The 112,668-nt window shown below is 72.3% G+C and carries 111 protein-coding genes, 1 tRNA gene and 3 pseudogenes (1 of these 115 only partly in view); 39 read left to right on the forward strand and 76 right to left on the reverse strand.

Going from position 1 to position 112,668, the window contains the following annotated elements; genetic code table 11:
- From FBY23_RS00005 to FBY23_RS00060, 12 genes and pseudogenes are all read right to left on the reverse strand, one after another.
- Positions 1-745, reverse strand: a 745-nt coding sequence (locus tag FBY23_RS00005; RefSeq protein WP_222117675.1) for a hypothetical protein, incomplete at its 3' end; no start/stop codon positions are given.
- Positions 742-2,757, reverse strand: coding sequence for a DNA cytosine methyltransferase (locus FBY23_RS00010; RefSeq protein ID WP_260805649.1), 2,016 nt, complete (start codon positions 2,755-2,757; stop codon positions 742-744). The genes FBY23_RS00010 and FBY23_RS00005, both read right to left, overlap by 4 nt.
- Before the next feature lie 180 nt (positions 2,758-2,937).
- Positions 2,938-3,579, reverse strand: coding sequence for a molecular chaperone DnaJ (locus FBY23_RS00015; RefSeq protein WP_141796276.1), 642 nt, complete (start codon positions 3,577-3,579; stop codon positions 2,938-2,940).
- Positions 3,576-3,821 (reverse strand): annotated as a pseudogene (locus tag FBY23_RS00020) (DNA translocase FtsK); the annotation flags it as partial. The pseudogene FBY23_RS00020 and the gene FBY23_RS00015, both read right to left, overlap by 4 nt.
- A gap of 1,028 nt (positions 3,822-4,849) precedes the next feature.
- A complete protein-coding gene (locus tag FBY23_RS00025; protein WP_141796277.1) occupies positions 4,850-5,143 on the reverse strand; it encodes a hypothetical protein in 294 nt (97 codons plus the stop codon).
- 10 nt (positions 5,144-5,153) lie between these two features.
- Positions 5,154-5,513 (reverse strand): hypothetical protein, encoded by a 360-nt coding sequence (locus tag FBY23_RS00030; protein ID WP_141796278.1) that lies wholly within the window; start codon positions 5,511-5,513, stop codon positions 5,154-5,156.
- Entirely contained in the window at positions 5,510-5,872 is a 363-nt protein-coding gene (locus tag FBY23_RS00035; RefSeq protein WP_141796279.1) for a hypothetical protein, read from the reverse strand. Before FBY23_RS00035 ends, FBY23_RS00030 begins: the two co-directional genes overlap by 4 nt.
- The gene (locus tag FBY23_RS00040; protein WP_141796280.1) at positions 5,869-6,075 is read right to left on the reverse strand and encodes a hypothetical protein; all 207 of its coding nucleotides are present in this window, start codon (positions 6,073-6,075) and stop codon (positions 5,869-5,871) included. Before FBY23_RS00040 ends, FBY23_RS00035 begins: the two co-directional genes overlap by 4 nt.
- A gap of 112 nt (positions 6,076-6,187) precedes the next feature.
- Positions 6,188-6,415: a 60S ribosomal protein L26 gene (locus FBY23_RS00045; RefSeq protein WP_141796281.1), complete on the reverse strand. Its 228-nt coding sequence runs from the start codon at positions 6,413-6,415 to the stop codon at positions 6,188-6,190.
- A 92-nt stretch (positions 6,416-6,507) separates the two neighbouring features.
- Positions 6,508-7,188 carry a hypothetical protein gene (locus FBY23_RS00050; protein ID WP_141796282.1) on the reverse strand — a complete coding sequence of 227 codons (681 nt, stop codon included), beginning with the start codon at positions 7,186-7,188 and terminating at the stop codon, positions 6,508-6,510.
- The gene (locus FBY23_RS00055; RefSeq protein ID WP_141796283.1) at positions 7,185-7,421 is read right to left on the reverse strand and encodes a helix-turn-helix domain-containing protein; all 237 of its coding nucleotides are present in this window, start codon (positions 7,419-7,421) and stop codon (positions 7,185-7,187) included. The genes FBY23_RS00050 and FBY23_RS00055 overlap by 4 nt, the downstream gene beginning before the upstream one ends.
- A 2-nt stretch (positions 7,422-7,423) precedes the next feature.
- The gene (locus FBY23_RS00060) at positions 7,424-7,654 is read right to left on the reverse strand and encodes a helix-turn-helix transcriptional regulator (protein WP_141796284.1); all 231 of its coding nucleotides are present in this window, start codon (positions 7,652-7,654) and stop codon (positions 7,424-7,426) included.
- A 110-nt stretch (positions 7,655-7,764) separates the two neighbouring features.
- Here FBY23_RS00060 and FBY23_RS00065 point away from each other — a divergent pair, with 110 nt between their 5' ends.
- Both FBY23_RS00065 and FBY23_RS00070 read left to right on the forward strand, forming a co-directional pair.
- Positions 7,765-8,163 (forward strand): helix-turn-helix transcriptional regulator, encoded by a 399-nt coding sequence (locus FBY23_RS00065; protein WP_141796285.1) that lies wholly within the window; start codon positions 7,765-7,767, stop codon positions 8,161-8,163.
- A gap of 119 nt (positions 8,164-8,282) precedes the next feature.
- Positions 8,283-8,699 carry an ImmA/IrrE family metallo-endopeptidase gene (locus FBY23_RS00070; protein WP_141796286.1) on the forward strand — a complete coding sequence of 139 codons (417 nt, stop codon included), beginning with the start codon at positions 8,283-8,285 and terminating at the stop codon, positions 8,697-8,699.
- On the opposite strand, the gene FBY23_RS00075 is transcribed toward FBY23_RS00070, so the two are convergent.
- The 6 genes from FBY23_RS00075 to FBY23_RS00100 all read right to left on the reverse strand — a co-directional run bounded on the left by FBY23_RS00075 (position 8,696) and on the right by FBY23_RS00100 (position 12,542).
- A complete protein-coding gene (locus tag FBY23_RS00075; RefSeq protein WP_141796287.1) occupies positions 8,696-9,148 on the reverse strand; it encodes a hypothetical protein in 453 nt (150 codons plus the stop codon). The genes FBY23_RS00070 and FBY23_RS00075 overlap by 4 nt on opposite strands.
- Complete coding sequence (locus tag FBY23_RS00080; protein ID WP_141796288.1) at positions 9,145-9,819, reverse strand: hypothetical protein; 675 nt, start codon at positions 9,817-9,819, stop codon at positions 9,145-9,147. Before FBY23_RS00080 ends, FBY23_RS00075 begins: the two co-directional genes overlap by 4 nt.
- Complete coding sequence (locus FBY23_RS00085; protein ID WP_141796289.1) at positions 9,816-10,595, reverse strand: TIGR04255 family protein; 780 nt, start codon at positions 10,593-10,595, stop codon at positions 9,816-9,818. Before FBY23_RS00085 ends, FBY23_RS00080 begins: the two co-directional genes overlap by 4 nt.
- 98 nt (positions 10,596-10,693) lie before the next feature.
- Positions 10,694-12,034 carry a tyrosine-type recombinase/integrase gene (locus tag FBY23_RS00090; protein ID WP_141796290.1) on the reverse strand — a complete coding sequence of 447 codons (1,341 nt, stop codon included), beginning with the start codon at positions 12,032-12,034 and terminating at the stop codon, positions 10,694-10,696.
- Positions 12,035-12,201: 167 nt separating this feature from the next.
- Positions 12,202-12,277: transfer RNA gene (locus FBY23_RS00095), tRNA-Thr, on the reverse strand.
- 76 nt (positions 12,278-12,353) lie between these two features.
- The gene (locus tag FBY23_RS00100; RefSeq protein ID WP_141796291.1) at positions 12,354-12,542 is read right to left on the reverse strand and encodes a hypothetical protein; all 189 of its coding nucleotides are present in this window, start codon (positions 12,540-12,542) and stop codon (positions 12,354-12,356) included.
- A gap of 92 nt (positions 12,543-12,634) precedes the next feature.
- Here FBY23_RS00100 and FBY23_RS00105 point away from each other — a divergent pair, with 92 nt between their 5' ends.
- Positions 12,635-13,570 (forward strand): LysR family transcriptional regulator, encoded by a 936-nt coding sequence (locus tag FBY23_RS00105; RefSeq protein ID WP_260805650.1) that lies wholly within the window; start codon positions 12,635-12,637, stop codon positions 13,568-13,570.
- 15 nt (positions 13,571-13,585) lie between these two features.
- On the opposite strand, the gene FBY23_RS00110 is transcribed toward FBY23_RS00105, so the two are convergent.
- From FBY23_RS00110 to FBY23_RS00140, 7 genes are all read right to left on the reverse strand, one after another.
- Complete coding sequence (locus FBY23_RS00110) at positions 13,586-15,142, reverse strand: alpha/beta hydrolase (RefSeq protein ID WP_141796292.1); 1,557 nt, start codon at positions 15,140-15,142, stop codon at positions 13,586-13,588.
- Between the two features lie 27 nt (positions 15,143-15,169).
- The gene (locus tag FBY23_RS00115; RefSeq protein ID WP_141796293.1) at positions 15,170-16,321 is read right to left on the reverse strand and encodes a DNA polymerase III subunit delta'; all 1,152 of its coding nucleotides are present in this window, start codon (positions 16,319-16,321) and stop codon (positions 15,170-15,172) included.
- Complete coding sequence (tmk, locus tag FBY23_RS00120; protein WP_141796294.1) at positions 16,318-16,989, reverse strand: dTMP kinase; 672 nt, start codon at positions 16,987-16,989, stop codon at positions 16,318-16,320. The genes FBY23_RS00115 and tmk overlap by 4 nt, the downstream gene beginning before the upstream one ends.
- A 145-nt stretch (positions 16,990-17,134) precedes the next feature.
- Positions 17,135-19,843, reverse strand: a complete 2,709-nt coding sequence (topA, locus tag FBY23_RS00125; protein ID WP_141796295.1) for a type I DNA topoisomerase — start codon at positions 19,841-19,843, stop codon at positions 17,135-17,137.
- A gap of 238 nt (positions 19,844-20,081) precedes the next feature.
- The gene (locus FBY23_RS00130; protein WP_160158114.1) at positions 20,082-21,116 is read right to left on the reverse strand and encodes a DUF2510 domain-containing protein; all 1,035 of its coding nucleotides are present in this window, start codon (positions 21,114-21,116) and stop codon (positions 20,082-20,084) included.
- 10 nt (positions 21,117-21,126) lie between these two features.
- Positions 21,127-22,623 (reverse strand): class I SAM-dependent methyltransferase, encoded by a 1,497-nt coding sequence (locus FBY23_RS00135; protein ID WP_141796297.1) that lies wholly within the window; start codon positions 22,621-22,623, stop codon positions 21,127-21,129.
- A gap of 110 nt (positions 22,624-22,733) precedes the next feature.
- Positions 22,734-23,165 carry a DUF6069 family protein gene (locus tag FBY23_RS00140; RefSeq protein ID WP_141796298.1) on the reverse strand — a complete coding sequence of 144 codons (432 nt, stop codon included), beginning with the start codon at positions 23,163-23,165 and terminating at the stop codon, positions 22,734-22,736.
- Positions 23,166-23,360: 195 nt separating this feature from the next.
- On the opposite strand from FBY23_RS00140, the gene FBY23_RS00145 reads away from it, so the two are divergent.
- Both FBY23_RS00145 and FBY23_RS00150 read left to right on the forward strand, forming a co-directional pair.
- Positions 23,361-23,726: a YciI family protein gene (locus FBY23_RS00145; protein WP_141796299.1), complete on the forward strand. Its 366-nt coding sequence runs from the start codon at positions 23,361-23,363 to the stop codon at positions 23,724-23,726.
- A 186-nt stretch (positions 23,727-23,912) separates the two neighbouring features.
- Positions 23,913-25,100, forward strand: a complete 1,188-nt coding sequence (locus FBY23_RS00150; RefSeq protein ID WP_160158115.1) for an NHL repeat-containing protein — start codon at positions 23,913-23,915, stop codon at positions 25,098-25,100.
- Positions 25,101-25,187: 87 nt separating this feature from the next.
- Here the strand turns inward: FBY23_RS00150 and FBY23_RS26290 are convergent, their stop codons facing one another.
- The 3 genes from FBY23_RS26290 to FBY23_RS00165 all read right to left on the reverse strand — a co-directional run bounded on the left by FBY23_RS26290 (position 25,188) and on the right by FBY23_RS00165 (position 28,933).
- Entirely contained in the window at positions 25,188-25,958 is a 771-nt protein-coding gene (locus tag FBY23_RS26290) for a M14 family zinc carboxypeptidase (RefSeq protein WP_141796301.1), read from the reverse strand.
- Positions 25,959-25,960: 2 nt separating this feature from the next.
- The gene (locus FBY23_RS00160) at positions 25,961-28,273 is read right to left on the reverse strand and encodes a sodium-translocating pyrophosphatase (RefSeq protein WP_141796302.1); all 2,313 of its coding nucleotides are present in this window, start codon (positions 28,271-28,273) and stop codon (positions 25,961-25,963) included.
- Between the two features lie 327 nt (positions 28,274-28,600).
- Positions 28,601-28,933 carry an STAS domain-containing protein gene (locus tag FBY23_RS00165; RefSeq protein ID WP_141796303.1) on the reverse strand — a complete coding sequence of 111 codons (333 nt, stop codon included), beginning with the start codon at positions 28,931-28,933 and terminating at the stop codon, positions 28,601-28,603.
- A gap of 135 nt (positions 28,934-29,068) precedes the next feature.
- Here FBY23_RS00165 and FBY23_RS00170 point away from each other — a divergent pair, with 135 nt between their 5' ends.
- The 4 genes from FBY23_RS00170 (at position 29,069) to FBY23_RS00185 (ending at position 35,324) form a co-directional block, all read left to right on the forward strand.
- Positions 29,069-31,441: a DEAD/DEAH box helicase gene (locus FBY23_RS00170; RefSeq protein ID WP_260805653.1), complete on the forward strand. Its 2,373-nt coding sequence runs from the start codon at positions 29,069-29,071 to the stop codon at positions 31,439-31,441.
- A 71-nt stretch (positions 31,442-31,512) separates the two neighbouring features.
- Complete coding sequence (locus FBY23_RS00175; protein WP_349016712.1) at positions 31,513-32,499, forward strand: LuxR C-terminal-related transcriptional regulator; 987 nt, start codon at positions 31,513-31,515, stop codon at positions 32,497-32,499.
- A 174-nt stretch (positions 32,500-32,673) separates the two neighbouring features.
- On the forward strand, positions 32,674-34,914 hold the full coding sequence (locus tag FBY23_RS00180) for a M4 family metallopeptidase (RefSeq protein ID WP_141796306.1): 2,241 nt from the start codon (positions 32,674-32,676) through the stop codon (positions 34,912-34,914).
- A gap of 98 nt (positions 34,915-35,012) precedes the next feature.
- Positions 35,013-35,324 (forward strand): hypothetical protein, encoded by a 312-nt coding sequence (locus tag FBY23_RS00185; protein ID WP_141796307.1) that lies wholly within the window; start codon positions 35,013-35,015, stop codon positions 35,322-35,324.
- Between the two features lie 20 nt (positions 35,325-35,344).
- Here FBY23_RS00185 and FBY23_RS00190 read toward each other — a convergent pair whose 3' ends face one another.
- The 7 genes from FBY23_RS00190 to ssd form a co-directional block, all read right to left on the reverse strand.
- Positions 35,345-35,704, reverse strand: coding sequence for an Rv3654c family TadE-like protein (locus tag FBY23_RS00190; RefSeq protein WP_260805654.1), 360 nt, complete (start codon positions 35,702-35,704; stop codon positions 35,345-35,347).
- The gene (locus FBY23_RS00195) at positions 35,701-36,114 is read right to left on the reverse strand and encodes a TadE family type IV pilus minor pilin (RefSeq protein ID WP_141796308.1); all 414 of its coding nucleotides are present in this window, start codon (positions 36,112-36,114) and stop codon (positions 35,701-35,703) included. Before FBY23_RS00195 ends, FBY23_RS00190 begins: the two co-directional genes overlap by 4 nt.
- Positions 36,086-36,289, reverse strand: a complete 204-nt coding sequence (locus tag FBY23_RS00200; protein WP_141796309.1) for a DUF4244 domain-containing protein — start codon at positions 36,287-36,289, stop codon at positions 36,086-36,088. The genes FBY23_RS00195 and FBY23_RS00200 overlap by 29 nt, the downstream gene beginning before the upstream one ends.
- Positions 36,290-36,462: 173 nt before the next feature.
- Entirely contained in the window at positions 36,463-37,194 is a 732-nt protein-coding gene (locus FBY23_RS00205; protein ID WP_141796310.1) for a type II secretion system F family protein, read from the reverse strand.
- Positions 37,187-37,975: a type II secretion system F family protein gene (locus FBY23_RS00210; protein WP_141796311.1), complete on the reverse strand. Its 789-nt coding sequence runs from the start codon at positions 37,973-37,975 to the stop codon at positions 37,187-37,189. The genes FBY23_RS00205 and FBY23_RS00210 overlap by 8 nt, the downstream gene beginning before the upstream one ends.
- Positions 37,975-39,144 (reverse strand): TadA family conjugal transfer-associated ATPase, encoded by a 1,170-nt coding sequence (locus FBY23_RS00215; protein ID WP_141796312.1) that lies wholly within the window; start codon positions 39,142-39,144, stop codon positions 37,975-37,977. Before FBY23_RS00215 ends, FBY23_RS00210 begins: the two co-directional genes overlap by 1 nt.
- Positions 39,141-40,232: a septum site-determining protein Ssd gene (ssd, locus tag FBY23_RS00220; protein WP_141796313.1), complete on the reverse strand. Its 1,092-nt coding sequence runs from the start codon at positions 40,230-40,232 to the stop codon at positions 39,141-39,143. The genes FBY23_RS00215 and ssd overlap by 4 nt, the downstream gene beginning before the upstream one ends.
- 140 nt (positions 40,233-40,372) lie before the next feature.
- Between ssd and FBY23_RS00225 the strand changes: the two genes are divergently transcribed.
- On the forward strand, positions 40,373-41,182 hold the full coding sequence (locus tag FBY23_RS00225; protein WP_141796314.1) for an HAD family phosphatase: 810 nt from the start codon (positions 40,373-40,375) through the stop codon (positions 41,180-41,182).
- Between the two features lie 283 nt (positions 41,183-41,465).
- Here FBY23_RS00225 and FBY23_RS00230 read toward each other — a convergent pair whose 3' ends face one another.
- On the reverse strand, positions 41,466-42,194 hold the full coding sequence (locus tag FBY23_RS00230) for an oxidoreductase (RefSeq protein WP_141796315.1): 729 nt from the start codon (positions 42,192-42,194) through the stop codon (positions 41,466-41,468).
- 176 nt (positions 42,195-42,370) lie between these two features.
- Here FBY23_RS00230 and FBY23_RS00235 point away from each other — a divergent pair, with 176 nt between their 5' ends.
- From FBY23_RS00235 to FBY23_RS00255, 5 genes are read left to right on the forward strand one after another with little or no spacing between them, the layout of a single operon-like run.
- Positions 42,371-43,288, forward strand: a complete 918-nt coding sequence (locus FBY23_RS00235; protein WP_160158116.1) for a class I SAM-dependent methyltransferase — start codon at positions 42,371-42,373, stop codon at positions 43,286-43,288.
- Between the two features lie 29 nt (positions 43,289-43,317).
- Entirely contained in the window at positions 43,318-44,439 is a 1,122-nt protein-coding gene (locus tag FBY23_RS00240; RefSeq protein ID WP_141796317.1) for a sensor histidine kinase, read from the forward strand.
- On the forward strand, positions 44,436-45,185 hold the full coding sequence (locus FBY23_RS00245; RefSeq protein ID WP_260805655.1) for a LytTR family DNA-binding domain-containing protein: 750 nt from the start codon (positions 44,436-44,438) through the stop codon (positions 45,183-45,185). Before FBY23_RS00240 ends, FBY23_RS00245 begins: the two co-directional genes overlap by 4 nt.
- A 14-nt stretch (positions 45,186-45,199) precedes the next feature.
- A complete protein-coding gene (locus FBY23_RS00250; protein ID WP_141796318.1) occupies positions 45,200-45,583 on the forward strand; it encodes a hypothetical protein in 384 nt (127 codons plus the stop codon).
- Complete coding sequence (locus FBY23_RS00255; protein ID WP_141796319.1) at positions 45,583-47,091, forward strand: cation acetate symporter; 1,509 nt, start codon at positions 45,583-45,585, stop codon at positions 47,089-47,091. The genes FBY23_RS00250 and FBY23_RS00255 overlap by 1 nt, the downstream gene beginning before the upstream one ends.
- Before the next feature lie 85 nt (positions 47,092-47,176).
- Here the strand turns inward: FBY23_RS00255 and FBY23_RS00260 are convergent.
- Both FBY23_RS00260 and FBY23_RS00265 read right to left on the reverse strand, forming a co-directional pair.
- Positions 47,177-47,337: pseudogene (locus tag FBY23_RS00260) on the reverse strand (aldo/keto reductase); the annotation flags it as partial.
- A gap of 25 nt (positions 47,338-47,362) precedes the next feature.
- Positions 47,363-48,571: an MFS transporter gene (locus tag FBY23_RS00265; protein WP_141796320.1), complete on the reverse strand. Its 1,209-nt coding sequence runs from the start codon at positions 48,569-48,571 to the stop codon at positions 47,363-47,365.
- Positions 48,572-48,699: 128 nt separating this feature from the next.
- Here FBY23_RS00265 and FBY23_RS00270 point away from each other — a divergent pair, with 128 nt between their 5' ends.
- The gene (locus tag FBY23_RS00270; RefSeq protein ID WP_141796321.1) at positions 48,700-49,149 is read left to right on the forward strand and encodes a MarR family winged helix-turn-helix transcriptional regulator; all 450 of its coding nucleotides are present in this window, start codon (positions 48,700-48,702) and stop codon (positions 49,147-49,149) included.
- Here FBY23_RS00270 and FBY23_RS00275 read toward each other — a convergent pair.
- Positions 49,133-49,333: a hypothetical protein gene (locus FBY23_RS00275; RefSeq protein ID WP_141796322.1), complete on the reverse strand. Its 201-nt coding sequence runs from the start codon at positions 49,331-49,333 to the stop codon at positions 49,133-49,135. The genes FBY23_RS00270 and FBY23_RS00275 overlap by 17 nt on opposite strands.
- Positions 49,334-49,411: 78 nt before the next feature.
- On the opposite strand from FBY23_RS00275, the gene FBY23_RS00280 reads away from it, so the two are divergent.
- Positions 49,412-51,235, forward strand: a complete 1,824-nt coding sequence (locus FBY23_RS00280; RefSeq protein ID WP_141796323.1) for a hypothetical protein — start codon at positions 49,412-49,414, stop codon at positions 51,233-51,235.
- Positions 51,236-51,241: 6 nt separating this feature from the next.
- On the opposite strand, the gene FBY23_RS00285 is transcribed toward FBY23_RS00280, so the two are convergent.
- From FBY23_RS00285 to FBY23_RS00300, 5 genes and pseudogenes are all read right to left on the reverse strand, one after another.
- A complete protein-coding gene (locus FBY23_RS00285) occupies positions 51,242-51,925 on the reverse strand; it encodes a sirohydrochlorin chelatase (protein WP_160158117.1) in 684 nt (227 codons plus the stop codon).
- A complete protein-coding gene (locus FBY23_RS00290; protein WP_141796325.1) occupies positions 51,922-53,034 on the reverse strand; it encodes a uroporphyrinogen-III synthase in 1,113 nt (370 codons plus the stop codon). Before FBY23_RS00290 ends, FBY23_RS00285 begins: the two co-directional genes overlap by 4 nt.
- Positions 53,031-53,441, reverse strand: a complete 411-nt coding sequence (nirD, locus tag FBY23_RS26880) for a nitrite reductase small subunit NirD (protein ID WP_396954505.1) — start codon at positions 53,439-53,441, stop codon at positions 53,031-53,033. Before nirD ends, FBY23_RS00290 begins: the two co-directional genes overlap by 4 nt.
- 15 nt (positions 53,442-53,456) lie before the next feature.
- Positions 53,457-55,898 (reverse strand): annotated as a pseudogene (nirB, locus tag FBY23_RS00295) (nitrite reductase large subunit NirB); the annotation flags it as partial.
- Between the two features lie 3 nt (positions 55,899-55,901).
- On the reverse strand, positions 55,902-57,368 hold the full coding sequence (locus FBY23_RS00300; RefSeq protein WP_141796327.1) for an FAD-dependent oxidoreductase: 1,467 nt from the start codon (positions 57,366-57,368) through the stop codon (positions 55,902-55,904).
- A gap of 140 nt (positions 57,369-57,508) precedes the next feature.
- Between FBY23_RS00300 and FBY23_RS00305 the strand changes: the two genes are divergently transcribed.
- Complete coding sequence (locus tag FBY23_RS00305; RefSeq protein ID WP_260805656.1) at positions 57,509-59,002, forward strand: hypothetical protein; 1,494 nt, start codon at positions 57,509-57,511, stop codon at positions 59,000-59,002.
- Complete coding sequence (locus FBY23_RS00310; RefSeq protein WP_141796328.1) at positions 58,999-59,793, forward strand: polyprenol monophosphomannose synthase; 795 nt, start codon at positions 58,999-59,001, stop codon at positions 59,791-59,793. The genes FBY23_RS00305 and FBY23_RS00310 overlap by 4 nt, the downstream gene beginning before the upstream one ends.
- Here FBY23_RS00310 and FBY23_RS00315 read toward each other — a convergent pair.
- A complete protein-coding gene (locus tag FBY23_RS00315; protein WP_141796329.1) occupies positions 59,762-61,828 on the reverse strand; it encodes a molybdopterin oxidoreductase family protein in 2,067 nt (688 codons plus the stop codon). The two genes, FBY23_RS00310 and FBY23_RS00315, sit on opposite strands and share 32 nt — an antisense overlap.
- 201 nt (positions 61,829-62,029) lie before the next feature.
- On the opposite strand from FBY23_RS00315, the gene gdhA reads away from it, so the two are divergent.
- On the forward strand, positions 62,030-63,376 hold the full coding sequence (gdhA, locus tag FBY23_RS00320) for an NADP-specific glutamate dehydrogenase (protein WP_222117939.1): 1,347 nt from the start codon (positions 62,030-62,032) through the stop codon (positions 63,374-63,376).
- Between the two features lie 80 nt (positions 63,377-63,456).
- Here gdhA and FBY23_RS00325 read toward each other — a convergent pair whose 3' ends face one another.
- Together FBY23_RS00325 and FBY23_RS00330 are read right to left on the reverse strand one after the other, a co-directional pair.
- Positions 63,457-64,017 carry an HAD family acid phosphatase gene (locus tag FBY23_RS00325; RefSeq protein WP_141796331.1) on the reverse strand — a complete coding sequence of 187 codons (561 nt, stop codon included), beginning with the start codon at positions 64,015-64,017 and terminating at the stop codon, positions 63,457-63,459.
- Between the two features lie 15 nt (positions 64,018-64,032).
- Complete coding sequence (locus tag FBY23_RS00330) at positions 64,033-65,526, reverse strand: MFS transporter (protein ID WP_141796332.1); 1,494 nt, start codon at positions 65,524-65,526, stop codon at positions 64,033-64,035.
- Between the two features lie 253 nt (positions 65,527-65,779).
- Here FBY23_RS00330 and FBY23_RS00335 point away from each other — a divergent pair, with 253 nt between their 5' ends.
- The gene (locus tag FBY23_RS00335) at positions 65,780-66,328 is read left to right on the forward strand and encodes a Uma2 family endonuclease (RefSeq protein ID WP_141796333.1); all 549 of its coding nucleotides are present in this window, start codon (positions 65,780-65,782) and stop codon (positions 66,326-66,328) included.
- On the opposite strand, the gene FBY23_RS00340 is transcribed toward FBY23_RS00335, so the two are convergent.
- The 7 genes from FBY23_RS00340 to FBY23_RS00370 all read right to left on the reverse strand — a co-directional run bounded on the left by FBY23_RS00340 (position 66,317) and on the right by FBY23_RS00370 (position 76,396).
- A complete protein-coding gene (locus FBY23_RS00340; RefSeq protein ID WP_160158118.1) occupies positions 66,317-66,868 on the reverse strand; it encodes a GNAT family N-acetyltransferase in 552 nt (183 codons plus the stop codon). The two genes, FBY23_RS00335 and FBY23_RS00340, sit on opposite strands and share 12 nt — an antisense overlap.
- On the reverse strand, positions 66,865-68,883 hold the full coding sequence (locus FBY23_RS00345; protein WP_141796335.1) for a penicillin acylase family protein: 2,019 nt from the start codon (positions 68,881-68,883) through the stop codon (positions 66,865-66,867). Before FBY23_RS00345 ends, FBY23_RS00340 begins: the two co-directional genes overlap by 4 nt.
- Entirely contained in the window at positions 68,880-71,237 is a 2,358-nt protein-coding gene (locus tag FBY23_RS00350; protein WP_222117676.1) for a GNAT family N-acetyltransferase, read from the reverse strand. Before FBY23_RS00350 ends, FBY23_RS00345 begins: the two co-directional genes overlap by 4 nt.
- Positions 71,234-72,568 (reverse strand): lysine N(6)-hydroxylase/L-ornithine N(5)-oxygenase family protein, encoded by a 1,335-nt coding sequence (locus tag FBY23_RS00355; protein ID WP_141796336.1) that lies wholly within the window; start codon positions 72,566-72,568, stop codon positions 71,234-71,236. Before FBY23_RS00355 ends, FBY23_RS00350 begins: the two co-directional genes overlap by 4 nt.
- Positions 72,565-74,025: an aspartate aminotransferase family protein gene (locus FBY23_RS00360; RefSeq protein WP_313901084.1), complete on the reverse strand. Its 1,461-nt coding sequence runs from the start codon at positions 74,023-74,025 to the stop codon at positions 72,565-72,567. Before FBY23_RS00360 ends, FBY23_RS00355 begins: the two co-directional genes overlap by 4 nt.
- Positions 74,026-74,293: 268 nt before the next feature.
- The gene (locus FBY23_RS00365; RefSeq protein WP_260805657.1) at positions 74,294-74,866 is read right to left on the reverse strand and encodes a VOC family protein; all 573 of its coding nucleotides are present in this window, start codon (positions 74,864-74,866) and stop codon (positions 74,294-74,296) included.
- 69 nt (positions 74,867-74,935) lie between these two features.
- Complete coding sequence (locus tag FBY23_RS00370; RefSeq protein WP_141796337.1) at positions 74,936-76,396, reverse strand: alkaline phosphatase PhoX; 1,461 nt, start codon at positions 76,394-76,396, stop codon at positions 74,936-74,938.
- A gap of 261 nt (positions 76,397-76,657) precedes the next feature.
- Between FBY23_RS00370 and FBY23_RS00375 the strand changes: the two genes are divergently transcribed.
- From FBY23_RS00375 to acs, 3 genes are all read left to right on the forward strand, one after another.
- Positions 76,658-77,044, forward strand: a complete 387-nt coding sequence (locus FBY23_RS00375; protein ID WP_141796338.1) for a DUF485 domain-containing protein — start codon at positions 76,658-76,660, stop codon at positions 77,042-77,044.
- Complete coding sequence (locus FBY23_RS00380) at positions 77,044-78,684, forward strand: cation acetate symporter (RefSeq protein WP_141796339.1); 1,641 nt, start codon at positions 77,044-77,046, stop codon at positions 78,682-78,684. The genes FBY23_RS00375 and FBY23_RS00380 overlap by 1 nt, the downstream gene beginning before the upstream one ends.
- A 201-nt stretch (positions 78,685-78,885) precedes the next feature.
- The gene (acs, locus tag FBY23_RS00385; protein WP_141796340.1) at positions 78,886-80,883 is read left to right on the forward strand and encodes an acetate--CoA ligase; all 1,998 of its coding nucleotides are present in this window, start codon (positions 78,886-78,888) and stop codon (positions 80,881-80,883) included.
- Positions 80,884-80,922: 39 nt separating this feature from the next.
- Here acs and FBY23_RS00390 read toward each other — a convergent pair whose 3' ends face one another.
- Positions 80,923-81,306, reverse strand: a complete 384-nt coding sequence (locus FBY23_RS00390; RefSeq protein WP_141796341.1) for a hypothetical protein — start codon at positions 81,304-81,306, stop codon at positions 80,923-80,925.
- Positions 81,299-81,472 carry a hypothetical protein gene (locus FBY23_RS25820; RefSeq protein WP_160158119.1) on the reverse strand — a complete coding sequence of 58 codons (174 nt, stop codon included), beginning with the start codon at positions 81,470-81,472 and terminating at the stop codon, positions 81,299-81,301. The genes FBY23_RS00390 and FBY23_RS25820 overlap by 8 nt, the downstream gene beginning before the upstream one ends.
- Positions 81,473-81,561: 89 nt before the next feature.
- Here FBY23_RS25820 and FBY23_RS00395 point away from each other — a divergent pair, with 89 nt between their 5' ends.
- Complete coding sequence (locus FBY23_RS00395) at positions 81,562-81,975, forward strand: pyridoxamine 5'-phosphate oxidase family protein (protein ID WP_174245247.1); 414 nt, start codon at positions 81,562-81,564, stop codon at positions 81,973-81,975.
- Here the strand turns inward: FBY23_RS00395 and FBY23_RS25825 are convergent.
- The gene (locus FBY23_RS25825; RefSeq protein ID WP_160158120.1) at positions 81,926-82,345 is read right to left on the reverse strand and encodes a hypothetical protein; all 420 of its coding nucleotides are present in this window, start codon (positions 82,343-82,345) and stop codon (positions 81,926-81,928) included. The genes FBY23_RS00395 and FBY23_RS25825 overlap by 50 nt on opposite strands.
- Positions 82,346-82,409: 64 nt before the next feature.
- On the opposite strand from FBY23_RS25825, the gene FBY23_RS00405 reads away from it, so the two are divergent.
- Both FBY23_RS00405 and FBY23_RS00410 read left to right on the forward strand, forming a co-directional pair.
- Positions 82,410-83,051 carry a TetR/AcrR family transcriptional regulator gene (locus tag FBY23_RS00405; protein WP_160158121.1) on the forward strand — a complete coding sequence of 214 codons (642 nt, stop codon included), beginning with the start codon at positions 82,410-82,412 and terminating at the stop codon, positions 83,049-83,051.
- Positions 83,048-83,818 (forward strand): maleylpyruvate isomerase family mycothiol-dependent enzyme, encoded by a 771-nt coding sequence (locus FBY23_RS00410; RefSeq protein WP_222117677.1) that lies wholly within the window; start codon positions 83,048-83,050, stop codon positions 83,816-83,818. The genes FBY23_RS00405 and FBY23_RS00410 overlap by 4 nt, the downstream gene beginning before the upstream one ends.
- Here FBY23_RS00410 and nhaA read toward each other — a convergent pair.
- Complete coding sequence (nhaA, locus tag FBY23_RS00415; protein WP_222117678.1) at positions 83,749-85,167, reverse strand: Na+/H+ antiporter NhaA; 1,419 nt, start codon at positions 85,165-85,167, stop codon at positions 83,749-83,751. The two genes, FBY23_RS00410 and nhaA, sit on opposite strands and share 70 nt — an antisense overlap.
- A 101-nt stretch (positions 85,168-85,268) precedes the next feature.
- Between nhaA and FBY23_RS00420 the strand changes: the two genes are divergently transcribed.
- From FBY23_RS00420 to FBY23_RS00440, 5 genes are read left to right on the forward strand one after another with little or no spacing between them, the layout of a single operon-like run.
- Positions 85,269-85,670 (forward strand): phage holin family protein, encoded by a 402-nt coding sequence (locus FBY23_RS00420; RefSeq protein WP_141796344.1) that lies wholly within the window; start codon positions 85,269-85,271, stop codon positions 85,668-85,670.
- A gap of 34 nt (positions 85,671-85,704) precedes the next feature.
- Entirely contained in the window at positions 85,705-86,571 is an 867-nt protein-coding gene (locus tag FBY23_RS00425; protein ID WP_141796345.1) for a fructosamine kinase family protein, read from the forward strand.
- A 44-nt stretch (positions 86,572-86,615) separates the two neighbouring features.
- Positions 86,616-87,329: a response regulator transcription factor gene (locus tag FBY23_RS00430; protein ID WP_141796346.1), complete on the forward strand. Its 714-nt coding sequence runs from the start codon at positions 86,616-86,618 to the stop codon at positions 87,327-87,329.
- A 7-nt stretch (positions 87,330-87,336) separates the two neighbouring features.
- A complete protein-coding gene (locus FBY23_RS00435) occupies positions 87,337-88,761 on the forward strand; it encodes a cell wall metabolism sensor histidine kinase WalK (protein WP_260805660.1) in 1,425 nt (474 codons plus the stop codon).
- Entirely contained in the window at positions 88,754-89,332 is a 579-nt protein-coding gene (locus tag FBY23_RS00440; protein ID WP_141796347.1) for a hypothetical protein, read from the forward strand. The genes FBY23_RS00435 and FBY23_RS00440 overlap by 8 nt, the downstream gene beginning before the upstream one ends.
- Before the next feature lie 6 nt (positions 89,333-89,338).
- On the opposite strand, the gene FBY23_RS00445 is transcribed toward FBY23_RS00440, so the two are convergent.
- The 7 genes from FBY23_RS00445 to FBY23_RS00475 form a co-directional block, all read right to left on the reverse strand.
- Positions 89,339-89,821, reverse strand: coding sequence for an SRPBCC family protein (locus FBY23_RS00445; protein ID WP_141796348.1), 483 nt, complete (start codon positions 89,819-89,821; stop codon positions 89,339-89,341).
- Between the two features lie 59 nt (positions 89,822-89,880).
- The gene (locus FBY23_RS00450; protein WP_141796349.1) at positions 89,881-91,125 is read right to left on the reverse strand and encodes an anthranilate synthase component I family protein; all 1,245 of its coding nucleotides are present in this window, start codon (positions 91,123-91,125) and stop codon (positions 89,881-89,883) included.
- Positions 91,126-91,129: 4 nt separating this feature from the next.
- Positions 91,130-91,675 (reverse strand): aminodeoxychorismate/anthranilate synthase component II, encoded by a 546-nt coding sequence (locus FBY23_RS00455; protein WP_141796350.1) that lies wholly within the window; start codon positions 91,673-91,675, stop codon positions 91,130-91,132.
- A 307-nt stretch (positions 91,676-91,982) separates the two neighbouring features.
- Positions 91,983-92,540: a transglutaminase family protein gene (locus FBY23_RS00460; protein WP_141796351.1), complete on the reverse strand. Its 558-nt coding sequence runs from the start codon at positions 92,538-92,540 to the stop codon at positions 91,983-91,985.
- A 10-nt stretch (positions 92,541-92,550) separates the two neighbouring features.
- Entirely contained in the window at positions 92,551-94,467 is a 1,917-nt protein-coding gene (locus FBY23_RS00465) for an anthranilate synthase family protein (RefSeq protein WP_141796352.1), read from the reverse strand.
- A 32-nt stretch (positions 94,468-94,499) separates the two neighbouring features.
- Positions 94,500-95,441, reverse strand: a complete 942-nt coding sequence (locus FBY23_RS00470; RefSeq protein ID WP_141796353.1) for a triacylglycerol lipase — start codon at positions 95,439-95,441, stop codon at positions 94,500-94,502.
- A gap of 30 nt (positions 95,442-95,471) precedes the next feature.
- Complete coding sequence (locus FBY23_RS00475; RefSeq protein ID WP_141796354.1) at positions 95,472-98,009, reverse strand: CHAT domain-containing protein; 2,538 nt, start codon at positions 98,007-98,009, stop codon at positions 95,472-95,474.
- Positions 98,010-98,115: 106 nt separating this feature from the next.
- On the opposite strand from FBY23_RS00475, the gene FBY23_RS00480 reads away from it, so the two are divergent.
- Positions 98,116-99,546, forward strand: a complete 1,431-nt coding sequence (locus FBY23_RS00480) for a S8/S53 family peptidase (protein WP_141796355.1) — start codon at positions 98,116-98,118, stop codon at positions 99,544-99,546.
- A gap of 85 nt (positions 99,547-99,631) precedes the next feature.
- Here the strand turns inward: FBY23_RS00480 and FBY23_RS00485 are convergent, their stop codons facing one another.
- Positions 99,632-100,108 (reverse strand): hypothetical protein, encoded by a 477-nt coding sequence (locus FBY23_RS00485; RefSeq protein ID WP_141796356.1) that lies wholly within the window; start codon positions 100,106-100,108, stop codon positions 99,632-99,634.
- On the reverse strand, positions 100,105-100,890 hold the full coding sequence (locus FBY23_RS00490; RefSeq protein WP_313901085.1) for a sigma-70 family RNA polymerase sigma factor: 786 nt from the start codon (positions 100,888-100,890) through the stop codon (positions 100,105-100,107). Before FBY23_RS00490 ends, FBY23_RS00485 begins: the two co-directional genes overlap by 4 nt.
- Here FBY23_RS00490 and FBY23_RS00495 point away from each other — a divergent pair.
- Complete coding sequence (locus FBY23_RS00495) at positions 100,870-101,256, forward strand: hypothetical protein (RefSeq protein WP_141796358.1); 387 nt, start codon at positions 100,870-100,872, stop codon at positions 101,254-101,256. The genes FBY23_RS00490 and FBY23_RS00495 overlap by 21 nt on opposite strands.
- Positions 101,257-101,368: 112 nt before the next feature.
- Here the strand turns inward: FBY23_RS00495 and FBY23_RS00500 are convergent, their stop codons facing one another.
- Both FBY23_RS00500 and FBY23_RS00505 read right to left on the reverse strand, forming a co-directional pair.
- Entirely contained in the window at positions 101,369-101,875 is a 507-nt protein-coding gene (locus FBY23_RS00500) for a MarR family winged helix-turn-helix transcriptional regulator (RefSeq protein ID WP_141796359.1), read from the reverse strand.
- A gap of 9 nt (positions 101,876-101,884) precedes the next feature.
- Positions 101,885-102,382 carry a hypothetical protein gene (locus FBY23_RS00505; protein WP_141796360.1) on the reverse strand — a complete coding sequence of 166 codons (498 nt, stop codon included), beginning with the start codon at positions 102,380-102,382 and terminating at the stop codon, positions 101,885-101,887.
- A gap of 82 nt (positions 102,383-102,464) precedes the next feature.
- Here FBY23_RS00505 and FBY23_RS00510 point away from each other — a divergent pair, with 82 nt between their 5' ends.
- Positions 102,465-103,703, forward strand: coding sequence for an MFS transporter (locus tag FBY23_RS00510; RefSeq protein ID WP_260805662.1), 1,239 nt, complete (start codon positions 102,465-102,467; stop codon positions 103,701-103,703).
- Positions 103,704-103,784: 81 nt separating this feature from the next.
- Here FBY23_RS00510 and FBY23_RS00515 read toward each other — a convergent pair whose 3' ends face one another.
- Positions 103,785-105,290 carry an FAD-dependent oxidoreductase gene (locus FBY23_RS00515; protein ID WP_141796362.1) on the reverse strand — a complete coding sequence of 502 codons (1,506 nt, stop codon included), beginning with the start codon at positions 105,288-105,290 and terminating at the stop codon, positions 103,785-103,787.
- 56 nt (positions 105,291-105,346) lie between these two features.
- Between FBY23_RS00515 and FBY23_RS00520 the strand changes: the two genes are divergently transcribed.
- From FBY23_RS00520 to FBY23_RS00530, 3 genes are read left to right on the forward strand one after another with little or no spacing between them, the layout of a single operon-like run.
- On the forward strand, positions 105,347-106,012 hold the full coding sequence (locus tag FBY23_RS00520; RefSeq protein WP_141796363.1) for a TetR/AcrR family transcriptional regulator: 666 nt from the start codon (positions 105,347-105,349) through the stop codon (positions 106,010-106,012).
- A complete protein-coding gene (locus FBY23_RS00525) occupies positions 106,009-106,659 on the forward strand; it encodes a class II aldolase/adducin family protein (protein ID WP_141796364.1) in 651 nt (216 codons plus the stop codon). The genes FBY23_RS00520 and FBY23_RS00525 overlap by 4 nt, the downstream gene beginning before the upstream one ends.
- Entirely contained in the window at positions 106,660-107,595 is a 936-nt protein-coding gene (locus tag FBY23_RS00530; protein WP_174245166.1) for a carbohydrate kinase family protein, read from the forward strand.
- Here FBY23_RS00530 and FBY23_RS00535 read toward each other — a convergent pair.
- Both FBY23_RS00535 and FBY23_RS00540 read right to left on the reverse strand, forming a co-directional pair.
- Positions 107,541-108,806, reverse strand: a complete 1,266-nt coding sequence (locus FBY23_RS00535; protein WP_141796365.1) for an MFS transporter — start codon at positions 108,804-108,806, stop codon at positions 107,541-107,543. The genes FBY23_RS00530 and FBY23_RS00535 overlap by 55 nt on opposite strands.
- A gap of 1 nt (position 108,807) precedes the next feature.
- Positions 108,808-109,395, reverse strand: coding sequence for a transcriptional regulator (locus FBY23_RS00540; protein ID WP_141796366.1), 588 nt, complete (start codon positions 109,393-109,395; stop codon positions 108,808-108,810).
- A 71-nt stretch (positions 109,396-109,466) separates the two neighbouring features.
- Between FBY23_RS00540 and FBY23_RS00545 the strand changes: the two genes are divergently transcribed.
- The gene (locus FBY23_RS00545; RefSeq protein WP_141796367.1) at positions 109,467-110,042 is read left to right on the forward strand and encodes a GNAT family N-acetyltransferase; all 576 of its coding nucleotides are present in this window, start codon (positions 109,467-109,469) and stop codon (positions 110,040-110,042) included.
- An 87-nt stretch (positions 110,043-110,129) separates the two neighbouring features.
- Here the strand turns inward: FBY23_RS00545 and FBY23_RS00550 are convergent, their stop codons facing one another.
- The 4 genes in view from FBY23_RS00550 to FBY23_RS00565 are tightly spaced (at most 3 nt apart) and all read right to left on the reverse strand, a layout consistent with a single transcriptional unit that may run on beyond the window.
- A complete protein-coding gene (locus tag FBY23_RS00550; RefSeq protein ID WP_141796368.1) occupies positions 110,130-110,624 on the reverse strand; it encodes a h domain protein in 495 nt (164 codons plus the stop codon).
- Positions 110,621-111,097, reverse strand: a complete 477-nt coding sequence (locus tag FBY23_RS25830; RefSeq protein WP_160158122.1) for a hypothetical protein — start codon at positions 111,095-111,097, stop codon at positions 110,621-110,623. Before FBY23_RS25830 ends, FBY23_RS00550 begins: the two co-directional genes overlap by 4 nt.
- The gene (locus FBY23_RS00560) at positions 111,094-112,437 is read right to left on the reverse strand and encodes an MCE family protein (protein WP_141796369.1); all 1,344 of its coding nucleotides are present in this window, start codon (positions 112,435-112,437) and stop codon (positions 111,094-111,096) included. The genes FBY23_RS25830 and FBY23_RS00560 overlap by 4 nt, the downstream gene beginning before the upstream one ends.
- Before the next feature lie 3 nt (positions 112,438-112,440).
- Positions 112,441-112,668, reverse strand: partial view of an MCE family protein gene (locus FBY23_RS00565; RefSeq protein WP_141796370.1) — the end only. It continues 978 nt past the right edge of the window; only the last 228 of its 1,206 coding nucleotides appear in the window; its start codon lies off the right edge, out of view — the gene reads right to left on this strand; it ends in the stop codon at positions 112,441-112,443.

Raw genomic sequence — 112,668 nt, forward strand, 5'->3', positions numbered from 1 at the left:
CGAACGCGGCCCACGTGTTGAGCCACAGCCAGAACTCGCGCTCCTTGTGTGGGTAGAGCGTGAGGTTGTTCGCCTGGGTGGAGTCGCGCTGGAAGAACCGGGTCAGGGCCTGGCCGGTGTCCATGATCCCGAGGTAGCCGGCGTAGTGGATGAGCTCCTTGTGGCGGTTCGGGGACGGGGTGGCGGTCGCGACGAACCGGTACGGCACGTCGCCGAACAGCTGGAGGAACGCCTGGTAGGTCTTCGACCCGAAGGACCGCAGCACCGACGCCTCGTCGAGCGACACCGCGGTGAACAGGGCCGGGTCGAGCCGGCCGTCGCGGATGGACTCGTAGTTCGTGACGTACAGGCCTGGCTCGTCGACCTCGGCGGTGCGGCGTACGAACCGGACCGGGACGCCGATCGCGGCGGCGTCGGCGGCGATCTCGAGCCGCACGTTCAGCGGGCACACGATCAGCGCCCGGCCGGCCGGGTCGCCGTGCGCTTCGAGGGTGAGGCGCAGGGTCTCGAGCTGGATCCGGGACTTCCCGAGCCCGTACTTCGCGAAGATCGCCCGACGGCCGCCGGCGACCGCCCAGGCGACGAGGTCGCGCTGGTGGGGCTTCAGCGACGGGTGCACGGCTGCGGGGTCGATGACGTGGCCGTACCGCTGGTCGAAGGTCAGCTTCGCCGCGACGAACTCCTCGTAAGAGACCGCCGGCGGGACCGGGGTGCGGAGCTCCTCGAGCATGGCGAGCGTGCTCATGCAGCCACCTCGCCGTGGTAGATCGCGCGGAGGCGGCGGCAGATCCACGACCCGACCGGCGGAGAGACGGCGTTCCCGAAGCCGTCGACCTGGTCGCGGGCTGAGCCCCAGACGACGAAGGTGCCCTTGTGGTCGGCGAAGTCGACGTCGAACCCGCAGCCGCGGCCAATCTCGTGCTCGCGCATCATGCGGAAGTAGCAGTCCTCGAGCTTGAGGTCGGCGAGCGCTTCACGCCACTGGGCGTTGAGCAGCGCGGTGGTGTCCCGGGAGGTCAGGGTGCCGAGCGGGTCGGCAACCGGGTGGGCCGCGGTCTCGGTGCCCTCGGAGCCGTTCTGCTTGTACCAGCCGGAGAACAGCAGGCCCTGCTGGTTGGCCGACCCGACGACGGTGCCGAGCGGGTTGTCGAGCGGGTAGGCGCGGTACTTGGCCTCGTCGATCGACCCGTTGTTCTGGACCCGGCCGGCCGCGGTGATCAGGCCAGGGATCTGCTCGGCCGTGAAGGTCGGCATCGCCTCGGCGTGCGTGGTCGGGATCGTGTTCTGCCGGAACGGGACGACGCCCGACGACAGCACGCTGAGGCCGCCGGACCCGGCTCCGCCGACGACGGTCTCCATCGGCTCACCGGCTCCGCGCGACGTGGCGTTGGTGCGGTTCGGGAGCACGCGCGCCGAGATCAGCGCCATGGTCTCCGAGCCGCCCTGAGTCGGCAGGGCCTCGTCAGCACCGCGCGGGGCGCCCTGGAAGTTGTCGACCGCCAGCGCGACCGGTGGAGTCAGCAGGGCCTGGGTATTCGTGCCGGTCTGGGTGGGGATCGGCTCGGACAGGTCACGGGTGCGGCACGTCGAGCCGGGGTGCTCGAACGTGTTCCCGGCCGCGGCGATGAGCGCGCCGGTCGACAGGATCGCGGTCTCCTGCTGCGACGTCTGGGTGGACATCGGCTGCCACGGGTGCCGCTCGGAACCGCGTTCGGCCTTGGCCGGCATCAGCACGGCGGGGAACTCGGCGAACCGCTGGCGGCACCTCTCCGCGCGGGCGAGGGTCGCGCGGGCGAGCGGAGCCTCGTAGACGTCGCCGGTCTTCTTGTCCTTGATCGTCTTGAGCTTCATCTCCCCGATGCGGGTGCCGAGGTCGCTGAGGTCGAGGGCGTGCAGCGACGGGGTCGCGGCGGGGATGACCTCGCTGCGGCACGACGGGCAGCGGTAGTTGTACTGCTTGCCGTAACGGACCGAGCCGGTCGGCGGCACGCCGGTCTTCCAGGTCCACACGGCCTCGACGTGGTCGTCGCAGCGCCCGCACCAGGCGACGGGCCGATGGTCGAGGTCAGGTGCGGGGAGCTTGCGGTCCCAGAACGCGATGTAGAGCCGATCGCGGGACTGCGGCACCCCGAAGAACATGCTGTTCAGGTAGAGGATCCGGTGGTCGTAGCCGAGGTGGTCGAACTGCTTCAGCCACCAACGGAACGTCGTGCCGTCGCCGACCTTCCGCTTCCCCGGGACCGCCGGGCCCCAAGAGGTGAGCTCGGTCGTGCACTCGACGAGGATCATCCGTGGGTGGTGCTGGTCGGCGTAGTGCAGAACGCAGTTCGCGGTAGCGCGGTCGCGCTCGGATCGGGTGACGCGCTCCTCGAAGTCGGGGTCGTCGAGGTCGAACAACGACATCCCGCCGGCGTACGCCTTCTTCGTGTTGGCCTGGGAGTGGTTGACGCACGAGACGCCGGCGAGGAGCAGGTCGGCGTACGGAAGGTCGCGGACCGAGTGGTACGCCGGGGAGTCCTGGTCGACGAGGTCGGCGATCCAGTGCTCGACGTGCGGGTGGTTGGCCTCGTGGATCTCGATCTTGTAGGCCTTGTGGTTCGCCGCCGTGATGGCGAGGAACCCGGCGTCTTCGGCCCCCTGGGTCATGCCGCCGAAACCGGAGAACAGGTCGAGGCAGGTCGGGTTGTCGTGTCGGAAGCGCCGGCGCACGAGCGCGGGCCGGTGCATCGCGGTCTGGATCTTGGGCTTCCTGCTCACGCGTCGTCCTCCCCTCGAGGGGAGGTGAGCCAGCAGACGAAGCCGAGGACCGCGACCAGGGCGAAGGCCGCGAGGGTCAGCAGCAGCGGGTTCATCGCGAACTCCTCTCAGTGTCGGGCTCCGGGTCGTTACCGGGCGCGTGCACGCCGAGCTCGTGGTAAGCGGGGTGGCAGTTGTCGGTCATCGGGTGACTCCAAGGACCTGGGCGGCCTGCTCGACGCGGTCCCACGCCGTGCGGTCACCGTGGTGACGGTCGGGGTGAGCCGCGGCGCGGGCCCGGCGGATCAAGGCGTTGTCGTCGAGGTGGCCGTGGACGACGACGCCGTCGCCGACGACGTCGCAGAGCACCTCGTACGCCGCCTCGGTGGTCATGTGGCTCGGCGGCATCGCGCAGCCGGCGGGGAGGGCCTTGAACCCGGTGTACTGCTGGCCGGTCTCGGCGGCGCCGTGGCGCTCGACGTCGCGCAGCGACTGCAGGGTGAGGGCGATCGCGCGGACGTTCTGCTGCCAGTCCGGTCCTTGATCGGACCACTGCGCGAAGTAGGTGTCGCAGCGGTGCAACATCGGGCCGTGCTTGGACTCGAAGGCGACGACGACCGCAGGGGTCGCGGCGCGAGCCTTGGAGCGGAGTGTGCCGTCGAGCCTCAGGTCCTGCTCACGGATGTCGACCTCGATGACCAGCTGACGACCGGCGAGGTGCTCGACCTCGCGGAGCAGCAGGGTCTCGGTCTCGCGCCACGACGCGGAGAACCTCGACGCCCGGCGCTTCGAGGACGGCCTGAGCCAGGTGTGGTCCGAGATCGGGCGGACGGTGTAGCTCATGCCTCGCCCCTGATGCTCTTGATCACGGCGGCGACCTCGTCGGCCTTGATGAGCACGTCACGGGCCTTGGACCCATCGCTGGGCCCGACGACGCCACGGCTCTCGAGGATGTCCATCAGCCGGCCGGCCTTGGCGAAGCCGACGCGGAGCTTGCGCTGCAGTATCGAGGTGGAGCCGAACTGCGTGGAGACCACGAGCTCGATCGCCTGGATGACCAGGTCCATGTCGTCGCCGATGTCGTCGCCGGTCGCGCCCGACTCGCCTTCGGGGGCGAGGCCGTGGATGGCACGCAGCGCGGCGTCGGTGGTGAGGCCGTGCGTGCTGGTGACGTGGTTGACGGCGTACGACAGCGAGGCGTCCTGGTCCTCGTCGCTGACCTTGGTCTCCCAGTCGCAGCCCTCGACCGGGCAGACGAGGACCGCCGGGGCCTGCGGATCGTCGGTGAGCTGGACCAGAGACAGGTTGACCGAGTGGGTCGTGCACATCTCGTCGGGGTTCATGCAGACCGTGCAGGAGGCGTCGGGGACGGTGAACACGACGACGCCCCGGCCGGCGGCGCTCTTCGCCTCGTCGGTCTCGCTGGCGGGGGCGATCGGCATGACGAACCCGTGCACGTGGGGGTCGGAGTCGCGCCAGTCGACGAGCGCGGCCTTCTGCTCGCCGCCGAAGACCCAGGTCACGGCGCCGGAGGCGTACCGTCCGACCTTCCCGATCCGCGCCAGGAGCTCGGGGGCGAGCATCAGCTCGTGCGCCTCGAGTGGGACGTGGGTGGCGGTGATCTTGCGCCACGACTCGGCGGTGACGGGCTCGGTGGTGACGACCTCAAGGAACGCCTCCATCTCGTCGGGGATCTTGACCCGCACGAACGTCGGCTCCAGGCCCTCCAGGGTGGGCTGTTCGCCGGCCGGGACGCGGATGTCGAAGTCGAGCGCGACCTCGACCTGGCCGGGGACGTACTCGTCGACGTCGTACCTGTTCGCGAGCGAGATGGCATGGCCGAACAGGTAGCGGCCGAGCCCGTCGCCGTCGCTGGCGACCACGGTGCGGTCCGGGACCTCGGCGAGGGTCGGGGGGACGTCGTCGTAGTAGTGGTCGAGGTCGGGGACCCAGGTCACCAGCATGATCCGCATGTCGGTCGCGATGAGTCGGACGCCGTGGACGAACTCCTCGATCACGATGGCCTTGTTGATCAGCGGGTGAGCCTTCTTGTCGGTGGCGAAGCCCTGCGCGACGGCGAGCCAGCCGCGGGCGATGGACGGTCCGTCGAACCTCACGGCCGTTCTCCTTCGGTGTTGGTGGTCAGGTGGAGGTGGGGGCGGTGGTGCTGGTACTCGCGGACCAGCTGGTGTGCGCGGTCGATCGAGGGGAGCTCGAACACGACCTGGAAGTGCTCGGCGAGCCGGACGGGGTTCCACGCCTTGCCCTCGATGAGGACGTGGCAGCCGGTGGAGCCGACGTGGTCGACGTCGACCGGTTCGGCGTCGTAGGGCACGGTGCGGCCGGTGTCCTCGCGGACGGCGAACACGATCAGCTGGCCGTCGCAGTCGGGTCGGTTGCAGGGCACGCGGCGGGGTTCACGCGACGGCATCGTGGGCCTCCGAGACCGGCTTGTAGACGTGGACGTGGGCGGCCTTCGTGGACGGCAGCGTCGATGGGGTGACGCGGCCGGTCCACCGGATCAGCCCGTCCTCCTGGGCGGCGATGAGCCGGCGGGAGATCAGGCACTTCCGGACCTCGGGGAGCAGGGGCCGGAAGTCGTTGACGGAGAACGGCTCGCCCTGGCGGACGAAGGCGCGGATGGCGCGGTCGATGACCCGTCGGTCCCACTCGTCGCTCGGGCCGTGCTCCTCGGTCGAGGCGCGGTAGGCCCGGCGGCCGGCCGCGATCGCCGCGCGGGTCTTCGCGGTGGGGATGCACTCGACGATCGCGCTCACCGGACGACCGCCAGACCTCGGACCGGGTGCTCGGTGACGGCCGTCAGCGCGACGGGGACCTCCATCCATGTCGCGACGGCGTCGTGGTGCCAGATCGAGGCGATCGCGCGGCTGGCCCCGGTCGCGATGCTCGACATCGAGAAGACCTCGACGTCGAGGTGCTCGGCCCATGCCTGAAGGTCCTCGGCCGACTTGAACTGCAGGCGGATCCGCGGGGCGTTGCGGGAGATCTCGTTGTCGTACCCGCGGCCGACGGCGACGCTCATCGGGTCCGGCAGGCCCGCCTGCTCGGCCGCGTCGAGGACGAGCAGCGCGGCGCGCGTGTTCTGCGTGCTGGTGCTGATCACGGCATCGGTCATGCGGCCCTCCCTCGGGTCAGGTCGGCGTGCTGGCGGACCTGCTGGACGATGTGGTTGAGGACGTCGACGCCGGACTCGGCGGCGACCTCCTGGGCGAACTTCACGAACGCGCGGTCGGCGATCGCGGGGATGTTGCGGGGCGCGGTGGCCTGCGAGAGACGCGCGGCGGCGAGTGCGGCGGTCATCCGGTCGAAGGTCGTCATCGGCGCTGCTCCCGGTCCGGCCGCGGCGTCAGCGCCTCGAGCAGCAGGCCGACGATCGCGAGAGCGCAGACGAGGCCGACGAGGAGGCCGGCGCCCGTCCACTGGTCGGGGCTCATGCCGAGACCTCCGCCCGCGTGTGGAGGACGAGCTCGCGGCGCGAGAACGGCAGCGTGGCCGTCTCGGTCGGGCCGTCCTGGTCGGCAACGAGGACCGGCCGGGTGAACTCGACGTACAGCGCGGTGCCGCCGATGTGCGTCACCTTGCCGACGCGGTCGGCATGCATGCCGCACACGATGCGGACGGTGTCGCCGGTCTGGATCTGGAGGGGCGTGGTCTCCACGTGAGACACTTCCTTTCGTTGGTGGCGTCTCCGACCGGCTGCCAGGCCGTTGGGTCGGGGACGCCGCTGCTTGTTGCGGGGCGTGTTCGTGGTCAGGCGCTGTTGAGCAGCTCCCGGTCGCCCGGGGTCACGTAGCCGCCGGACAGGGCCCGCTGCTGGGCCTTCTCGATCGCGACGTTCTTGCGGCGCTGCTTCTCGGCGTGCTGCCGGTTGAAGAGTTCGACCTCTCGGGCCTCGCGGACCGCGGCGCGTTCGTCGTCGGTCATCGCCGCAGAGGTGAGCTTGCGACGCCGGGCGATGACCGCGTCGTACGCCGCGGCGAGCGCTCGGCCGTCGTCGGTGGTCGGGCGGATCGGCTTCGGGCCGTGCTGCCTCAGCACGGTCATCACCTGGTACGTCTCGTCGACGGTCCGGGCCCACGACGCGGCGAGGTGGAGGTCGGCGACGGTCAGGTCGCCGTACGCCTCGGCCCAGTCGTCGCGGGTGACCAGCACTCCCGACCCGCCCCCCAGACGGGCCGGGAGCAGGGTCACGCAGGTCCGGCAGAACCGGTGCCCCGCGATCGCGGTGGTGACGTCCCCAGTCGTGGTGGCGAGCACGCGGAGACGGCGGGTCCGTACGCCGCAGTACGGGCGCACGGCGGCGGGCACGGCGCGGCCGCTGCGGGTCAGGGCGCCGGCATGGACGTGCACGACGCCGCGGGGCCGGCCGACGAGGACCGCTCCGGCGGCGACGGCCGCGAGGATCCGCAGAGCAGGGGTGGAGGTGGTCATGCGTCTTCCCACGACTCGACCCAGGCGTCGAGGCTCTCGACGTTGTAGAGGTGCTTGCTCCCTCGGTCGTGCTGGCGCTTCCTGCGGATCGGGGAACCAGGGACGCGGGCGTAGAGGGCGAGGGTGTCGGGCGACATCCCGATCCAGGCGGCTGCCTCGTCGACGGTGAGCCACTTCCGGGGCGGTACCTCACCCGCCTCGCGCGGCTTGCGGGTCTTCGTTGCGGTGGCCATGGTCAGCCCGCCGCCGCGACGACACCGCCGGCGAGCAGGAACACGATCGGGTCGACCTCGACGACCTGACCGATCTCTTCCAGCTCGTCGGTGTCGAAGGCGCGACGGCCCCGGAGGCCGTCGCTCAGGCTTGCCCGGCTCATCGTGATCTGCTCGGCCAGCGTGGTCTGGTTGATGCCCTTGCGGGCCATGGCCGCTCGGATCTCGGCGGCGACTCCTGCTCGGCTGTTCACATAGATGAACCTAGGTCAGGATGCTGACCTTTTTCAACCTCATGGGTGAACATTTCTCGGATTTCTGACCTCTTGTCAGATATATGAACTTCGCGATAGCGTGGTCGGCTATGACCGACTCACAGATCAGCGACTTCTCCCGCCGGTTCTCGGCCGCGCTGCAAGGAGTCATGCGAGAGAACAAGGTCCGCGTCGTCGACGTGGTCGAGAAGCTCGGCAAGAGCAAAGGTTTCGTCAGCGAGCACACCAACGGCACCAAGGCGCCCAACACGGACCTGCTCGACGCGATCGCAGAGCTCATGGGCATCGACACCCGCGACCTGGTCCGCGAGATCGTGCGTCGGATCCCGGACCCGGCGCCGGCCGCCGAGGTGCGCCAGCTGCGTCGCGACCAGCCTCGCGCAGACTTCGTCTTCCGTGACGTAGTCGCCGACGACGAGGAAGAGATCGCAGCCCACGACTCCGAGGGCACGATCGAGGAAGAGCAGCACGCGCCGGAGTTCCCGTGACTCTGCTCGACATCCGTTCTGTCGGGGGCGGCCTGTACAACCTGAGGCGCGTCAGCCTCGCGTCACTCGGGCGCGTGGGGCGCCGGAGAACGGAGACGCCGGCCGGGCATGACTCAGCGGTGAACGAGCAGCGCTTCGCGTGGCTGCTCGACCTCTGCGCCGACGACGGCCTGACGGTCGAGTACGTCGACCTCGGCCCTCGGCGCCATGGCCAGTACCTCCGCCGGCACCGGCGGATCGAGCTGAACAGGAACCTCAACCTGCGCCAGCTCGTGCCCGGGCTGGGCCACGAGTACGCCCACCACGTCTACAACGATGGCTGCTCGACGACGTTCGCCGAGCGGCGCGCGTGGGAGTACGCCGCCCAGCTGCTCATCGCGCCGGAGGAGTACGCCGCGGCCGAGCGGATCGTCGGGCACAGCGTCCAGGCGATCGCGCTCGAGCTCGACCTCACGCCGGTGCTTGTCGAGGCATGGCGACGCTGGTGGCGCACCGCCAGCCTCGCGAACCAGCCGGACGACGCGTGGGGAGCCTAGGACGGCTCCGAGACGCCCAAGGGATTCGGGTCCTCCGAGATGAATCGCGCCTTGGCTGCGATCTTTGCCCTGATCGCCTTCTTCTCGTCCTTCGTCGTAATCGGGCTTGGCGACCTCACGAGGGCGTGCGCCGGACCGATGGGCTTCTCGGCCGGGATCGGATCGCGCACGACGCCGCCCTCCTTCCGGACGACGCCCGCCTCGAACTCGACGACGCTGTAGCGCTCCCAGTCGGCCACCGCTGAGCGCGGTACGCCAAGATCCTCGCGGATCTCGTCGCTGTAGACCGACATGCCGTCGTTGTCGTCGAACTGGAGTGCGCCAGCCTTCACCACCGGCTCCCCCGTGGTGACGTTGGGCATCCAGCAGTCGGGCCTCCTCAGCACCTTGCGAAGGAAGAGCTCGTCGTCTGGGATGCCGGGGTCATCCCAGGTCCAGTCGGCAGTCACCGATGGGCGTGGGTCCGGAAGAGCGATCGCCAGTTGGGGTTCGCTGCCTCGACTGTGGCCGTCAGATCACGGAGAACCTGGCGGAGGTGTGTGCGCGACGTGGACGACTTGATGATCTGGCCGTCGCGGTAGTGGGTCCAGGAGAAGACCCCACTGGCCGTGGTCTCGACCTCGATCGCCTCGGCGCCGTACCGCCATTCAGCCAAGAGCGACCGGTCCTCGTCCAGCGACATCGACGGGTAGATCGAGTCCGCCGCCAGCACATCCCGCAGAGCGTGACGCATGGACGACGAGGCCAGTTCGGGGATCCCCGAGAGGCCCTGGTGGTGCAGCTCGGCGTTGATGTGCTTCATCTCGGCGCGAGCGTGGTCGTAGGCCATCGCGCTAGCCGGCCACTGCTGCGCCGGCTCGGAGGTCGGGCTCGTCACCAGCAGGGCGATCCCAGCGCTGTGCACACGCATCGTCGGGGCGATGAACAGGCCGACCACGTCGCACTTATCCGCGGGCGCATCGATGTACGGGAGCGCCCGACCACCGTGGACCACGCGCGACACTCCCTTGAAGTAGTCGAGCTTGGGCGACGCCAGGTAGAAGGCGTCCTTCTTGGTGTCCGCTGCCATGGGGGCGTCGACGTGTCCGACGACCTCGTCGAAAGCTTCGGTGGAGCTCACTCTGTTCTCCCCCACTGCTCGTGCATCGTGCCGCTGGTGTACTCGATGAACTTGGCGATCAGCATGTCGTGCGCTCGGTCCAGACCGCCCAGGTCGTCGACCTGCTCGTCTCCCAAGTCGTAGGAAGACTCGATCGACATGTAGGTGCCGTCATCATCGACGTCAACAGACATCGTGACGGAGCACCCGTCGAGGTCATCGTCATCGCAGAGGTGGAGGCGCGCGCCGGCGTACGTCGTCTTTGGGGATTCCGCCTCACCGACTGGCACCTGCCACCGGCTCGTGAAGCCGACGAGAGTTTCCAGAAGCGACATGTCGGGCAGCCGGTTGAAGTACGTGCACGTGCTGCCGACCGGCTTGATCGTCTCCCCCGTCTCCGCCTTGATGACGTCGCGGACTTCGTCGAGCCGCTCCCGCAGGTCACGCGAGAGCTCGTCGAAGCCGGGGTACTTGTCGTCGCCGTCGCTGTTGAAGACCCAACCGCGGGAGAACCGGTCGTTCTGCAGGGCGATCGAGCTCGTCTCGTCTTTCGAGGAGAACAGAAGGTAGGGGAAAGGCCACGCCCCCGCGACAGGCAGTAGTCGCGTCTCCTCCCCGCCCCGATTCTGGGGACGGAGAGGGGGCAGCTCGGACGTCGACGGATATGCGTTCCGCCACGATTCGCGTAGCGCCGAGAAGTGCGAGACCTGCAGGCCGGAGATCGGTTCGAAGTACACCGTCAGAGCCACAGACTGCACGGGGGGTCGCTCGAATCTCACGACTTTCTGGGCGGCCACAAATCGAACGGTACTGCACCTGACGTAATTGCGCGGTAAGTCGGATCACATCGTGGTGATTCGTGTCGGGTCCATGTGATATGGCCGATCGTCGTTTGTCAGGCCGCGAGCTCCAGCCGCTTCGCGACCTTCTCGAGAGCTGCGGCGAGCGGGCCGGTCTTCACGTGGAGGTACGCCTTCGTCGACAGCATCGAGGCGTGGCCGAGGATCGCGATGATCACCGCCGGCTCGACGCCCGCCTCGAGGAGCAGGGTTGCGGTCGTGTGTCGCGCCTCGTGGATCGTGTAGTGCCGTCCCTCGGGGAAGTCGGGGTCGTCGTAGTAGAGGACGTCCTTCCCGCGGCGGCGGCCGACCTCGTCCTGCAGGTCGTACCACGCCTGGTCATCGTCCTTCGGGTCACGAGGGCCTCCGTCGGCGGCCGGCCAGACAAGCCCATGCGGGGAATCGGGGGCCTCGTCGCGCCACTTCAGCAGCGCCTTCTCGAACCACGGGAGCAGCGGCTGGATGCGGTAGCTCTCCTCGGTCTTCGGGCGGACCAGGTGCCAGCGGCCCTCGAGCTGCTTGGCGTCGTAGTTGTCGGGCACCCGGAACCCGGAGTCGCGGTCGAACCGGACGTTGTACGGCAGCGGCTTGAGCTGCTGGGAGATGACCAGGATGTGCCGGTCGAAGTCGATCTCCGACCAGCAGAGCCCGAGGCTCTCGCCCTGCCGGATGCCCTGCATCAGGGCGGCCACCCACCGCGACGCGTTCGGCTGCTCGGCGGCGACCACGAGCATCTCGACGGCAAGGTCGAGCGGCAGGTCAGTCCTGGCCGGCTTGTTCAGCGGCGGCGCGGGGACCTCCAGCACGATGGCGGGAACCGCGTGCCCGTCGGCCCGGGCCGCCTTCAGCAGCTGGATGAGCACGGAGTGGGTGCGACGACGACTCGACGGCTTCAGCCCGGCCTCGCGCATCTTGTTCATGACCTTGCGGACGTCGGCCGGCGCGAGGTCGGTGAGACGCTTCTGCCCGATGGCGGGGACGATCCACTTCCGCACCGACGAGCACGCGCTGGTGTACGACTGCGGCCGAAGCGTCTGCACGACGATCTCGAGCCAGTCGTCGGCCCACTGCTTCACCGTGGTCTTCGCGCTCGCGGACGCTCCCCCGCTGTCGATGACCTGGACCATGCGGGCCCGCATCCGGGCGCGGGCCTTGCTCTCGGTCGCGGCCTTCACCTTGTGCCGGCGCGGGTTGCCGCGCTCGGTGAAGCCGTGCGTGAACGAGCCGACCCAGGGTGCCTTGCAGTTGCGGTGCGGCGGCCGGACCCTCGTCGGCTTGCCGGTGCGCGGGTGGGGCGGGCCGTCCTCGACGGGCGGGCAGCCGTAACGGACGTCGCACTCGGGGTAGACGGAGCCGTCTCCGTAGACCCCGCGCTTGGCGACGGTGGGCTTGGGCATCGTGGGCCTCGCTCTCTGGAAGGCGTCCGGGGGAGCAATCTAGGGAGCGATTGCGTGCCCGTCACCTCCCGTAGATACCGGCCCACTTCACGGAGAAACGCGGGGTCGTGATGATACGAAAACCGGCCCTGACCTGCGCTTATGCGCTGGTCAGGGCCGGTTTCTGGTGGAGCCGCCTGTCGGAATCGAACCGACGACCTAATCATTACGAGTGATTCGCTCTACCGACTGAGCTAAGGCGGCGCCGCCACCGGTCGTGACCGGTGACCGCGGAAGCATACCGACCGGGGTCAGCCGGGAGCGAATCGGCCCGGAGGGGTCAGGCGGCGGCAGCGGGAGCGGTGGCCGGAGCCTCGGTGGCCCGTACGCCGGTGACCATCGTCTGCTCGGCGTCACACCAGCAGGTGAAGCTGACGACGATGCCGTGCTCGGTGCTCTCCATGCCGGTGATCTGGCTGGGGAAGATGAGCTCGCGGCGGTGGCAGGCGGTGCAGGTGTGGGCGAACATGGCGGGCCTCCTTCGGGCTTCTTCCTCCATGGTGGGCCGCACGGGAACCAAGGGGTAGCCTCGCTTTCCTGAGCGATCTCTAGGGATCCCCTATGGCAGATCGGAGCGCCATGCTGTCGCTGCACCAGCTGACCTGCTTCCTCGCGACCTACGAGCACCGCTCGCTGACCCGGGCGGCGGAGGAGCTCGGGTACGCGCAGCCGTCGGTGTCGGAGCAGGTGCGCGGGCTGGAGAAGTCGCTCGGGGTGCAGCTGTTCCGGCGGGTGGGGCGGGGCGTCGTACCGACCACGGCCGCCGACACCTTCCGGCCCCACGCGGAGAAGGTGCTCGCGGCGGCCGACGACGCGCAGCGGGCGGTGGCGAGCATCCGGTCGCTGGAGACGGGCACGATCCGGTTCGGGATGTTCGGCGTCGCGCGGCTGTACGGCGGGGCGGACCTGGTCGCCGACGTGCTGGAGCGCTACCCGGGCGTGCGGGTGGAGCTGGTGGGGCGGCACTCGATGGACGTGCAGGAGAACCTGCGCCGCGGACGGCTGGAGGCCGCGATGATCGCGGTCGCGGCGCTGTCGAGCGAGGGCATGTCGATCACGCCGATCGCCCGCGACGAGCTCGTCTACGTCTCCGCCGACCCGAGCCGGCTGACCTCGCCGGTGACCGCGAAGCGGCTCGCCGAGGCGGACCTGGTGATGCCGGAGAGCAGCCTGCGCGACTACGACTCGGGCCGGATCGTGCTGCGCCGGATGCTGCACGAGGCCGGCTACAACCCGAGCACCCGGATCGAGGTGGAGGACGTCGAGACCGCGATCGAGCTCGTCGGACGCGGGCTGGCCGACACGGTGACCAACAAGGGCGCCGCGGTGCAGCTGCTGCCGCGGCTCGCGCCGAACGCCGGGTGGGTGCCGCTGCGCCCGCGCGTCTACGACACGATGGCGATCGTGCACCGGGCGGGCGCGACGCTGTCGCCGGCCGCCCGACTGATGATCGAGCTCGCGACCCAGCGGATCCAGAGCATCATCGAGCCCGTCTGACCACCGGGCGCAGCCTCAGCAGCTCAACCCGTCCTTCGGCACGGTGCCGTCGAGCAGGTAGGAATGGACGGCGTCGTCGACGCAGCTGTTGCCCTTGTTGTAGGCGGTGTGCCCGTCGCCGTCGCGGCTGACCAGGACGCCGGACTCGAGCTGGTCGGCCATCGCCACCGCCTCGGCGTACGGCGTCGCGGGGTCGCGCGTCGTCCCGAGCACCACGATCGGCGCGGCGCCGGAGCCGTCGATCTTGAGGTCCGGCTCGTCGGTGGAGGTGAACGGGATGCCGTTGCAGGCGGTCAGGCCCCAGGCGAAGACGTCGCCGAACGTCGGCGAGGCCTTCTCGAAGTCGGGGAAGTTGGCGGGCACCTCGTCGGTGGTGATCGACCACGGGTCGTCGAGGCAGTTGATCACCGAGATCGCCTCGAGGCTGTTGTCCTTGTAGGTGCCGTTCTCGCGGGAGCCGTAGAAGTCGGCGAGCTGCAGCAGGGTGGAGCCGTCGCCGCCGAGCGCCTCCTTGAGTCCGTCGTCGAGGTAGGGCCAGTTGTCCTGGCTGTAGAGCGGCAGGATCAGCCCGTAGAACGCCAGCCCGACGGTGAGATCGCGGCCCTCCGCGTCGCTGGTCTTCAGCGGCGTCTTGTCGATCCCGTCGAGCAGGTCCTTGATCGTCTTCAGGCCCGCGTCGACGGAGTCGCCGAGGAAGCAGTCGCCGTCGTCGACGCAGTTCTGGATGTAGGAGCGCAGCGCGGTCTCGAAGCCCTTGGCCTGGCTCAGCGCGCCGTCGCGCGGCGACAGGGACGGGTCGACGGCGCCGTCGAGGACCATCCGGCCGACCTTGTCGGGGAACAGCTCGGCGTAGGTCGCACCGAGGCGGGTGCCGTAGGAGAAGCCGAAGTAGTCGAGCTGGTCCTCGCCGAGCGCCGCGCGCAGCACGTCCATGTCGCGGGCCGCCTCGACCGTGCTGACGTGGCCGCCGACGGCGCCGGAGCGGGCCTGGCAGCCGGACCAGAACTCCTGGGAGTTCTCCTTCGCGGTCTCCACCTCGTCGGGGGTGTCCGGGTCGGGGTCGGCGGCGACGTACGCGTCGAGGGCGTCGTCGCTCAGGCAGTCGACCGGCGCGGAGTCGCCGGTGCCGCGGGGGTCGAACCCCACGATGTCGTACGACGAGCGCAGCTGGTCGGCGAAGTAGAAGTCGGCGTCCTTGGCGGTGTCGGTGCCGGGAGCGCCGGGGCCGCCCGGGTTGACGACGAGCGAGCCGATCCGGTCGCCGGTGGCGCGGGTGCGTTCGACGGCGAGCTTGATCGAGCCGTCGCCGGGCTTCTGGTAGTCGATCGGGACGTCGAGCGTTCCGCACTCGTCCTGGTCGCAGCGGGTCCAGGTGATCTTCTGGCCGTAGTAGTCCTCGAGGCTGCGCCCGTCCGGGCCCTCGGGGCTGGTGGCGTCGGAGCCCTTCTCGTCGCCCTTCGCGGCAGGCTCGTCGGAGTCGCCCCTGAGCAGGACGATGCCGACGCCGACCGCGCCGGCGAGCACCAGCGCCCACACGGTGACGACCGCGACGATCAGGGTCCGCTTGCTCACAACTCAGCTCCTCGGTCTCGGGTCAGGTCACCGCTGCGGCGCCTGCAATGCCACCATCATCGACTCCAGGGCCAAGGCCACGGGCACGTTGAACTCCAGCATCTGCTCCCGCGCGGCGAAGATCCACCCGATCCGGCGCAGGTTGAGCTCGGGCGAGGAGCTCGCGACGATCGCCTCGACCTGGTCGCGGATCTCCTCGTTGACCAGCGCACCGGGTGCCCCGCTGGCGACCGCGATCGCGTCGCGGTAGACCGACATCAGATCGGTCAGCCCGCGGTCGACGACGTCGAGGTGGCGCCGCTTGGCGCGGGTGCGCTGGCCCTTCTCGAGCGCGGCCAGGGCGGGGCCGTACTCCCGCGGACGGCGTCCCCGCTCCACCACGCCGTACGCCGCGTCGAGGTCGGTCTTCTCCCGGGCGTCGAGCTCGGCGGTGATCGCGTCGGCCTCCTCCTTGGCACTCGAGGCGAGCCGGGTCGCGGCGTCCATGCAGCGCCCGAGACCGGTCAGCCGCGCCGGCATCGACACGACCTCCTGGCGCCGGGTGCGCACCGCCTCGTCGAAGGCGAGCGCGCGGGCCCGGCCGATGTGTCCCTGGCTGGCCCGGGCGGCGTACGACGCCAGCGTCTCCGCTACGCCCCGGGCGACCAGGAAGCCGGCGACCTCCTCGGCGGTCGGCGTCGAGAGGGTCACCAGCCGGCAGCGCGACCGGATCGTCGGCAGCACGTCCTCGACGGTGGGCGCGCAGAGCATCCAGATGGTGCGCCCGTTGGGCTCCTCGATCGCCTTGAGCAACGCGTTGCAGGCCTGCTCGGTAAGGCGGTCGGCGTCCTCGACGATGAGGATCTGCCAGCGGTCGCCCATCGGGCTCAGCGAGGCGCGTCGTACCAGGTCGCGGACCTCGTCGACGCCGATGGAGAGCTTCTCGGTGCGGACGACGGACACGTCGGCGTGCGAGCCGGCGAGCACGGTGTGGCAGTCGTGGCACCCGTCCGGGCAGTCGGGACCGACCCCGCCCTGCCGGCACTGCAGGGCCGCCGCGAACGCGATCGCGGCGTTGGACCTGCCCGACCCGGGCGGTCCGGTGAACAACCAGGCGTGGGTCATCCCCTGCCCGGAGACGGCCTTCTCCAGCGCCGCGATGACGTGGCGCTGCCCGACCAGGGTGTCCCAGACGGTCACGACGCGCTCCTGGCGGCCTGCCCGAGCAACGGCTCGATGCGTGCCCAGACCTGCGCGGCGATCTCCTCGATCGGCGAGCGCGCGTCGATCACCGCGTAGTGCTCGGGGTTGCGGGCGGCGAGGTCGAGGAAGGACCGGCGCACCCGCTGGTGGAACTCCAGGCCCTCCCCCTCGATCCGGTCGCGCCCCTCGAACCGCGCCAGCCCCGCCGCCGGCTCGAGGTCGAGGACCACGGTCAGGTGGGGACGCAGGTCGCCGGTCGCCCAGCGCGAGACGTCCTCGAGCTCGTCGCGGTCCAGCGCCCGCCCGGCGCCCTGGTAGGCGAGGGTCGAGTCGACGTACCGATCGGTGATGACGACCTCGCCGCGCCCGAGCGCCGGGCGCACGAGGGTCTCGACGTGCTCGGACTTGTCGGCGAGGTAGAGCAGGAACTCGGTCTTGTGGGCCAGCTCGCCGGTCTCGGGCGACAGCACGATCCGGCGCATCTCCTTGCCGACCGGGGTGTCACCCGGCTCGTGGGTGAGACGTACGGCGAAGCCCGCCCCGGTGAGCCGGTCGTGCAGCAACCGCGACTGGGTCGACTTGCCGCCGCCCTCGCCGCCCTCGAAGCAGACGAAGACGCCGGTGTCGGCGTACTGGCCGGGCCAGCGCTGGTTCGGGGTCGTCACGGGAGCAACTTACGAGACGGGGGCGACACGGGCCATGGTCGGGGGCGAGCGCCCGATCCCTCTATCCGTTCGATCGAACGGATAGAGGGATTTTCGGGCGCAGAATTCCCCCAAACCGTTCGATCGAACGATATGGGGGCGGCGGTCACGCCTTCTTGGTCGCCTTCTTCGCCGCAGTCTTCTTCGCCGGCGCCTTCTTGGCAGCCGCCTTCTTGGCCGGCGTCTTCTTCGCGGCCGTCTTCTTCGCGCCCCGCTTCGCGGCCTTCTTGGCCGGGCCCTTCGCCCGGCGCTCGGCCAGCAGCTCGGCGGCCCGCTCGATGGTGATCGCCTCGACCGAGTCGTCCTTGCGCAGGGTGGCGTTGTACTCACCGTCGGTGACGTACTCGCCGAACCGGCCGGCCTTCACCACGACCGGCTGCCCGGACACCGGGTCGTTGCCCAGCTCCTTGAGCGGCGGGGCCGCGGCGGCGCGGCCGCGCTGCTTGGGCTGGCTGTAGATCTTCAGGGCCTCGTCGAGGGTGATCCCGAAGATCTGGTCCTCGCTGGTGAGCGAGCGGGAGTCGCTGCCCTTCTTGAGGTACGGGCCGTAGCGGCCGTTCTGGGCGGTGATCTCCTCGCCGTCCTCGCCGACGCCGACGACGCGCGGCAGCGCGAGCAGCTTGGTGGCGTCCTCGAGGGTGACCGTGTCCAGCGACATCGACTTGAACAGCGAGCCCGTCCTGGGCTTCGCCGACTTCGGCGCGTCCTCGGGCAGCACCTCGGTGACGTAGGGGCCGAACCGGCCGTTCTTCGCCACGACCTGCAGGCCGGTCTCGGGGTGGACGCCGAGGTCGATCTCCTCGCCCGCCGGGTTGGCCAGCAGCTCGACCGCCTTGGCGACCGTCAGCTCGTCGGGCGGCAGGTCGTCGGGGACGTTGGCGCGCTTCGCGAACGGGGCGCCGTCGTCGCCGGGCCCCTCGAGGTAGGGGCCGTACTTGCCGACCCGCAGGTGGATCCCGTCCTCCTCGGTGCCGACGGGGAAGGTCGCGAGCTCCTTGGCGTCGATGTCGCCGAGGTCGTCCACCAGCCGCTTGAGGCCGGCGAGGGTGTCCGAGCCGTAGTAGAACTCGGTGAGCTCGGCGACCCGGGACTTGTCACCCCGGGCGATGTCGTCGAGGACGTCCTCCATGCCGGCGGTGAACTGGTAGTCGATCAGCCGGGTGAAGTGCTCGGTCAGCAGCCGGACCACGGAGAACGCGATCCACGCCGGCACCAGCGCGGTGCCCTTCTTGTAGACGTAGCCGCGGTTGAGGATGGTGCCGATGATCGAGGCGTACGTCGAGGGCCGGCCGATCTGGCGGTCCTCGAGCTCCTTGATCAGCGTGGCCTCGGTGTAGCGGGCCGGCGGCTTGGTCTCGTGCCCGTTGGCGGACAGCGAGGCGGCGGAGACCGCGTCGCCCTCGACCAGGTTGGGCAGCCGGGTCTCCTGGTCGTCCTTGGCGGCGTTGTCGTCGGTGCCCTCGACGTACGCCTTGAGGAATCCGTGGAAGGTGATCACGCGGCCGGACGCGGAGAACACGACGTCCTCGCCGGTCGTGGCGGCGCCGCCCAGGCGGATGGTCACCGACTGGCCGACGGCGTCCTTCATCTGCGAGGCGACGGTGCGCATCCAGATCAGCTCGTAGAGCCGGAACTGGTCGCCGGTCAGCCCGGTCTGCGCCGGGGTGCGGAACGAGTCGCCCGCGGGACGGATCGCCTCGTGCGCCTCCTGTGCGTTCTTGACCTTGCTGGTGTAGGTGCGCGGGGCGTCGGGGACGTACTCCGCGCCGTACAGCTCCTGCACCTGCGAGCGGGCCGCGCCGATCGCACTGCCCGACAGCGTGGTGCTGTCGGTACGCATGTAGGTGATGAAGCCGTTCTCGTACAGCCGCTGGGCCACGCTCATCGTGACCGACGCGCTCATGCCGAGCTTGCGGCTGGCCTCCTGCTGGAGGGTGGTGGTGCGGAACGGCGGGTACGGCGAGCGGCGGTACGGCTTGGCCTCGACCGAGCGGACGTCGTACGTCGTGTCGGCGAGCGCCGCGACGAGCGCCTCGGCGCGGCGCTGGTCGAGGTGGACCACGTCGGCCTTGGCCTTGAGCTGGCCGTCCTGGCCGAAGTTGGAGCCGGACGCGACGCGGGTGCCGTCGACGCTGTGGACCTTGGCGGGGAACATCCGCTGGTCGTGCTTGCTGCCGGCGTCGAAGGTGCCCTCGAGGTCCCAGTAGGAGGCGACCTTGAAGGCCATCCGCTCCTTCTCGCGGTCGACCACGAGCCGGGTCGCGACCGACTGCACGCGGCCGGCGGACAGGCCGGACATGACCTTGCGCCACAGCACCGGCGAGACCTCGTAGCCGTAGAGGCGGTCGAGCAGCCGGCGGGTCTCCTGGGCCTCGACGAGGTCCATGTCGAGCTCGCGCGGGTTGGCGGCGGCCTCCTGGATGGCGGCCTTGGTGATCTCGTGGAAGACCATCCGCTTGACGGGGATGTTCTTCGGCTTCAGCTCGTCGAGGAGGTGCCAGGCGATCGCCTCTCCCTCGCGGTCCTCATCGGTGGCGAGGAAGAGCTCGTCGGCGTCCTTGAGCAGGCTCTTGAGCTTGGAGATGTGGCTCTTCTTGTCGCGGGGCACGACGTAGTAGGGCTCGAACCCGTTGTCGACGTCGATCGCGAGCCGCCCCCACGGCTTGTCCTTGATCTTCGCCGGGGTGTCGGCCGCGTTGTTGGGGAGGTCACGGATGTGGCCGATGGAGGACTCGACGACATAGCCGTCGCCGAGGTACCCGCCGATGGTGCGGGCCTTGGCCGGCGACTCGACGATCACCAACTTGTGGGACACAGGGACCTTCTCTACTACTCGTGCGCTGCCTGATTCGGCGGTTCACGGTAGCGCGTGGTGTCGAGCGCCGTCGCCAGTGGCGTCCAGAGTGGTCGTCCTCCGGAGGTCGAGGAGGCCGCCCGCGGCCGTCACGAGACCCCCCGCGCACCGATGCCGGGACCCACCCGCAAACAGTCCCGGCAGCACGGCCAGGCGTCTCGTGACGGTTGCTGCGCAACCTCCTCGACGTCCGAGGGCGTCAGCCGACCTTGATCTGGTCGATGACGCCCTCGTTGGTGCTGATCAGGTCGTCGTGACCGAGCGCCGCCATGCCGATGTAGATGCCGTAGGTGGCCGGGTCGCCGGTGTCGACGACGATCACGTCGGTGAGGTCGCCCTCGGCCTGGACCTCGGGGGTGTCGACGCGCACCTCGGCGGTGATCCGGTACGCCGGCTTGCCGTCGACCGTGGTCTCCTCGTTGACCTTGTCGGTGCGCCCGGTGAAGCCGCTGTAGACGTTCTCGCTGCCGGTCAGGCATTGCATGACCACCTCGGCCGCGGTGGCGAGGTCGTCGAAGCCGTTGTCGCGCGGCAGGGCGCCGACACCGGTCAGGCTGATCCACTTCTCCTCGACGTTCGTGTACTGCAGCACGAACGCGTTCGCGAACCCGAACGAGACCTGGTCGCCGGTGGCGAGCTCGTACGCCGGGTTGCGCGGGATGCTCAGACCGCCGCCGGTCAGCTCCGGGGCGGCCGGGTCGGGGTCGGTCGCCGGCTCCGGCGAGCCGCCGGTGCACTGGATGCCGGTGGGCTTCACGGTGCTGGAGGACCCGTCGGTCGGCTCGGAGCCCTCGGACTTCTCGCTCTGCGAGCTGTCGTCGTCGGCCTTGCGGTCGCCGTTGTCGTCGTCGCCGGTCAGGGCGCGGATGCCGAAGAAGCCGCCCACACCGAGCAGCACGAGCGCCACCACCGCGGCGATCACGATCACGACCGTCTTGTTGCCGCCACCACCACCGGGGGCCGGCGCGGGGCTCCACTGCTGCGAGTAGCCGCCGCCGTACCCGGGGGGCGGGGCCGGAGGGGCCGGCGGTCCGGCCGGGCCGGGCGCGGGCGGCGGGGTCGGCACGGCGCCGTACTGCGTGGGCGCGGCCGGCGGCGGCGTCGCCGGGGTGTCGGCCGGGCGGGCACCGCCGGAGGGCTGGGTGGTGGTCATCTGGCTCCACGCCTGACCGTCCCAGTAGCGGTAGGTGTCGGGCGCTCCCGCGGGGTCGGGGTACCAGCCTGCGTTCGTCACGGGGACCAGCCTACGAGTCGGCCGGAGCGAGGAACCCCTCGGCGACCAGCTCGGCCAGCTCGGGCAGGTAGACCTCCCGCAGGCTGGCGGGATCGCGCTCCAGCAGGTGGCCCACGGCATCGATGAGCTGGCCGAGCGGCAGCTCGCCGTCACAGGCGCCGGCGACGGCGGCCGCGACCGTGTCGACCTGACGCGCGCGCCGGAAGCCGCGCTGCTGGCGCAGCACGATGGTGGCCGGGTCCTCGGCGCCGACCGGGCCACTGGTCTCCTGGACCACGTCCTCGCGGATCACGAGCCTGGTGTCGGCGTCGAGCGCGCTCGCCGCCTGTGCGGACTCCGCCCACGCGGCGATGGCCGGCGCGATCGGCTGCTCGACGTCGTAGGGCCACTCGAGGAGGTCGCGGTGCAGGGTCGGGGTGGCCGCACCCTCGCGGCGGCGCAGGTTGATCCAGCCGAAGCCGATCCCGCCGACGCCCTGCTCCTCGAGCCAGGACAGCCAGGTGTCGTAGCGGTGCGAGTACGACGCCGGGTCGCCGCCCGTGGCCGGGTGGTGGCCGGCGTCCTTGAGCCAGAGCTCGACGTACGACGCCGGGTCGAGCACCTCGCGCTGGACGACCAGCGCGTCGCACTCGTCGGGCAGCCAGGTCGCGAGCCGCTCGTCCCACGGCCGGTCGCGGTCGATCACCCAGTTGGCGAGCACCTGGCACCAGCCGCCGTCGGCGAGGTGGTCGGGCGCCGTACGCACGATGTGCTCGACGACCTGGTCGCCCGGCAGGCCCGAGTCGCGATAGACCAGCCGCTCACCGGTCGCCGGCGAGATCACGAACGGCGGGTTGGTGGCGATCAGGTCGAACCGCTCCCCCGCCACCGGCGCGAAGAACGACCCGTCGCGTACGTCGACCTTGTCGTCGACATCGTTGAGGGCCGCGTTGAACCGCGCGATCGCGAGCGCCCGCTGGTTGACGTCGGTCGCGACCACCCGGTCGCTGTGGGTGGCCAGGTGCAGCGCCTGCACGCCGCAGCCGGTGCCGAGGTCCAGGGCGCTGCCGACGTCGTGGCGCAGGGTCAGCTGGGCCAGGCTCGAGGAGGCGGGGCTGATGCCGAGGACGTAGTCGCCGGTCACCGTCGTCGCCACGCCGTCGAGCCCGGGCGTCAGGTCGCTGACGACCCACAGGTCGCCCTCCTCGCTGGCGTAGGGCCGCACGTCCAGCCGGGCCGCCACCTCCCCGACGCTCTGCACCAGCGCCCCCGCGTTGGCGAGCCTGTCGACCAGCCCCGGCAGCGCCCGCTCGGCCTCCTCGACGCGCACCGAGGTCTGCAGCAGGAAGAGGCGCACCAGGGTCGCGAGCGGGCCGCCGTCCGTCGTACGCCGGCGTCCGGGTGTCGTCTCGTTGCGCGACAGCGCCTGGTGGGCCTGCGGGCCGAGCAGCTCGCTGACCGCGTCGTAGGTGAAGTCGGCGGCGAGCAGGGCGTCGCGCAGCGGGGCGGCGAGGGGGATCGGCAGCACGGGACAACGCTAGTCGGCGCTGGGCCCGGTGCTCGCCGCGCATCTGACGAATGGGCTGTGATTCTGCCGCTTCCACAGCCCATTCGTCAGATGCGTCAGTCCACCGTGCCTCACCCGCGGGCGAGGCGCCCGGCGAGGATCGGGATCACGATCGCGGCGGCGACGACGTGCAGCGTCATCAGGGTGAGCGCCGAGGCGACGTCGAAGCCGAAGGTCGCGTCCGGCACCACGGAGAGCGCGGTGAGGGCGAGGGTCGTGCGCACGAAGGTCGAATGCGGACGCCGGGCCTTGCGGGCGAGGACGGCGGCGAGGCCGACGCCGATCAGCGAGAAGACGAAGCTCAGCTGGGTGAACCCGAGGATCGGGATCGAGGCACCGGACTCGTCGGCGAAGGAGACACCCGCCGCGGAGGCGATCGCGGCGAGGGTGGTGGTGACGACCGAGGCGGCGGCCGCGGCGGCGACGCCGTGCTTCCAGACGGTACGGCGGACCGGGGTGGCGGTGACGGGGGTGACGGTGACCTGGGCGGTGGTGGTGGACATCTCTGCTCCTGGGGTGTGAGCGGCGGGCCCGGTGGCCTGCCTGTACCGGTACTACGAACGCCGAGGACGCGGTTCGACACAGGCCAGAGAAAAAGATCTGGCGATCTCGGGGTGGCGGCTGTCGGATCCGTGTGGTGGCGTTCGTGGTGAGGACAGGAGGCGGTCATCGGGACCGCCCGAACGAGGAGCGACGACATGACGACGTACCTGATGTCCGTGCACGGACCCACCGAGATGACCGACGAGTTCTACGGCTACGGGTCGAAGGAGGAGATGGAGCAGTCCTTCGCCGAGACGGGCGCGTTCAACGAGCAGCTGAAGAACGACGGCTACTGGGTCTTCGCCGGCGGCCTGGCCCCCGCGACGACCGCCACCGTGGTCGACGGGCAGGGCGAGACGCCGGTGATGACCGACGGGCCGTACCTGGAGACCAAGGAGGCGATCGCCGGGTTCTGGGTGATCGAGGTGCCCGACCTCGACGTGGCGCTCAGGTTGGCCGCTGAGGCGTCGCGGGTGTGCCGGGGCACGGTCGAGGTCAGGCCGTTCGACGGGCTCGCCTGAGCCGTTGAACGACCACGTGGCGCACACCTCCGCCTGACCGACCAGTGTTTGGTGATGGCTCTCGCGGGCAGGTGTCCGGCGCGGTCGAACCTGGCCGCACCTTCGACGCCCGTGGAGGAGACGTTGGCAATGCAGTTGAACGGAAGAAGCGGCCGGAGACTCCGTCGTCGCACGACGAACCTCGCCGTGGCCGGAGCGACGGCGCTCGGCCTGGCCGTGCTCGGTGCGCCCGCCCCCGGCAGCGCTGTCACCCCCGGGCAGGGCTACCAGCCGGTGCGGCAGTTCGTCGTCGACGGGGACAACGACATCGCGGTCAATGTGACTACGGGCGACGTCTACGTCACCGACTCCGTCTTCGACCGAGTCAAGCGCTACAGCCCGTCCGGCGCACTGCTCGCCAGTGTCGACGTCGCCGAGGCGGACGGGATCGACGTTGGCCCGCAGGGCCACCTCTACCTCGCTGACGAGGACGGTGTCACCGTCTTCATGCCCGACCTCAGCCAGCGCGCCTACTTCCCCGTCGAGAACATCGGAGTCACCGACGTTGCTGTCAGCCCGACCACGGGCGACGTCTACGTGACCGACGTGGTCGACGACGAGGTCATCCGCTACTCGGCAACCGGCACCTTCCTCGGCCGCTGGGGAAGCTCGGGCAGTGGTGACGGCCAGCTGGACAACCCGCAGTCCATCGCCGTCGGTCCCGGCGGCGATGTCTACGTCGGCGAGCGATGGAACAACCGCGTCTCGCGGTTCAGCGCCACCGGCGTGTTCCTCGGCAAGTGGGGTCAGCTCGGCACGACGCCGGGGAGCTTCCACTGGCCGCGCGGTCTGGCGACCGACAACCAGGGCAACGTCTACGTGGCCGACTACGCCGACGGCGCGGCTCAGGGTGGCCGCGTCCAGGTCTTCACCGGCACCGGCGGCTACCTGACGAGCATCGGCGCCTTCAACGCCGCCCCGTTCGGCTCCTTCGGTCCGCGCGACGTCGACGTCGACACCGCCGGTCGGGTGCACGTCATCGCGCACGCCCCGAGCCTCGGCAACTCCGTGACCACCTTCGCGCCGTTCGTACCGGCGACCGACACTGGCACCGCCACGGTCGTGAAGCCGAAGGGCGCGCTCAAGCTCCAGGGCAAGCGGATCAAGATCACCGTGAAGTGCGCCGCAGGAGCGGCATGCACGGGCGTGGCGACCGTGACGGTCAAGGGCAAGTCGATCACCAAACCGAAGGGCTACTCGATCCCGGCAGGCAAGAAGAAGGTGATCACCGTGAAGGCCACCAAGAAGGGACTCAAGCTCCTGCGCAAGAAGGCCGTCACCAAGGCCCTGGTCACGGTGCATGGCGGGCAGCGGACGGTCAAGATCCACCGCTGACACGCCGCACGACGTCGCGCGAGCACAGGGGCCCGGTCGCCATTCGGCGGCCGGGCCCCGTTCGCACTCGGCGGCCGATCGGGGCCGTCAGTGGATGCGGGCGGCGCGCAGGATGCCGCGGCCGGCGACCTTGGTGCGGTAGCGGTGGCTGGTGCGGGCGCCGTACTCGATCGTGGTGGCGGCGCCGTGCTCGCCGAGGGTGGTGTCGTACCAGGCGGTGAGCGTCGGGGAGTCGGTCCCGGACGGGTTGCCGACGCCGAGGTGGCGGCGCGGCAGGTGGAGGAACCGGGCCAGCCGCTTCTCCCACTTCCCGTGCCCGCCGCGGCCGATCGCCCGCAGGGGCTGGTGGATCGAGGCGATCCGGTCGGGCCGGACCTGGGTCAGGAAGGCGATCATCGCCTTGGTCTCGGGCTCGCTTCCGGGCCGCGGACCGCCCCAGTAGCGGGATCCGCGCCCCGCACCCGACCAGCCGCTGGTGGGCCAGTTGCGGTTGAGGTCGACGCCGCGGCCGTTGGTGCGGGTGCCGCGGGCGTTGCCGTCCGGGTTCAGCGTCGGCACCACCCAGACGCCGGTGCCGGGGCGCGGGTGGGCGTGGTCGCGGATCCAGCGGGCGGTGGCGATGCCGTCCTTCTCGTCACCGTGCATCTGGCCGAGCACGAGCAGGACGTACGGCGCGCCCTCCTCGCCGCGGTAGTACGCGCGGATCGGGCGGCCGCGGGCCGACGTACCGATGACGACGGAGGTCTGGACGTACGCCGACGCGGTCACTCGGGTGGTCGTTGCGTGGGCCGGGACGACGACGGCCGCGCCGGCGACGACCACGAGGGTCGCCGCCAGCGCGGCCAGCAGACGGCGCACGATCAGGCGGACTCGGCGTTCGCCGGCTCCGGTGCGTCGTCCCCGATCGTCGAGACCCGCTGCTTGGACACGAACACCGCGGCGAAGATCCCGGCAGCGGCAGCCACCGCGATGAGGATCCGCACGACGTCGTTCTCGTTCTCGCCGTAGGACAGGCTGACGACCGCGCCGACGATCAGCAGCGACACCAGGTTCATCACCTTGAGTAGCGGGTTGATCGACGGGCCCGCGGTGTCCTTGAACGGGTCGCCCACGGTGTCGCCGGTGACGGTCGCGGCGTGTGCCTCGGACCCCTTGCCGCCGTGGTGCCCGTCCTCGACCAGCTTCTTCGCGTTGTCCCAGGCGCCACCTGCGTTGGCGAGGAACACCGCCATCAGGGTGCCGGTCGCGATCGCACCGACCAGGAAGCCGGCCAGCGGACCGACCCCCAGACCGAAGCCCACCGCCACCGGGGCGAGGATCGCCAGGATCCCCGGCGTGGCCAGCTCGCGCAGCGAGTCTCGGGTGACGATGTCGACGACCCGGCCGTACTCCGGGCGGGCGGTGCCCTCCATGATCCCGGCGATGTCGCGGAACTGGCGTCGCACCTCCATCACCACGGCGCCCGCCGCCCGGCCGACGGCGTTGATCGCCAGGCCGGAGAAGAGGAACACGGCACAGGCGCCGAGGAGCGCGCCGACGATCAGCTTCGCGTCGTAGACGAGGAACTCCTTGTCGAGCGCTGGGCCCACCTCGTCGTAGGCGCTCTGCGTGTACGACGCGAACAGTGCGCTCGCGGCGAGCACGGCGGTGGCGATCGCGATGCCCTTGGTGATCGCCTTGGTGGTGTTGCCGACCGCGTCCAGCTCGGTGAGGATCTGCGCGCCGTTCTCGCTGACGTCACCCGACATCTCCGCGATGCCCTGCGCGTTGTCGGAGACCGGCCCGAAGGTGTCCATCGCGACGATGACGCCGACCGTCGTCAGCAGGCCGCAGCCGGCCAGGGCGACCGCGAACAGGGCGAGACCCGTCGAGCCGCCCGCCAGCAGCGCGGCCCCGAAGACCGCGGCGCCGATGACCATCGCCGTGTAGACCGCGGACTCGAAGCCGACCGAGAGGCCGGACAGGATGACCGTGGCATGGCCGGTCAGCGAGGTCCGGGCGACGTCCTTGACCGGCCGGTGCTCCGTTCCGGTGAAGTAGCCCGTGAGCGCGAGGATCGCGGCCGCCAGCACGATGCCGATCGCGACAGCGCCGGCCGCGAACACCGGAGGCGACAGGTCGGCCGAGGCTCCGGACCCCAGCTCGCTCCACTCACCCGGCAGGTAGACGAACGCAGCGATCGCGCTCGCGACCGCCCCGAACGCGGCCGACATGTAGAAGGCCCGGTTGATGGTCTTCAGCCCGCTCTCGCCGGCGCGCGGCTTGGTGAGGTAGACGCCCGCGATCGCGGACAGGGCGCCGATCGCCGGGACGATCAGCGGGAACACCAGGCCCTTGTCGCCGAACGCCTGCGAACCGAGGATGAGTGCCGCGACCAGGGTGACGGCGTACGACTCGAACAGGTCGGCCGCCATGCCGGCGCAGTCACCGACGTTGTCGCCCACGTTGTCGGCGATCGTCGCCGCGTTGCGCGGGTCGTCCTCGGGGATGTTCTGCTCGACCTTGCCGACCAGGTCGGCGCCGACGTCGGCCGCCTTCGTGAAGATGCCGCCGCCGACGCGCATGAACATCGCGAGCAGCGCGGCGCCGAACCCGAAGCCCTCGAGCACGTTGGGCGCCGTCTCCTGGAAGACAATCACCACGACGCTCGCGCCGAGCAGGCCCAGGCCCACCGTGAACATGCCGACGAAGGCACCCGTGCGGAACCCGATGTTCATCGCCGGGTCGCGTCCCTGCTCGTTGGCCGCCGCCGCGACCCGGAGGTTGGCGCGCACCGCCAGCGACATGCCGAGGTAGCCCACCGCCCCCGAGAACCCGGCTCCGACCAGGAAGAAGATCGACCGGGAGATCCGGACGGCCCACTCCGACTGGAGCCCGGTCGCGCCGTCGGCCGTATGGGCCGGGAGCGCGAGCAGGACGACGAACGCGATGGCCGCGAAGATCGTCAGGGTCCGGAACTGGCGGGTGAGGTAGGCGTTCGCCCCCTCCTGGACGGCCTGGGCGATCCGCTGCATGTTCGGGGTGCCCTCGCCGGCGCGGAGGACCTCCGATCTGAACAGCACGGCCATCCCCAGCGAGCCGAGAGCGATCGCGGCGACGATCGCCACGAGGGCGAGATCGCCCCCGGTGACGTCGACATCTGCTACCTGCGGGACGACGAACGGATGGGGCATACGACTGCCTCCTGCGGGGGGTTCAGGGTCGGCCACGGGGGCCAGGTCTGAGATCGTGCCCGGAGTCTACGCAGAGTGTGGCGCAGAACACATGGAGGTTGTGACGCGCGTCACAGCGATGGACTACGAGCGACGGGCCGCTGACGGGGGTTCCGTCGCGCCGCCCGCCGTTTCTGCACGGAGGAGCGCGCGACCGAGGAACGAGGAAGCGCGCGGGGGAGGAAGAAACGGCGTCAGAAGGCGGCGCGACATGCGCGAGCGAAGCGAGCGCCAAACAAACACCGTGAGTCGCTCACGCAGCGCATCAGCCCAGCGCCGAAACCCGACTCAGGCGAGAGCGGCGTCTGCCGAGTCGTGGATGACGAAGACCTTGGCCAGGCCGGTGATCTTGAAGATCTTGAGCAGCCGGTCGGCGTTGCAGACCAGCTCGAGGGAGCCGTCGTGGGCGCGGACCTTCTTCAGGCCGCCGACCAGGACGCCGAGGCCCGTGGAGTCGAGGAACTCGACCGCCTGCATGTCGACGACGATGTCGTACGTGCCGCCGGCGACGAGCTCGGTGATGGTGTCGCGGAGCTTGGGGGCGGTGTAGACGTCGATCTCGCCACCCACGGCAACGACGGTGCGCCCACCGACCTCGCGCGTCGACAGTGTCAGATTCACGACCCTCACCCCGGGATAGCAGTTCTCCGTCTGGTGGCACTTATCAAACCATGCCGAGCGCGCGCACGCGCAAGGAGCGGACATCCTGTCGGTATGCCTTCGGCTCGTGTCGGGGGTCCGGGGGACAATCGGAGGGTGAGTGCCCAGCCCGATCTCGACGTCGCCCCGGCCCGGCGACGCGACCCCGAGGCCCTGCTCGACCGGCTGGTCGCGCTGCCCTCGCGGGCGGACCGGCTGACCCACCGCCAACGAGTTGCGGCGCGGCCCGCGGCCCTCACGGACTGGCCGGCGTGGGCCGATCCTGCGGTGGTCACGGCGTACGCCGCTCGCGGGGTCGGGCGTCCCTGGCAGCACCAGGTGGCGGCGGCCGAGGCGGCCCACCGGGGCGAGCACGTCGTCCTGGCGACCGGTACGGCGTCCGGCAAGTCGCTGGCGTACCTCCTGCCCGCGCTCTCCGACATCCGCGCCGCCCGCGGCCCCCGCGGGCAGCGCGGCGCGTCGGTGCTCTACCTCGCCCCCACCAAGGCGCTGGCCCACGACCAGTGGACGGCGATCCGCGACCTCGGGCTCGACGTGAGGGTGGCGACCCACGACGGCGACAGCACCGCCGAGGAGCGGGAGTGGACCCGCGACCACGCGGAGTACGTCCTCTCGAACCCCGACATGCTGCACCGCTCCCTGCTGCCCGGCCATGAGCGGTGGATCTCGTTCTTCCGGTCGTTGCGCTACGTCGTGATCGACGAGTGCCACCACTACCGCGGCGTGTTCGGCGCCCACGTCGCCCAGGTCGTGCGCCGGCTCCGGCGGATCTGCGAGCTCCACGGCGCGTCGCCGGTGTTCGTGCTGGCGTCCGCCACGGTCGCCGACCCCGACGTGACGGCGCGCCGGATGACCGGGCTCGACGTGACCGCGGTGACCGAGGACGGCTCGCCCCGCGGTGCCCTGGCCCTCGGGCTGTGGGAGCCGCCGTTGACGTCGTACCAGGGCGAGAACGGCGCGCCCGTACGCCGACCGGCCACCGCCGAGACCGCCGACCTGCTCGCCGACCTCGTGGTCGAGGACGTCCGCACCCTGGCGTTCGTGCGCTCCCGGCACGGCGTCGAGACCGTGGCCCGCCGGGCGGCCGAGCTGGTCGAGGAGGTGGATCCGTCCCTGGCCGGGCGTGTCGACTCCTACCGCGGCGGCTACCTGCCCGAGGAGCGCCGCGCCCTCGAGCAGGACCTGCGCAGCGGGCGGCTGCTCGGCATGGCTGCCACCAACGCGCTCGAGCTCGGCATCGACATCAGCGGCCTCGACGCGGTCGTGGTGACCGGGTACCCCGGCACCCGGGCCGCGTTCTGGCAACAGGTCGGCCGCGCGGGACGAGACGGCGGCGGGGCGCTCGGGCTGTTCGTGGCGCGCGACGACCCGCTCGACACCTACCTCGTCCACCACCCCGAGGCGCTGCTCGGCCGGCCGGTCGAGGGCACCGTCTTCGACACCGACAACCCCTACATCCTGGGGCCGCACCTGTGCGCCGCCGCCCAGGAGAGCCCGGTCACCGTCGCGGACGCGGCGCTGTTCGGGCCCCGGATGCGGGAGGTGCTCGGCTCGCTCGTCGAGCGCGGGCTGCTGCGCCGCCGGGCGGCCGGCTGGTACTGGACCGACCGCGCCCGCGCCGCCGACCTCGCCGACATCCGATCCACCGGCGGCGCCCAGGTGCAGCTCGTCGAGGCGGTGACCGGCCGCGTGGTCGGCACCGTCGACGGCGCCCGCGCCCACAGCACCGCCCACGAGGGCGCGGTCTACCTGCACCGCGGCGAGACCTGGCTCGTCGAGTCGCTCGACCTCGAGGAGCACGTCGCCACCCTGCGCCGTGCCGACGTCGACCACACCACGACCGCCCGCGACGTCACCGACATCGAGATCGTCGCGGAGCGCGAGCACGCCGACTGGGGACCGTGCCGGGTCTCGTTCGGGACGGTCGAGGTGACCAGCCGGGTCACGTCGTACCTCCGTCGGCGCACCCGCACCGGAGAGGTGATCGACGAGAAGCCGCTCGACCTGCCGGCGCGGACCCTGTCGACCGCAGCGGTCTGGTGGACGGTGCCGGACGACGTCGTCCGCGACCTCCTGACCGGCGCCGGGCTGGTGCCCGCGGACCTGCCCGGCGCGGCCCACGCCGCCGAGCACTGCTCGATCGGCCTGCTTCCCCTGTTCGCGACCTGCGACCGCTGGGACATCGGCGGCGTGTCCACCGCCCGGCACCCCGACACCGGCGTGCTCACCGTGTTCGTCCACGACGGCCACCCGGGTGGGGCGGGCTTCGCCGAGCGCGGGTACCGCACCGCCGCGGCCTGGCTGCGGGCCACCCGGGCGACGATCGCGGCCTGCGAGTGCGCCACCGGCTGCCCGTCGTGCATCCAGTCGCCGAAGTGCGGCAACGGCAACGACCCGCTCGACAAGGCCGGCGCCGTCGCCCTGCTCGACGTGCTGCTCCGCGAGGCACCTGACGCCGACACCCGGTGACCTGACGCCGGATGATCAGTAGTGTGGCTCGCTGACCAGATCATCGCTGCGACTGCCACCGGGGGCGATTCGTGACGACCGCTGACCTGCCCAGGCCTGCGCCTGCCGCTCGCCGCATGTCGATGCAGGCAGAAGACCTCTACCGCAACCTGGTCGCCGGGGGGCCGACCACCGTCGAGACGCTCAGCGCCCGCGTCGGACTCCCGGCCTTCGAGGTCGAGGTCACCCTGGACGAGCTCGAGCTGATCGGCCTCGCCGAGCGGGACCGGGACCACGCGGTGGCACGCCCGCCGTACCCCGTGCTCGACCTGCTGGCGACCGAGCGCGCCGCCGAGGCGGCCCGCGCCCACCAGATGGCGCAGACGCTGTCCGAGCTGTGGCGGCAACACCACGACGACGCCAGCTATCTCCAGGTCCTCCAGTCGGACGCGGCCTGCGACGCCGCCCAGGACGCGTTGATCGCCGGCGCCACCCGGGAGGTTCGTGCCCTCTCGATCGGGCCGGTGGGCGACGAGCGCGTGCGACCGGAGCCGACCGCCATGGCCGGGTTCTACGAGTCGATCGCGCGCGGCGTCAGCTACAAGATCGTCTACGGGGCGGCGATCGTGCAGCACCCGGTCGCGATCAGCGTGGTCCGCTCGTGCATCGATGCCGGTGAGGAGGCGCGGCTGTTCCCGGAGGTCCCGGTCAACCTGACGATCGCCGACGACCACCTGGGGCTGGTCACCCTGCCACGGCTGGGCGACCGGCGGCGCGACATGCTCGTCGTCCACCCGTCCAGCCTGCTGGAGGTGCTGTCGTCGATCTTCTGGTCCTACTGGCGCCAGTCGTCGCCGCTGACCGTCCACCCCCACGGCCTCGACACCGAGGAACCGGTCGAGGCCTACCGCTCCCTGCTGACCCTGCTGGCCGCGGGCCTGACCGACGATGCGATCGCTCGTGAGCTCGGCGTCAGCGACCGCACCGTACGCCGGCGCCTGGCCCACCTGCAGGAGGTGCTCGGCGCGGCCAGCCGGTTCCAGCTCGGGGTGCAGGCCGCACGCAACGGCTGGCTCTGATCGGCCCGGCTGCGATCGGCCCGGTCGCCTGTCCAGTTCCGGACAGCGCCCGTTTCCGGCCACCGCGAAGTGATTGACCGTCGTTCTCGGACGCTGTGAATCTGCTCACCGTCCCTCTCGTCCGGGAGGGGATCGGGACCCGGTCAGGGTCTGTCGAACTCGGGAGCACACAGCATGAATCGACACGTCATCGGCGGTCTCGCCGCCGCGGTGCTGGCCACGTCAGGACTCGCCGCGGCGATCTCCGACGCATCGGCCGCCACTGCCCACACCACGGCAGCCTCGCCGTCGGCGGCCACACCGTCGGCCACACCGTCGGCGGCCGCAGGCAACCGCGACCGCGACCTGAAGCAGGCGCGCAAGCAGGCCGGTGCGGTCCGGTCGGCCATCGGCCTGGGCGGTCAGCAGAAGCTGATCGTCAAGGACGTCGTCCGCGATCCCTCCGGCGCGAAGCACGTCAGGTACGAGCGCACCTTCCGCGGACTGCCGGTCCTCGGCGGCGACCTCGTGGTCCACTTCAACGCCTCCGGCAAGCAGGTCGGGGTGACCTGGAACGCCAAGAAGGTCGCCGTCCCCTCGATCACACCGGGCATCGCGCGCAAGAAGGCCACCACCAAGGCCAACAAGGCCTTCGCGGCGCAGAACGCGACCAAGGACGACCAGAGCAGCGATGTCGTGGTCTACGCCGTGCGCGGCGAGCGGACGCTGGCCTACGACGTGCTGACCGAGGGCGTGCGCGGCGACGGCGTGCCCTCTCGCCTGCACACGATCGTCGACGGCGACTCGGGCAAGGTGCTGACGTCCTACGACGAGATCCAGACCGGGGAGGGCCACGGCATCTACGTCGGGACGGTCGACATCGGCACGCAGGCCCACACCGGCGGCGGCTACGAGATCCGCGACGAGCACGGCAACTACGCCACCGACGTACACAACCAGGGCGACCCCAACACCGGGCAGGGACCAGCCGGCGACGTGTTCGTCGACGCGGACGACATCTGGGGCAACGGCAGCTCCAGCGACCGGGCCTCGGCGGCGGTCGACGCGCAGTACGGCGCCGAGATGACCTTCGACTACTACAACGACGTGCAGGGCCGGGCGGGCATCTGGGGCGACGGCCGCGGCGCCCGCTCGCGGGTGCACTTCGCGAACGCGATGCAGAACGCCTTCTGGGACGGCGAGCAGATGTCGTACGGCGACGGTGCCGGCAACGCGGCGCCGCTGGTCGAGCTCGACGTCGCCGGCCACGAGATGTCCCACGGCGTCACCGAGAACACCGCCGGACTGGTCTACTCCGGCGACGCCGGTGGCCTGAACGAGGCCACCTCCGACATCTTCGGAACCGCCGTCGAGTGGCACACCAACAACAGCAACGACGTCGCCGACTACCTGATCGGCGAGGAGCTCGACCTGCGCGGCAACGGCACCCCGCTGCGGTACATGGACAAGCCGTCCAAGGACGGCCAGTCGCGCGACTGCTGGTCCTCCACCCTGGGCAACCTCGACCCGCACTACTCCTCGGGTCCGCTCAACCACTGGTTCTACCTGGCCTCGGAGGGATCGGGAGCCAAGACCATCAACGGGGTGTCCTACAACAGCCCGACCTGCAACAACTCGACCGTCACCGGCGTGGGCCGGGACGCGGCCGAGAAGATCTGGTACCGCACGCTGAGCGTCTACCTGACCTCCAACAGCAGGTACGCCGACGCCCGCAACGGCGCCATCAAGTCGGCCAAGGACCTCTACCCGAACGACCCGTCGATCTGCGAGGGCATCGCGAACGCGTTCTCGGCGATCGCGGTGGCGGCCGGCACGGAGGCCTGCTCGGCGACGCCGCCCGCGGGCAGCCCCACCGTCAGCAGCCCGGGCAACCAGACCGCCACGCAGGGCACCGCGATCACCCAGCTCACCCTGCGCGCCACGGGTGGCACGGCGCCGTACACCTGGACCGTGACCGGTCTCCCTGCAGGGCTCAGCGCGACCTCGGCCGGCGTCATCAGCGGCACCCCGACCACGGCGGGCTCGTCCTCGGTGACCGCGAAGGTGACCGACGCCGCCGGCAAGACCGGCACGGCCTCCTTCACCTGGACGGTCAACCCCAGCGGGGGCGGGGGCAGCACCTGCACCGGAGCACTGGCCTACTCCGGCACCCTCAGCGCCGGTCAGTCGAAGAACCTCGCCTCGTTCACCGACTCCGACGCCGGCCAGCTGAAGGCCTGCCTCGACGGCCCGACCGGAACGGACTTCGACCTCTACCTCCAGCGGTCCTACTCCGGGTACTGGATCACCGTGGCCTCCTCGACCGGCTCCGGCCCCGACGAGTCCCTGAGCTACGACAACAGCGCCGGCACCTACCGGCTCGTCGTCAAGGCGTACGCCGGGTCCGGCGCCTTCACCGCCGGCGTGAGCGAGTGAGCTGACGCCGACCGACACCTGCCGGGCGGCCGTCTTCGGGCGACCGCCCGGCAGCGCGCCGACGTCCGCCCTCGACTCCTCCGGACTATCCTGCCGCCATGCTGCTTCTCGGACTGGTCATCCTGGTCGTCGGTGTCATCGGGCTGGTGCTCAGCTTCTTCGGCGCCAGCATCGACTACAAGCACCGGTCCGCCGAGATCATGAACTGGGACGTCGCACCCGGGACCCTCGTGCTGTGGGGCGCCGTCTCCACCCTCCTCGTCGTGGCCGGCCTGTGGATGATGAAGGCAGGCGCCAAGCAGGGCTGGAGGCGTCGCAAGGAACAGAAGCGGCTCACCGAGCTGTCCGACAAGCTCGACCAGGTCGAGCTAGAGCGTCGGCGCAACGAGCTCGCCGACGACGAGGGCTGACCGCGCCCTTCAGCCTCGATTCACGCCGGCGGCGGCTCCTCTCCGTCGGGCCCGGCCCGCGCGGCCGCGCGCAGGTCACGGTCCTGGCCGAGCCATCGGGGACCATCGACCCGCACCTCGACGAGGACGTCGGCGCCGTCGACCTGGCACGTCTCCATCAGGGCGCCGTTGGCCTCGGCGACCTCCGCGGCGGCCGAGCACGGATCGCGTCCCGAGTGCCCCAGTGCGGTGGCGCCGGCGAGGGCGGCCAGGTCGGCCGCGGCCTGTGCCCGCCGGTGGCCGACCACGATCGCGCCGACGACGCCCGTCGCCGCCCCGACGAGCAGGAGCACGCCCGCCATCGCCGCGGCCAGCACCGTCGCGGCACCGCGGTGGCTCACGGACCTCCTCCTTCCTGGCCGCCCTCGGTGATCGCGACCGCCTCCGCGTGGACGCTCGCGCCCGGGATCGCGTCGAACAGCCCGCCCGGACCCGAGATCCGGCCCCGGGCCCGGACCACGACCCGGTCGCCGGACCGGGAGACCGACAGCCGGACCCCGTCGGGTGCCACCTGCTCGCCCAGTGCCACGGCCTCGCCGGCGTCGTCGCCGCGGGCCAGGGCGCGGGCCGCCTCCCGGGCGGCGTCGACCGTGCGGACCTGGGCGACGGCAACCGCGAGCAGCCACACCAGGCCCGCGGTCACGGCGAGCAGGACCGGCAGGGCGAGGGCGAGCTCGGCGGTCACCACACCCCGCTCGCCCGCCCGGGTGCGGGTGCGGCGGTCAGCCGAGCCCGAGCAGGTTGAGGACATGGTCGAACAGCGTCTTGATGAGCTTGTCGCCGAAGCCGCCGCTGAGCAGCTTGTAGAGCAGGCCGGCGAAGCCGGCGCCGGCGGCGGTCGCGACGGCGTACTCCGCGGTGGTGACCCCGCGCTCCGAGGGACGCGAGGTCGAGCTCGGGGCGCGGCGCGAGGTGCGTGGTGCCAAGGTTCTCTCCGTTCGTCAGCAGCCGCCCGGTGCGACTGTCGGATCCGAGACTGCGCGCCCCGGCCGGCCCTGGCGGTCCGTCCCGCTCCGGCCTGTGGACAGGGCCCGGCCGGTGACCGGCCTGGGGACGGCCGATGGCTCCCGACAGCACGGATGAGGCGGTTGAGCAAGGCTCATCGCACGATGCCCGCCGCCAGCGACACGGCCAGCGGGACGATGCCCAGGAGCAGGAACGACGGCAGCAGGCACACGCCGAGGGGTACGGCGGCACGCACGCCGACCGCCCGGGCCCGGTCCTCCACCTCGGCCCGGGCCCGGACACCGAGCTCTGCGGCAAGTCCCTCGACCGCGGCGACCACCGGGGACCCGGTCCGGTGGGCGCGGCCGAGCGCCCGGCCCAGCGGGGCGAGATCGGGGTCGTCGGCCAGACGGCCCCAGATCGCCTCGGCGTCACCGCCGAGCCGCAACCGCGCCGCGACAGGAGCGAGACGCTCGGACGCCGCGCCGGGCAGCGCACGGCAGACCAGCTCGATCGCCTCGACGGGAGCCTGGCCCGAGCGCAGCGCCGCCGCGAGGAGGGTGACGACGTGCGGGAGGTCGCGGCGCACCTCCTCGCGGCGCCGGCGGACCGTACGCGGCTCGAGCCGGCCCGCGGTCATCGCGACGACGACACCGGCGACGATGCCGGCCGGCAGGGCCAGCGGGCCACCGAGGACGACCGCCGCACCGCCGCCCGCCAGGAGCGCCCAGAGGATCCGGCCGCGACGCAGCAGCCCCTCGCCACCGTCCCGGCCCGCGACAGACGCGTCCGGGGCTCCAGCCGAGGCTCCGGCCGGCCGGGACCTGCCCGGGCCGAGGAGCACGCCCAGCCCGACGAGCAGGCCGACCAGGACGGCCTCAGCCATGGCGCTCGACGTCCCGGGCGAGGGCCTCGATCCAGACGAGTCCGGCGTACCCGGCGGCCAGTCCGCCGGCGAGGCAGGCGAGGCCGACGGGTTGGCCGAGCAGGAACCGCAGCGGGTCGGCACCGGCTCCGGACCCCATCAGCAGGGCGAGCACGGGCAGGGCGGCGAGCAGCCGAGCGGTCGCCCGCGCCGACGCGAGCTCGCCGCCCACGACCCGGCGGGTACGCTCCCCCGCCCGCAGGTCTGCAGCCACTCGTCCGAGGGTGTCGGCGAGGCCGTGGCCGGTGCGGTGGGACACGTGCCACGCGCCGCCGACCACCCGCAGCGCCTCGCCACCCGGCGTCGTCGCCAGCGAGCGGAAGGCCGCCACGACGTCCCCGCCGGTCCGCGCCGCCCGGGCAATGGGGGCGACCAGCGGCCACTCGACGGCCGCGCGGTCGAGCGCGGCGACGGGCGTCTGCCCCGCAGCGAGCTCGGCGCCCAGCCCGTCGCAGAGGTCGACGACGCGGCGGCGTACGTCGCTCGCGGCCCGGTCCCGGCGCCGGGCCGCGAACGCCCGCACGACCGCGGTGGCGAGCGCGAGCCCCAGCAACGGGAGCACCAGGCCCGGAACCGATCCGTGGGCCAGCAGGGCCACCAGCCCGGCGGCCGCGCCGACCAGCAGTGCCGGCGACCTGGACCCGCGGCCGGGAGCGGGCTCGGCGCCGAGGAGCCGGAGCGGCGCGGGTACGACGAGCAGCAGCGCCGCCGTGACGGCCGCGGCGAGCACGAGCAGGCCCATCACGCCCTCCCGTCGAGGAGGGCGAGGAGCCGCTGCGAGCCGGGGCCCGCGGTCGGCGTCCCGGCGCCGTCGAAGGCGACCGCGACCTCGGTGCGGGCCAGTCCGTCGGGTCCGCCGACGACCACGGCGACCTCGCTGAGGCGTCGGCGGCCGGAGTGCCGGTCGCGACGGACGTGGAGGACGGCGTCGAGGCCCGCGACGAGCTGGCTGTGGGCGGCCTCGCGGGCCAGGCCAGCGCCGAGGGCGAGCGCCTCGATGCGGGCGGGTAGGTCGGCCGCGGAGTTGGCGTGCAGCGTCCCGCAGCCGCCCTCGTGGCCCGTGTTCATCGCGGCGAGGAGGTCGACGACCGCTGCGTCGCGGACCTCCCCGACGACGAGCCGGTCCGGCCGCATCCGCAGCGCCTGGCGCACCAGGTCGCGCAGCACGACGGCGCCGGCGCCCTCCAGGTTGGCCGGACGCGCCTCGAGCCCGACCACCTGGGGGTGCTCGGGGCGGAGCTCGGCGGCGTCCTCGACGACCACGATCCGCTCGGCGGGGTCGACGGCGGCGAGCAGGGCCGACAGCAGGGTCGTCTTGCCGCCGCCCGTCCCGCCCGTCACCAGGAAGGCCAGCCGCGCCTCGACCACCCGCCCGACCAGCTCCAGGCCGGCGTCGGTCAGCGCTCCGGCCTCCCTCAGCGCGGCCAGGCTGAACCCGCCACGGCGCGGGACCCGCAGCGAGATCGCCGTCCCCGGCTGGGCGAGGGGCGCGAGCAGGGCGTGGCAGCGCGTGCCGTCGGGCAGCCGTACGTCGGCCCACGGCGCGGCGTCGTCGAGCCGCCGGCCCCCGCTCGCGACCAGCCGCTGGGCCAGTCGGCGACAGGACTCCTCGCTCGGCAGCACGACGTCGGTCTCCTCCACCCCGTCGCCGCGGTCGATCCGGACCGGACCGGGTCCGTTGACGAGGACGTCGGTGACGCCGGGCAACGCGAGCAGGGGCTCGAGCGGACCGGCGCCGATGACGTCGCGGCGCAGGGCCTCGTAGACCGCGAGCACCGTTGCGTCGCCGACCGGCCGCCCCGCCGTGCGCAGGGCCTCGGCCACCCGGTGCGGACTGAGGTCGCCGGGCGTGCGGGCCAGGTGCGCCCGGACCTCCTCGACGAGCGCGGGGACTCCGGCATCCGGGGTCATGCCGCCGCCTCGGCGACCTGGTCGTCGAGGATCCTGGCAGCCGCCCGGGCGAGGGGTCCCCGCAGCGAGCGCAACGGCCCGAAGCCCAGGTCGACCGCCTCCGCGAGCCCGCGCTGGTCCCGCATCTGGGTGCGGACCGGCAGGCCCACCGCCCGCGCCACCTCGTCGGCCGTGAAGGCGTCGCCGCGCAGCACCACCCCGGGTGCGGAGTGCCCGGCGAACCGGGCCCGCATCCGGGCGGCACCCGCCACCCCGACGACGCTGCCGTGCGTGACCACGAGCAGCTCGTCGCAACGCGCGGCGACCTCGTCGACCAACGGGTCGGGCGAGCGCGGCAGGTCGACGACGACCACCCGGTGCCCGCGGCGCGCGGCGGACAGGGCCTCCCGCACGGCGAACGCCTGCAGGCTCTGGGCGCGCCCGTCGACGTACCAGGAGAGCACGCCCAGGCTCCCCCGCCGCGGCAGCGCCTCCCGCAACGAGCGGGCGGAGAGCCGTCCGGTGGTCTGGCACAGCGCGTCCCAGCGGAAGCCGTCGCTGCGCTCCAGGCCGAGCATCCGGTCCAACCCAGGGCCCTGCGGGTCGCAGTCGATGACGACCGCGTCGCCGGAGCGGGCGGCCCACTGGCCGAGGGCGCAGGCGAAGGTGGTCGTCCCGGCGCCGCCGGTGCCACCGATCACCCCGATCACCCGGGCGCGGTCGGGCTGGTGCTCGGTGAGGTCGGCGAGCAGCTCCACCAGCCAGCCCGTGCACGCGGGCAGCTCGAGGACGTTCTCGGCGCCGAGGTCCAGGGTCGTGCGGAACAGCTCGTCGGGCGGGCGCGGTCCGCTGACGACATAGCTGCGCGCACGGGGCTCGGGGGCGGCCCGGACCATCGCGGTCGCGAGGTCGGCGCCGACGAGGACGACCGGCGCCCGGCTCCACGTGACCAGGGCGGTCAGCGGGTCGCGCGCGATCGTCGGGGCCACGTCGGCCGCGGCGGCGAGCGGCAGCAGCTCGGCCAGCAGGTCGTCATCGGCGGTCACCACCAGGGGAGGCACGTCCGCGGGGCGGGCGTGCGGGGACGGGAAGGGTCGGTTGCGTGTCATGGGGAGGTTGTCGCCGCCGTCCGACACGACCATGCGGGCGCCGCACCCGGCTGTGGAGGACGCCCTGGCCGACGGCGGTTGTGGACACCGAGCGGTCGCATCTGCAACAGGCGGGACCAGCGTTTCCCTACGATGGAGCCATGGCCTCCGCGGGTACGCCGCCCACCGCCGCGTTCTTCGACCTCGACAAGACGATCATCGCCAAGTCGAGCGTGCTGGCCTTCAGCAAGCCGTTCCAGGCCGGCGGGCTCATCTCACGCCGGGCCGTGCTGCGCTCGGCGTACGCCCAGTTCGTCTTCATGGTCGGCGGAGCCGACCACGACCAGGTCGAGAAGATGCGGCAGTTCATGTCGCAGCTGACGGCCGGCTGGGACGTGGCGACGGTCCGAGAGATCGTGGCGGACACGCTGCACAACATCGTCGACCCCCTCGTGTACGACGAAGCGGTCCGGCTCATCGACGAGCACCACGCCGCGGGCCGGGACGTGGTCATCGTCTCGACGTCCGGCAGCGAGGTCGTCGAGCCGATCGGCGCGCTCCTCAACGCGGACCGCGTCGTCGCGACCCGGCTCAAGGTCGAGGACGGGCGCTACACGGGCGAGATCGAGTACTACGCGTACGCGGAGGAGAAGGCGAACGCGATCCGGGACCTGGCGCAGAGCGTCGGGTACGACCTGGAGAACAGCTACGGCTACTCCGACTCGGTGACCGACGTACCCATGCTGGAGGCGGTCGGGCACCCGCACGCCGTCAACCCGGACAAGGAGCTGCGCAAGATCGCGGCGTCCCGCGGCTGGCCGGTCCTCGTCTTCACGCGCCCGGTCGCGCTGCAGTCGCGGCTGCACCTGCCGCCACCGAAGCCGACGCTGGCGGCGCTCGCGGTCGGCGGTGTTGTCGCGGTCGGTGCGGCGGTGTGGATCGGCACCCGGCGCCGCACGCTCAGCGCCTGACCGCCGCTGGACCGGGGCCTGCCCCCAACCGGCCAGCGTTCCCCGTCCCCGGCCAAAAGACAACCCTTGAAGGTGTCCCGGCAGCGGCGTACAAAGGACACCAAGAACTCAAGAGCAACACGTGATCCAGGTACCCACGCGGCGATCTACCCTTCTGAATTGGGCGCTTGCATCCGGAAGACTTCCGGGGCAGTTGTTGATGGTGCACGCCTGGTAACCAAGGTTCACGTGTCAGCGGTGGCACCCGAGACACTCGATGGCTCGGGTGCCACCTGCTTTTGGGCTACTCCGCGTCGCGCACCAGCGGGCTGGCCTCGGCGGCGGCCGACCAGGCCTCGACGGCGTACAGCAGCCAGGAGTGCATGCCGGCCTGGCCGCCGCTGGCCCAGCCGCGCAGGTTGGACTCGTACTCGGGACGCAGGGCGAGGTGCGCGGCCTCGGGGACGACGAGCGACTTCTCGTCGACTCCGCGGGCGGCCGCGACGAGCCGCTCGGTCGCGCGCGCCACGATCCCGTTGTGGGAGCCGAACGGCGCGGCGGTGACCAGCTCGGCGTGGACGACCGCCGCGACGGCGAGTGCCGGCGCCTCGGTCGGGGCGGTGATCAGCTCGGCGATGCCACGCAGCCGCGAGGCGGACTCCCCGTCGCGCGGGCGCCCGAGCAGCTCGTCGGGCAGGGTGCCGCGGGCCGCGACGGTGTGCATCCGGGCCAGCGCCTGCAGCGGCTGGCGACGCAGGACGGGGACGAGGGAGAGCAGCTCGGTGGCCAGGCGTACGGCGTCCGCGGCGATCTCGTCGCCCGCACCGGCGCGCACCTCGGCCAGCGTCGAGCCCGAGCCCTCGAGGACGGCACTGGCGTGCGCGCCGCGCAGCAGCGACTCTGCGGTCAGCTCGGGGCTGGTCCGGCGCAGGCCGCGGTCACGCAGCACCACGTCGATGCCGTCGCGGGCGCCGGCGAAGCCGGACGGGACGCCTTCGAGGGAGATCAGCCAGGCGTGGGGGTCGGTGGTCACCGGGGCAGCCTAAGAGCGGCTGACGCCGAGCGACGAATGACCTCGACCGGCTCATCGACGTCTTCCCAGGGCCGAGCTCGACCTCGGCGACTGCTTCGCCACGCGCTGTCCGCCACCAGGGCGAGCAGCAGCGTGCCTCCGCCATGCGGAGCCCCGACGGCCGTACGCTCGCCCCGATGGCTACCGACTCCACCCCCGACGCACCGGGCCTCTGCTTCGGCAGTGTGGCCGAGGCCTACGACCGCGGCCGCCCCGGCTACCCGCGCGCGGCGGTGGCGTGGCTGGCCGGCGAGCAGCCGCTGTCGGTGCTGGAGCTGGGTGCCGGGACGGGGAAGCTCACCGAGCACCTCGTCGCGCTCGGCCACGACGTGCACGCGACCGACCCGGACCCGCGGATGCTCGACCGGCTCGGGACCCGGCTGCCCGAGCTGCGCGTCTCGCAGACCTCGGCCGAGGACATCCCGGCGGCGGACGCGACGTACGACCTGGTGATCGCGGCGGACGCCGACGCCTGGTTCGACGCCGACAAGGCGCTGCCGGAGATCGCGCGCGTGCTCAAGCGCGGCGGCACGTTCGCGGTCGTGCGCAATGTCCGCGACGAGCGGATCCCGTGGGTCAAGCGGCTCGGCAACCTGATCGGGCACCACGCGACCGGCGCGGGGGTGGGCGAGGCGATCGACTCGTCGCCGTACTTCGGGCCGGCCGACGAGACGGCCGTCAAGCACTGGCAGGTCATCGACCGCTCGTCGGTGCAGGACCTCGCGCGCTCGCTGCCGGACATCGCCGCCCTCGACCGCGCCGGCCAGGACGCGAAGGTCGGCGAGGTGCTGGCGTTCTACGACGACTTCGGCCGCGGCATGGACGGCATGCAGCTGCCCTGGGTCACCGAGTGCTTCCGCGCGGTGGTCGGGATCCAGCCCAAGACGATCCGGCAGGAGCCCACCCCTGCCAGCGGTACGCCGGCTGCGGAGCCTGCCGTCGAGGCTGCACCGGAGGAGCTCGTCGGCGAGGACACCGTCCCGGTCGCCCTGGCCCCGGCCGTCGAGCCGCCGGCCGACGACGACTCGGGCATGCTGCTCATCGACTTCCGCTGACCAACGCGCCCGTGCGGCACGATGGTGGTGTGCGGGGCGGACGATTCTGGCGGCGCGACCATCTCGGCAGCGATGCCGACCGGGCGGCGTTCCGGGCGCTGCACCAGGCCTCCCTGGCCTCGCCCGCGCTGCGCGAGGGCCTGACGACGGCCAGTGCGGAGCGGGCGATCCGGCACCTGCGGGCGCTGCTCGGTACGCCGGCCCTGGCGATCTCCGACACGGAGGCCGTCCTCGCGTGGGACGGGGTGGGCGACCACCACCTCGACCAGGCGGCGGTCGTGGGGCTGCTGGCGATCGAGAAGGGCAGCACCCGCACGGTCGATCGCGACCAGCTCGGCTGCTCGGTCGGCGGCTGCCCGGTCCGCACCGGCGTGGTGAGCCCGCTGGTGGTGGAGGGCCGGGTGCTCGGGACCGTGCAGGCGTTCGCGCCGACTCCGACGGCCGGCCTGGTCCGCGCGACCGAGGAGGTCGCCGAGTGGGTCTCGGGACAGCTCGAGCTCGCCGAGCTCGACGCCCACCGCAACCGGCTGATCGAGGCCGAGGTCCGCGCGCTACGCGCCCAGATCAGCCCGCACTTCGTCTACAACTCGCTCAACGCGATCGCGAGCTTCGTGCGCACCGACCCCGACCGGGCCCGCGAGCTGTTGCTGGAGTTCGCCGACTTCACGCGCTACTCGTTCCGTCGCCATGGCGAGTACACGACCCTGGCCGAGGAGCTCCGCTCCATCGAGCGCTACCTCCTCCTCGAGCAGGCGCGCTTCGGCGACCGGCTGCAGGTGACGCTCAACATCGCGCCCGAGGTGCTGCCGGTCGTCGTACCGTTCCTCTGCATCCAGCCCCTCGTCGAGAACGCCGTGCGCCACGGCCTCGAGAGCGTCGACCAGACCGGGCACCTGTCGATCGTGGCCCACGACCGCGGGCACGAGGCGGTGCTCGAGGTCGAGGACAACGGGGTCGGCGAGGACCCGGAGAAGGTACGCCGCGCTCTCGCCGGCGACACCGAGCTCGACTCGGTGGGCCTCGGGAACGTGGACGCGAGGCTGCGCGCGAGCTTCGGCGACGACTACGGTCTGGTCGTGGAGACCGCTCCGGGGGCCGGGACCAAGGTGATCGTGCGGGTGCCGAAGTTCGCGCCGGGGGTCACGGCATGAGCACCATGACCGGCCTGCGCGTCCTCGTCGTCGACGACGAGCGCCCGGCGCTCGACGAGCTGACCTACCTCCTCGACGCCGACGACCGGGTCGGCGAGGTGATCGCCTGCCAGTCCGCGACCGACGGGCTGCGGATCCTGCGCGAGCGCGAGGTCGACTGCGTCTTCCTCGACATCCAGATGCCCGGCCTGACCGGGCTCGAGCTGGCGGAGGTGCTCGGCCGGTTCAAGCAGCCGCCGCCGGTGGTGTTCGTGACCGCCCACGAGCAGCACGCGGTCGACGCCTTCGACCTGCACGCCGTCGACTACGTCCTCAAGCCGGTGCGGCCCGAGCGCCTGGCCGAAGCCGTACGACGCGTCCTCGGCGGCACCTCCCCGGCCCCGCCGGCGACGGACGCCCAGATCGCGGTCGAGCGGGGCGGCGTCACCCGGTTCGTGGACCGCGGCGACATCACCCACGTGGAGGCGCAGGGCGACTACGCCCGGCTGCACACCGCAGCTGGCGACAACTACCTGGTCCGGGTGCCGCTCACGACGCTCGAGGAGGACTGGGCCGAGGCCGGGTTCCACCGGATCCACCGCTCCCTGCTGGTCGCGCTCGCGCACGTGACCGAGGTGCGCAGCGAAGCCGGCCGCACGACCGTCGTGGTCGGCAGCGCGGACGGCGGCACCGAGCTCCCCGTCAGCCGGCGCCACACCCGGGCACTGCGCGACGTCCTGGTCCGCCGGGCCCGCGCGGGAGGCTGAGATGAGCGGCCACCGTGAATGAGCGGGTGCGGGTCACCGGCCCACCGCGGCACACACCGGCCGGGCGGGCGGCGAGCCGGCTCGGGGACGTGCACGAGCAGACCGCGCTCGGTGACGTCTACCTCCGCTCCCTGCTGCGCGCCCAGGTCGGCCTGGCCGTGCGGCTGCTCCTGCTGCTCGGGGTGAGCCTCGGCGTGCTGCCGCTCGCGTTCCACCTGTGGCCGTCCCTCTCCGGCATCGAGCTGCTCGGGATCCCGCTGCCCTGGCTGCTGCTCGGCGTGCTCGTGCACCCGTTCCTGCTGCTGCTCGCCTGGCGCTACGTGCGCAGCGCGGAGCGCAACGAGCGGGTCTTCGCCGACCTGGTGAGCGACCCGGACCCGGACGAGGACGGCACCTGATGGAGCGCGCCGACGTACCCGGGCTGGTCGCGGTCGTGCTGGTCACCCTGGCGACCCTGGCGATCGGCACCTGGGGCCTGCGCTTCTCCCGCACCACCAGCGACTTCTTCGTCGCCTCCCGCACCGTGCGGCCCGGCCTGAACGCGAGCGCGATCGGCGGCGAGTACCTCTCCGCCGCGTCCTTCCTCGGCATCGCCGGGCTGCTGCTCGTGGGCGGCGCCGACATGCTCTGGTACCCCGTCGGCTGGACCGCCGGCTACCTCGTGCTGCTCGTCCTGGTCGCCGCGCCGCTGCGGCGATCCGGCGCCTACACGCTGCCCGACTTCGCCGAGGCCCGGCTGGGATCGCGCACCGTGCGGGCCGCCTGCTCGCTGCTCGTCGTCGGCATCGGCTGGCTCTACATGATCCCCCAGTTCGAGGGTGCGGGCATCACGCTGCGCTCGGCGATCGGCGCCCCCGAGTGGGCGGGGTCCCTCGTCGTCGCCGGGATCGTGCTGGCCAACGTGACGTCGGGCGGGATGCGGTCGGTGACCTTCGTCCAGGCCTTCCAGTACTGGCTCAAGCTCACCGCGCTCCTCGTCCCCGCCGCCGTGCTGGTCGCGGTCTGGTGGGGCGACGGCCGTCCCGCCGGCGTCGGTGGCGGTGGCGGTGGCGGTGACTGGTCGAACCCGGTCGCGGGCGACGGTGGGGTCGGCCTCTACACGACGTACTCCCTCATCGCCGGGCTCTTCCTCGGCACCATGGGCCTGCCCCACGTGGTCGTGCGGTTCTACACGAACCCCGACGGCCGGGCCGCGCGTCGTACGACGGTCGCGGTGCTCGCGCTGCTGGGGCTGTTCTACCTCCTGCCCCCGGTGTACGCCGGGCTGGGCCATGTGTACGGCGAGGGGCTGGTCGCCGAGGGCCGCTCGGACGTCCTCGTGCTGGAGCTGCCGCGGGCGATGCTCGACGGCGTCGGCGGCGACGTGCTGACCGGGCTGGTCACGGCGGGCGCGTTCGCGGCCTTCCTGTCGACGTCCTCGGGCCTGGCGATCGCCGTGTCCGGCGTGCTCACCCAGGACGTCACCAGTCGCATGGTCAACGAGCAGCGGGGCGTCGCAGCGTTCCGGCTCGCGGCGATGGTGGCCGTCGTGGTGCCCGTGCTGGCGGCACTCCTGGTCCGCAACGTCGGCGTCGCCCAGTCGGTGGGCCTGGCGTTCGCGGTGGCCGCATCGACCTTCTGCCCGCTGCTGGTGCTGGGCATCTGGTGGCGGCGGCTGACCGACGCCGGGGCGCTCGCGGGACTCGCGGCGGGCGGCCTCGGCGCCGGCGGCGCGGCGATCGCTACCCTCGCCGGCTACGCCCCCGGCGGCTGGACCGGCGCCCTGCTGGCCCAGCCCGCCGCGTGGAGTGTGCCGGTCGCGGTGCTCGTGATGGTGAGCGTCTCGCTGGCGACCGCCGACCGGGAGCCGGCGCACGCCCGCCGGTTCCTCGTCCGGCTGCACACACCGGAGTCGCTCGGTCGCTAGTCCCCCAATCCGTTCGATCGAACGGTTTGGGGGACATTTCGGCGCCCGGTCCCGCTCAAACCGTTCGATCGAACGGTTTGAGCGGGTCCTCGTTGCCGTAGATCGAGGCGGTGTCGATGCTGCGGTACCCGGCCTCGAGGGCGCTGCTCACGGCAGCCTCGGTCTCGTCGTTCGGCACCTGGAAGACACCGAAGCCGCCTGGGGCATGACGACGCCGTTGTTGAGGGTGATGGTGGGGATGGACATGGTCTCTCCTCGGGTGGTGGGGATCTCAAGCCGCGACAGCAGCCGGGGTCGGTACGGCGACAGCCGGGTGGAGCTCGCCGCCGGGCGCCTTCGCGGCGACCGCGAGCACGACCAGGCCGACCACGGTGATGGCGGCGCCGGCCCACAGCGGCGAGGTGTAGCCGAGGCCGGCGGCGAGGGTGACCCCACCGAGCCAGGCACCGAGGGCGTTGCCGACGTTGAAGGCGGCGATGTTGGCGCCGGAGGCGAGGGTGGGCGCGCTGCTGGCGTAGTGCATCACGCGCATCTGCAGGCCGGGGACGGTGGCGAACCCGACGCCGCCCATGAGCAGCAGCGCGACGATCGTCAGCGGCTTGCTGCCGGCGGTGAGCGCGAAGGCGGCGAGCACGACGGTGAGCGCGGCGAGCACGACCAGCAGAGTGCGGACCAGGTTGCGGTCGGCGGCACGGCCGCCCGCCACGTTGCCGACGAACAGGCCGACGCCGAACAGGACGAGCAGCCACGGCACCGCGCCGGCGGCGAAGCCGGTCACCTCGGTGAGGGTGAACGCGATGTAGGTGAAGCCGCCGAACATGCCGCCGTACCCGAGGACGGTGACCGCGATCGACAACCACACCTGGGGGCTGCGGAAGGCGGCCAGCTCGGTGCGGGCGCTCGTCGTGCCGGACATCCGGGCGGCGTCGGTCCCGCGGGCGGCGGGGACCAGGGCGGCGATGCCGATGAACGCGAGGACGCCGATGACGGTGATCGCCCAGAAGGTGGAGCGCCAGCCGGCGGCCTGGCCGAGGAAGGTGCCGAGCGGGACGCCGAGGACGTTGGCGAGGGTGAGCCCGCCGAACATGAACGCGATCGCGCTCGCCCTGCGGTCGGCGGCGACGAGCCCGGCGGCCACGACCGAGCCGATGCCGAAGAAGGCGCCGTGGCACAGGGCCGCGACGACGCGGCCGGTCATCATCACGCCGTACGACGGAGCGACGGCGGAGATCAGGTTGCCGAGGATGAACAGGACCATCAGGCCGAGCAGGGCGGTCTTGCGCGGCACCCGGGTGAGGGCGAGGGTCAGCGCGATGGCGCCGACGGCGACGCTGAGGGCGTAGCCGGAGATGAGGTAGCCGGCGGTGGTCTCGGAGACGGCGAAGTCGTCCGCGACCTCGGGCAGCAGGCCCATGATCACGAACTCGGTGAGGCCGATACCGAACCCGCCGATGGCGAGGGCGAGAAGTGCGACAGGCATGTGTCTTCCTGGGTGCGTGTGACGATAGTCGGCGTGTGCATTAGTTGCACACGCGTCGTATTGATAGTTGCACACGCGCACTATCCGCGCAACTCAGGTATGCTGGCGGTGTCGACAGGAGGAACACCATGGGCATCGCCGACGACGCCGTCGAGATCCGCACCCAGGGCTGGCGCACGCTCGCCGCGCTGCACGGGCTGATCGAGGCCGCCCTGGAGAAGGCGCTGCAGCGCGACCACGACCTCTCGGTCGTCGAGTTCACCGTGCTCGACGCGCTGAGCCGCCAGGACGGCTGGCACATGCGGATGCAGCAGCTGGCCCGCGCGGCCGCGTTGTCCGCGTCCGCCACGACCCGGCTGGTGACGCGCCTCGAGAACCGCGGCCTGCTCACGCGGATCCTCTGCGCCGACGACCGGCGCGGGATCTACACCGAGCTCACGCCCGCCGGCCGGGCGCTGCTGAAGAAGGCGCGCCCCGTGCACGACGAGGTCCTGCGCACCACGCTGGACGAGGCGGGCGAGGTCCCCGAGCTCGCCGGCCTGGTCCGCTTCGTCGGGACGGTCAGTCCCGTCGGCTGATCGACCCGTCCTCGGCCCGGCGTACGGCGTCACCGACGGCGACGGCCTCCCAGAGCCGGCGGTCGACCCGGGCCTTCACGATCGATCCACCGGTGGTGCGGACCTTCAGGCGGCGGTACATGTTCGCGCCGTCGTACAGGCCGCGGGACTTCTTGACCACAACACCTTCCCAGGTCTCTGACATGCCTCGACCGTAGCCGACCGGGTCCCGACTTCCGTAGAACCCTCCTCGGAACTCCGCGCGGCCGCTTACGGTCCTCCCATGACCGAGCTCTCCCCATCCAGGCCACCCAGCCCGTCGAGCCCGACCAGCAACGGCCGGAAGCGCCGCGCGGCCGCGATCGCCGGCGTCGTTGGGGCAGTAGCGGCGATCGGAGCGGGCGGGTGGGCCTGGCAGGGCTGGATGGCCCAGGGACCGCAGGCCGCGCAGGCGCTGCCGGGCGACACGCTCGCGTACGTCGGCATCGACCTCGACCCGCCGGGTGGCCAGAAGATCGAGGCCTACCAGGCGCTGAAGAGGTTCCCCCGCCTGGCCGAGCACCTCGGCATCACCGACCAGGACGACCTGCGGCGCTCGCTGCTCGACCAGGTGACCGCCGAGAGGGGCTGCCACATCGGGTACGACGACCTGGCGGCCTGGGTGGGCGACCGCGCCGGGCTGGCGGTGGTGCCGTCGGCCGGCCCGGAGCCGGAGGTGGTCGCGGTGGTCCAGGTCAGTGACCCGGACGCGGCGCGGGCCGGACTCGACGACCTGCTGGCGAGCTGTGGGGACGAGGTCGGGTACACGCTCGGCGACGGCTGGGCGGTGCTCGCGCGCACCGACGAGGTCGCCCGGAAGGTGGTCGCGGACGGCCGTCGCACCCAGCTCGGCGAGGACGCCGACTTCCAGGAGCTGACCTCGGCTGCCGGCGATGCCGGCGTCGTCACGCTCTACGCCGCCCCCGAGGCAGGACAGGCACTGCTCGACGCGGTCGAGGACCACCCGTACCTCTCCATGCTCATCAGCTCGCCGTCCGGCCTCTCGGTGGACCCGGTGGACACGTTGCTCAGCCTCTCGACCATCCACAGCTACGGGGCTGGGGCCGAGGATGACTTCATGGCGGAGATGTCGCCCGAGGAACGGCGGCTGTGGAAGCGGATGGACCGGTTCGACGAGCTCTCCCCCGCCGAGCAGGACCAGCTCATGAAGGAGATGGACGAGCTGTACGCCGACCAGTCGGGGACAGGCGGTGTGATGTCCGAGGACGGGCTGCCCGAGATCGACGAGGACGAGATGATGGGCGACTTCTCCGTCCCGATCCCGGACGACGTACGGCGCCGGTTGGAGGACTTCACCGGCCTCGGCGGTGTCGCGCGCTTCGACGACGGCGCCCTGGAGCTGGAGGTCGTGGCCGACCCGATCGTCTCCGGCGACCCGGAGCGGTACGACGGCAACGATGCCCTGGCTGGGATCTCGGCCCTGCCGGACACCGCCGCCCTCGCCTTCGGCGGTGGCTTCAGCGACGGCTGGGCGGAGCGGGCGATCACCCACGGCCCCCTGTCCTTCGGCGCGGAGCCGAAGCAGCTGCTGGCCGACTTCGAGAAGTCCACCGGCCTGACCGCGAAGGAGCTGGAGGACCTCGGCGGCGACGGCCTCGCCGTGATCGCCGGGCCCGGCTTCGAGGACGCCTTCGACTTCGAGGGCACCAGCGACGACTTCCCCGTCGCGGTCCGGATCACCGGCGACGCGGCGAAGGTCGAGGCCGCGCTGTCGAAGGTCCGCACCGCCCTGGGCGGCAAGGACCCGCTCCCGTCCGCGCGGTCCGGCGACGCCGTGGTCATCGGCGCCGACCGGGCCTTCGTCGAGGAGGTCGCGAAGGCGAAGGGGGCGCTGAGCGGCAGCGACCGGTTCGCGAAGGTCGTGCCTGACGCCGGGGATGCGCTGACCATCACCTACATCGACTTCGACCGCGGTGACTGGGTCGAGCAGCTCGCCGCGGGCCAGCTGTCCCGTGCCGACCTGGCGCCGCTCGATGCAGCCGGCATCACGGTGAGTGCCGCGGGCGAGCGTCAGCGCACGGTGGTCCGGCTCACGTTCGACGACTGATCCGACTCAGGCGGAGACCCGGCCCTCCAGCGGCGCCAGTGCGAGCGCCCGCTCGACGAGCAGGTCGACGACCAGCGGGTGCGGCCCGATCACATCGGCGACGACACCCGCACCGGCGGCGAGGGCGTCACGGCGGGCCTTGCGGTGGAAGTGCCCCGTGGCGAGGAGGTACGGCGACACGGCGTCCCCCGGGCACACGACCTCGTCGGGCCGGGGGCCGCGTCCGGAGAGCGTGGCGAGGCGGACCGGCGCGCCCCAGGCGTGGGCGAGCAGGTGGGTGGCGGCGTCGAGGTCGGCGGACGCGGCGGGGTCGGTGGAGCCCGCGGCGACCAGGACGACGGGCTGGCCGGGGGTGGCTCCGGCGGCGCGGAGACGGTCGACCTGGGCGGCGGCGAGCAGCCGGTCGGGGCCGAGAGAGCGCCCGAGTCGGACCTCCCGGTCGACGTCGGCGAGCACGGCCGGCAGGTCCTGGCGCAGGTGGTAGCCGGTCGACAGCAGCAGCGGCACCGCCACGGCCGGGATGTCGACGACCGCGACGACGTCGGCGAGCAGCGGCGCGCACAGCTCGACGTACGACGTCGTCGCGGCCCATCCGAGACGTTCGGCGGCGGCAGAGGTCAGGGCGCGGGCGACCTCGTTGCCGGCGGCGGTGCGGGTGCCGTGGGCGACGGTGACCAGGTGCGGCGTCACGGGGCGACCGCCAGGCGGTAGCCGCGCTTCACGACGGTCTGGACGCAGCGGGTGCCGAGCGCGGCGCGCAGCCGGGCGACCGCCATCTCGACGGCGTGCTCGGAGCCGGCGGTGCCCGAGGGCAGCGCGGCCAGCAGGTCACGGCGGGAGACGACGGTGCCGGGGTTGACGAGCAGCGCCTGGAGGACGGCGTACGGCGCGGGCGAGAGCTTCACCTCGACCCCGTCGAGGAGCACGGTGTCGCCGTGCAGGAGCAGCGTGTGGCCGGCGACGTCGAGGCTGGTGCCGCCGGCGCGCGAAGGCAGCTCGACCTCGAGCTGCTTGACCATCGCGGCGAGACGGGAGCGCTCGGGGTAGATCGACGGCACGCCCCACATCTCGAAGGCGGCGGCCGTGACCGGCCCCACGCAGGCGGCGATCACGTCGGCCTGGAACGCGCTGACGACCTCGTCGCGGTGCCCGGTCGAGACCGCGGCCTCCATCATCGCGGCGATCGCGGGGGCCGCGGTGAAGGTGACCGCGTCGACCCGGCGCTCGGCGATGTCCTCGATCAGCCCGAACATCGGCTCGGGATCGGCGGCACCCTCGACCCGGTAGACGGCGACCGTGGTGACCTCGGCGCCGAGGCGCCGCAGTGCGTGGGCGGCCATGGACAGCGACTGACCGTGCTCCTGGACGACGATCCGCAGGCCGGACAGGTCGCGGCCGCGCAGGTGGGCGAGGACGTCCTCGAACTCCTCCGACTCCGGCGACCACAGCTCGCGCAGACCGAACCTGCGCAGCGCACCGACGCTCTTGGGGCCGCGGGCCAGGATCTCGGCACCGCCCAGGTGCTCGGTCAGGTCGGCCAGCAGGCCCCACCGCTCCGCCGCCCCGAACCAGGATTTCAGGCCGATGCCGGTCGTGGCGACGAAGATGTCGACGGGCTGGTCGAGCACCTGCTTGGTCGCGGCGAGCAGCGCGGTCTCGTCGATGCGGTTGGGGTCGACGGACAGGGCGGGCGCGTGCACTACGCTCGCGCCGCGCCGCTCGAGCAGCGCGACCTGCTCCTCCGCACGTCGCGCCGCGGTCACGCCGATCCTGAAACCGGACAGGGGCTGGTCGCTCACGAATCGATTGTCTCGTGCCGCGCGCCGACGACCACCATGCCGTCGACGACACGGACGTCCCAGCGCGGTACGACGACCGCCGGGTCGTCGAGGCAGACCCCGGTCCGCAGGTCGAAGCGCTGCTTGAGCAGCGGGCTCGCGACGAACGGCACCTCGTCGTCGCCGCGGGTCGTGGTGCCGACGATGCCGCGCGAGAGCACGGACGCCTGCCCGAACGGGTCGAGGTTGGCGAGGGCGAACACCTCGTCGTCGTACGTCCGGAAGACGGCGACCTCCTCGCCGCCGACGAGCGCGACCACGCCGGACTCGCGCTGCACCTGGTCGAGGCGGCACACGGCGGTGCCGAGGGTGAGCGTGGGCGTCGCGGTGCGCGCCTCCTCCTGGAAGGCGACCGCGGGCTCGGGCATGCCGGGGGCGTTGACGAAGGACACGAAGCGGCTGAGCTTCTCAGGGTCCTCGATGGTGGCCCGCCACTCGTCGAAGTAGGAGTCGACGTGGCGCTCCATGCTGCTCTCCAGCTCGGCGGCGAGCCCGAGCGCGTCGTCGACCACGACCTCGCGGACCCGCTCCAGGCCGCCGATCTCGTCGACCCAGGTGGCCGTGCGCTGGAGCCGGTCGGCGGTGCGGATGTAGTACATGAGGAACCGGTCGAGGTAGCGGATCAGCTCCTCGCGGGACAGGTCTCCGGCGAGCAGCTGCGCGTGCGCGGGGACGGCGCCGCCGTTGCCGCCGACGTAGAGGTTCCAGCCCTTCTCGGTGGCGATCACGCCGAAGTCCTTGCCGCGGGCCTCGGCGCACTCGCGGGCGCAGCCGGACACGCCACCCTTGAGCTTGTGGGGCGAGCGCAGGCCGCGGTAGCGCAGCTCGAGCTCGATCGCGAGACCGACGGAGTCCTGCACGCCGTAGCGGCACCAGGTCGAGCCGACGCACGACTTCACGGTCCGCAGCGACTTCCCGTAGGCGTGGCCGGACTCCATGCCCGCGTCGACCAGCCGCTGCCAGATCGCCGGCAGGTCCTCCATCCGGGCACCGAACAGGTCGATGCGCTGGCCGCCGGTGATCTTCGTGTAGAGGCCGTAGTCGCGGGCCACCTCGCCGATCACGATCAGCTTGTCGGGGGTGATCTCGCCGCCGGGGATGCGGGGGACGACCGAGTAGGTGCCGTTCTTCTGCAGGTTGGCGAGGTACGCGTCGTTCGTGTCCTGCAGGGTCGCGTTGGCGCCGTCGAGGACGTGGTGGTTGAGCAGGCTGGCGAGGATGGAGGCGACGGCCGGCTTGCAGATGTCACAGCCGCGGCCGCGGCCGTGGCCCTCGATGATGTCGTCGAACCGGTTGTAGCCGTGCACCGCGACGACCTCGAACAGCTCCTGGCGGGTCATCGCGAAGTGCTCGCACAGCGACTTGTCGACGACCTTGCCGACGGACGCGAAGTGGTCCTCGACGATCTTCTTCACGACGGTCTTGCACGAGCCGCAGGTGGAGCCGGCCTTGGTGCAGGCGGTCACGCAGGACGGGCTGTCGCAGGTGCCGCCCTCGGACACCGCCGCCACGATCTCGGCCTTGGTGACGTTGTTGCACGAGCAGACCTGCGCGTCGTCGGGCAGCATGTCGGTGGTTGAGCCTGTCGAAACCCCACCTCCGCGGGCCGCCGGGAGGATCAGGTCCTCGGGGTTGTCGGGCAGCTCGATGCCGGAGCCGACGAGCGGCCGCAGCACGCCGTACGACGACGCGTCGCCGACCAGGATGCCGCCCAGCAGCTCGTAGCCGCCGCTCGCGAGCTCCTTGACGACGAGCTTCTTGTAGATGCCGGCCACCGCGTCGGCGTACACGACCTCGAGGGCGTCCTCGTCGGTCGCGAACGCGTCTCCGAAGGACGCGACGTCGACGCCGAGCAGCTTGAGCTTGGTCGACATGTCGGCGCCGGTGAAGGCGCCGGCCTCGCCACCGAGCAGCGCGTCGACGACGACCTCGGCCATCGTGTAGCCCGGCGCGACCAGGCCGTACATGCGGCCGCCGGGGGCGGCGCACTCGCCGATCGCCCAGATGTGCTCGTCGCTGGTGCGGCAGTGCTCGTCGACCAGGACACCGCCGCGCTCGGCGATGTCGAGGTCGGCGGCCCGGGCCAGCGCGTCGCGGGGCCGGATGCCGGCCGAGAAGACGACGAGGTCGACGTCGAGCGGGTTGCGGTCCTTGAGCGCGAGGCCGGTGACCTTGTCCTTGCCGAGCACGGCCTCGGTCATCGCACCGGTGTGCACGGTCAGGCCGAGGGTCTCGATGTGGCGGTTGAGCGTGGAGCCTGCGGCGTCGTCGATCTGCACGGCCATCAGCCGCGGCGCGAGCTCGACGACGTGGGTCTCCAGGCCCAGCTGGTGCAGCGCGTTGGCAGCCTCCAGGCCGAGCAGGCCACCGCCGATGACCGCGCCGACCTTCGCCTTCCTCGATGCCGCGCGGATCGCCTCGAGGTCCTCGATGGTGCGGTAGACGAAGACGTTCTTGAGGTCCTTGCCCGGCACCGGCGGCACGAACGGGAACGCACCGGTCGCGAGCACCAGCTCGTCGTAGTGCAGGTCCTTGCCGTCCGCGAGCGTGATCACCCGCTGCCGCGGGGAGATCGCCACGACCTCGGCGCCCAGGCGCAGGGAGACCCGCGGGTCGTCGTACGCACCGCCGGGGAGGAAGGACAGCGCCTCCGCGCCGCGCTCGAAGAAGGAGGTGAGGGCGACGCGGTCGTACGCCGGGCGCGGCTCCTCGCCGAGGATGGTGATGTCGTGGGTCTCGGTGAGTCCGCGCTCGATCGCCGCCTGCACGAAACGGTGGCCGACCATGCCGTGGCCGACGACCACCAGTTGCTTGCGCTGGTTCATGTCTCATGAGCCTTTCGTGACGAGGACGGCGTTGTCGGGGCGGCTGCTGAGCAGCTGTCGGACGGTGCTGGCGCAGCCACCGCATCCGGTGGTCGCGCGGGTGGTGCCGCGGACCTGCTCGAGCGAGGAGCAGGCGCGGATCCGGCCGGCGGTGACGCCGGCACAGGCGCACACCTCGGCGTCGTCGGGCAGGACGACGGTCCTCGTGCTCCCGGGCGTGCGCTCGGGCAGGAGGAGGTCGCCGGGCTCGTGGGGCCCGAGGACGGTCTGCCGGTCGAAGTGCTGGGTGATCAGGCCGACCCGGGACAGGTCGCCGACGAGGGTGGCGGCCACGATCCGGCCGTCGCGGACGACCAGACGGCGGTGCGACCCCGAGACGGGGTTGGCGACCTCGACCACCTCGCCGCCGGCGGCGAGCTCGGCCTCGGCGTCGCCGAGCACGGCGACGTCCAGGTCGGTGGCCCGCAGCCGCGCGACGATCCGGGCGCCGTCGTACAACACCTGCTCGTCGCACAGCAGCCCGGCGAGGATGCCGGCCTGCTCCCAGGCGGGCGGGACGAACCCGGTCGTGCGGCCGTCGTGCTCGACGCAGTCGCCGAGCGCGTGGACCGAGGGATCGGTGACGCTGGCGAGCCGGTCGTCGACGACGATGCCGCGACGGACCTCGAGCCCCGCACCTCGCGCCAGGGCCGTCGAGGGCCGGCCGCCGGCGGTGAGCACGACGAGGTCGGTGTCGAGGGTGAAGCCGTTGTCGAGGCGCAGCGCAGGTCCGGTGGCGCCCTCGACGAGGCGGACCGCGCGGGCGCCGGTGTAGACGGCGACGCCGAGCTTCTTCAGGTCGCGGGCCAGGATCCTGGCGGCCGGGGCGCTCAGCTGCTGGTGGAGCAGGTGGTCGGCGCCCTCGACCACCTCGGTCTCGATGCCGCGCACGCCGAGTGCGCGGGCGACCTGGAGGCCGAGCAGGCCGCCACCGACGACGACGGCGCGGCGGCTGTAGGGCAGCGCGGAGAGCAGGCGCCGGCAGTCGGCCAGCGAGCGGAACGCGTGCACCGCCTCGTGCAGCGAGCCGTCCATCCGGACCAGGCCGCGGATCGGCGGCAGCGACGGGATGCTGCCGGTGGCGAGCACCAGGACGTCGTACTCCACCAGGGTGCCGTCGACGAGCATGACGTCCTTGCGCTCCCGGTCGACGCCGAGGACGCGGGCACCCAGACGCAGGTCGACGCCGTTGTCGGCGTACCAGGCGGGGTCGCGCAGGGTCAGCGCCTCCGGCCGGTGGCTGCCCTCAAGGACGGCGGAGAGCAGGATCCGGTTGTAGGGCGCGGTGTCCTCGTCGCCGAGGACCGTGATCTCCATCCGCGCGGGCGCGCCGCGGGCGACCAGCTCCTCGACGAGCCGGGTCGCGGCCATGCCGGAACCGACCACGACGAGCCGCGGTCGCGGCGGGTCGGGGTGCGGTCGGCTGGTCATGTGACCATCGAAGGACACCGAGGTTTCGCGGTCATGTGCTCGTGTTGCACGCCGATGTCAACGAGTCCTCACGGCCTCACCGACCGCACGGCATCACGGCTTCATTGTCCCTTCATGGACCCCGACCTAGCGTCGATGACGTGCTGAAGCCCACCCCGCGCCGCACTCGGCCCACCCCGACGACGTACGTCGCCGGTGCGGTCGCGTTCCTCGCATGGCTTCCGTTCCTGTGGGTACCGCTGGCCTCGGACGAGGCCGGTTTCCTCATGCTGGCGCGGCAGTGGTCGCCGGGCGGCTCGCTGTACGGCGACTACTGGGTCGACCGGCCACCGCTCCTGATGTGGCTGTTCCAGCTCGCCGACCTCGGTCCCGAGACCCTGCACCCCGACGGGTTGATCGCGCCGGGGGTGAAGCTGCTGGGGGCGGTGGCCAGCGCGGCCACGGTGCTGTTGGCGGGCATGCTGGCGGCGCGGGTGGCGCCCCGGAACTCGCACTGGACCGCTCACCTGGCGCCGGTGCTCGCGGCGGCGCTCCTCGCCAGCCCGCTGCTGGGGATGCCGGAGACCGATGGCGAGGTGCTGGCGGTCCCCTTCGTGCTGCTGGGTGTCCTCGCCCTCGTCACCTCGCTGACCGGCGAGGCGGACCGGCGGGCGCTGCTGCTGGCGACAGGGGCCGGAGCGGCGGCCGCGTCCGCCGCGCTGGTCAAGCAGAACATGGTCGACGTCTTCGTGCTCGCCGTCGTGCTGCTGCCACTCTCGAGGGGGCGGGTCCCGCACCTGCGGCGGCGGACGGCGGCCTTCGCCGGTGGGGCCGCCGCGGTGCTCGCGGTCGTCGTCACGAGCTCGGCCGGGCTCGGGACCTCCCCGGCCGAGCTCTGGGACGCCGTGGTGACCTTCCGGGTCGAGGCCTCGGCGGTGATCCGGTCCTCCGCGTCGCCGGCCACCTCGCAACGCTTCTTCGCCGTCCTGCTGGCCTTCCTCGCCAGCGGGGCCGCGCTGACCCTGGCCGTGACCGGCTTCCTCGCCGCCCGCACCGCCTGGCGGCGCGGCCCCCGGTCCGCACCCCTGCGCGTCGCCGCGCTCGCCATGGTGGCCTGGGAGCTGGTCGGCGTGGCCGCCGGCGGCAGCTACTGGCTGCACTACCTGACCGGCCTGATCCCCGGCGTGGTGCTGCTCGCCAGCCTGGTCCGGCCGACCGGCTGGCGACGCTGGGCGCTCGCCACGTGCCTCGGCCTCACCGTGCTCGGCACCCTCGGCGCGTGGAGCCACGAGCTCGCCGTACCCGTCGACGACGCGATCGGCCGCGACGCCGAGGTGGCCGACTACCTGCGCACCCACAGCGATCCCGGCGACGGCGTCGTGGTGGCCTTCGGGCGCCCCGACATCGTCGCCGCCGCCGGCCTCGACAGCCCCTACCAGTACCTGTGGAGCCTGCCCGCCCGGGTCCGCGACCCTCAGTTGCGCGACCTGCAGGCCGTGCTGGCCGGTGCCGACGCACCGCGCTGGGTCGTCGTGTCCGGCCGCAGCATCTCCGGATGGGGGATCACCGCCCCTGCAGAGCTGCAGACCTGGTTCGAACACCACTACACCGAGCAGGCGTCGTTCGGCGACCTGCACGTCTGGAGCCGACGATGAGCACCTTCCTGCCCGCGCCCGCGTCCTTGCGCTGCGTCGCCGTCGTGCCGACGTACGACGAGGCGGCGACGATCCTCCCGCTGCTCGACCGGCTGTCGGCCGTGCGCTCCGGCCCGGGCGCGCCGCACCTCGACGTCCTCGTCGTCGACGACAGCAGCCCCGACGGCACCGGCGACCTGGTGCGCGCCCACCCCGGGCACGGCGACTGGGTGCACCTGGTCACCCGGCTCGCCAAGGACGGCCTCGGGGCGGCGTACCGCGCGGGTTTCTCCTACGCCGTCGACGACGGCTACCACGCCGTGATCCAGCTCGACGCCGACGGCTCGCACCCCGTCGAGGAGATCCCCGCGATGCTGGCCCTGCTCGCCGACCACGACCTCGTCGTCGGGTCGCGCTACGTCCCCGGCGGCGGCGCCGAGGGCTGGCCGGCACGCCGACGGCTGCTGTCCCTGGGCGCCAACACCTATGCCCGGCGCACCCTGCGGCTGCGCACCCGCGACGCGACCTCGGGCTTCCGGGCCTGGCGGGTGGGCGCTCTGCTGCGCTGCGACGTGCTGCGCACGGAGTCCAACGGCTACGGCTTCCAGGTCGAGAACACCTGGCGCGCCGAGCGTCGCGGCCTACGCGTCGTCGAGCACCCCATCACGTTCACCGAGCGGGTCGCCGGCGCGTCGAAGATGACCGTCGACGTGGCGCGCGAGGCGGCGGTGCTGGTCGCTCGCTGGCGATGGGCAGAGCTGCAGGCCGCCCACCCCGCGCTCAGACCAGTACCTCCGCCGCACACACCTTGAACTCAGGCATCCGGCTCGACGGGTCCAGCGCGTCGTTGGTGAGCCGGTTGGCACCGACCCAGTGGAACGGCACGAAGACCGTGTCCGGCCGGATGGTGGTGACGATCCGGGCGGGCGCCTTCATCTCGCCGCGGCGGGTGCGGACGAGAACCGGCTGCCCCTCGACCGCGCCGATCCGGTCTGCCAGCATCGGGTGCAGCTCGACGAACGCGCCGTCGTCGGTGAGCTCGCGGATCCGCCGGGTCTGCGCGCCGGACTGGTACTGCGCGAGCACGCGCCCGGTCGTCAGGTGCAACGGGTACGACGGATCGGGCGCCTCCGCGGGGCCGACGTACTCCGGCACGACGAAGCGGGCCCGGCCGTCGGGGGTGGGGAACCCGTCGGCGAACATCCGCGGGGTCCCGGGGTGCTCGGGTGCCGGGCACGGCCAGAACACCCCCTTCTCACGGACGATGCGCTCGTACGAGATGCCCGCGTAGTCGGCCTTCCCACCTGCGGACGCACGCCCGAGCTCCTCGAAGATCGCCTCGGGCTCGGTCTCGAACTCGACCGGAGAGCCCAGTCGGGACGCGAGGGCGGCGATCACGTCCAGGTCGCTGCGCGCCCCCTTGGGCGGGGCGATCGCCTGCTGGCGCAGGATCACCCGTCCCTCGAGGTTGGTCATCGTGCCGGTCTCCTCGGCCCACTGCGTGACGGGGAGGACGACGTCGGCGAGCGCGGCGGTCTCCGACATGACGATGTCGCAGACCACGAGGAGGTCGAGCGCCTCCAGCCGGCGGGTGATCGAGGTGGCGTTGGGTGCGCTGACCACGATGTTGGAGGCGTGCACGAGCAGCGCCTTCGGACCGTCGTCGGTGCCCAGCGCCGAGAGGAGCTCGTACGCCGAGCGTCCCTTGCCGGGCAGGGACTCCGGGGGGACGCCCCACACCTGCGCGACGTGGGCCCGGGCAGCGGGGTCGTCGATCATCCGGTACCCGGGCAGCTGGTCGGCCTTCTGCCCGTGCTCGCGCCCGCCCTGGCCGTTGCCCTGGCCGGTGAGGCAGCCGTAGCCGGCGTACGGCTTCCCGGGCATGCCCAGCGCGAGGGCGACGTCGATCCAGCCGAGCACGGTGGCGGTCCCCTGGGCGTGCTGCTCGGCACCGCGGGCGGTCAGCACCATCACCCGGTCGGCACCGGCGAGCAGCGTGACGAGGGCGCGCAGCTCGTCGGTGGCGATGCCGGTGGTCCGCTCGACGCGCTCGGGCCACCACGCGGCGGCGGCGCGTCGTACGTCGTCGAAGCCGGTGGTCCGCTCCGCCACGTAGGCCTCGTCCACGGCACCCTGCGCGTCGAGCAGGTGCAGCACACCGAGGGCGAGGGCGAGGTCGGTGCCGGGCACCGGTTGGAGGAAGAGGTCGGCGCGCTCGCCGGTCGGGGTGAGGCGCGGGTCGATGACGACGACCCGCCCCCCGTTCTCGCGCAGCCGGTCGAGGTGGCGCGCGGCCGGCGGCATCGTCTCGGCGAGGTTCGAGCCGACGAGGACGACCACGTCGGCCTGCTCGATGTCGGCGAGCGGGAAGGGCAGGCCGCGGTCCACGCCGAAGGCCTGGTTGCCGGCGCTGGCCGCCGAGCTCATGCACCAGCGGCCGTTGTAGTCGATCTGGCTGGTGCCGAGGGCGACCCGGGCGAACTTGCCCAGCTGGTAGGCCTTCTCGTTGGTCAGACCGCCACCGCCGAAGACGGCGACCGCGTCCCTGCCGTGGGCGTCCTGGAGAGCGCGCAGCCTGGACGCGACCAGGTCGAGCGCCTCGTCCCACCCGGCGGCGCGCAGCTCACCGCTCGCACGGTCGCGCACCAGCGGCGAGGTGAGCCGCTCCCGGCTGCCGCGCAGCCCGCCCGCGGTCCAGCCCTTGCGGCACAACGCGCCCTCGTTGACCGGGAACTCCTCCCAGGCAGCGATCTCGATGCCGCGGCCTCTGCCGGCCGAGCCTGTCGGGACCCGGGAGATCTGCATGCCGCACTGCAGGCTGCAGTACGGGCAGTGGGTCTGCGTCATGACCCCATTCCAGAGGACCTGCGTTGCACGTCGGGACCGGGCGGGGCACGCCGGGGTCAACGAGTCCTCACGGTCTCACGGACCGGGCCCGCGTCCGCCGTACCGGGGGGGTGATGAGACCGTGGGAGCTTGTCGGAGAGGCTCCACCACTTGTGGGGGCCTCTCCTGTGAACGTCTGGAGGAGTGACCCCTGTGAACGACCTGAACCCGACCCTGCAGCCGGTCTTCGACGAGATCCTGGCCCGGAACCCCGGCGAGGCCGAGTTCCACCAGGCGACGCGCGAGCTGCTGGACAGCCTGGGTCCGGTCGTCGCCCGTCACCCCGAGTACACCGACGCCGCGATCATCCGTCGCGTCTGCGAGCCGGAGCGGCAGATCATCTTCCGGGTGCCGTGGGTCGACGACGCCGGCCAGGTCCAGCTCAACCGCGGGTTCCGGGTCGAGTTCAACTCCGCGCTCGGGCCCTACAAGGGCGGCCTGCGCTTCCACCCGTCGGTCTACCTCGGCATCGTCAAGTTCCTCGGCTTCGAGCAGATCTTCAAGAACGCCCTCACCGGCATGCCGATCGGCGGCGGCAAGGGCGGCTCGGACTTCGACCCGAAGGGCCGCAGCGACGCCGAGATCATGCGCTTCTGCCAGTCGTTCATGACCGAGCTGTACCGCCACATCGGCGAGTACACCGACGTCCCCGCCGGTGACATCGGTGTCGGCGGCCGCGAGATCGGCTACCTGTTCGGGCAGTACAAGCGGATCACCAACCGCTACGAGTCGGGCGTGCTGACCGGCAAGGGCATCGGCTGGGGCGGCTCGCTGGTCCGTACCGAGGCCACCGGCTACGGCACGGTCTTCTTCGCAGGCGAGATCCTCAAGGCCCGCGGGAGCTCCTTCGAGGGCAAGACGGTCATCGTCTCCGGCTCCGGCAACGTCGCGATCTACGCCGCCGAGAAGGCCGCCGCGCTCGGCGCGACCGTGGTCGCGTGCTCCGACTCGAGCGGGTACGTCGTCGACGAGAAGGGGCTCGACCTCGACCTGCTGAAGGAGGTCAAGGAGGTGCGCCGCGAGCGGCTGTCGTCGTACGCCGAGGCCCGGGAGTCGGCCCGCTTCGTCGCCACGACGTCGGGCGGCGCGGTGTGGGACGTGCCGTGTGACATCGCGCTGCCGTGCGCCACCCAGAACGAGCTGGACGGCGGCCACGCGCTCACGCTGGTCCGGGGCGGCTGCACGGTGGTCGCCGAGGGCGCCAACATGCCCTGCACCCCCGAGGCCGTGAAGGTGTTCGCCGAGGCCGGTGTCGCGTTCGCTCCCGGCAAGGCCGCCAACGCCGGCGGTGTGGCGACCAGCGCCCTGGAGATGCAGCAGAACGCCTCGCGCGACTCCTGGTCCTTCGCGCACACCGAGGCGCGCCTCGAGGAGATCATGGTCGGCATCCACGCCCGCTGCCTCGAGACCGCTGACACCTACGGCGCTCCGGGCAACTACGTCGCCGGCGCCAACATCGCGGGGTTCATCCAGGTGGCCGACGCGATGCTGGCGCTCGGCGTCATCTGAGCGGGCGACGGTTCAACTACCGGATTTGTCGTGATCGGGCCGATCTGACGACGAATCCGGTAGTTGAACCGAGCGCAGGGTCAGCTGAGGGCGCCGCCGTAGCTGGGCAGCTTGAGCCTGCGCTCGTAGTCGCCGCCGACGAAGTCGGTCGAGCGGTTGCCGACGTTGAGCACGAAGGTCCAGCCCTGGTCGGCGTACTGGGCCCGGCAGCGCTGCTTGCCGTCGGCGAGCGCCTCCCCGTGCCGGCGCCCGCAGATCCCGTCGTGGTGGTAGCCGGCGGCGTCGAGGGCCTTCGTGACGTTCGCGAGGCTGTCCTCGAAGCGGCCGGTGACGAAGACGACCGCCATGCCGCGGCTCTCGGCCTTCCTGGTGAGCTTGAGGGTCCGCTTGATGGCCTGCGGCCAGGCGTAGTGGGTGGCCAGCGACGTGTTGTCGATGTCGAGTACGACGGCCAGGCGCTTCTGGCCGCTCGCCGCCCGCTCCGTGAGGTAGGCGCCCGGGCGCTTCTTCGCGTAGACGGCCCGGACGTCGGCCTGCCACTGGGCCGCTGAGGGCAGCGGCCCAGTGGCGCGGTCAGCGGTCGCGGTGGCCGCGGACGTGGGGAGCAGGAGGAGCGTCAGGACGAGTGCGAGGGTGCGCATCGCCCCATTCCACCATCAGATGCCCGCGTCGGCGTAGGTGCGGCCACGTCGGCAGTAGACGGCCCAGGTGACCGCGAGGCACCCGACGTAGAACGCGGTGAACACGGTGAACGCGCTCCTCGTCGCGGCGAGCGGCTCGCTGACCCACGGGCTGTTGAACGTGATCGGGATGAGGAAGCCGCCGATCGCGCCGACGGCGCCGATGATGCCGACCGCGGCCGAGGACTTCTTGGTGCCGTCGAGCAGCGCGAGCTCCCGCTCGGGCGTGTCCGCGGCCGTGGCGAGGACGGCGTCGGTGCGGTGGATCGCCGGGATCATCTTGTACGTCGACCCGTTGCCGATTCCGGTGCAGGCGAAGATCACCAGGAAGACGCCCAGGAACAGCGGGAACACGTCGGCGTTGGCGTCGACCGCCGCGGTCTGCGCCGCGCCGGCCGCAGCCGGGATCGGGGTGAGCATCGAGAGCGTGCCGAGGATGCCGAGGGTGCCGAGCACGAGCCCGGTGAACGCGACCAGCGTGACCCGGGCGCCGCCGAACCGGTCGGCCAGGTGACCGCCGAGCGGACGGGTGACCGAGCCGACGAGGGCGCCGAGGAAGGCGTAGTAGGCGAAGTTGATGCCGATCCCCGGCACCTGCGGGCTCGCCTGGTGCCAGAAGTTGAGCTTGATCAGCAGCGGCATCGCGGCGGAGTAGCCGATGAACGAGCCGAAGGTACCGATGTAGAGGAACGACAGCACCCACGTGTGCTTGTGCCGCAGGACGCTCAGCTGCTGCTTGGTGTCGGTGCGGGCGTTGGACAGGTTGTCCATGAAGAAGAAGGCGGCGAGCACCGCGACGACGGCCAGTGCGGCGTACACCCAGGCGGCACGCTCGAGGTGGATCCCGCCCTCGGCGGCCTTGACCAGGCCGAAGATGCCGGCGCCGCCGACGAGGACCGGCAAGAAGAGCTGGATGATCGCGACACCCAGGTTGCCGCCCGCGGCGTTGAGGCCCAGCGCCGCGCCCTTGAGGCGGGCGGGGTAGAAGAAGTTGATGTTCGCCATCGAGCTGGCGAAGTTGCCACCACCGAAGCCGGCCGTCGCGGCGATCACGCAGAACACGGCGTACGGAGTGCCGGGCTGGGTGACGAAGTAGGCGAAGCTCAGCGTCGGGACGAGCAGGAGCCCGGCGCTGATCATCGTCCAGTTGCGGCCGCCGAACCTGCCCACCGCGAGGGTGTAGGGCACCCGGATCAGCGCACCGACCAGGTTCGGGATCGCGACCAGGAAGAACAGCTGCTGCGGGGTGAAGGTGAACCCCTGCGCGAGCAGGAACGCCGAGCTCACGCTCCAGATCAGCCACACCGAGAAGCCGAGGTGCTCGGCGAAGATCGACCAGAGCAGGTTGCGCTTGGCGATCGGCGCCCCCGTGCTCTCCCAGAACTCCGGGTCCTCCGGACGCCAGTCGTCGATCCAGCGGCCGCGTCGCCGACGGAGGCTCGGGCTGGTGGCGGGTGCGGTGAGGGTCATCGCGGGCTCCTGGCAGGGTCGGGTCCGGTTCGTACCCCTGAAGCCTGGGCGGCGGCGGTTTCGGCCCGATGCGCCCGAAGGTTTCGTCCCGTCAACTCCGCCTCACGGGCTCACGCGGCTCACGCAATCACAGCTGTGGACGGCGCGCCGGGTTTGTGTCGGACCCCTCGCACACCGTCGGGGTCGCTTCTCCATCTCGGGAGTTGCGTGCACACTGGAGGAGACCGATGTGTCGATTCGTCAGGATTCAGCGGTGGACATCGCCTACGCGGAGCGCTTCGAGCGGATCCCCATGTCCCGGGCCGAGTTCGACCAGCTGCCGGAGAAGGTCAAGGCGGAGTACGTCGACGGCGTGGCCCTAGTGAGCCCGCCGGCGCGCGGCGAGCACAACCACGTGGGCGTCAACCTCGTCGTCGTGCTGCGCCAGGCCTTCCCCGACGCCTTCTTGACCTACGAGCGAGGGCTCGAGCTTCCCACCGGGTCGCTCCGCGTCCCGGACGTCGCTCTGCAGGTCGAGCGGGACGACGAGTGGTGGTCGCCCGCGGTCCCCGTGCTGGTCGTGGAGATCCTCTCGCGATGGACCCGCGACGAGGATCTCTTCCGCAAGACCGACGACTACCGCCGATCCGGCATCGCGCACTACTGGATCGTCGACCGAGCGGCTCACACCCTCACGGTCCTAGTCAATGCGGGCGAGCACTGGGACATCGGCCTGTCGCTCACCGACGACGACCCGACCGGGTCGGTCGAGGTCGCCGACCTCGGGAGCGTCGAGCTCGACCTGACGGCGCTACTGGCCTGACGAGGCGAAGCCACGGGCGGTGGCCAGCGCCTGCTCCCGGTCCAGGAAGTAGAACTGGGCTGGCTTCTCGGAGATGCTCGTGCGCAGGTCGACGAGCGGGCCCCGGGTGCAGCCGAGCCGGTCGAGGAGCGCGACCGACGCGGCGTTGCGGGCGTCCGGCTCGAACACGATCCGGCGGCAGCCGGGCAGGTGCGCGACGAAGTCCATGGCAGCGGCGATCAGCTCGGGGGTGTGGCCGGCGCGGCGCGGGTCGTCGGCGAGGAGGTAGTGGACGCCGACGTCGCCGGGGGCGCGGTCGTACCACTCGCCGATCTCGTCGACGGCCGGGTCGTAGGTCTGGAGCAGTCCGAGGGGGTGGTCGTCGGCCAGGAGGAGGTACGCCGCCAGGTGGGCCTGGTCCTGGATGTAGCGGTAGACGAGCTCGACGTCCTCGACCGAGTGGTCGCTCATGCCCCAGAACACCGCGCGGGGCTGGGTCACCCAGGTGTGGAGCAGGACCGCGTCGGCGGCGGGGTCGACGGGACGGACGTGGACGGTCATGGCTGCTCCAGGGGGTGGGTCACGGGGAGGGTGCCGCCGGCGGCCCAGGCCGCCTGCTGGTCGTGGTGGTGCGGCGAGGCCGGATCTCCGGAGGCGCCGAGGGGCACGACCCATCGGTTGTCGCCGGCGAGGTCCCAGACCCAGCGGGCGACCGGTCCGTGCACGCAGGCGCCGGTGCCGCCGAGCGCACGAGTGGCGAGGACGCAGTCGTCGTCGCCGGAGAGGGGGAGGTACGGCGGCGCGGTGCCATCGGGTGCGGGCAGGCCGAGCTGCTGGTGCGGGGTGAGGGGTACGACGACGTGCTCGCTCCCCCACGGCGCAGGCTCCGGCTGCGTGGCGACGTGCTCGAGGCTCGTGGCGACGACCTGCAGCACGTCGACACCGAACGGCTTGTCGGCGGCGAGGATCGCGGGCAGGCACAGCCGGATCCGCCCGCGCAGGTCGAACCAGGGAGCAAACAGCTCGCCGTACGGCGAACCGTCGACGCCGGCGAGCGCGGGGGCCTCGGACAGGCCCTCGACGACGGTGGCGCGGACCCGGGCGAAGAGCGCGGCGTCGACGCTGCCGGCGGCCATCCGGCGGTCCCAGGCGAGCAGCCGGTCGCGGAGCGCGGCGGCCGGTCCGGTCAGGTCGAGGAGGGAGGAGACGGTGTCGAGCAGGGCTGCGCCCGCGGTCTGCCGGTCGTCGGCGAGGACGGCGGCGACGTCGACCGGCGTGAGCGGGCCGGCGCCGCCGAGCTCGTCGAGGAGGTCGCGGATGCGGCGGGCGCGGTGGGGCGGGGCGAAGTCGGCGCCGACCCGGTCGTACTCCGGGGTGGCGCGATCGTTGGCGGTGACCAGCACCGGCCCGGTCCGGCGCGGCAGGTCGGCGACCCAGCCGCCGGTCCAGCGGCGCTCCGCGCCGCGCTCGGGGATCCGGCCGACGACGCGGTGCTCGGTCGCGCCGTGCCGGTCGCCGACGACGAGGTTGTCGACGGGGCCGACCCAGCCGGCGAAGGCGGCGGTGACGTCGGCGGTGGTGCGGGCGCGCAGGAGCGGGAGGATCGCGTCGAGACCGAGATCGCCGAGGACGTACGACGGGGTGCGGAGGCTGAACGTCTCCGGCTCCCCCGGCCCGCCGAGGATGACGGGCCCGCGGTCGGTGACGAGCACCTCGACCTCGTGCACGTCGTACCTGTCCTCGCCGACCAGGACCCGCACCTGCTCGATCCGCCGCCCGACCGGCCCCCAGCCCGACCCGGCTCGGGCGATGACCGCGTCCCGGTGGCGGACCAGGTCCTCGGCGTACACGTCCTCGTCGTCGGCGACGGCGTTGGTGATGCCCCAGGCGACCGCGCCCGTGTGCCCGAAGTGCTGCACACCCGGTAGGCCGGCGAAGGTGAGGCCCACGACGTCGAAGGGGTCGTCGGGGTCGGTGCAGACCAGCCGGACCTGGGCGTAGCAGCCGGGCGCCTCGATCACCCGGTGCGGGTCGCCGGCGAGGATCGGCAGACCGCTGGCGGTCAGCGAGCCGTCGACGACGAGCGCGTTGCTGCCGCCGGGGAGACCCTCGGCGCGGAACAGCGGGAGCCACTCCTCGCCGGCGGTGGCGGCGAGGTGGCGGCGCCAGAGCCGGCTGGGGAAGCCGGAGAACAGCAGGTGCTGCACGGCGAACACCGCGAGCGGGGTCCACGGCTGCCAGGGTCTCGAGACAGTTGCTGCGCAACTTCCTCGACCACCGGAGAGGACCTCGTTGAGGCCCTCGACGTACGCGTCGACGAAGGCGCGGCTCTCGGGGGCGAGCGCGGCGTACGCCCGGCGGGCGAGGTCGACGAGGAGTGCCCGGCGAGCCAGGACGTCCCACTCCAGCGCGCTGTCGCCGAAGACCTCGGCGCAGGTCCCCTCCGCGCGGCGGCGTTCGACCTCGAGCTGCCAGGCCCGGTCCTGCGCGGTGGCGCGACCCTGCTCGCGGGCCACCTCGAGCACGGAACCCCCGAAGACGCTGGGGATTCCGTGCGCGTCGCGGACGATCGTCACGGCCGGGCGACCGGGTTGGCCAGGGTGCCGGCGAAGATCAGCGACTCGGCCTGGTCGGTCAGGTCCACCATCTGCAGGGTGTTGCGCAGCTGCAGCCGGTTGAGGCAGCTGTGCCGGAACTCCGGGCGGAGCAGGTCGTAGCGCGCCGCGGCCTCGGTCAGCTCGGGGTGGTCGGCGGCGTGCTCCTCGATGGTGACCCGCGCGATCGCCCAGAACTCCTCGGCCGGCAGCATCCCGTCCTCGTCGAGGATCGCGGCGACGAAGCGGAGCACGCCGTCGAAGACGTCGGTGTGTATCGCCAGCGCCTTCACGTCGTCGGGGAAGTCGCCGCGGATCCGCTCGACCTCGACCGGCAGCGCCACCCTCAGCCCATCAGGAGGGGCCATCACGGCGACCTCCTCGCCGATGTCCTTCATGAACGCGCCGACCGGGACGTGGTCGCGCAGCCGCAGCAGCAGGTTCTCTCCGTGCGGCATGAACGCCAGGTCGTAGGCGTGCAGGCAGTGCACGAGGGGGCGGAGGTAGGCCCGCAGGTAGGCCCGCACCCAGGTCGCCGCGTCGACCGGCGACGCCTTGATCCACGCGGTGACCAGTGCGTCGCCGTCGGCGTCGCGGTGCAGCAGCGCGGCCATCGTGGTCAGCTGCTCGCCGTCGGGCGTGCGTGGGACGGGGCTCTCCCGCCACAGGGCGGCGATCATCTTGCGGTACGGCGACGGGCCGGCCGTGCGGTGGAAGGCGTCTCCCGTGTAGCCGATCGCCGCCAGCTCGCGGAGCACCTCGAACCCGCACGCCCGCAGCTCGTCGTCGGCCCCCACGACCGAGGCGACCCAGTCGTTGATCGCCGGCGTCGCGGCCATGTAGGCAGGCGAGAGTCCGCGCACGAAGCCCATGTTCTGGATCGCGAGTGCGGTCTTGACGTAGTGCCGCTCGGGCCGGCTGGCGTTGAAGAACGTCCGGATCGACTGCTGCGGGCGGTGGTCGTCGTCTCCCTCGCCGAGGTGCACCAGGTCGCGGCGGGCGACGTCCGGCGCGAAGGTGACCGCCAGCTTGTGCTGCCACTGCCACGGATGGACCGGCAGGTAGAGGTAGTCCTCCTCGGCCAGGCCGAGCGCGCGCAGCCGGGCAGCGAAGCGGTCGCGGACCTCGGGTCCCAGCTCGCCGTCGTACAGCTCCGGCTCGGAGCCGTCGGCGGCCAGCGAGAGGTGGGTCAGCGTCCGGCGGGCGGCGAGCCAGTGCAGCCGGACCGGCTGCCCGGTCTCGGGCGCGTAGGCGCGGTAGTCGTCGAGGCTGAACCCGATCCGCCCGTTGTTGGCGACGAAAGCGGGGTGTCCCTCGGTCATCGCGGACTCGATCTCCTGGTAGCCCGCGTCCACGAGCGCGGCGACGGGTACCGCGCGGTGCCGCAGCTTCCAGGCACCGGCGGCGAGGGTGGCGGCGATCTCCTCGAGGTACGTCGGCAGCAGCGCGTCCGGGATCCCCAGCGTGGGCGCGAGCTCGGCGACCAGCTGCTGCGCGTCGGGGTTCGCGGGGACGCCGTCACGGACGCGCTCGATCGACACGGGGTCGACGACCCAGTGGTCGAGCAGGTGCCGCCGCGCCGCGAAGGTGTACGACGAGGGGCCGGCGTCGACCCGCCACCGCTCCTCGCCCGGGACCGGGATCGGCGCCAGCAGCCGCTCGTGCGCGAACTCCCCCAGCGCCTTGGCCACCAGGTGCCGCTGCGCGCTGTCCATCAGCTCGGGCGTGAGGTGGTCGGCGTGGTCGGTGTCGGCGCGCCCCATACGTTCTGGTCGCGATTCGGTCCATTTCCCAGCCAATTCGTAGGGGGTGCGGACCAGATCGGGGGCGTTCCAGTCATCGCGCGAACAGACCGAGAGCATCGCAGTCTTGCCCGGGAGCGGGACCTCGCGCAGCTCGACGAAGCCGGCGGCCAGGTTCTTGGCGCGGATCGGCTCGTTGCGCGCGTCCGGCTCCACGACGACGCGTCGTACCGCGGGGTCGGCGAAGCAGTGCTCCATCACCGCGTCGAAGACCGCTGTCGTGAGCCCCGGCACCGCCGGCCCGGCCGGCGGCGCGACGAGGACGTGCATGCCGAGGTCGCCGTCGCGCACCTCGGGGAGGCCGGCCAGCGGGGAGTGGGCGGGGTCGTAGGTCTCCGCGAGGAACGTCGGGCGTCCGTCGACCCGGCCCAGCCAGGCGTCGTGGTGCGGGTCGGCGGCGATGCCGGCGTACTCCTCGCGGACGTCGTCGCGGCTCGCGTCCAGCATCATCCAGTACGCCGAGCGCGGGTGCGTGACCCACGCGTGCAGGAGGTCGAGGTCGCGCTCGACGTCGAGGGGCTCGATGGTGATCACGACACGCTCCGCAGGTGGTCGGGGACGCCGAAGGTCTGGACGGCGATCCGCTTCTCGATCGGGTAGACCTCGCGGCCGAGCATGGCGGCGACGATGACCGAGTTGCGGTACGGGCCCATGCCGAGGTCGGGTGCGAGGAGGGAGTGGGTGTGCTCCTCGGCGTTCTGTACGAAGACCTCGCCGCCGGCGAGGTCGACGGAGTAGTCGGCGGCGACGTCGTAGCGGCCGCGGGCGTCGTACCGGATCCGGTCGCGGATCCCGTCGAGGAAGGCCGGCTGCGTGGGGGCATAGCCGGTGGCGAGCACCAGTCCCCCGGTCCGCAGCGAGAAGGCCTCGCCGGTCTCGGTGTGGAGCAGGTCCAGCTCGCTGCCTCCGCCGGGCGCGGGGCGGGCGCCACGCACCTCGGTGTTGGTCAGCAGCGTCGTGCTCGGTCCGACGCCGGTGACCCGCTGCTGGTAGTGCAGGTCGAAGATCGCGTCGACCAGGTCACCGCTGATCCCCTTGAACAGGTGGCGCTGCTCGCGGGCGAGCCGGTCGCGGGTGTCGATGGGCAGCGCGCGGTGGTACTCGCCGTACTCCGGCGAGGTCATCTCCAGCGTCAGCTTGGTGTACTCCATCGGGAAGAACCGCGGGCTGCGCGTGAGCCAGACCAGCTCGTAGCCGTGGTCGGGGGCCTCGGCGAGCAGGTCCTGGTAGATCTCCGCCGCGCTCTGGCCGCTGCCGACGATCGTGATCCGGTCCTGCTGCTGCAGGTCGGACTTGCGGGCGAGGTAGTCGGCGGAGTGCGTGACCGTTCCGCCGGACGTCGAGGAGGTCGCGCAGCGACCGTCACGAGACGCGACGAGCGGGCGCAGCGGCTCGGGGACCCGCGGCGAGGTGCCGATGCCGAGGACCAGGCGACGGGTCCGGTGCTGCTCTCCACCCGCAGTTCTGATGAGGTACGCCGTCCCGTCGTGCTCCACCGCCGTGACCTGCTGCCCGAACCGCACGGACGGCAGGCTCTCGGCGGCCCAGCGGCAGTAGTCGTCGTACTCCTTGCGGAGGGGGTAGAAGCTCTCGCGGATGTAGAACGGGTAGAGGTTGCCGGCCTGCTTGAGGTAGCTGAGGAAGGACCACCGCGAGGTCGGGTCGGCCATGGTGACCAGGTCGGCCAGGAACGGGACCTGGAGGGTCGCCTCGTCGAGGAGCATCCCGGGGTGCCAGTCGAAGCGGTCGCGGGCCTCCAAGAACACGCCGTCGAGGTCGGCGCTCGCGCGCAGCGGGTCGGTGAGGCAGGCCAGGCCGAGGTTGAACGGGCCCAGGCCGATGCCGACGAAGTCGTGGGTGATCACCGGGCGACCTCCAGCGCCGGCTGCTGGTGTGCCGGTGCGAGGCGGGCGCCCGTCTCCCGGACGAGGTCGAGGACCCCCGTGATGTCCTCGACCGTCGCCATCGGGTTGAGCAGGGTGAGCTTGAGGTGCTGCACCCCGTCGACCTTGGTGGCCGCGACCATCGCGCGCCCCGAGGCGTACAGCGCCTCGCGGATCGCGTTGTTGAGAGCGGCGCTCTGCTTCTCCTCCAGCGGTGGCCCGGGCGGGACGTAGCGGAAGACGAGGGTGCTCAGCTCGGGTACGGCGGCGAACGCGAGCTCGGCCTGCTCGCGCTGGGCCTCGTGGACCCGGATGGCGAGGTCGATCACCGCGTCGACGTACCGACCGACGAGGTCGGGCCCCATCGTCCGCAGCGTCACCCACAGCTTGAGCGCGTCGAAGCGGCGGGTGGTCTGCAGGCTCTTGTCGACCTGGTTCGGGTTCGTGGCCTCGCGCGGGTTGAGGTAGTCGGCGTGCCAGGTCGCCGGGCGCAGCGTCGCACGGTCGCGGACCACGATCGCGCTCGACGACACCGGCTGGAAGAAGGTCTTGTGGAAGTCGATCGTCACCGAGTCGGCGCGCTCGATCCCGCGGAGCCGGTCGCGGCGGGTGGGCGAGACGAGGAGGCCGCCGCCGTACGCCGCGTCGACGTGGAACCATGCGTCGTACGCGACCGCCAGGTCGGCGACCTGCTCGAGCGGGTCGATCGCGCCGAAGTCCGTCGTACCCGCGGTCGCGACGATCGCCATCGGCCGCAGCCCAAGGTCGGCACAGGCGGCGAGGGAACGCTCCAGCGCGGCCGGGTCCATCCGGTGCCGCTCGTCGGTCGGCACGCTGACCACGGACTCGTCGCCGAGCCCGAGGAGCCGCGCGGACTTCTGCACCGAGAAGTGGCTCTCCGCCGACGCCAGGATCCGCAGCCGCTCCGCCGGCACCCGCTCGTGGCGTCCCCGGGCGAGCAGCAGGCCCTGCAGGTTGGACTGGCTGCCGCCGCTGGTGAACACTCCGTCGGCCTCGTCGCCGAACCCGATCCGCCCGGCTGTCCACTCGATGAGCCGGCGCTCGATGAACGTCGCGCCGACGCTCTGGTCGAAGGTGTCGAGCGAGCTGTTGACCGAGGCGACGAACAGCTCGGCCAGCAGCGCCGGTACGACGACCGGGCAGTTGAGGTGCGCGGCGTACGACGGCTCGTGGAACCAGACCGCGTCGTCGAGCCACAGCCGCGAGACCTCCGCGAGCACCTGGCCCGCGTCGTCGAGCGGCCGTTCGAGGTCGACGTCGGCGACCCGCTGCCGTGCCGTCTCGGGGCGCAGGCCCGTGGCGGGCCCGGCCACCCCCTTGAGCTGGCGCAGCAGGTGGTCGAGCCCCTCGCCGAGAGTGGCGGCGTAGTGGTCGGCGTGGTCAGGGTGGAACACGTGGTGCAGCGGGAGCCGGGGCACGGCAGTACTCCTCGTCCGAGATCAGGTAAGGCTTACCTAAGCAGATCGGAAGAGGGGAGTGCCACCCCGGTCCGGGTGGCGCGCGTCACGTCCCGCTGTAACACGCTGTCCACCGCACTGGTCGACGCTTGTCAGCAGAACGGCCGCGATCTCGGGCCGTTTCCTGCTGAGAAGTGGCGGCCAGTCGCATGGACGGCGTGTTACTTCGAGTCGGCGGAGGTCGGCGTGCGACCACCCCGGACGTGACCGGCCACGAGCAGGACCGCCGCTACTCCGACCGGCTCAGCAGCTCGACCATCAGCGCCAGGTCGGCCCGCGGCCCACCGGGCGTGTCCGCGCCGTACGTCGCGATCTCGGCGTCGAGGTCGAGCGGGCGGGTGGGGGCGACGCCGGGGACCAGCTCCTCGCGCAGGCGGGAGTCGGGGACCAGCCAGGTGACCTCGAACTCGATGCCGTCGGGGTCGCGGCAGTAGAGGGCCTTGGTGCTGGCGTGGTCGGCCATGCCGGTCAGGGCGCCGGCGGCGGCGAGGCGGTCGCGGGCGGCGACCATGTCGGCGAGGGTCTCGACCTCCCACGCGAGGTGGTACAGGCCGACCGAGCCGTCGGCCGCGCGCGGGGAACGGGCCTGGAACAGGCCGAGGTCGTGGTCGTTGGCGGAGCTCTTGCCGCGGAGGAAGGCGCCGCCGGGGAAGTCGAACGGCAGCTTCTCGAAGCCGAGGACGTCGCAGTAGAACTCGACGCTGCGCTCGACGTCCGAGACGAACAGGACGGCGTGGTTCAGGCTGCGGATCGACAACGCGGCTCCCGGGGCAGGGCTGATCGCCCGGCGCGATCGGCTCACCGCGACCGTAGTCGCGGTGACGTCGCCGATGCGCCGGGCTCTCGCCCAGCGGAACCCGCCTCAGCCTGCTCAGCCGAGGTACTTCTCCCAGGGCCCGGTGATCGCGAACGTCAGCCCGGGGGTCTGCATGTTCACGAACAGCACCTTGCCGTCGTCGGAGAACGTCGGGCCGGTGAACTCGGAGTCGTTGAGCATGTTGCGGGCGATCGCCTGCGTCGGTCCGTACGGCGTCGCGGACAGCACGTGGGAGGCACCGGCGCCGTCCTCGGCGAGGACGAGCGAGCCCCAGGGGGTGACGGTGACGTTGTCGGGGCCGTCGAAGGTCAGGTCGTCGTAGCGAGCCGCGGCGCCGGAGGCGGCGGTCTTCTGGTGCGGGAAGTAGCTGACCAGCTGGATGGTCTCGTCCTGGTAGTCGTAGAACCACACCATCCCGTCGTGCGGTACGGCGTCCGCGGGCAGGTCCCCGTCGGAGAAGGCGTAGGAGTTGACGACGTACACCCCGCGGTCGGTGCCCCACACGCCCTCGAACTTCTTGCCGCGGGTGACCTCGCCGTCGGCGAGCTGCTTGCGGGTCGAGACCGTGCGCGCGTCGCGGTCCGGAACAGCCTTCCAGCGGACCGGGAACGGCAGGCCGAGCTGCGCGGAGGTGAGATAGGCGACGTCGGGGAGCACCGAGCCGTCGGGCATCAGGATCTGCATGGCCTCGAGCACGCCGGCGTCGTCGGCGAGGCGGTCGGCGAGGTTCGGGCCGAGCTCGACGCCGCGCGGGGCGGTCCAGCGGTAGAAGAGGCCGTTCGGGCCCGACGCGTCCTCGGAGAGGAACACGTGCTTGCGGGCCCGGTCGACAGCGAGCGCCTCGTGGGCGTAGCGCCCGAACGCCTTGATCGGCTTGGGGTTGGTGCGGCCGTCGTGGAAGACCTCGAAGACGTAGCCGTGGTCCTTGGCGTAGGTGCCGCTCTTGCCGTTGCCGCTCCAGGCCTTGCCCGCGCGGTCCTCGGTCTCCTCGCAGGTCAGCCAGGTGCCCCACGGCGTCGGGCCGCCGGCGCAGTTGGTCGACGTACCGGAGATGCCGACGGTCTCGCCGAGGTTGCGGCCCCGGTCGTCGGTGCGGATCACGGTGCAGCCGCCGGCGTCGACCGCGCCCTCGTCGTACACCGTGCCGTCGATGTGCGGTACGCCGAGCGACGAGCCGGCCTTCAGCTCGTGGTTCTGGATCAGGCGGTAGCGGCCGCGGCCGGCCGAGAAGGCGGCGGTGCCGTCGTGCGCGTTGGGGGTGAGTCCACCCTCATCGAGGCGGGTGACGCCGGCGCGGGTGACGATCGCGTACGAGAAGCCGGCAGGTAGCGCGAGCAGGCCGTCGGGGTCGTCCTTCAGCGGCGGGAACGGCGTGGCGCCGCGACCGCGGCCACGGCCCCGGTCGTCGTCGCCACGACCGGGCGTGGCCTGGGCGAGGGAGGGCATGGCGCCGGTGACGGCGAAGCCGACGCCGGCGGCACCGCCGGCGAGCATGGTGCGGCGAGAAGCGGTCATCGTGAGTGCTCTTTCGGTGAGGCGGGTGATCGGGCGAGAAGAGGCCCAACCGCCCCAGCCAACTGCGTCCCGGTGGCCCCCTGTTGTCGCCGAGATGAACACCCGAGGCCGACCGTTCGTCGCGCCGTACCGACCGCTGGTCGACAAGCCGGACCCACTGGGCGCGCAGCCGGACCGCACCCCTCCCGCGCCCCGCACCTGCGCTCCTAGCGTCGGAGACAGCCCGTGACGCCCGTCACATCACACCCGAGGAGGCCCGTCGTGACGTCCGACATCTCGTCCCATGACCCCCGTGGCGCCGCAGCACGCCATGATCCCGTGTACGACGAGCTCCACGCCTCGCCGGAGTTCGCGGAGCTGAAGCGCCGCTACCGGGGCTTCGCGTTCCCCGCGACCGCGGCCTTCCTCGTCTGGTACCTCACCTACGTCGTGCTCTCGATGTGGGCCACCGACTTCATGAGCACCAAGGTCGTCGGCAACATCAACGTCGCCCTCGTCCTCGGCCTGCTGCAGTTCGCGACGACCTTCCTGCTGGCCTGGCTCTACAGCAGCTACTCGACGAAGAAGCTCGACCCGCTCGCCCGCGAGCTCGACGAGCGCTTCGTGTCCCTGGCCGGCAAGGCCTCCCACGGCAGGAGCGAGCACTGATGGACCACCAGGTACTCACCGCGGGCCTGTTCCTCGCGGTCGTCGCACTGACCCTCTTCATCACGATCCGGGCCAGCCGCCAGACCAGCGGCGCCGCGGACTTCTACGCCGGCGGCCGATCGTTCTCCGGCTTCCAGAACGGCCTCGCGATCGGCGGCGACTACATGTCGGCCGCGTCCTTCCTCGGCATCTCCGGCGCCATCGCGCTCGCCGGGTACGACGGCTTCCTCTACTCGATCGGCTTCCTCGTCGCCTGGCTGGTGGCCCTGCTGCTGGTGGCGGAGATGCTGCGCAACTCGGGCCGCTACACGATGGCGGACCAGCTGGCGTACCGGATGAAGCAGCGCCCCGTCCGTACCGCGGCAGCGACCTCCACGGTCGTCGTGTCGATCTTCTACCTGCTCGCGCAGATGGTCGGCGCCGGCAGCCTGGTCGTGCTGCTCCTCGGCATCGACAAGGAGAACACCCTCGCGATCAGCGCGGTCATCGCCGGTGTCGGCGCGCTGATGATCGTCTACGTCACGGTCGGCGGCATGAAGGGCACCACCTGGGTGCAGATCGTCAAGGCCGTGCTGCTGATGATCGGCTCGGCGCTGATCGTGGTGCTGGTGCTGGCGAAGTTCGACTTCAACCTCTCCGACCTGCTCGGCGCCGCCCAGGCCAACTCGGGCAAGGAGGGCTTCTTGGAGCCTGGCCTGAAGTACGGCATCGACATGACCCACAAGCTCGACTTCCTGAGCCTGGGCCTGGCCCTGGTCCTCGGCACCGCCGGCCTGCCGCACATCCTGGTCCGCTTCTACACCGTCCCGACCTCGCGTGACGCGCGGAAGTCGGTGCTGTGGGCGATCGGCCTGATCGGCGTCTTCTACCTGTTCACGCTGGTCCTCGGCTTCGGTGCCGCGGCCCTGCTCAACACCGGCGTCGGCAGCGACGTCGCCTCCAGCGAGGGCAACCTGGCCTCGCCGCTCCTCGCCGAGGCGGTCGGCGGCGGTGCCGGCTCGACCGGCGGCGCGATCCTGCTCGCCCTGATCTCCGCGGTCGCCTTCGCGACCATCCTCGCGGTGGTCGCCGGCCTGACCCTGACGTCGTCCACCTCGGTGGCGCACGACATCTACAACTCGGTCATCCGCAAGGGCCAGGCGACCGAGGCGGAGGAGATCAAGGTGACGCGGTACGCCGCGGCCGGCCTCGGCATCGTCGCGATCCTGCTGGCCATCCCGGCCCGCAACCTGAACATCGCGTTCCTCGTGGCGCTCGCGTTCGCGGTGGCGGCCTCGGCCAACCTGCCGTCGATCGTCTACAACATGTTCTGGAAGCGCTTCAACACCCGCGGCGCCACCTGGAGCATCTACGGCGGCCTCATCTCCGCCATCACGCTGGTGTTCTTCTCGCCGGTCGTCTCCGGCAAGACGGCGGTCACGCCCGACGGCGAGACGATCAGCAAGGCGCTGTTCCCGCTGGGCGTGGACTTCCACTGGTTCCCGCTCGAGAACCCGGGCCTGCTGTCGATCCCGCTCGGCTTCTTCTTCGGCTGGCTCGGCACCGTCACCTCGAAGGAGCCGGCCGCGGAGGAGCGGTTCACCGAGCTCGAGGTGCGCGCCCTCACCGGCGCGGGCGCCGAGCAGGCCGTCCAGCACTGACCGACCGCGACGGGCGGCCCGCCCTTGTAACTAAGTGTTACAGCTCGAAAACCGGTGCCACAGCACCCGGGTAGTAGCAGTAACACGTAGTTACAAGCGGCGGGCCGTCTCACATGGCAACCCCCGTGCAACCCCTGGTGACCACACTTCTCATGGGTCCTAATGTGACCCGTGGCACCCGATTCGATCAGGAGACAAACCGTGAGCGACCAGAACGCCCCTTCCTCGACTGACCAGACCCTGGCCAACCTGCTGAAGGAAGACCGGCGTTTCGAGCCGCCGGCCGAGCTGGCCGCGAACGCCAACGTCACGGCCGAGGCGTACGCCGCAGCGTCGGCCGACCGCGAGGGCTTCTGGGCCGAGCAGGCCGAGCGGCTGTCGTGGGACACCAAGTGGGACCGGGTCCTCGACTGGGACAACCCGCCCTTCGCGAAGTGGTACGTCGGCGGGAAGCTGAACGCGGCGTACAACTGCGTCGACCGTCACGTCGAGGCCGGCCGCGGTGACAAGGTCGCCATCCACTGGGTCGGCGAGCCCGAGGGCGACACCCGCGACATCACCTACGCGCAGCTCAAGGACGAGGTCTCGAAGGCGGCCAACGCGCTGACCGACCTCGGCGTCGGCAAGGGCGACCGGGTCGCGATCTACCTGCCGATGATCCCCGAGGCCGTCGTCACGATGCTGGCCTGCGCCCGGATCGGCGCCCCCCACACGGTCGTGTTCGGCGGCTTCTCCGCCGACGCGCTGGCCTCACGCCTCGACGACTGCCAGGCCAAGGTCGTCGTCACCGCCGACGGCGGCTACCGCCGCGGCACCGCCTCCGCGCTCAAGCCGGCCGTCGACGAGGCCCGCACCAAGACCGACGTGGTCGAGAAGGTGCTCGTGGTCCGTCGTACCGGCCAGGACCTGGGTGAGGGCTCCTGGGACGACGCGGTCGACGTGTGGTGGCACGACGCCGTCGACGGCGCCTCCGCCGAGCACACGCCGGAGGCCTTCGACGCCGAGCACCCGCTCTACGTCATGTACACCTCCGGCACGACCGGCAAGCCCAAGGGGATCCTGCACACCACGGGCGGCTACCTGACCGGCGCGGCGTACACCCACAACGCGGTGTTCGACCTCAAGCCCGAGACCGACGTCTACTGGTGCACCGCGGACATCGGCTGGGTGACCGGCCACTCCTACATCGTCTACGGGCCGCTCGCCAACGGCGTCACGCAGGTGCTCTACGAGGGCACGCCCGACGCCCCCGGCCCGGGCCGCTGGTGGAAGATCATCCAGGACTACGGCGTGACGCTGTTCTACACGGCGCCGACGGCGATCCGCTCGTTCATGAAGCAGGGCAACGAGGTCCCCGACCAGTACGACATGTCCTCCCTGCGGATCCTCGGCTCGGTCGGCGAGCCGATCAACCCGGAGGCCTATGTCTGGTACCGCCACGTCATCGGCGGCGACCGCACCCCGGTCGTCGACACCTGGTGGCAGACCGAGACCGGCGCGATCATGATCTCCCCGCTGCCCGGCGTGACCGCCGGCAAGCCGGGCTCGGCGATGACCGCGATCCCCGGCATCGAGGCCGACGTCGTCGACGACGAGGGTCACCCGGTGCCCAACGGCTCGGGCGGCTACCTCGTCGTCACCTCGCCGTGGCCCTCCATGCTGCGCACCATCTGGGGCGACGACGACCGCTACGTCGACACGTACTGGTCGCGCTTCAAGAAGGAGGGCTACTACTTCGCCGGTGACGGCGCGAAGAAGGACGACGACGGGGACATCTGGGTCCTCGGCCGGGTCGACGACGTCATGAACGTCTCCGGCCACCGCCTCTCGACCACCGAGATCGAGTCCGCCCTCGTGTCGCACCCCAAGGTCGCCGAGGCCGCCGTCGTCGGCGCGACCGACCCCGACACCGGCCAGGCCGTCGTCGCCTACGTCATCCTCCGCAACGAGGCAGGCGACGGTGGACCGGACATCGTCAAGGAGCTGAGCGACCACGTCCGCAAGGAGATCGGCCCGATCGCCAAGCCGCGCCAGATCATGATCGTCCCCGAGCTGCCCAAGACCCGCTCGGGCAAGATCATGCGCCGCCTGCTGCGCGACGTCGCCGAGGGCCGCTCCGTCGGCGACACCCAGACCCTGGCCGACGCCTCGATCATGGACCTGATCTCCGCCGGCCAGGCCACCTCGACGGAGGACTGAGCCTGCGGCCGCGCGTCCGCCCCGCGCGTCCGGTCGGGATCAGTCCCGGCCGGACGTGCGGAGCGCGGCCAGCGCGGCGGCGTACGGGTCCGCGCTCTGCTGGACGCGGCTGCCCTCGCGCAGCAGCACGACGTGGAGGCCCTGGCTGTCGACCGGGATCCGCGCCGCCAGGTAGGCGTGCTCCCACCACAGCACGATCTCGAGGCCCGCTGCGTACGCCGGCTCGGCCATCGCGGTCGTGGTGAGGAACCGGGGCCGCTGGGCCAGCCCACCGAGGGCTGCGACCTTGGCCCGGACCTCCTTGAACGACTGCACCGGCTTGGCGCCGGCCGCGAAGACCTCCGCGAACACGCGCGCCGCGGCCACCGCCGCTCCGTCGCCGAAGAGGCGGTCGAGGCCGGCGGAGGCGTCCGGCTCAACCATCGTGGCTGACCTGGCCCTCCAGCTCCGCGACCCGTGCCTCGAGCGCTCGGATCCGGTCGTAGAGATCGACCAGCGTGACGCCGTTGGCGACGACGCCTGAGCGATTCCAGTGACGACGGACGTAGTCTTCGCGAGTCTCGCCCGCATTCTGGCGAAAGATGCCCATCGCGTTCTCCCGAGTGTCTGGATGGATCGTCACAGGTCGCCTGCATCATCGCACCCGGGTGGAAGTCCAAGGAGGAACCTGCCTTGCCCGTGCTGCACCCCGTCGTCTGGACCGCGCTCCCGCAACCGCTCGTCGAGTTCTGGACCGAGCGCCACCTCTGCACGCTGAGCACCCTCGACCGCGACGGCGCCCCGCACGCCGTGGCCGTCGGTGCCGTGCTCGACCGGGAGCTCGAGTGCGCCTGGGTGATCACCGACGGCGGCTCCCAGAAGGCCGCCAACCTGCGTCGCGACGGCCGGCTCGCCGTCAGCCAGGTCGACGGTGCGCGGTGGTCGACGATCATCGGCACCGCCGAGGTGCTGAGCGACGCCGCATCGGTCGAGCGCGCCTGCGCGCAGTACGCCGCCCGCTACCGCACCCCGCGCCCCAACCCGAACCGGGTGGCGCTGCGGATCAGCGTGACGAGGTTCCTGGGGTCGTCGCAGGTGCTGCCTCGGGGCTGAGCCGGCCGGAGAGCCGGTCCTGCCGGCGCAGGTACTGCTCGGTGAGGACGAGCCCGGCGAGCACGCCGCCCAGGTAGAGCACCAAGCCTTCGATCGAGTAGGCCGGCTCATCGGTCACCAGTTCCTCACGCGAGAGGAGCACGACGCCAACGCCGATGCACGCGAACACTGCCGGGACGGTCAGCCGAGCAACCAGGTCGCGGCGGACGAGCAGCTGCCACACAGCCCCGAGGACCAGCCCGGCCAGAGCGAACGGCAGCCGGTCGGCGCCGAAGAGCACCTGCCCGGCGCTGCCGAACCCGAGCCCGAATGTCGGCAGCATCCATACCCAGCCCCGGCGGGCCATCCGGTCGAGCGCGCGTCCTTCCATTCGCGCATCCTCCCTCACATCGCACCCCTTGACAGCCGGTCCGCCGAGGCGCATTCTCCTAATCATGGTAGGCAATCCGACTCGCAATAGGATCGCCGAACGACGTGCGGCAACTCGCCGGGAGATCCTCGACGCCGCCTGGGCGCAGGCCCGGGAGGTCGGGATCGCGAGCATCACGCTGCGCGACATCGCGCGGGCGGTGGGGATGCAGCCGCCGTCGCTGTACTCCCACTTCGACTCCAAGAACGCCGTCTACGACGCGATGTACGGCGAGGCGTGGGCGCAGTTCGAGGCGCACGCGGCCCGCGAGCTCCAGGCCCTCCCGGCGGACCCGCGGGCGGCCCTGCGGCACATGGCCGGCGTCTTCTTCGACTACGCGGTGGCCGACCTGGCCCGGCACCAGCTGATGAACCAGCGGACCATCCCGGGCTTCGAGCCGACCCCGGAGTCCTACGCGCCCGCCGTCCGGGTCCTCGACCAGGGCGTGACCTTCCTGACCGGCCTGGGCGTCTCGGACCGGGCCGACATCGACATCTACATCTCCCTGATCGGCGGGCTGATCGACCAGCAGCTCGCCAACGACCCGGGTGGGGACCGCTTCTCGCGGCTGCTCGACCGGGCCATCGACATGTTCGCGGACGCCGTCGGACTGTCACCGCTCCCCGAGAACCGCACGACCCGCCGGAAGGCAGGTACCCAGAGATGAGCACCACCGTGAAGGACCGCCGGACCCCGCGCCGGCCCGCACTGGACCGCAGCACTGCCATGGCCCTCGCTGCCGACGAGTACCAGAGGTACGCCGACGCCGTCGCCGCCCTCGACGCGGACGCATGGGTACGACCCACCGCCTGCACGCTGTGGGACGTGCGCCAGATGACGGCCCACGTCGTCGGCATGGCCGAGATGGCCGCCGGGATCCGCGAGGGCGCGCGGCAGCGCCGGATCGCCGGCAAGGACGCGGCGGCGAAGGGGATCGCGTTCCTCGACGCGCTGACCGACGTCCAGGTCCGGGAGCGGGCCGATCACAGCCCGGCCCGGCTCGTCGAGGACGTGCGCGGGGTCGGCCCGCGGGCGGTCCGCGGCCGTCGGATGGTCCCCGGATTCCTCCGCCGCCGCGACATGGGGATGCCGCAGGAGGTGCAGGGCGTCGAGGAGAGCTGGACGCTGGGCTACCTCGTCGACGTGATCCTGACCCGCGACACCTGGATGCACCGCAGCGACCTCGCCGAGGCCACCGGCACCACGATGGCGCTCACGCCCGGGCACGACGGGGTCATCGTCGCCGACGTGGTGGCGGAGTGGGCGGGGCGGCACGGCCGGCCGTACCGGCTCACGCTCACCGGCCCCGCCGGCGGCGCGTGGTCGTCCGGGGACGCCGGTGAGGAGCTCGAGCTCGACGCCGTTCAGTTCTGCCGGGTGCTGTCCGGCAGGGGCTCCGGCGAGGGACTGCTGGCGACCGCCGTCCCGTTCTGACCCGCCGGCCGCCCGCTCAGCAGCAGGAGGACGACGCCGACCACGGCGGCGAGCACCGACGCCAGCAGGATGCCGACCTTGGCCTCCGCGGTGAGCAGCTCGGAGCCGGGGAAGGACAACCCGGCGATGAACAGCGAGACGGTGAAGCCGATGCCGGCGACCGTGCCGATGCCGACGACCTGCGGCCACGAGGTGCCCTCGGGCATCCGGCCGATGCCGAGGCGGATCGCGATGAAGCAGGCGAGAGTGATGCCGAGCGGCTTGCCGAGCACCAGGCCGGCGGCGATGCCGAGCGCGACCGGCGCCCGCAGCGCGTCGCCGAGGACGCCGTCACCGAGCGCGACACCGGCGTTGGCGAGGGCGAACACCGGCAGCACGACGTACGACGACAGCGGGTGCAGCTTCGTCTGCAGTCGTTCGACGACGGGCACGGACTCGCCGATGAGGAAGCGCAGCCGGTGCAGCTCCTCGGCGTCGAGCTCGTTGTCGCGCAGCCCCTCGACGGCGTACTCCGTGGCCACCGAGGGCCGCAGCAGCGCGACGGCCGGGGTGAGCAGGCCGACCGCGACGCCGGCGAGCGTGGCGTGCACGCCGGACTGGAGCAGCGCGAACCAGACGGCGAGGCCGAGGGCGGCGTAGACCGGGATCGCCCAGACCCGGGCGGCGCGGAGCGCCGCCATCACCGCGAGCAGCGCGAGCGCGGCGCCCAGCCAGCCGAGCGAGAGGTCGTCGGTGTAGAAGACCGCGATCACCAGGATCGCGCCGATGTCGTCGACGATCGCGAGGGTGAGCAGGAACAGCCGCGCCGCGGAGGGGATCCGCGGCCCGAGCAGCCCGAGCACGCCGACCGCGAAGGCGATGTCGGTGGCCATCGGGATGCCCCAACCGGCCGCGCCGTCGCCGCCACCGACGACGGCGGCGTAGATCAGCGCCGGGACCGCCATGCCGCCGATCGCGGCGACGATCGGCAATGCGGCGGTGCGCGGGTCGCGCAGGTCGCCGTGGACCAGCTCGTACTTGATCTCCAGGCCCACGACGAAGAAGAAGATCGTCATCAGCCCGTCGTTGACCCAGTGCTGCAGCGACTCCTCGATGCGCCAGTCACCGATCTCGAGTGCGATCGGCGTGTGCCAGAAGTGGTCGTACGCCGACGCCCAGCCGTCGAACGGCAGGTTCACCCACAGCAGCGCGACCACGGTGGCCGCGAGCAGCAGCACCGAGCCCGCCGACTCGACGTGGAGGAACTCCCGCAGCGGGCGGGCGACGTACCGCGCCAGGGGGCGTTCGCTCGCCGTCCAGACGGGGCCGCGGCGCCAGAGGTCGTCGGGGTGGTGCTGGGGCTCGGACACGGAGTGGTCTCCTGGAGTCGTGCGGGCAGGGGCGTTCACATGCCGACCAGACTTCCCGGCTCACCTGTAGTGATCCTAGCGGCGACGGTAGGGTCGGCCGCATGGCCACCGAACCGCTCCGCGAAGAGCCGACCATCGGACGTCTCATCAAGGACGCGCAGACCGACATCTCCACGCTCATCCGCAAGGAGATCCAGCTCGCGAAGTCCGAGCTCAAGGTCAGCGTCACAGCCGGCGGCGTCGGCCTGGGCCTGGTCGCCGCGGCGGGCTTCCTGCTGGTGCTCGCGATCATCATGCTCTCGGTGGCGATCGCCTACTTCATCAACTGGAACGGCCAGGGCCTCGACCTGCACTGGGCGTTCCTGATCGTCTTCGCGTTCTACGTGCTGCTGGCGGCCCTGCTCGTGTTCCTCGCGATCCGAAGCTTCAAGAAGGTCAAGGCCCCCGAACGCGCCATCGAGCAGGGCTCGAAGATCCCGGCCGCCTTCAAGGGCCAGGCCTGAGCCCGGCTGCCTGACGGGCCGGACAGGAGAGCCGATGGCGCGCCAACCGGTCGTCGCCGGCAGGGCCGAACAGCTGTTGGGCTCGGCCGTCGTCGCCACCGCGCCGGTGGCGGGCGGCGACATCTCGACCGCCGTGAAGCTGCGCCTGTCCAGCGGGCGCACCGCCTTCCTCAAGACGCTCAGCCCTGCCCCACCGCAGTTCTTCGCCCGTGAGGCCGCGGGCCTGCGCTGGCTGGCCGAGGCCACGCCCGACGGCGGGGTCGCGACCCCGGAGGTGCTCGCCGTCGACACCGACTGCCTGATCCTCGACTGGGTCGAGGCAGGGCGGCCGAACGCCGAGGTCGCCGGCTCCTTCGGTCGCGCGCTCGCCGCGACCCATGCCTGCGGTGCCGCCGGATTCGGCGCCGAGGCCGATGGCTACATCGGCCGGCTGCCGCTGCCCAACCGCAGCCTGCCGACCTGGGCCGAGTTCCACGCCGAGCGCCGGATCGCGCCGTACCTCAAGGTCCTGCGCGACAAGGACATCGTCAGCTCCGAGGACGCCGCACTGATCGAGACGGCGGCCACCCGCGCGCCGTCCATCGTCCCGGAGGAGCCGCCCGCACGGCTGCACGGCGACCTGTGGAACGGCAACGTGCTGTGGAGCGCCGGCGACCGGGTGGTCGTCGTCGACCCGGCGGCGTACGGCGGGCACCGCGAGGTCGACCTCGCCATGCTCGCGCTGTTCGGGCTGCCCCAGCTGCCGCAGGTGATGGCGGCCTACGACGAGGCGCACCCGCTCGCCGACGGCTGGGAGGACCGGCTGGGCTACCACCAGCTGTTCCCGTTGCTGGTCCATGCCTGCCTCTTCGGCGGGCAGTACGGCGCCCGCGCGGCGCGGGTCGCCCAGCGCTACCTCTGACGGACTCTCAGCCATCGCTCAGGCCCATCGGCCATGATGGGAGCGTGTCCGCCCGTCCCGTCGTCCCGCACCGCGTCCTCGTCGTCGACGACGACCGTGCCGTGCGGGAGTCGCTGCGCCGCTCCCTGGCCTTCAACGGGTACGACGTCCACCTGGCCGGCGACGGCGCGGAGGCCCTGGCGGGGATCGGCGCGGTCGCGCCCGACGTGGTCGTGATGGACGTGATGATGCCCAAGCTCGACGGGCTCGAGGCCACCCGGGCGCTGCGGGCGGCGGGCAACGACATCCCGATCCTGGTGCTGACCGCGCGCGACGCCGTGGGCGACCGGGTGGAGGGCCTCGACGCCGGGGCCGACGACTACCTCACCAAGCCGTTCGCGCTCGAGGAGCTGCTCGCGCGGCTGCGGGCGCTGCTGCGCCGGGTGACGCCGATCGAGGACGGCGCCGAGGAGGAGGTCCTCGCCTTCGCCGACCTCACCATGAACGTCACGACCCGCGAGGTGCGTCGCGGCAGCCGGCTGATCGAGCTGACCCGCACCGAGTTCACCCTGCTCGAGATGTTCCTGCGGCGCCCGCGACGGGTCCTCGACCGCAGCTTCATCCTCGAGGAGGTCTGGGGCTACGACTTCCCCACCACCGCCAACTCGCTCGAGGTGTACGTCGGCTACCTGCGCCGCAAGACCGAGGCCGAGGGCGAGCAGCGGCTGATCCACACCGTCCGCGGCATCGGGTACGTCCTGCGCGCGACGGAGTCCTGAGGGCTCCGTGGCGACGTCCTGGGGCCTCGCGATGGGCCCCGGCCCGGACGGGCGTTGGCACTACCGCCGCTCGCTGGCGAGCCGGGTCATCTGGCTGACCACGATCGCGGTCGGCATGTCGGTGGCCCTCGTGGCCGTCGGTGCCTACATCACCGCGCGGGTGCAGATGCAGGACACCCTCGACAACGCGCTCGTCGACCGCGCCGACAAGGCGGCCGCGTCCGACACCCTCCTGCAGGCCGGCTCGCAGGGCATCCCCTCCTGGGCCCTCGGCGCCGGCGACGTCCGGATCGCCATCCTCGACTACAACGAGCGCACCCTGCGGATCCTCGACCGCGGCCCCACCCTGGAGCTGGGCAGGTCCGAGCTCGAGGTGGCACAGGGCAAGCGGGACCAGAGCCTGCGGACCATCGTCCTCGGCGGCGAGCGCTACCGCGTGGTCGCCGTACCCACCCAGCAGAGCGGGCTGGCCCTGATCATCGCCCAGCCGCTCGCCGACCAGGACCTGACGCTGCGCCGGCTCGGCTGGGTGACGGTCGCGTTCGGCTTCTTCGGCGTCCTCGCCGCGGGCCTGGCGGGCTGGGCGGTCGCGAGCAACGGACTACGCCCGGTGCGCCGGTTGAGCGCGTCGGTGGAGGAGATCGCGCGCACCGAGGACTTCACGCCGCTGGCCATCGAGGGCGACGACGAGGTGGCCCGGCTGGCCACGGCGTTCAACCACCTGCTGGTGGCGCTCGACGCGAGCCGGATCCGGCAGCGCCAGCTGATCGCCGACGCGAGCCACGAGCTGCGCACACCGCTCACCGCGTTGCGCACCAACATCGACCTGCTCACCATGACCGCCCGCAGCGCGGACGGCTTCGGCGGCCTGCCACCCGACGCGCGCGACGAGCTGCTCGACGACGTCCGCGCCCAGATCGAGGAGCTCACCACCCTCATCGGCGACCTCACCGAGCTCGCCCGCGACGAGCCGATGCCGGTCCAGGTCGAGCCGGTCGACCTCGCCGACGTGGTCGACCACGCCGTGCAACGCGTACGACGGCGCGCCCCCGGCCTCGAGTTCGAGGTCTTCACCCGCCCGTGGTGGGTGATCGGCGAGGCCGCCGAGCTGGAGCGCGCAGTGACCAACCTGCTCGACAACGCCGCCAAGTGGAGCCCCGAACGCGCCCTGGTGACGGTGCGCCTCAGCGACGGCGTCCTCACCGTCGACGACCAGGGCCCCGGGATCGCCGAGGGCGACCGGACCCGGATCTTCGACCGGTTCTGGCGCTCCGACGACGCCCGCACCATGCCCGGCTCGGGCCTCGGTCTGGCGATCGTGCGCCAGGTCGCCGAACGCCACTCGGGCTCGGTGCAGGCGACCGCCAACGCCAGCGGAGGCGCCCGCCTCGTGCTGAAGCTGCCCGGACGGGAGAACAACCCCCATGCCTGACCCTCGGCGTACCGCCCTCGTGGCGGCACTCCTCCCACCGCTCGCGCTGACCCTCGCGGCCTGCGGCGACGAGAAGGTCGGCGCCAAGCCGGACCTGCCCAGCGAGACGCCCGCGCTGTGGAACCCGTGCGACGTCCTCGACGCGGCGTTCGTGAAGGCGGAGTTCGGCATCGACGCGACCGAGCACGCCGGCTCGCCCACCAAGCCGGAGTGCCGGTTCACGCCCGCCGAGGACAGCGGCGACGCCGTGATCACCGCCAACTACCTGCTCTTCCCGGGCACCCTCGACCAGGCCTGGAAGACGATGGGCCAGCAGGCCGACGCCGATGTCCGCACCCCGGAGGTCGAGGGCGCCGACGACGCCCGCGTGGTCGTCAACGCGACGAAGAAGCAGCTCTACGTCACCGGCTTCGTCCAGAACGGCGACCTGATCCAGCAGGTCGACGTCGTCGACCCGGCGCCGTACGACGAGAAGCGGGTCGTGCGCGGCGTCCAGGCCACGCTCTCCACGCTGTCCGCCCACGCCGCCGAGACCGGCGCGGGCTCCGACCCGAGCGCGTCGTCCAGCTGAGGCAGGTCAGCCCTCCTCGGCCGACCGGATCGCCGCCAGCACCACCGGGTCCTCGCAGCCACGGGCGAAGCCCGCGATCCGGGCCCGGATCTCCCTGCCGAGCAGGACCCGGCCGATCCGCTCCGCGAGCGGCGCGAGGAGCCGCGGCCGGCAGGTGAAGCTGTACTTCCAGGTCGCGACGGTCCCCTCACCGTCGGCCTCGAAGCGCCAGCCCGCGCCGAGCCGCTCGAAGAACCAGGGACCACGCTCCATCACCATGCCGACGTTGCGGGGCGGCGCGTAGGAGACGTAGCGGCTGACCATGGAAGGCCCCAGGCGCTGCCGCGTGAACGTCCGCACGCCCGTGGCCGCCTCGGTGGCCCCGTCGAGGAAGTGCTGCTCGCGGATGAACACGTCCCATCGGCGGCGCACCGGGCCCGTGGTCTGGGAGACCGCGAAGGCGACCTCCGGTGGGACCGGGACGCGGATCCGGGACTGGACGACGGGCACGACCCATCGCCTACCCCGCACCACGACGTCGAACCCCGAGGAGCGGGTGAGCGGTTGGTTCAGGGGTTGATCGCCTGGAGCAGCCGCGCGGCCTTCCACTCCGTCTCGGCCCACTCCTCGTCGACGTCGCTGGCGACGGTGATCCCACCGCCGGTGCCGAGCACGTAGTCGTCGCCGGCGGTGGTGAGGGTGCGGATCACCACGCCCAGGTCCGCGCGGCCGTCGCCGGAGACCCAGCCGAAGGCGCCGGAGTAGACCCCGCGCGGCGTGGCCTCGACGTCCTCGATGATCTCCATCGTGCGCAGCTTGGGCGCGCCGGTCATCGAGCCGGCCGGGAAGAGGGCCTTCAGCGCGGCGACGGTGCCGACGTCGTCGCGCAGCGTCCCCCGCACCGTGGACACCAGCTGGTGCACGGACGCGTACGACTCGACCTCCATCAGGCTCGGGACATCCACGGACCCGACCTCGCACACCAGCGCGAGGTCGTTGCGCAGCAGGTCGACGATCATCAGGTTCTCGGAGCGGAACTTCGGGTCGCTGGCCAGCCGGTCCCGGGCCTCCTGGTCCTCGGCCGGGGTGCTCCCGCGCGCGGTGGTGCCCTTGATCGGCTTGGTCTCGATCACCCGGTCCTCGGTGATGAGGGCGTAGCGCTCGGGGCTCGAGCTCAGCAACCAGGCCTCTGCGCCCGGGACGTCGTGCTGCAGGAAACCCGCGTACGGAGCGGGATTCAGCGCCCGGAGCCGGAGGTACGCCGCCGCCGGGCTGAGCGGGCTGTCCGCCCGGATGCGGTGGGTGAGGTTGACCTCGTAGGAGTTGCCGGCGTGCAGGTGCTCCTGAACGGTGGTGAAGGCGCGGGCGTACGCCGGCGGTGTGGCGGTCGGCTCACCCGCGGTGATGCCGAGGGTGGCGGCGGGGGCGGCGACCGGGTGCTCGTACTCCCGGATGTGCGAGGGCCGCAGCCACAGGGCGTCGGGCAGGTCCGGGTCGGGGGCGGCGGGCAGGTCGGCGCGGGCGGCGTACCCGAAGTAGCCGAACCACTGGTCGCTCGGCCGGCCGTCGGCGAGCTCGGCCTCCAGCACGGAGAAGGGGTCGTCGCCGACCACCACCGCACGGCCGCCGGCGTGACGGGTCACCTCGCGGGTGCTGGCGTCGTAGGTCAGGGACACGTCGTCGTCGTCGAGCCAGCCGAGCATCGAGCGTCGCCGCGACCAGGTGCGGGCACCCCCGCCGTCGAGCCACATGCAGCGCGGGTGGCGGGCCTGGATCCGGGCGAACAGCTCCGCAGGCTCGCCCTGGATCACCATGTGCTCACCCTCCCACCGCGAGGAAGTTCGCGACCAGCCTCGCCCCGTGCTCGGACAGCACCGACTCGGGGTGGAACTGCACGCCCTCGAGCGGCAGGGTCCGGTGCCGCACCCCCATCACGGTGCCGTCGGCCGCCCACGCCGTCGCCTCGAGCCCGTCGGGCAGTCGGGTGGCCGCCAGCGAGTGGTAGCGGACCGCGGCGATCGGGTCCGGCAGGCCGGCGAAGACCCCGCGCCCGTCGTGGGTCACCGCCTCGACCGTGCCATGGGCGGGCTCGACCCGTCCCACGTCGCCGCCGAACGCGACCACCAGGCCCTGCATGCCCAGGCAGACACCGAGCAACGGCCGGCCCTCGTCGAAGGCCCAGGCGTACTCGGTCGGGTGGCCGGGCCCCGGCGAGAGCACGATGTGGGAGTACGTCGCGAGGTCGACCGGGTCGTCCCACTGCACCACCGTCGGCAGTACGCCGGTCACGCCGGCGACCAGGTGGACCAGGTTCCAGGTGTAGGAGTCGTGGTGGTCGACGACCACGACGTCGGGAGTGGTCATCGCTTCGTCACCGCCATCGGGCCCTCATCTCGGCGTACCATCGAAGGAAGGAAGCGGGACGGCTCAGGTAGGCGCCGAGCCGTCCCGCCCCTGCTAAGGCTTCCGACGGAAACGGTCGATCACCTGGATGATCGCCCACACCGCTCCGGGCAGTGCCAGCAGGGTTGACACGACAACGAGCATCGCGCCCTTCCTCTCCACCGGACCTTCCGGTGAAGCGGAGTGATGGGCTGATCGTGCCCGCTGGTGATGCCTCACGCCACTGCGCAGCAGCAGCCTGTGGACAGGCCCCCACGAGCATCCCGCGTCACAGCTCCACGGCGAGCTCGCCGCGTCGCAGCGCGGCGACCACACCCGGAGCGGGTACGACGTGCACCTCGGGCCAGTCGACCTCGCCGGCAGCCGGGTCGACCGGCCACGCCAGCCGCTCCTCGCCCAGCGAGAACTCAGCTGCCACGCCGGGCTTGTTGCCCCGCGGGTCCTGCCGGTGCCAGGCACCGTCGAGGTGGATGGCGACCAGGCCGTGCACGACGTGCGCGTCGCCGTCGGCGAGCTTCTGGTAGCACAGCCCGGTGGGTACGCCGCCGGCACGCAGCACGGCGGCGAGCAGGTGCGCCTTGGCGTAGCACCAGCCTGCCCCGGCGGCGAGCACCGCCGTCGCCGAGACCGCGAACCGCGGGTCACCGGCGTCGCCGGCGTGGGCGATCTCGTCACGCACCCAGGCGAAGGCCGCGGCCGCGAACGCGGGGTCGTCCAGGACGCCCGCGCCCAGCTGCTCGGCCAGGGCGACGACCGCGGGTGCCGTGGACTCGACGACCTCGTCCGCGCCGAGGTACGACGCCGGTGAGCCCGCGATCAGGTCCACGTCGGCACGCTCAGAGCAGGACGCCGGCGACGAGGTCGTGGACGATGTCGAAGCCGCGCTCGGTGAGGATCGACTCGGCATGGAACTGGACGCCCCGGAAGTGGGGGCCGGCCAGGGCGTTGACGTCGCCGGTCTCTGCGTCGGCGTCCACCCGGACACCCGCCGGGAGCTCGAGGTCGTCCGACACCCGGCCCACGAAGGTGTTGTAGAAGCCGACCCGCTGGGGGCGCCCGTCGAGCAGCACGGTGGCCTGGGTGCCCTGGAAGACGATGTCCTTGTAGGCGAGCGGGATGCCGAGCTGGTGGCACAGCGCCTGGTGGCCGAGGCAGACCGCGACGAACGGCTTCTCGTTGGCCAGCAGCCAGGCGACGGCGGCGCGCAGCTGACCCATCTTCGGGTCGGCGTCGTCGCGCGGGTCGCCGGGGCCCGGCCCGACGATGACCAGGTCGTAGCCGTCGAGCACGCCGTCTGCGTAGTCCTCGTGACGCACCACCGACGAGCTCATGCCCATCCGGGCGAGCATGTGGCGCAGCATGTTCACGAAGTCGTCCTCGCCGTCGAGGATGACGGCGGACTTCCCGGCGAGGCGCGGGTCGACCGGGGTGCCGGCCTGGTCGGCGAGCCAGAAGCCGGAGAGGCGGTTGTTGCGGGCGTTGAGCGCGATCAGGACCTCCTCGTCCACGACCAGGTCGGCGACGGCGACGTCCGGCACCGGGGCGGGCGGGACGAGGCCGAAGGCCGACAGGATGCCGCCTGCCTTGGCGTGCGTCTCCGCGACCTCGTACGCCGGCACGGAGTCGCGCACCAGGGTGGCTCCGGCCGTGACCTTGAGCGAGCCGGACGTCGAGACGTCGGCCGTGCGCAGCACGATCGGGCTGTCGAGGACCGGCTCACCGGCCTCGTCGCGGCCGAAGATGGCGAGCGCGGAGGCGTAGTAGCCGCGGCCCTCGGGCTCGTACTGCCTGATCAGGCGGCAGGCGTTCTCGACGGGCGAGCCGGTGACGGTGGCGGCGTACATCGTGTCGCGCAGGACCTCGCGCACGTCGCGGGTGGTGCGGCCGGCCAGGAGGTACTCCGTGTGGATGAGGTGGGTCATCGGCTTGAGGAACGGGCCGAGCACCTGGCCGCCCTCGGTGCAGATGTCGCACATCATCTTGAGCTCCTCGTCGACGACCATGAAGAGCTCGTAGATCTCCTTCTCGTCCTTGAGGAAGTCGCGCATCCGCGCCTCGGTGCTGCGGGTCTCGCCGGCGGGCGGGCGCAGGTGGAAGGTGCCGGAGATCGGGTTCATGCGGACGTCGCCGCCGTGGACCGACACGTGCCGCTCGGGCGACGCGCCGATCAGGAAGCGGTCGCCGGTGAAGAAGACGAAGGTCCAGTACGCGCCGCGCTCGCGCTCCAGCAGCCGGCGGAAGACGGTCAACGCGACGTCGGGGCCGAAGTCGGCGACGACGGCGCGGTAGTTGCGGCCGACGACGAGGTTGGCGCCCTCGCCCTGGCCGATCTCGCCGTCGATGATCGCGGCGACGATCTTGGCGTACTCCTCGTCGGAGGTCTCGAAGCCGCCGCGATCGGTGAACTCCACCTCGACCGGGTCGATCGCGTCGACCACGTCGGCCACGGAGAACTCGTGCTCGCTGTGCACGTCGACCACGACGAGCGGAGTGCCGTCGTCGTGGGCCTCGAAGCCGCGCTCGCTGACCTGCCGGAACGGTACGGCGACCAGCCGGTCGCAGATGTGCCCCGGCTCCGGTACGCCGGTCTCGAGCGGGATGTCCATGATCGACTCGACGACGCTGCGGGTGCCGCCGAGGACGCCGACGGTGTCGCGGTCGCCCGCGCGGGTGGAGCGGCGGATGATCGCCCAGGCCTCGTGCCCCTGGACGGCCGCGATGGCTTCCCGGGCAGTGAGGCTGGTTCCAGTCATGGCCGAAGCCTATTCGGCCGCGGCCCGCCCGCTCAGAGCAGTCCGGGGATCAGCTCGCCGGCGAAGGGCAGGACGAGCGCGCAGCGGATCGGGCGCGGGTGGTCGGGGTCCAGCGCGTTGAGCACCAGCTGGGCGGCGTTGCGGCTCGACGCGATCTGGAAGTGCTCGGAGTAGTCCTGCTTGCAGACGTCCTGCAGCACCACGTTGTTCACGCCGGGCAGGGTGCCGTTGGTGTAGGGCAGCACCAGCTCGTCGTACTTCGTGACGATGCTCGTGTAGCGCACCCCGGGCTGGAGCATGCCGCCCTCGTGGAGCCTCTTCATGAACCTCGAGGTCGGCGAGAACTGCAGGCAGGAGCGGCAGCCAGTAGGCAGAATGCCGCCAGGGAGGACGGCGGCGACGAGGTCACCGAGCGAGGCGACGCCGGTGCCGCGGTAGGCCGAGGCGAGGCCGACGTAGTTCTCGACCCGCTTCGCTCCGCCCAGGAACTTGAGGTACCACTGCGGCATCACCGTGCCCTCGGAGTGCCCGACCAGGTCGACCTTGCTGGCTCCGGTCGCCCGGAGCACCTTCTGCACGAACCTCTTGAGCTGGCGGGCGCTGACCCGCATGTCGTCGACGCCGCCGAACAGGTTGACCGGGGTGACGTCGTACTCGACGCCGTAGGTGAGTGCGAAGACGCAGTAGCCGTTGTTCTTGAGCAGGGGGCCGTAGGTCTGCCAGTTGGTGGCGCGGTTGCCGAGCAGGCCGTGGACGAGGATCACCGGACGGGGGTGGGCGGCAGTCGGCTTGCAGGTGAAGTCGTTGGTGCCGGGTGCGTTGGCGCCGGGCATGCCGCCGAAGGCGGCGTTCGGCAGGAAGCTGTAGGGCACGGGCAAGGGCTTCGTGTCGGCCCGTGCCGGCGCGGGCGCAGCGAGGAGGCCACCGAGCAGGGCGAGCAGGACGGCGACGGTCGTGAGGGCACGGCGCGGCATGCCCTCCACAACGAGAACGGGTTCTATCGGTCACACGCCCAGCGCGAGGAACGCCGCCGCGGTGCCGGCCGCGACCGGATCGCCCGCTGCTCGGCGGCGTACCTCGCACAGGGCGGTCGCCGGGTCGCTGCCGTCGGCGAGCGCGGCATGGAGGCCGACCATCAGGTCGGCGGTCGCGTCGTCGTTGACCTCGCCGACGCTGCACACCAGCCCGGCCGTGCCGAGCGAGAAGAGCGCCGCCGCCAGCCCGAGCAGCTCCTCGGCCCCGACCGGCGCGAGCACGCCGGACTCGCAGGCGGAGAGCACGACGCGGTACGGCGCCCGCGGGACCCGCTCCAGGTCGTGGACCGTCAGCGGGCCGTCGGCCAGGTCGAGCGCCGAGAACAGCGGGCTGTCGGCTCGGAACCGGCCGTGCGCGGCGAGGTGCACCAGACCGGCGCCGTCGAGGTGGGCCAGCACCGCCTCGAGCGTGGCCCGCGGCCCGTCGAGCAGGACGGCGTCCGGGTGGCGCTCGGCGAGGACCGGCACCTCCGCGCCGCCGCTCGCCAGGGCCGGACCGGCCACGAGCACGGTGCCGGCCTGCTGCGGGGCGGGCGTGGCGCGGGCCCGCAGCCACTGGCCGGCCGAGGGGACCACCGCGAACGGCCGGTCCTGGAGGGCCGGGAGCAGGGACCAGGCCAGGCCGTGCAGGCGGGCCGTCGGGGCGAGGGTCACGGGGGCGTCGGGGAGCAGTCGGACCGCGTCGCCGAGGACGGCCTGCTGCAGGGACCGCCCGATGGTGGCGGTGTCGGCCGGCCGGCCCCGGGCCGCCCGGCGCAGCAGCATCCCTGCCGGGCCGAGCAGGGCGGCGATCTCGGACGTCGTGCCGGCGACCCGGCGTCGTACCTTGCCGGCGTGGGCGACCACGACGTGCAGGCTCCCGTCGACGTCGACCAGCTCCACCAGGCAGGTCTCGCCGGTCGCCGCGACGATCTCCTCGACACTCGTGGGCCGCTGCTGGGTGGCCGTCGTCGCCGACAGCGTGTGGCTCTCCGCCCGCACCGCCCGCTCCAGCCGCCGCCGCTCCCGCTCGAGCTCCTCGGTCGGCGTACCCTCCTGTCGGGCCTCGGCCAGCTGGCGCCCGTTGTCGCGCAGCGCCGCGAGCGAGGCCGGGATGGTCGCCGCGTCCGAGGTCGCCGGCGGCTGCGCCAGGGCCGTCGCCCGGGTCCGCTCGCTCCACCGCAGCAGCGTCCTTGCGTCGGATGCCGCATGGCGCAGGGCGATGGTGGTCAGCTCGCGTCCGTGGGTCGTCGCCAGCGCCCTGAGCTCGGAGGAGCCGATCAGGCGCCGGTGCTCGTCGATCGCGTCGAGTCCGGCTGCCGCCGCCCGGAGGACACCGCCCCGGTCGTGGGTCTCCTCGCGGGCCAGGCCCTGGGCGTGCCAGGCGGCGGCGCGGACGAGGGCGTTGGGGTGGTGGCGGTACGACGCGGCTCGGGTCCAGAGATCGATGCGGTCGGCGCCGCGGGCGAGCCGGCCGGCGAGGGTGAGGGCGAGGGGTGCCTCGGGTGCTCCCTCGGTGTCGAGTGCCTCGGCCACACCCCGAGCCTCTGCGGCCGCGCCGCGGACCTCCCCCGCGCGCACCCGAGCCTGCAGCAGGGTCGCCTGAGCGCGCCGGGCATACCAGGTGCGTCCGGCGTGCTCGAAGCCGCGCCGTGCTGCCCGGGCCTCCTCGATCGCGTCGGACGGACGGCCCGCGGCGAGCAGGGCATCAGCACGGAGCAGCTGCAGCTCAGCACGGTCCATCTCGGTCAGGGAGGTGGTCGCGAGCCGCTGCCCGAGGACAGCCGCTGCGTCGTCGGCCAGCCCGGCCGCGAGATGGACGCTCGCGTTCTGGCCGACCAGCTCGGCCCGCGGCTCGACGCCGAGCTCGGCGCAGAAGCGAGCGGCCTCGGCACCGAGGCGGAGGCTGCGCACCAGGTCGCCCCGGGCGGCAGCGATGTCGGCGAGGTTCTCCAGGACCGAGATCCGCTCCCAGACGGTCTCCGGACCGTCGTACAGTCGCCCTGCCGACTCGGCCTCCTCCTGGGCGTCGTCCAGCTGTCCGAGGTGGAGCAGCGTGTGAGCCAGCCAGATCCGCGCCCGGGCCTCCCACACAGAGTCGTCGAGCGCGGAGAAGCTTGCGGCCGCGTCGCGGAGCACCGCGGCCGAGTCCGCGAAGCGTCCCGTGGTGGCGAGCACTCCTGCCATCCGCACGGCGATCCGTGGGGCGACGTGGCCACTAGCGCCGGCCATCGCCCTCTGCAGCTGGACCAGTCCTTGACGCGACCGGCCAGCACACGCCAGAGCCGTCCCGTAGGACGCGCGCACGTCGCGCTCGCGGTCGGCGTCTCTCGCCAGCTGAGCTGCGCGGAGCCCGGCCCGCAGATGCGTGTCAGCGAGCTCCGCCTGTCCGGCGTCCCGCGCCACGATGCCCAGGCACTGGTGGGCGTAGGACAACACGGCCGGGTCCGCCGAGCTCGTCAGCAGGTCCTCGGCCTGCCGACGGCCCCGCTCCGGGTCGTCGATGGCCAGCTGCAGCAGTTCCTCCACGGGCCGCCTCGCTGCGGTGTTCAGGTGCTTTACGGCGGTCGCCGCGCAGGTCTACGTTAGCGCCGACGGCGGCGCCGACCGCCAGTTCAGCCTCCGAGGAGTGCCCGTGAACGACCCCCAGCGCCCCGGTCTGCCCCTCTCGGTCCTGCGCGGCATCCTGCGCCGGCTCGGTCACGGCCGACCGGACCCCCACCGTCCCGATGTCAGCCGGCCGGACGCCCAGGACAAGCTGGCTGCCGAACGGCTCCGCATCCAGGTCGGCGTCATCCGGGCCGCCCTCGAGGACGTCTCCGGAGCCCCGGCCAAGGGCAACCGGCCGCCGCGCGACGACGCCGACGTCACCTACCTCTACCGCCGCGGCCACGCTCTCGTGCCCGACGAGCTGGTGCCGCGGCTGCGCGACTACTTCGCCTCCGACAAGAACCGAGACCGGTTCGACGGCGAGCTGGGCGAGGGCGAGCGGCTGACGGACGGACTGGTCGACGTGTCCCTGCCCCGGCGTAACGACAAGCAGGACGACGTCCTCGCGACCCTCGACGAGCTCGAGCGCGAGCAGGTCGTCGAGCGGGGCACCATCACGCCCGACCACGTCGTCTACGTCACCACCAAGGGCTTCTTCTGCCCGGCGACCGAGCCGGAGGTGCCCCGCCAGAGGCTGCCCCAGCCCTGGCCGCCGCAGTCGAAGTCACGCCACGAGGTGCCGGCAGATCGGAAGGTGCGCGTCTCGGTCGTCGACACGGGTCTGTGGACTGCGGCCGTCGGCAGCACGACGTCCCCCTGGCTCGAGGCGGACGACATCTTCGCCGACGCTGCCGACGAGGAATCGGTGAACCCTGCCGCGATCCACCCGTACGCGGGGCATGGCACCTTCGTCGCGGGTGTCATCAGCTGCATCGCCCCGGAGACCCGGGTCGAGGTCGAGGGCGCCCTGGTCCACGGCGGAGCCGTCTACGAGTCGCGGATCTGCCGTCAGTTGGATGACGCCCTCCACGACGACGACCCGCCCCAGCTGATCAGCATCTCGGCCGGCACCCACACCCGTGGTGGCCATCCGATGCTGTCCCTGGTCCAGCTCGCCCAGAACCACAAGCTCGACGAGCGCGACGACGTACTGATCGTGGCCGCGGCTGGCAACGACGCCAGCAGCGAGCCGTTCTGGCCGGCGGCGTTCGCGACGCAGTACCCATGGGTGGTCTCGGTCGGCTCCGTCGATCCCGATGCCGGCGTCTCGGACTTCTCCAACGTCGGCGACTGGGTCAGTGTCTATGCGCGGGGTCGCAACCACGTCAACGCCTTCCCGAAGGGGAGCTACACCTGCTACGAGCCGCCGAACATCGGCGAGGTCCGCACGTTCGACGGGCTGGCGCAGTGGAGTGGGACGTCCTTCTCCACGCCGGTCGTCACCGGGCTGATCGCCGCGCGGATGCGGGAGACCGGTCAGTCGGCGAGGGAGGCGTGGACGGACGTGCTCGCCACCGCCACATCCCGTACCGACCCGCGAGGCGGGGCCATCAAGGTCGTCGGCCCGCTGACCTGACCTCCGCACGCACCTGACGAATGGGCTGCAGTTCGCACTGATCCACAACCCATTCGTCAGATGCGAAGCGAAAACCCGACCCGCGCTACAGCGTCACCCACGGCGTGGTGAGCGACCACCCACCCTGCTCGACCACGAACCGCACCGTCCCGGCCCGGACCCCCTCGAGCCGGAAGAACCCGGCGGCGTCCGCCTCGGCACTCAGCGCGTCGGCCTCGGGGCGCTCGAGGAGGACGGAGGCGGGCTCCACGGCCGAGGCGGCGGAGCCGGTGCCGATCACCTGGCCGAGCAGGGTCTCGCCGTCCACCTCGATCTCGAGGGTCAGGCCGCTGTGGCCGAAGGACAAGGTGCGCGGCTCGCCCCCCTCACCGGCGCCGGAGCGGACGGCGGCGCCGGCGTCGAGGGCAGAGTCGTGGAGCAGCTCGGCCAGCTCGGCGTCGACGGAGCGCCAGGTGAAGGCGGCGCGGGCCGCCGTACGCCGGCGGTCACTGACGGCTGCCTCCTCGGCGACCGCCTCGCCGAGCAGGGTCATCAGCTCGTCGTCGTCCAGAGGACCGGTCACGGGGTCACCTCCACCAGTCGGCGCAGTGCGGGGGTGCGACGCAGCTGCTCGAGCGCGCGGGCGCGGGTCGGGCCGATGCTGCCGACGGGGATGCCGAGGCGGCGGCTGATCTCCTCGTAACCGACGGGTGGGTCGGCGAGGAGGAGCAGGAGCAGCGCCCGGCGGGCCTCGGGGAGCGCGGCGAGGGCCTCGCGGAGCAGCTGGCGGCTCTCGGCCGCGAGCAGGTCGGTGCCGGCGGCGTCGTCGACGACCGCGTCGAGGCCGGAGGCGTCCTGCGGGTCGACCGGGCGCACCCGGCCGCGGGCCGAGAGCAGTCGCAGGCACTCGTTGCGGGTCGTCGTACGGATCCAGCCGGGGAGCGCCGCGGGCTCGCGCAGGTCGCCGAGGTGCTCGACGAGGCGCAGCCAGACGGTCTGGCTGACGTCGTCACCGTCGGCCTCCGAGAGCCGGTGGCCGCGGATGATCGCATCCACCAGCGGGAGGAAGCGGTCCACGATCGCATCCCATGCATGCTGATCTCCTTCCCGCGCCGCGGGGACGAGCGCTGACAGCGGTGAGTCGACGTCCACACCCGACCCCCTTCCCGTGACGCGGAAGCTTGCGGATGCATCGTCCCGCACATCGGACCCGCGAGCCAGCACCGTTGATACGTCGAGATTCCCGGTATCACCGCGACGCCCCGGCGCCTCCTCCTTCCAGCGCCCCCCGAACACCCCATCACCCCTCGCGGCACTCCCGCGGCTCCCCGGAAGGAACCCGTCATGACCTGGACCGAGACCCACGAACGCACCCGCATCATCCGCGAGGTCGAGGCGGCCGCCGCGACCGACATGAGCGGCGCGCTGCCCTGGCGCGAGGAGTGGCGCCCGTACTTCGACGGCCCGACGGCGCTGCTGGCGGCGCTGCGAGCCCGCTGGCAGCACATGTGCGAGGCGCAGCTCGACGCCCGGACCGGCGAGGACGAGCTGCAGGACACCTACGCGCGGCTGCGTCGTACCGAGGCGGCCGTGCTCCTCATCCTGCGACGGTACGACGCCGGCTCGCCCGGTGCGCCCGTCGTCCTCGGCCTGGCGGGCCCGCGGCCCACGTCCCTCCCGCGGCGGACCCGCCGGTTCCACCTGCGGGGCGGTCCGGTCCTGCCTGCCTAGGGCGTGACCGACCGCCGTCCTCGCGTTCTCGGCCTGTGGGGGGGTCGGTGCGACGCGAGCGGGTGGCCCGTCCGGACGCCGGACGGGCCACCCCCTTCCCACGCTCAGCGGCTCAGCCCTCGCGCTCCTCGGAGCGCACCGTCACCTTCTTCAGAAGCCGGTTGAGGGTCGCGAGCTCGCGCTCAGTGAGGGCCTCGGCGAGGTCGTCCTCGGCGCGACCGCGCAGGTCCATCGCCTGGCGCCAGACGGCCATGCCGGACTTGGTGACCTCGACGATCACCCGGCGGCGGTCCTCGACGGCCGGGATCCGGCGGATCCAGCCGGCCTTCTCCAGGCCGTCGAGCCGCCCGGTCATCCCCGCGCCGGACACCCCGAGCTCGGTGGCGAGCTCGGTCGGCGACGCGGAGCCTGGGGTGTCGCGGATCATCAGCACGTGCAGGGTGTCGTACTCGAAGTCGGTCAGGCCGACCTCGGCGACGGCACGCTGCTTGGCCCGGCGCAGGTAGCGGTCGATCCGGTTGACCCGGACGAACACGCCCTCGACCGCCTCGTCGAAGGCCAGGTCGAGCCAGTGGTCCTTCCACCGCGCGACGTGGCGGTCCGTCCAGTCCTCGGCCATGGGCGAACGCTACTGCGGGCGCCCTCGCCAGCGGCCGACGACGCCCGCGCCGACGAGCATCACCGCGACCAGCGGGAAGAGGTACTCGGGCAGCGAGAACCAGAAGTACGTCGACGGCAGGTCTCGCGTGAAGTCGAAGAAGCTCGGCACGTCGACGAGGTACCAGACGAACGGCAGCAGCCCCCAGACGAGGCCGGCGAGCACCGGTCCCAGGCCGGACAGCCGGGCGCAGGCGACCACGGCGAGCAGGATCAGGGCACCCGCGACCATCTGGAGCAGCTCGCTGCCGCCCTCGGAGCTGTCCAAGGTCCGCGCCAGCTCCTGGCGATAGCTCCCCGCTCCGTGGTCGAAGACGAGCACGCCGACGGGGGTCAGCACCAGTGCGACCACCGCGCTCATGAGGTGCCGCAGCACCATCGACGTGCGGCGTCCGGACGGCGGCGGGACGAACGGGGCCGGCCCGCTCGATGGCGGGGGCGGGGCGTAGGGGGCACCGGAGTCGGTCATGGGCCGATCCTGCCCCGCCGGGCCGCGCAGCGAAACTGATAGTTCGCTGGCGAATACTTAGATACCGAAGTACTCTGCTCCGGTGACCACGCCCTCCCCCTTGCGCTCGCGGGACTTCCGGCTGCTCGTCGGCGGTGTCGCGGTGAGCGGCCTCGGCTCGGCGATGACGCCGGTGGCGCTGGCGTTCGCGGTCCTCGACCTCGGCGGCACGGCCACCCAGCTGGGCCTCGTCGTCGCCGCGTTCTCGGCCGCCGAGGTCATCACGATCCTGTACGGCGGCGTGCTGGGCGACCGGCTCCCCCGCCAGCTCCTCATGCAGGGCTCCTCGGCGGCCACCGCGGTCAGCCAGGCCGCCTGCGCCGCCGTACTGATCACCGGTCACGGCTCACTGTGGTTCCTCACCGCGATCGGCGTCGTCAACGGCTGCCTCGGCGCGGTCGCCCAGCCCGCGTCCAACGCGATGACCCGCTCGACGGTCACCGACGAGCAGCTGGGCCGCGCGGTCGTGCTGCGCAGCCTGGCCAACCAGACGGCGTTCGCTGTCGGCTTCGCGATCGCCGGTGTCATCGTCGCGGTCACCAGCCCCGGTTGGGCGATCGCCGTCGACGCGGTGACGTACGCCGTCGCCGCGGTGCTCTTCGCGATGATCCGGGTGCCGGCCTCGGCGACGGCCGGGCGCGAACGGCTCCTCGCCGAGCTCGCCGACGGCGCTCGCGAGGTGTTCCGGCACACCTGGCTGTGGCTGCTGATCGGGCAGGCGCTGCTCTACCACCTGTGCTTCGGCGGGGTGCAGGGCGTGCTCGGCCCGATCGTCGTCAGCGACACCTGGAGCAAGGAGGCCTGGGGCTGGACGCTCTCGGCGCTGATGGCCGGCTTCGTCGCCGGCGGCCTGGTCGCGCTGCGCTGGCGACCGCGCCACCTGCTGCGCTGGGGCGTGGTGATGCTCGCGTTCACTGCCGCCTTCCCACTCGCCCTGGCGGTCGCCGGCGACCTGTCCGTCGTGCTGGTGGGCGCGTTCGTGCACGGCGTCGGACTGCAGCTGTTCAGCGTCAGCTGGGACCTGGCGATCCAGGAGAACATCGCCGAGGACATGCTCGCGCGGGTCTACTCCTTCGACACGGTCGGCTCCTACGTCTGTCGCCCGCTCGGGCTGGCACTCACCGGTCCCGTCGCCGCCGTCGTGGGCACCGACCGCTGGCTGGTCGCCGTCGCCGCCGTGATCGGGCTCAGCTCGATCGCCGCGCTCGGTGCGCCCTCGGTGCGACAGCTGACCCGTCGTACGACACCCGTGTCCGTGACTCCGGAGCCTGCACGCACCTGAAGCTGGCCGATTCCGCGCCGCGCCCCATGCGTTTTGGTCGCGACAACTGCGAAATCACGACCAGAACGTAGGGGGTGCGGTTCAGGTGAGGGAGTCCAACACCTCCTGGGCCGCGCGCTTGCCGGAGCGGACGGCGCCGTCCATGTAGCCGGTCCAGTACGTCGAGGTCTCGGTGCCGGCCCAGTGCACCCGGCCGTGCGGCGTACGGATGTGCCGGCCGTGGGTCGACATGACGCCCGGCGGGTAGATCGCGGTGGGGCCGCCGCCGGTCCACTGCTCGCGGGTCCAGTCGTGCTCGGTGTAGTCGATCGGGTGCAGCGCCTGATCGCCGAACATGGCGGCGAAGCCCTGCAGGACAGCGGTACGACGCTCCTCGAGCGAGCGGTTGCCGAACTGCTGCCACGCGGAGCCGCCGACGAACGCGAGCAGGACGCCGTGGCCGGTGTCGGCGACGTGGTTGTCGAAGGCGACCCGGACCGCGCCGGACTCGGCGATGCCGAAGCCGGTGAGCCCCTTGTCGCGCCAGAACGGCGTCTCGTAGACGGCGTCGCACTTCATCAGCCGGCCCATCTGGACCTGCTCGAGCAGCGCCTGCCGGCCGGCGGGCATGGCGGGCGCGAAGCCGATGCCGAGGACCTGCTTGGGCGGGGCGGCCACGATCACGCGGCGGGCCTTCACCTTGCCGCGAGCGGTGTGCACCCGGACCCGGCCGTGGGCGGGCTGCACGATCCTGGTGACGGCGGCGTTGAGCGCGATCCGCTTGCCGAGGCGCCGGGCGAGCTCGAGCGGGACCCGCTGGGAGCCGCCGACGAAGCGGCTCTCCTGCGCGCCGCCCGCGGTGTCGGAGTTGCGCTCGAAGGTGCCGGGGGTCGTCTCGTTGCCGGAGCAGGCGATGTAGTGCAGCACGAAGAGCAGCGAGACCTGGTCCGGGTCGGCGCCGAAGCCGGGCTGGGTCCAGGACTGGATCAGCTTCTCGATCCCCGAGCTGTTGAGGGTGTTGCGGCGCAGCCAGTCGCCGAGGGAGATCGCGTCCCACTCGGCCGCGCGCGGGTGGGACCAGGGCGCGTCGACGGAGAGCTCCTGGGCGAACCCGTTGAGCCGCTTCAGTGCGAGCGCCGCGTCGAGCAGGATCGTCGGGTCGGGCGGGACGGTGCCGGTGAACTCCATCCGGCCGAGCAGCGAGGACAGGTAGACGTTCTTGCCGGTGACGTACTCGTCGAAGGTGGCGATGCCGAGCTTGTGGGCGAGGCCCTTGACGTGGTCCTGGGTCGGGCCGACGAAGGCGCCGCCGGCCTCGATGGTGCCGCCGGTGGGGAGCTCGTGGTTGAGCACCCGGCCGCCGACCCGGTCGCGGGCCTCGACGACGAGGACGGAGTGCCCGGCGCCGCGGATCCGGCGCGCGGCGACCAGTCCGGCGAGGCCGGCGCCGACCACGACGACGTCGACCTTGCGCGGGAGCCTGCCCTTGCGTACGCCGGCGTGGACCTCCGCCTCCAACGCGTCGAGGGCGAGCAGACCGAACGTCGCCGCGCCGCCGGCGAGCAGGCCACGGCGGCCCAGGGTGAGTCGCGGGTCGGTGGTCTGCACGTCGCCTCCGAAGATGAATCTGTGTCAGGTTCGGGTTCGGAGGCTACACTTCGGGCATGCCTTCCGCCACCGTTGGATCCAGCGCCGGTCCGAGCGCCGGTCCGAGCCGCCGCCGGGTCCCTGCCCAGGCCCGGTCGCGGGAGCGGGTCGAGCGGATCCTCGAAGCAGCCGCCCGGCTCGTGGTGACCAACGGCGTCGACGGCCTGACGACACGCTCGATCGCGGAGGCCGCCGAGCTGCCGGTCGCCTCGCTCTACCAGTACTTCACCGACAAGGAGGCCGTGCTCCTCGCGCTCTGCGAGCGCGACATGGCCGAGATGGACGACCAGGTCGCCGGCGACCTCGCCGCCGTCGAGGAGCTGACCGTCGCGTCGCTGGTCGACACGGTGATGCGCGCGTTCGTGAAGGTCTACCACCGGCGCCCGGCCTTCATGCAGATCTGGATGCGCGGACGCACCAACCCCGCCATCTACGACTACGGCCGCCACCACAACCGGCGTACCGCCGAGAGCCTGCTCGCCTTCGGCATCGAGGCCGGCCTGCTCACCGCCGGTGGGTACGACGAGGAGCAGCTCGCCACGATCGCCGAGCTCGCCGTCGAGGTCGGCGACCGCGCCTTCCAGGTCGCCTTCGAGAACGACCCGCGGGGCGACGGCTTCCTCATCGACCAGGCGATCGCGCTGGTCGCCGGCTACCTGGACCAGATCGCCACCGGCCGGTGAACGAGGCCAGGGCGGCGGTCGCGGCCGCGTCCCGCCGGCTCGCCGAGGCCGGCCTGCTCGTCGGCACGGCCGGCAACGTCAGCGCCCGCGTGGGCGACCTGGTCGCGATCACCGCGACCGGCGTACGCCTCGGCGCGTGCTCACCTGACGACGTCACCGTCGTCGACCTCGACGGCGCCGTCATCGAGGGCACCCTCGCTCCGACCAGCGAGCTGTCCCTCCACCTCGGGGTGTACGCCGACGGCCCGACGGAACAGCAGGGCGCGGTCGTCCACACCCACGCGCCCTTCGCCACCGCACTCGCGTGCGTGCTCGACGCGCTGCCGGTGCTGCACTACCAGCAGCTCGCGCTGGGCGGCGAGGTCCGCGTGGCGCCGTACGCCACCTTCGGCACGCCCGAGCTCGCCGCCGCCGTGCGCACCGCGCTCGCCGGTCGCAGTGCCGCCCTGCTCGCCAACCACGGCTCGGTCACCCTCGGCGGCTCGCTCGACCAGGCGGTCGAGAACGCGCTCCTGCTGGAGTGGCTGTGCCAGCTGCACCACCGGGCCAGTGCCCTCGGCACGCCGCGGGTGCTCACCGAGGAGCAGCAGCTCGACGTCATCGAGGCCGCGCTGTCGCGCGGCTACGGCAGCACCCAGGAGATCTGAATGAGCATGGTGGTCGCCGCCGTCGGCGTGCACGTCCTCGACACCCACGTCCTCGGGATCGATTCGATCCCCGAGGGCTCCGAGGGCCAGCTGGTCGAGACGATCCGGATGTCGCCGGCCGGCACCGCGGGCGGCACCGCCGTGGTGCTCAGCCGGCTGGGCGCGAGTGTCCGGTCGTACGGCGCCGTCGGCACCGACCCTGTCGGCGACACCCTGCTCGCGCTGCTGGCCCGGGAGGGCGTCGACGTCGCCGGACTCGTGCGCAAGGACTCCGCGCAGACGTCGGCGTCGGTGCTGCCGGTGCGCCCCGACGGCGACCGCCCGGCCTGGCACTGCATCGGCACCAACGGCGCGTTCACGCTCGACGACCTGCCGTCCGACGTGCTGTCCGGCGTGACCCACCTCCACCTGGGCGGGCCGGAGTTCCTCGGCGGCGACGCGGCCGGCGAGCTGCTCGCCCGCGCCCGCGCCGCCGGCATCACCACGTCCGTCGACATCCTCGCGCCGGGCGACCCGGACATGCTGGCCTGGATCGCAGCGGCCCTCCCCCACACCGACCACCTGCTCCCCAACGACGAGCAGGTCCTCGGCTTCACCGGCGCCACCACCCTCGCCGAGGGGGCGCAGGCCCTGCTCGCCGCGGGCGCGGGCTGCGTCGCGGTCACCCAGGGCGCTCGGGGCGCGCTGGTGGCGAGCGCCGACGGGGTGACGGAGGTGCCGGCGTACCCGATCGAGGTGGTCGACACCACCGGCTGCGGCGACGCCTTCTCCGCGGGCTACCTGCGCGGGCTCGCCCTCGGCAGGACGCCCGTCGAGGCGGCCGCGCTCGGCTGCGCCACCGCCGCGCAGGTCGCGCAGGGCTTGGGCACCGACGCGGGGAGCTACGACCTGGCGGCGGTCGAGGCCTTCGCGGAGGCCGCCACCACGACGGCCTGAGGGCGCTCGTCGATGGTCCGCCACGCCGGCGACAGCAGGGGCGCCATCGTGGTCACGAGGTAGGCGACCCCGAACAGCATCAGGCCGGCGGACAGGCCGGTGCCGGTGACCGCCAGACCGGCGAGCAGGCCGCCGAGCGGCATCAGCGACCACGACGCGGCGAGCGACAGCGCGCTGACCCGGCCCATCGCGTCCTCGGGGATCCGCTCGAACTGCACGGCGCCGAGGACCGGGTTGATGAACCCGGCACCGAACCCGGCGACCACGTGCACCAGCGCGACCAGCCACAGCGGCGCACCGACGGCGAGCACGATCCAGCGCGGGGCACCGGCGAGGAGGTAGCCGACGAGATACGTGCGGAACCGCGGCAGTCGCTCGGCCCGCCAGGTCGCGAGCACCGAGCCGACCAGGGCGGCACCGCCCATGCAGGCACCGAGGAGGCCGATCGCCGCCGGGCCACCGCCCACGTCGTCGGCCCAGACCGGCAGCATCACCGACGAGTAGCCCTGGTCGAGCAGGTTGGTCACCGCGACCATCACCATCATCGCGAGCAGCACCGGGTCGCGGCGCAGCACGTCCCATCCGCCCCGCAGCTCGGCGAGGTACGACGACCCCTGCGGCTCCGGCCGCACGCCGCCGACCCGACGGGTCGCCACCGCGAGCACCGCCGCGCAGGCCAGGAAGGAGCCCGCGTCGACCAGCAGCGCAGTCGCCGGCCCGAGCACCGCGACCAGGCCGCCGCCGACCGCCGCACCGACCAGCGCGGAGAGCCGGTCCGTCGTACCGACCAGGCCGGTGACCCGCTCGGTGGGCAGCCCGACGTACCGCACCAGGGAGGGGACCATCGCGTGCCGCGCGGCCTCGGACGGTCCCCGCAGGGCACCGGTCACGGCCACCAGCGCCACGAGCACCGGGAAGTGCAGCCAGCCGGCGGCGTACGCGATCGGGACGGCGGCGACCGCGATCCCGGACGCGACGTCGAACCCGATCGCGACGCGGCGCGCGCCGGTGCGGTCGATCCACGGTCCACAGAGGGCCTGGGCGAGCACGAGCGGCAGCAGGCCGGCGAACGCCACCAGGCCGGTGCGGGTGGCCGACCCGGTGGTGGTCAGGACCAGCCACGGCACGGCGATCTGCGAGAGCCGGGTGCCGGCGAGCGAGATGGCGTCGGCGGCGAGGAAGCCCGCGAGGGCGCCCGAGCCCGCCCGCACGTCAGGCCTCCGGCGCGGGCGCGACGTGCCCGGGGACCGGGAACGCCTGGATCTGGAAGGCGAACGGCACCGCGTCCTCGTCCGGCTCGGCGTCGTCGACGGACGCGATCAGCTCCTTGATCCGCGCCACCAGGTCGGCGGCCTTCGCGGCCGGGATGGTGTGCACCCAGTCGCTCACCGTCGAGGCGGCCCGCCACTGCGGGGGCAGCAGCGGCTGCTCCTCCATCGCGGCCTGCAGGTTCTGGGCGTACATCACCGTCGCCGCCTGCAGGAACGCGTCGGCGACGTCGCGCTCCTCGGGCGTGCGGGCCTGCGCGGCACGGCTGTGCGTCTCCTGGTGCGCCGCCTTCCACCACCGGTCGCGGGCGTTGCCCCGGTCGGGGTCCTCGACCACGAAGCCGTGCTCGGCCAGCTGGCGCAGGTGGTACGACGTCGCGCCGCTGTTGAGCCCGAACCGGGTCGCGAGCGTGGTGGCCGTGGCCGGTCCCTCGATCCGCAGGTGGCTGAGGATCCGCAGCCGGGTGGGGTGGGAGAGGGCGCGCAGGCCCGCGAGGTCGGGGGTCACCACGCTGGGTCGCTGCTCGGTCATGGCTCGACCGTACGACCGCAAAGAAGTATTTGCAAATAGATCTTTGCAGTCGCGTCCGGGAGGATGGCGCCATGAGCTTCGAGATCCGGCCTCAGCGCCCCGACGACGACGATGCGACGAGGCAGCTGATCGGCGCCGCCTTCGGCGCCGAGGGCGCCGCCGTGGTCGGGGTGTGGGGCGACGTGGTCGCCCGCGGACACGACCGGGCCCAGCTGGTCGCGGTCGACGCGACCGGGGCGCTGGTGGGCCACGTCGGGCTCAGCCACGGCTGGCTCGACACCCGGCAGGCGCTGGTCGACGTGCTCGTGCTCAGCCCGCTCAGCGTCGCGCCCGCCCACCAGGGCCGGGGAGTCGGTGCGGCGCTGCTCGAGGCCGCGGTCGCGGAGGCGGACCGGCTCGGTGCGCCGGTCGTCGTGCTCGAGGGCGACCCGGGCTACTACTCGCGGCACGGCTGGTCGCCGGCCGCCGACCTCGGCATCGAGGCGCCCACCCGGCGGGTGCCCGGACCGGCGTTCCAGGCGGTGCCGCTGGCGTCGTACCAGACCTGGATGACGGGCCGGGTCGTCTACCGCGACGTGTGGTGGGAGCACGACTCCACCGGCCTGCGCGACCCGGTGCTCGCCGACATCGAGGCCCGCCTCGGCTGAGCTCTACCCGGGTGTTGTGGCCACTACCCGGGCGCTGGTGCAGCACTTTTCGTGCCGCAACACTTAGTTACAAGCGGCGGGCGCGCCCTACTTCGGCTCGAGGCCCGCGATCTTCCAGCCGTCGCCCACCCGCTTCATGGTGACCTCGACCCGGCTGCCGGAGACCGACGTACCGCCCTTGCCGCCGTCCTCGCCCTTGGCTGCGGTGGTGGTCTGGGTGAGGAACAGCAGTACGACGACCCGGTCGCGGGTGCCGCGGACCACGCCGGCCGCGTTGACGGCGGCGGTCGTGGAGATGCCGCGCTGGGCGGCGGTCGGCTCGACGACCTCGTCGAGGATCTTGCCGTAGTCGGCGTGGAAGCCGCCGGTGGTCTGGTCGTCGGCGGTGGCCAGGTCGGCGTCGAGGGTCGCGGCGTCGTAGCCCAGCAGGGCCGGGACCCGCTCCTTCGCGGCGGCCAGCGCGTCGGCGCGGGCCTCGGTGAGGTCGGCGGCGCGCTGGGCGCCGAGGGTGACGGCGACGGCGAGAGCCAGGAGGGCGAGTACGACGGCGGCGAGGATGGTGCGGCTGCGCAGGGCGGTCATGCGACGAACTCCAGTCCGGACACCAGCCAGTCCCCCTTCACCTTCTGCAGGTCGACCGTGAGCCGGTAGTTCCGCGGCTCGGCGGCGGACGTCTGCTTGTTCTGGACCGACCCGGCGGCCGCGACGATCACCGTGGCCCGCTCGCCGGCCAGCTTCACCAGGCCGGCGGAGACGACGTCGCCGCTGGCCCGGACGGCGTTGTCGGCGAGCGCCTGCTGGAGCCGGTCGGCCTGGCCCTCCAGCTCGCTGCGGAAGCCGGCGGTCGCACCGGCGAGCAGCTTCTTCATGTCGGCGTCCGAGGTGGCCGAGCTGATGTCGACCAGGCCCTCGACCTCGGCGGTCGCGGCGGCGATCGCGTCCTTCTCGTCGGCGGCCTGCGCCCGCTCGTCCTGCCAGGCCGAGGCCCGCTGGCCGGTGAGGACGAGCAGGGCCACCGCCGCCAGGGCGACGGCCGCCCCGCGCCAGGTCTTCACCGGACCCCCAGGGGTGCCAGCACGAGGATCTTCCACAGCTCGTCTCCTCCGGTCTCGGGCGCACCGGCAGAGGCCGGCGCGGTCGCGGTCGTGGTGCCGTCGCCGTGTCCGACGGCGAGGTCGTAGGCGACCGTGCCGCTGGAGTCCGGCCACTCGCCGCCTCCGAAGTGCTCGCCACAGGCGGCGGGGGTGTTGCCGCGGCCGTCGCCCTCGGGGCACGGCAGGTTGCGGGCGCCGCGGACGGCGGTCGGGTTGTCGGGCGCGATCTCGCAGTGCGCCAGGGGGTCGACGTCGCGGACCTCGGTCGCACGCGGGTTGCGCCGCTCCTTCGGCGACAGGTAGCCGCTCTGGCAGGTCGGCGGGTTGTTGAGCGCGGCGCGCAGGTCGAGCTTCACGTCGCCGTGCTCGGCCCGCGGGTTGATCGCCGACTGCAGCCGCGCGACGAGCGAGGGGTAGACGACGAGCGTCTGGTGCAGCTGCGGCAGGTAGGTGTTGAGCACCTGGGCGTTGGTGGTCAGGTTGGCCAGCATCATCGGCAGTACCGGCTGCAGGTCGGTGACCGTGCGGGTGGCCGCGTCGAGGCCGCCGGGTGCGTTCTTCAGCAGAGTGCGTACGGCGGCCGAGTCGCCGGCTGCGAGGGCGGTGGTGAGCTCGTCCAGGGAGGCGGCGTACGACTGCGTCCGCGAGCCGAGGTCACGCTGGGTCTCGAGCACCGGCTGCACCGCGGCGATCAGCGAGGTGGTGGCGTCGATCCGCGCCTGGGCCTCGCTCAGCACGTCGCCGGTGGAGTCGACCAGCTCGTTGAGGTCGGGGCCCGCGCCGCCGAGTCCGGCGTCGACCTCGTCGAGGACCCGCTTGGTCTCCGCCTTCGGCACCGACTCCAGCAGCCGGTTGACCGAGTCCAGGACCGGCGTGATCTGCGGCATCTCGACGGCCCGCTCGCGCGGGATCCTCGCGCCGTCGGCGAGCACCTCGCCTCCCGCCGGCGGGGTGCGGGGGTCGACCAGGTCGACGTACTGCTCGCCGACGGCGGAGGTGCTGTGCAGCTCGGCGGACGCGCCGGCCGGGATCTTCGCGTCGTTGTCGAGGCGCAGCGTGGCGATCGCGCCCTCGTCGGTGACCTCGAGCTTCGAGACCTGGCCGACCTCGACGCCGCGGTAGGTGACCGCGGCCTTCGGGTAGAGCCCGCTCGCGTCCCCGAAGTCGACGTCGACGTCGTAGACGCCGATGCCGAGCATGGCCGGCACCCGGGCGTACTGGAAGAACGCGAGGCCCAGCGCGACCACCGCGAGGACGGTGAAGATGCGCAGCTGGCGCTTGATCAGCGGGGTGAGCAGCATGGCCTAACAGCCTCCGAGGATCTTCTTGAGCAGGCCGCAGTCCGGCACGGGCTCGGCCGGTGCAGCCGGCGTCTGCACGTCGCCGGACGTCGTCGGCTCGGTGGGCGCGGGCGTGCCGGGCGCCGGGACCGGAGCCTCCGGTACGGCGGGGGTCTCCGGCGCGGCGGCGTCGGCCGGCGGCGTCGCAGGTACGCCGATCAGGCCGAGCCAGCTGGCCAGCAGGCTGCTGTC

Source organism: Nocardioides sp. SLBN-35, from assembly GCF_006715725.1.
Lineage (GTDB): Bacteria > Actinomycetota > Actinomycetes > Propionibacteriales > Nocardioidaceae > Nocardioides.

What these genes read in the sequence shown, in the direction of transcription:
- FBY23_RS00440 (WP_141796347.1), top strand. Translation starts at nt 88,754, where the DNA reads ATGCCTGACCCTCGGCGTACCGCCCTCGTGGCGGCACTCCTCCCACCG.
- FBY23_RS00055 (WP_141796283.1), bottom strand. Translation starts at nt 7,421, where the DNA reads ATGGCCACCGCAACGAAGACCCGCAAGCCGCGCGAGGCGGGTGAGGTA.
- FBY23_RS00040 (WP_141796280.1), bottom strand. Translation starts at nt 6,075, where the DNA reads ATGACGACCTTCGACCGGATGACCGCCGCACTCGCCGCCGCGCGTCTC.
- FBY23_RS00300 (WP_141796327.1), bottom strand. Translation starts at nt 57,368, where the DNA reads ATGACCAGCCGACCGCACCCCGACCCGCCGCGACCGCGGCTCGTCGTG.
- FBY23_RS00065 (WP_141796285.1), top strand. Translation starts at nt 7,765, where the DNA reads ATGACCGACTCACAGATCAGCGACTTCTCCCGCCGGTTCTCGGCCGCG.
- FBY23_RS00160 (WP_141796302.1), bottom strand. Translation starts at nt 28,273, where the DNA reads ATGCCCCATCCGTTCGTCGTCCCGCAGGTAGCAGATGTCGACGTCACC.
- FBY23_RS00265 (WP_141796320.1), bottom strand. Translation starts at nt 48,571, where the DNA reads ATGCCTGTCGCACTTCTCGCCCTCGCCATCGGCGGGTTCGGTATCGGC.
- FBY23_RS00280 (WP_141796323.1), top strand. Translation starts at nt 49,412, where the DNA reads ATGACCGAGCTCTCCCCATCCAGGCCACCCAGCCCGTCGAGCCCGACC.
- FBY23_RS00330 (WP_141796332.1), bottom strand. Translation starts at nt 65,526, where the DNA reads ATGACCCTCACCGCACCCGCCACCAGCCCGAGCCTCCGTCGGCGACGC.
- FBY23_RS00380 (WP_141796339.1), top strand. Translation starts at nt 77,044, where the DNA reads ATGGACCACCAGGTACTCACCGCGGGCCTGTTCCTCGCGGTCGTCGCA.
- FBY23_RS00420 (WP_141796344.1), top strand. Translation starts at nt 85,269, where the DNA reads ATGGCCACCGAACCGCTCCGCGAAGAGCCGACCATCGGACGTCTCATC.
- FBY23_RS00495 (WP_141796358.1), top strand. Translation starts at nt 100,870, where the DNA reads ATGACCTGGACCGAGACCCACGAACGCACCCGCATCATCCGCGAGGTC.
- nirD (WP_396954505.1), bottom strand. Translation starts at nt 53,441, where the DNA reads ATGCCCGAGCCCGCGGTCGCCTTCCAGGAGGAGGCGCGCACCGCGACG.
- FBY23_RS00090 (WP_141796290.1), bottom strand. Translation starts at nt 12,034, where the DNA reads ATGCCCAAGCCCACCGTCGCCAAGCGCGGGGTCTACGGAGACGGCTCC.
- FBY23_RS00225 (WP_141796314.1), top strand. Translation starts at nt 40,373, where the DNA reads ATGGCCTCCGCGGGTACGCCGCCCACCGCCGCGTTCTTCGACCTCGAC.
- FBY23_RS00540 (WP_141796366.1), bottom strand. Translation starts at nt 109,395, where the DNA reads ATGACCGAGCAGCGACCCAGCGTGGTGACCCCCGACCTCGCGGGCCTG.
- FBY23_RS25825 (WP_160158120.1), bottom strand. Translation starts at nt 82,345, where the DNA reads ATGGAAGGACGCGCGCTCGACCGGATGGCCCGCCGGGGCTGGGTATGG.
- FBY23_RS00180 (WP_141796306.1), top strand. Translation starts at nt 32,674, where the DNA reads ATGAATCGACACGTCATCGGCGGTCTCGCCGCCGCGGTGCTGGCCACG.
- FBY23_RS00500 (WP_141796359.1), bottom strand. Translation starts at nt 101,875, where the DNA reads ATGGCCGAGGACTGGACGGACCGCCACGTCGCGCGGTGGAAGGACCAC.
- FBY23_RS00465 (WP_141796352.1), bottom strand. Translation starts at nt 94,467, where the DNA reads ATGACTGGAACCAGCCTCACTGCCCGGGAAGCCATCGCGGCCGTCCAG.
- FBY23_RS00450 (WP_141796349.1), bottom strand. Translation starts at nt 91,125, where the DNA reads ATGGTGATCCAGGGCGAGCCTGCGGAGCTGTTCGCCCGGATCCAGGCC.
- FBY23_RS00195 (WP_141796308.1), bottom strand. Translation starts at nt 36,114, where the DNA reads ATGTCCTCAACCTGCTCGGGCTCGGCTGACCGCCGCACCCGCACCCGG.
- FBY23_RS00370 (WP_141796337.1), bottom strand. Translation starts at nt 76,396, where the DNA reads ATGACCGCTTCTCGCCGCACCATGCTCGCCGGCGGTGCCGCCGGCGTC.
- FBY23_RS00470 (WP_141796353.1), bottom strand. Translation starts at nt 95,441, where the DNA reads ATGCCGCGCCGTGCCCTCACGACCGTCGCCGTCCTGCTCGCCCTGCTC.
- FBY23_RS00325 (WP_141796331.1), bottom strand. Translation starts at nt 64,017, where the DNA reads ATGCGCACCCTCGCACTCGTCCTGACGCTCCTCCTGCTCCCCACGTCC.
- FBY23_RS00270 (WP_141796321.1), top strand. Translation starts at nt 48,700, where the DNA reads ATGGGCATCGCCGACGACGCCGTCGAGATCCGCACCCAGGGCTGGCGC.
- FBY23_RS00215 (WP_141796312.1), bottom strand. Translation starts at nt 39,144, where the DNA reads ATGACCCCGGATGCCGGAGTCCCCGCGCTCGTCGAGGAGGTCCGGGCG.
- FBY23_RS00545 (WP_141796367.1), top strand. Translation starts at nt 109,467, where the DNA reads ATGAGCTTCGAGATCCGGCCTCAGCGCCCCGACGACGACGATGCGACG.
- FBY23_RS00050 (WP_141796282.1), bottom strand. Translation starts at nt 7,188, where the DNA reads ATGACCACCTCCACCCCTGCTCTGCGGATCCTCGCGGCCGTCGCCGCC.
- FBY23_RS00315 (WP_141796329.1), bottom strand. Translation starts at nt 61,828, where the DNA reads ATGACGCAGACCCACTGCCCGTACTGCAGCCTGCAGTGCGGCATGCAG.
- FBY23_RS25820 (WP_160158119.1), bottom strand. Translation starts at nt 81,472, where the DNA reads ATGGGCATCTTTCGCCAGAATGCGGGCGAGACTCGCGAAGACTACGTC.
- ssd (WP_141796313.1), bottom strand. Translation starts at nt 40,232, where the DNA reads ATGACACGCAACCGACCCTTCCCGTCCCCGCACGCCCGCCCCGCGGAC.
- FBY23_RS00100 (WP_141796291.1), bottom strand. Translation starts at nt 12,542, where the DNA reads ATGTTCGCCCACACCTGCACCGCCTGCCACCGCCGCGAGCTCATCTTC.
- FBY23_RS00210 (WP_141796311.1), bottom strand. Translation starts at nt 37,975, where the DNA reads ATGGGCCTGCTCGTGCTCGCCGCGGCCGTCACGGCGGCGCTGCTGCTC.
- FBY23_RS00410 (WP_222117677.1), top strand. Translation starts at nt 83,048, where the DNA reads ATGAGCACCACCGTGAAGGACCGCCGGACCCCGCGCCGGCCCGCACTG.
- FBY23_RS00340 (WP_160158118.1), bottom strand. Translation starts at nt 66,868, where the DNA reads ATGACCGTCCACGTCCGTCCCGTCGACCCCGCCGCCGACGCGGTCCTG.
- FBY23_RS00505 (WP_141796360.1), bottom strand. Translation starts at nt 102,382, where the DNA reads ATGACCGACTCCGGTGCCCCCTACGCCCCGCCCCCGCCATCGAGCGGG.
- FBY23_RS00405 (WP_160158121.1), top strand. Translation starts at nt 82,410, where the DNA reads ATGGTAGGCAATCCGACTCGCAATAGGATCGCCGAACGACGTGCGGCA.
- FBY23_RS00530 (WP_174245166.1), top strand. Translation starts at nt 106,660, where the DNA reads ATGAGCATGGTGGTCGCCGCCGTCGGCGTGCACGTCCTCGACACCCAC.
- FBY23_RS00520 (WP_141796363.1), top strand. Translation starts at nt 105,347, where the DNA reads ATGCCTTCCGCCACCGTTGGATCCAGCGCCGGTCCGAGCGCCGGTCCG.
- FBY23_RS00015 (WP_141796276.1), bottom strand. Translation starts at nt 3,579, where the DNA reads ATGAGCTACACCGTCCGCCCGATCTCGGACCACACCTGGCTCAGGCCG.
- FBY23_RS00145 (WP_141796299.1), top strand. Translation starts at nt 23,361, where the DNA reads ATGACGACGTACCTGATGTCCGTGCACGGACCCACCGAGATGACCGAC.
- FBY23_RS00425 (WP_141796345.1), top strand. Translation starts at nt 85,705, where the DNA reads ATGGCGCGCCAACCGGTCGTCGCCGGCAGGGCCGAACAGCTGTTGGGC.
- FBY23_RS00560 (WP_141796369.1), bottom strand. Translation starts at nt 112,437, where the DNA reads ATGCTGCTCACCCCGCTGATCAAGCGCCAGCTGCGCATCTTCACCGTC.
- FBY23_RS00550 (WP_141796368.1), bottom strand. Translation starts at nt 110,624, where the DNA reads ATGACCGCCCTGCGCAGCCGCACCATCCTCGCCGCCGTCGTACTCGCC.
- FBY23_RS00390 (WP_141796341.1), bottom strand. Translation starts at nt 81,306, where the DNA reads ATGGTTGAGCCGGACGCCTCCGCCGGCCTCGACCGCCTCTTCGGCGAC.
- FBY23_RS00205 (WP_141796310.1), bottom strand. Translation starts at nt 37,194, where the DNA reads ATGGCTGAGGCCGTCCTGGTCGGCCTGCTCGTCGGGCTGGGCGTGCTC.
- FBY23_RS00185 (WP_141796307.1), top strand. Translation starts at nt 35,013, where the DNA reads ATGCTGCTTCTCGGACTGGTCATCCTGGTCGTCGGTGTCATCGGGCTG.
- FBY23_RS00035 (WP_141796279.1), bottom strand. Translation starts at nt 5,872, where the DNA reads ATGACCGATGCCGTGATCAGCACCAGCACGCAGAACACGCGCGCCGCG.
- FBY23_RS00105 (WP_260805650.1), top strand. Translation starts at nt 12,635, where the DNA reads ATGGCAGATCGGAGCGCCATGCTGTCGCTGCACCAGCTGACCTGCTTC.
- FBY23_RS00245 (WP_260805655.1), top strand. Translation starts at nt 44,436, where the DNA reads ATGAGCACCATGACCGGCCTGCGCGTCCTCGTCGTCGACGACGAGCGC.
- FBY23_RS00235 (WP_160158116.1), top strand. Translation starts at nt 42,371, where the DNA reads ATGGCTACCGACTCCACCCCCGACGCACCGGGCCTCTGCTTCGGCAGT.
- FBY23_RS00310 (WP_141796328.1), top strand. Translation starts at nt 58,999, where the DNA reads ATGAGCACCTTCCTGCCCGCGCCCGCGTCCTTGCGCTGCGTCGCCGTC.
- FBY23_RS00140 (WP_141796298.1), bottom strand. Translation starts at nt 23,165, where the DNA reads ATGTCCACCACCACCGCCCAGGTCACCGTCACCCCCGTCACCGCCACC.
- FBY23_RS00455 (WP_141796350.1), bottom strand. Translation starts at nt 91,675, where the DNA reads ATGACCACTCCCGACGTCGTGGTCGTCGACCACCACGACTCCTACACC.
- FBY23_RS00275 (WP_141796322.1), bottom strand. Translation starts at nt 49,333, where the DNA reads ATGTCAGAGACCTGGGAAGGTGTTGTGGTCAAGAAGTCCCGCGGCCTG.
- FBY23_RS00255 (WP_141796319.1), top strand. Translation starts at nt 45,583, where the DNA reads ATGGAGCGCGCCGACGTACCCGGGCTGGTCGCGGTCGTGCTGGTCACC.